Source organism: Micromonospora sp. CA-240977, from assembly GCF_050942285.1.
Taxonomy (GTDB): Bacteria; Actinomycetota; Actinomycetes; order Mycobacteriales; family Micromonosporaceae; genus Micromonospora.
In genome coordinates this window covers 2,047,393-2,158,651 of record NZ_CP192055.1, presented here as the reverse complement: position 1 = coordinate 2,158,651, position 111,259 = coordinate 2,047,393, and the positions used below count along the sequence as shown (strand labels likewise).

Here is a 111,259-nt window from a genome sequence, read left to right as displayed (position 1 = left end):
AGACCAAGGAGGCACTGGGCGGCTACTACCTGCTGGAGGCGGCCGACCTGGACGAGGTGCTGGCTCTGGCGGCACTGCTTCCCGAGGTGCAGGCGGCTCACAGCGGTGTGGAGATCCGTCCGGTGGTCCACCACTGATGAACGACACGGTCGTCGCGGCGGTCGCGCAGGCGCACCGCCGCGACTGGGCCCAGGTGTTCAGCACCACCGCCCAGCTGACCCGCGACCTCGATCTCGCCGAGGAGTGCACCCAGGACGCGTTCGCACAGGCCCTGGAGACCTGGGCCGAGAGTGGCATCCCGGACCGGCCGGGCGCCTGGCTCACCACCATCGCTCGCAACCGGGCCCGGGATGTCCTGCGCCGCGAGTCGGTGTTCCGGCGCAAGATGCCACTGCTCGTCGCTGACGAGACGATGCCGGGTCCCGAGGATGGTCTGGTCGACGACCGGCTGCGCCTCATCTTCACCTGCGCCCACCCCGCCCTGTCCCGGCAGGCGCAGGTCGCCCTGACCCTGCGCCTGGTGTGCGGGCTGTCCACCACGGAGGTGGCCCGCGCGTTCCTGGTGCCGCCGAGCACCATGGCCGCCCGGATCACCCGGGCCAAGCGGAAGATCGCCACGGCCCGCATCCCGTACCGGGTACCGGGCCCGGATCAACTCGGTGAGCGGGTCAGCGCCGTACTCGAGGTCGTCCACCTCATCTTCACCACCGGCCACACCGCGCCGGTGGGCGCGCACCTGGTGCGGCAGGACCTGGTGGACTGCGCGATCGGTCTGGCCCGCATGCTGCACCTGCTCATGCCGACCGACGCCGAGATCAGCGCGCTGCTGGCACTGCTGCTGCTCACCGCGGCACGCCAGGACAGCCGGCTGTCCGTCGACGGGCGGCTGGTGCTCCTGTCCGAGCAGGACCGCACACGCTGGAACTGGCAGCTCATCGCCGAGGGCAGGTCGTTGTTGACCGACGCGCTGCGCCGACGGCCACCGACCCGGTACGCCCTGGAAGCCGCGATAGCTGCCGTACACACCGAGGCGCCAACCTGGCAGGACACCGACTGGAACGAGATCATCGGGCTGTACGGCGCTCTGCTCCGGCTGTGGCCGTCGCCCGTCGTCGGCCTCAACCGCGCGGTGGCGATCGGGCTACGCGACGGCCCCGAAGCCGGACTCGACGCGCTCACACCGATGCTCGCCGATCCGGCCCTGGCCACCTACGGATATCTCAGCGCCGCCCGTGCTGATTTCCTGCGCCGGTTGAGGCGGTGGCCCCAGGCCGTGACGGCCTACGAAGAGGCGCTGACCCTCACCGACAACGACGTGGAGCGCGCCTTCCTCACCGAACGGTTGACGGACGTCAGGCGGCATCTGTAAGGGTCAGCACCTCAGGCGTCGTAGCCGGCCTCAGGCATCCTGCTTGCTCGGCACCGTCGCGCCTCGGCTGGCCATTGTGGCTATCGCCGCCACCCCCAGCAGCAGGGCCGGAAGGACGAACCAGAGACCGACACCGAGGCCCAGCAGGAGCGCCCACACCAGGATCACCAGTGCCGCGACGGTTGTGGTAGTGGCGACGGCACGGTGGGTCAGGTCCGCGATGAGGGGACAGATGGCCGCAACCGCCGGTACGCCCAGCAGATAACTGGCGGCGCCACCGCTGTCGTCGATCGTGAACGGCAACAGCGCGATGACGATCCAGGCTGTGGCGGCGACCGCGAGGATTCTCAGGAGCAGACCGATCGATCCGGATGCCGCACCGCGCCTGCGTAGGCTCACGAACGCCGCAGCGGCAATGAAGAGCGCGACAAGGCCGCCGGCGATGGTAGCCACGTTCATTTCGCTTCCTCCGTCCTCATGACGTCAGCGAGCCTCGCCTCGTACACGTGGACCGGCCACTTCTTCCGCAACGAGTCGGCGAGCTGGCGCAGGTGTTCGTCCTGACGGTACGCGGTCATCGCCGATTTGACACGGTAGGCCAGCGCTTCGTCCCAAGCGACCGTTTCGAAGGAGATCCGCTCGACGCGGACCACCCACCAGCGCTTGTTCTTCGGGTCGGCGGACAGCCCGATCCCACCAGCGGCGGCAATCGCATAGGCCGCCCGGGTGATCATCGCATCGACCTCGTCGTGCTGATCGTCGATCGTGGCGGTGCCGCTCTTCGTCGGTTTGTCCTCGCGGAGCAGTCGCTGGAACGTCGGCTGATCCGCGCCGGCCACCCGCTCCATTGCCTTCTTGGCCTGGTCACCGTCCGCGAACTCCGCCCAGGCCACCTCGGCCAGAGCAACGTCGCCGAACAGGTTGCGATGCTCCTGATACCAGGACCGTGCCTCGTCGTCGGTGATGTTGTCGATGGTGAAGCCGGGATTGTCGCGCTGCTCCTCCTTGATGAGGCTGGCGATCTGTTCGGCTCTGGTTGACGCCTTGAGGCCGCGGCGAGCGGCTTCACGCACCAGGAGCTCGTCGCGGATCGCCAGGTTCAGTGCCTCCCCCCAGGGTCCGGAGTAGCCGCCCACCACCACCACCGGCGGCAGGGGATCATCAGGCATGAGTGCTTGGACACGTTCGACAGTGATTGGTTCGCCCGCCACCGTGGCCAGCGCGTTCGGTGGCGGGTCCACCGACTTCTCGGTGGACCCGCACCCGGACGCCGAGACCGCGAGCATGACGAGCGCCACGGACATCAGCAGTCGCTTCATCGTACGAGGGCCTCAGACTCTAACCGCATTGGTTGCTTGAATACAGGAAGTCGTCATCGGCTTCGAAATATTCGTCGCCGCATTCGGCGTCCCACGGATTCGTCGATCCGCCGTGCTCACGACCGCAGCGATCGTGGTCCGCACAGTCATAGGTGTATCCGGTGATGATGAAACAACCACCACCGCATTTACCCATGCAGTCGTACGAGGCCGGGCCAACATAGATGCTCTCGCCCAGGAAACAGTGGCTGTCGGCGTCGTGGACAACCCACGCGTTCTCATTGCATCCGGTGTAGAGGATGCCGTCCTCGTTGCTCTGCTGGCACGCGGCGAGCACCGCGCTCCGGGCCGCGCTGTTCGGCGCGGTAACCGAGGTGCCCTCCTTGACGCACGACTCGGCAGCGAGCTTCATGTCCGGAACCTTCGGCTGGCCGTACCGCTCCACCGGGCGGGGCACCTCCAGGTTGCCGATCTTGGTGCCGACCGGCGCCTCGGCGACCAGCATGGCGAGGCGGATGGTCAGGTCCCGGTGCAGCGAGACCGGCGTCTTGGCGGCATTGGCCGGCTTGACCCAGGACGATTCGAGGGACTTGGCGAAGGCGCCGAGCGCGGTGCGCTCATCGGGCTGGAGCGAAGCCCCGCCACCGGACCAGTTGGCGACACCCTTGCTGATGTCCTTGCTGGCGGTGAACTTCTTGCCGGCCACGGACAGGGACACCTCCGCAGCCACGGCGCTCTTGGCCTCGGCCGAGAACTCGATCATCGTGGCCGAGCGGGCGAATGTGCCGGAGTCACGGTCGGCCGAGGACTCGGTTGCCCGGAAGTCGTTTGTGGACAGTGGTTGGAGCGACGCCGCGGCGGCGGCCGGCGCGGACCCTGGCGCAGCCAGGGCCACCGCGAAGCCGACCGCCAAGATCTTGGCGAGGAGCAGAGGTACTCCGAGCGTACGTTTCATGCATGCCATCCCCTCGTGAGGTCCGGTAGGGGGTGCAGCAGAACTAGTCGCTCTTTCGAATGGCGATGAATCGACCGCCACACGTGATAACACCCCCCGCTAAATGTTACCGCCGTCCATCCTCGTTGATAAATGTACATGCGTCAATGCAAGTCCTTAAAGGATCTTTTGGTCGAGGTCTCGACCACGGCACTTCTCGGGTACATAGGACGCGGCGGACCCGAGCTGGCGGACCGCCGTCGACGCACGGCCGGCACCCAGCCGCGGCACCGCGCGACGCCCGGGCAGATCGGCAAGTGATACCTGTTCAGAGCACCTGAGGACGACGCGGGCGGTTGAGCATGTTATCGATAACATGCTATCTTTCGGCGCGGGAGTGAAGGGCACGCTCCCAATCACGAGAGTCGATCGACAAAGGCACGCCGAGGGCGACGCTCTCCGGCCGCCCTTGCCAGTCGGTGACCAGTCCGGGCCGCTCCGCCGATGCCAGGCGACCGCAGGCGGTTGCCGGACAACCTGGGTCCGGCTGCATGCCCCAGCTTCCAAGGCCCGTCGCGGACAACCCGACAGCGGCGGTACGGCCCGCACGCCACCCGTGCACGCCGCACCGACCGCACGCCGGCCCGCAACGGAAGGGGAGCCGTATTCCGGCACCTGGGAGTGCCACAGCCACCGATCACCACCTCACCGCCCCGTCCGCCCGACGACCCGACCGCTGACGGCGGGGCGCGAGCCGTCATCCACCAACCTGCTGTCACAACGGGCACGGCCGGCGGTCGCCGGGACCGGTCCCGCGCACCACCACCACAGGACGACCAGTGGCAAGGAGTCACGCAATGGCAAAACAGAGACAAGTCTTCTCGTTCATCGCGGGCGCGGCGGTTCTCCTCGCGGCGACCGCCGGTGGCGTGCTGAACGGCGGCCTGCGGGGAGCGGCGGTGGCCGCGACGAACGGCACGCTCGCGGCCACCGCAGGCTGCGGCAAGGCCCCGACGCTCACCAACGGGACCCGCACCATTCAGAGCAGCGGCCAGAGTCGCACCTACATCCTGCGGATCCCGGACGGTTACGACAGAAACAAGCCGTACCGGCTGGTCTTCGGCTTCCACTGGCTGAACGGCTCGGCCAGCAACGTCGCTTCAGCCGGCTACTACGGGCTTGCGCCGCTGTCGAACAACACTACGATCTTCGTCGCGCCGCAGGGAATCAACGCTGGTTGGGCCAACACCAACGGTCGCGACCTGACCCTCTTCGACGACATCTCCCGGCAGGTCGAGAACGACCTCTGCGTCGACACGACCCAACGCTTCGCTCTGGGCTGGAGCTACGGCGGGGCGATGAGCTACGCCGTGGCCTGCGCCCGACCCACCGTCATCCGCGCTGTCGCCGTCCTGTCCGGCGCCAACCTCAGCGGGTGCAACGGCGGCACCCAACCCGTCCCCTACTTCGGCATCCACGGCATCTACGACAGCGTGCTGAACATCTCCCAGGGCCGTGCGCTGCGCGACACCTTCGTCAGGAACAACGGCTGCACCGCGCAGAACCCGCGCGAACCAAGCCGGGGCAGCCTCACCCACATCACCACCACCTACGCGGGCTGCCGAGCCGGCTATCCCGTGCAGTGGGCCGCGTTCGACGGAGACCACACCCCCAGCCCGGTCGACGGATCGTCCAGCCCGAACGACAGCAGGACCTGGACCTCGGGTGAGATCTGGAGATTCTTCAGTCAGTTCCAGTCCACCACTCCGCCCACCACCCCCCCGCCGACCACGCCCCCGCCCACCACGCCCCCGCCCACCACGCCTCCACCGACCACGCCCCCGCCGACCACGCCCCCGCCGACGACTCCGCCCCCGACCGGGGAGCCCGGCAACTGCGCCGCCACCTACAGCCTGGTCAACAGTTGGCCGGGTGGCTTCCAGGGTGAGGTCACCGTCGCCAACAGCACCGCCGCCACCGTCAACGGTTGGACCGTCGGTCTGACGCTGGCCAGTGGCCAGGCCATCAGCAGCCTCTGGGGCGGCGTCAACTCGGGCACCACCGGCACCGTCACCGTCCGGAACGCCGCCTACAACGGCACGTTGGCGCCGAACGCGTCGACCACCTTCGGGTTCACCGCCACTGGCAACGGCGCCACCCCACCCGGCGCCATCACCTGCACCAGCCCCTGAGCGACGAGCGACACCGGAGGCCCGGAGCCACTGGCTCCGGGCCTCCGCAGCGGCGGTGCGCCGGTCAGCGCGGCGGCCCGGTCCGCGCTGCCGCCCGAAGGATGCCGTCGAGGCCCTCCTCGAACAGCAGGTCGTCGTTCCATCGGGTCTCGTCGAGGTGGCCGGAGGCGTCGAGGGTCGGGTACTCGTCGGCCCTCGCGGCGATGTGGTCGCGGGCCGCGGCCCGCGCCTGCGGGTCCGCGGTCTGATGCCACGTGGCTTCGGTGAGCGCGGCGCCGATGACGTAGTTGGCAAGCATCCGCGTGGCCACCGCGAGCGGAAGTCCGCGACAGCCGCCGCGCACCAGCGCCGCCTGGAGGAATTCGGTGCGGGCGAGGACGTTGGGCCCGAGCATCGGACGTCCGACCAGACTCGGTGCCCAGGGATGGCGCAGCATCGCGGCGCGCCACGCTCGGGCGAGGAGGCGGGCGTCCTCCAGCCAGTCGCCGCTCACGACCGGGATGGGCACGTCGCCGAAGATCCGGTCAACGGCCAGGTCCAGGACGTCGTCCTTCGTCGTCACATGCCAGTAGAGGGCGGTCGCCGTCACGTCGAGGTGCTGAGCCAGGCGGCGCATGGTCAGACCCTCGACGCCACGGTCGTCAAGCAGCGTCACCGCCGCGTCCACGATGCGCACGAGGGTCAGCGGCGCTCTCCGGCGCGAACGAGCGGCCTCCGCACGTAGCCATACCGGCGGTGACGTGCGGCTGTCTCGTCGTCCGACCGAGGTGGTCGGCGGCACGCCCGGCTCTGCGCTGGTCATGGGGCCACTCTAATGCACTGGACAGGCAACTTAACGTCGGTAAGCTAATTGAACAGACAAAGACGGCCGTTACATCGGCAAGGAGGTTGGCGAATGCCTCTGCTGCGAATCCACCTCGACAGCGACCGGATCACCGCCCGCCGCGTTCTCCAGCTACACCGGGACGGCAAGACACACCACGAGTCGCGGGAAGCAGCACGGGAGGAGGCGTGGCGCCAGGGCCGCACCCCGGCCGGTGACCCGATCTTCGTCGGCATCACCAACGGCCGCCGCCACGTGCAGCTCCTCTACGACGTGGAGGTCTGCTCCGACACGGCCGGTTGAGTGGAGCCCGCGGCGTCCCCTCCGCGGAGGGAGCGCACTCCCCCGCGCCGGGGAAGAGGAGTCGTCCATCCCCCGCAGATCATCAATTGGTGATTGCCGGCGGGTGGCTGCTGGTCTCCGGGGCGGATGGACCGCGCCTCGACCAACGGTCCGGTGAGCCGGCCCCGCACCGTCCGTAGGGGAGCGACATGTCCGACCGCACCGCTCGTACGCACCGACCGGCAGCCGCCGATCGGGTAAGACAGTGGGCGCTGGCGTGCGCCCTCTTCCTCGTCGGCGAGGCGACCCTGCGCCTGTTTTGGATCGCCGGCGGTCGATGGGCGTACACCGCCTGCGACCGGACCGCTCTGGTCGATCCGGCCGGGGGATGCGGTGCCGACCACGTCGAGACGCTGCCCTTTTGGGCGGGCTGGGGAGCGCTGGCGGTCGGCGTCGCCCTCGCGGCGGTGGTCGTGTGCGCGGTCCGCTACCCCGGCCGTGCCGCGACCATCGGTAGCTGGCTCGCGGCGGCGCTGCTGATGGTCACCGCGTTCCCGCTGCACCTGGTCTTCGAGGTCCCGGCGGCGTTGACCGGACGCCCCTCGGACTGGCGTGACCTCGGCGCCCGGCTCGCGCTGCTGGCCGGTGGCATCCTGTTCGCCGGGCTGGCGAACGCGTCCGGCCCTCGGCTCGGACCGGTGACGCCCGGCTACCGGCCGGTGCCCCGCTGGACGCGCCGCTGGGCGTACGTGGCGGTCGCCCTGCCGGTGGTCGGCTGGGCCCTGCCACATGGGCTCTGGGTCCTCGGCGTTCCGTTCGGCATCTCCGAGCAGGCACTGAACGACATCGACAACGACCTGTCGACGCTGACGGGGGTGGCGATCACTGTCGTCCCACCGGTCGCCGGCCTGCTCGTACTCGGGCTGGTGCAGCGGTGGGGGCAGCAGTTTCCACGCTGGATGCCGGGCCTGGGCGGTCGACCGGTCCCCCGGCTGCTGGCGGTGGTCCCCGCCGGGACGGTGGCGCTCACGCTTGTCGTGTACGGCGTGCTGAGCAGCGCGATGTTCGTCGGACGACTCCTCTCCGGTGAGCTGTCGTGGTCGGACGTGTGGGACGGGTGGGCGGTGACCGCCACGTTGCTGGTGTTCCTCGGCTGGGGAGTCTCGATGGGCGTCACGACCGTCGGCTACGCCCTCAGCACCCGGTCGCGTCCGGAACGGACGGCAGGCGCCGGCACCGTACCGGGGGCGCTGAGCGGCGGCGCGTGACGGCGCGCCGGCACGCCGGCCCGGAACTGGCCGCGCGCCCTAGGCCGACGCGAACCCGTCGTACGGATCCCAGTGCGCCGCGTAGCGCAGCAGGGAACGGGCCAGGTCAGGGTGGGCCGCCGCCCACCGGGTGTCGAAGAGGAACCACTGGTCGAACCCGAAGAAATCGTCGATGTACTTCGCGACCTGCGCGATGTGCGGGCCGTGTCGGATCAGCGATCCGGTGGCGGCCCCCGGGGTCAGCAGCCGCAGGATCTCCCGGTGGCTCGCGTCGTGCCCGGCGGCGGCGAGGCCGGCCGGTGACGGGTCATACCCGGGCAGGCGACCTCAAGATCCTCCGACGTGACCGCGTGCTCCGCCGGTACCGGGCCGTCGGCCGCGAGGTCGGGCAGCACTCCTCGGGTCACGATTCCGGCTGCGAACGCTGCGTCGACCCGTACATGACGCCGCCCGTGGCGTACCTCATCCGTGATCAGATTCAGGGTGCTCAGCTCTTCGTCGTCGCCCCACCGGCCCTGGTTGCTCGGCAGTTCCTCGGTCGCACTCATGGTGGGGCAGAGGCCAAGGACTCAGCCTTCCAGGTAGGCGAGTACCGCCAGGATGCGGCGGTTGTCGTCCTCGGAGGGCTTGAGACCGAGCTTGGTGAAGATGCTGTTGCTGTGTTTGCTGACGGTCTTCTCGGTGACGAACATCCGGGCGGCGATCGCAGCGTTCGAGCGACCCTGCGCCATCAGGGTGAGGACCTCATGCTCGCGTGGGCTCAGCTCCAGGAGCTTGGGGTCGGTGGAGCGGTGGGTGAGTAGCGCACTCACCACGTCGGGGTCCATAACGGTGCTCCCGGTAGCGACCTGCCGGACACTGGCGACGAATTGGTCGACGTCCGTAACCCGGTCCTTCAACAGGTAGCCCACCGCGCCCGCGCGATCCGACATCAGTTCCCGGGCGTAGATCTGCTCGACATACTGCGAGAGCACCATGATGGGCAGCCCTGGAATCTGGCGGCGGGCCTCGATCGCGGAACGCAGCCCCTCGTCGGTGAAGGTCGGCGGCAACCGCACGTCGACGATGGCGACGTCGGGGCGGTGCTTCGTCAGCGACCGGATCAGCGCGGGGCCGTTGTCAACGGCTTCCACGACCTCGAATGAATTGGCCCGCAGGATCCTGATCAGGCCCTCGCGGAGCAGGGGGAGGTCCTCGGCTATCACGATACGCACGGCAGCGACATCCTCACCTCGGTAGGTCCGCCCGGCGGGCTGTCAACGGTCAGCGTGCCGTCGAAGGCCGCCAGGCGACGGACGATGCCACGCAGGCCGGTGCCGGAATCGATCGAAGCACCCCCACGGCCGTCGTCGGCCACCAGCATCGTCAGTTCCCCGGCAGCGCCGCCCCGGTGGGGTGCGAACTCCACGGTGATCCGGATCTGCTGGGCCTGGGCGTGCTTGATGGCGTTCGACAAGGCCTCGGCGACGGCGAAGTAGGCCGCGGACTCGATCGGGGCCGGCAGCCGTCCGGGTAGGCGGGTCACCACCGTGGTCGGGATCGGATTGACCAGGGCCAAGGCCTTGAGTGCGCCGTCCAGGCCACGGTCGGCCAGTAGCGGCGGATGGATGCCTCGTACCAGGTCGCGCAGTTCGGTCAGGGCGCTGGAGGTCGACTCGCGGGCCTCGGCCAGCAGCTGCTGGACGGCCTGCGGATCGCTGGGCAGCAACTGTTCGGCCAAGCCCAGGCTCATACCCAGTGACACCAGCCGGGCCTGCGCGCCGTCGTGCAGGTCGCGTTCGATTCGGCGCAGTTCGCCGGCCTGGGTGTCGACGGTCTCAGCTCGCGAGGTCGCCAACTGTTGGACGCGGGCCCGCAGGCGCGCCTGTTCGGTGGGGCCGAGCAGAGCGCGGATCACCCGAGCGTTGAGGTTCGCGAGGCGCGCCGCAGTGACGTACCAGAGCAGAAGGAAAACCGGACCGAGCGGTACCAGCCCGAACGACTGCGCGACGCTGTGCAGCCGGAAGGCCTCCCCCATCGGAGTGCGGAATACCTGAGAAGGCGTCAGTTGATAGATGAGCGGGTAGGCCAGGTATACGACTCCGAAGACGAAGAACAGCAGCGACAGTCCGCAACTCAACCATATGGTGATCGAGTTGACCACCAACCAGATCCAGTCTCGCCACGTCGCCGGGTCGCGCAGGATCGCCCAGAGCCGCACCGGCCACCCGGCATCCGGCGTCGGCTGATAGGGCCGGGCGGGCACCGGTTCGCCGAGCCGGTCGGCGGCCCACTGGCGGTGCAGGTCGGCAAACCAGCGCACCAGTACGGTCGCGAGCAGGGTCAGTGGGATTCCGGCGCCAAGCGCGGCGATCGATATCGAGGTGATCCAGAGCGTGGCCAGCACGGCACCTAGGACCGCGCCCGGCAGCAGCACCAGTGACCATCCCAGCAGGCTCATCCGCTGGGCCAGCGCGGAGCGCGGAATCGGACCGTTGCGAGCGACGAGACCCGGCCCGGAGCCGTCCCGCGAGGGCGAGGAGCCGCCGGGAAGGGCGCTTCCGCTGTGATCGGTCATCTCACTCCATCATTGCGCATCGTGCCGAATCGCCGGGCTGGTGATTCACAGCGGCCGGCGGTCCGCACTTCCCCACGGTGGGTTCCGCCACTCCGCGTGGATCCAGCGAGCATGGTGTCCGTCTGTGGCCCACGGAGGCTGGCATTGCCGGTCGACGGCTCGATCGATCGACACCCGCGCACACGTTACCCATCGCGTAAGCAGTTCCGGCCCGCTCCCCGAATCTCGACCACCACCTCGCCGTCATCGGGATCCGGACCGTGTGGCTTGTCGCGCTCGCCTACGGCGCTGCCCGGGTCGTCGGCAGCTGCGCCACAACGAATTCCGAGTCGGCCGGACACTCCGTGCTCGCTCTAGCGGGCTCTAGCGGTGGCCGCACGCGGTGAGGTCGTCTCCGCAGACTGGTTGATCGAGACCGCCTGGGCGGTGCTGGTCAACCAGGCTGCGCCGGCCCCATTCCCCCGGCACTATGGCCGTTACTTGACGGTGGCGATCATCTGTTCGATTTCCTTGAGCACCAGGGCGGGCTTGTCCTGGGGAACGTCGTGAGAGCTTCCCTTGGCGATGACGAGTGTGCGGTCGGGCCCCGCCTTGGCGAACGCCGCTGCCGCGTCGCGCCAGGCCTGAGCGTCCTGCGGAGATCCGTCGAAGGGTGTCTTGTCCGACACGACATAGATGACGGGGACGCTGTCGGGCCAGGAGATCTTGTGGTACGCCTGGTGCGTGGGACCGAAGTTGTCGGCCGTGGCGATGAGCTGGCGGTTCGCCTTCGTCGAGGGCGCCTTCTTGAGCTCTTCGATCTGCGGCGCGGTTAGCGTGACGAGGCGTTGGGTCTGGGTGTCGGTGAAGAATTGCGGCACGTTGGCATCGATGAGCACCGCCCCGGAGACAACGCCGGGGTTCGCGAGGACGAAGTAGTGGGCCACCTCTCCTGCCTGCGAGTGGCCCGCGAGGACCACGTTCTGGGTGACGCCGAGTTCACGCAGACCGGCCTGCAGGTCGGAGGCGGCGGCCTGGGGGTCCCAGGGGCCCTTCACCTCCTCGCTGGCGCCCAGACCGGCCCGGTCGTAGGTGATGATCTGCGATCCGGTGGCCTGCGACAGTTGAGGCACCAGGGCATCCCAGTACGAGGAGTCCTCGCCGCCGCCGGCGTCCAGCACGATGGTGGGAGAACTTCCGGGCGTGACGTGGAAGGCAAGCTGATGCCCGTTGTTGGCGATCATATGCAAGCCCGCTGCGGGGGCCGAACTTGCCGGGCCGGCCGTGTTTGGCGAGGTCGAGGGAACGGCGGCTACCGAACTGGCCGCGGGTGCGGCCTTCGGCGCCGCCGAGTCATCACACCCGGCGACTGCCGCTATCACGGCGACGGGAAGGACGAGGGCCAGGGCGGCCCGATGGAACCGGGAGATCTTCTGCGTGGTCATGGAAATGAGCTTCCACGGTTTCTGGATCTTGCTCGATCCTGCTACCACCCAGTCGGGTTGGGAGTTACCCCTACCCTCGCCGAGGGCAAATCAGAACCCGTCAGGCAGGGTGCCCGGTCCGGGCCGGACGCACCAGCGCCTGCCGGTGGGTCGGTCAGCAGGTGGGTGCCGGTGGACCAGATTCCTGGCTGATCACCGCCAGCCGGCCGCGAACGTCCCGGCCGTGCAGTTCGAGGTTCAGGTCGCGTTTGAAGGGCTGGGCAGCGTCGCGGGCTTCGCCGCGACGCTGTTCGCGATCCTCGCCATGCCGCTCGGGGGCTTCGTCACCGTCCGGATGACCGCGTTCGTGGCTGCCGAGTCCGACCGGCGGCTGACGTTGTTCGCGAGTCAGCCAATCACCCGGCTCCGGCTGATCGGGGCCGAGATCGCCGTCACCGCCGCAGCCGCGACGGTCCTGGTCACCGGCGCCGGCCTGGCGACCTGACGGGACCGGGACCGCGCCGTGGTGACGGGCGAGCGCCGCGTGCCCCACTGCGCCGCGCGTGCGCCCGGAAGCGAGGTCTGACGGCGTCATGCGTGGCGCGGTGCGGCAACCTGAGACGGTGAGCACCCACGAGCCTGCCGACGACCTCCGCGTCCCCCGCGCTCAGACCGGGTCCAGCCCGCAACATCTGCTGGCGACGCTGCTCGGTGAGTACCTCGACTCCGCGGATGCCAATCTGCCGTCGGCGGCGGTCATCGCGATCCTGCGCGAGTTCGGAGTCAGCGAGTCCAGCGCCCGTGCGGCGTTGTCCCGGCTGGTCAAGCGCGGCCTCATCGCGGTGCGGGGAGACCGCCGGCCGCCGGTCTACCACCTCACGCCCGCGGCGATCGACAGGCACCGCTCCCGAATGCGGCATTTTCTGAACTTCGGCGCCCGCCCGCCGCACTGGACCGGCGACTGGGTGCTGGCGTCCTTCTCGATTCCGAGCGCCGGCCAGGCGTCCCGGCACGCCGTACGCAGGACGTTGGGCGCGCTGGGCTTCGTGGGTCTGTACGACAGCGTGTGGATCCGGCCCGGGACCGACGCCGCGCCGGTGCGGGAGGCGCTGAACGGGCTGTTGCGCCAGGTCGAGGGTGCCCGGTGGTCGGTCATGCTCGTCCGGTTCGACGAGGAGGCCGGGGAGCACGGCCCGGCGTCCGCGTACGACCTGAGCGCTCTCGGGGCGGCGTACTCGACGTTCGTCCGGCGGTACGCGGGGTTGCGGGTGGCCGCCCGCGCCGGGAGGGTGGCCCCCGCCAGGGCGCTGATCGCCCGGACGTCCGCGATGGACTCCTGGCGGAAGTTCGCGGACCTCGATCCGGACCTGCCGCCGCATCTGCTGCCGAAGCCCTGGCCTCGACAGGAGGCCAGGGAGACCTTCCTGGACGTCCACTCCGCGCTGGGCTCGCTCGCGCAGGCGCGTCTCGTCGAGGTGGCAACACCGCACTGGCCGGACGCCTCCTCGTGGATCACGCACTTCCAGGCTTCCAGTGATCCCTCGCGACCGGAGCCGACCGGTGGCCGGACCATACATTGACACTTATCATTACGACAGTGATAGTAACTGCATACAGCTCCCATCGGATCGCCTGCGGGGACCGTGGTCGGGCGAGCAGGCACAGCCACCACGCCGCCGCCGGGAGCGTGATCGACGCATCCGCTGGAGGGGTGAATGAGGAGAAGATCGAAGATCTACGTGGGACTGACGGCAGCCGTCGTCCCGATCACATCCGTGATCATGGCGCTCGGCGCGACACCGGCCGATGCCGCGGTCGGCGGTTCCGGCCCCTATCCCGCTGACTACGAGACCTCGACCGGCCTGGCCAACCACACCATCTTCCGGCCGCAGACCCTCCCGTCCGAGCGCCTTCCGATCCTCGTCTGGGGCAACGGCGGCTGCTCGGCCAACGGTCTCTCCCAGGGCAATTTCCTCCGGGAGATCGCCTCGCACGGCTTCCTCGCCATCGCCAACGGAGCACCGAACGGATCCGGCTCCACCACCTCCCAGATGCTCACCCAGTCCATCGACTGGGCCATCGCGGAGAATTCCCGGCAGGGCAGCAAGTACTACAACAAGATCGACACGACGAAGGTCGCCGTCGCGGGCTTCTCCTGCGGAGGTCTGGAGGCCTACGCCGTCTCCAACGACCCGCGCGTCACCACTACCGGCATCTTCAGCAGCGGCCTGTTGAACGATGCCGACGACTACCAGCTCCGGAGACTGACCAAGCCGATCGCGTACTTCGTCGGCGGTCCCAGCGACATCGCCTACCCGAATGCCATCGATGACTGGGGCAAGCTGCCAGCCACCCTCCCCGCCTTCATGGGGAACCTGAACGTCGGGCATGGTGGCACGTACGACCAGACCAACGGCGGCGAGTTCGGCCGGGTGGCGGTGCTCTACCTCAAGTGGCGGCTGAAGGGCGACACCACCGCGGGCGGCAACTTCGTCGGCCCCAACTGCGGTCTGTGCCGCACCCAGTGGACCGTCCAGCAGAAGAACCTGACGCTGGACGACGGCACGCCGCCCACCACCCCACCGCCCACGACGCCACCGCCCACGACGCCACCCCCGACCACGCCACCCCCGACGACGCCACCGCCCACCACGCCACCACCCAACGGCTCCCCCGCCTGTACCGCGGTCTATGCCGTTCAGGACCAGTGGAACGGCGGATTCGTCGCCAACGTCACAGTCACCGCGGGAACCACCGCGCTCACCGGCTGGCGAGTCTCCCTCAACCTGCCGAGCGGAGCTTCGGTCACCTCGCTGTGGAACGGCGTTGCCAGCGGTACCAGCGGCGCCATCACCGTCGCGAACCAGAGCTACAACGGACGGCTGGCCGCGGGTCAGACCACCACTTTCGGCTTCCAGGGCACCGGAAACGGCACCGCAGCCACCGCCACCTGCACCGGGAGCTGACGCTCGCCGATCCTGCGGAAGGGCCACGCCGCTCGGCGGGCCGGCGCTCAGGCGCCGGCCCGCCGAGGGCGTTTCATACCTCTGGATGATCTGCCGACGGCTCAGCAGCCGATCCGGCTGGACCCGACCGCGACGTCGTCGTACCACAGGGTGTCGGCCCCGCCGCCGTAGCTCTCCCAGCCCAGCTTGAGGTCGGTGAGCTGGGGACGCCAGGTGCGGTTGTACCACTGGCCGTCGATGTCGTGCGTCGGCACGCCGTCCGCGGTGAGCCCGGCGATGGCGGCGCCGTCCAGCCAGGTACGGAGCTGACCGGCCGAGCCGTCCACCATGAACTCCAGGCAGGTCCACCGGTTGGTGGGTAGCGGAACGCTCTGCGCGACCCCGGCCGGGCTCTGCTCGGGCAGGGTCGCGTCGTCGGAGGCGCGGTTCCACTGCAGGGCGCCGTTCTGGCCACCGATGCGCAGGTCCTTGTTGCCGTCGGCGGAGTCGGTCATCGCCATCATCGTGGTGTGCTCGGTCGGCTGGGCGGTGGTGTGCCGGACCCAGATCCGGGCGTACCGGACACTGCCCACGCTACCGAGGTTCCTTGTGGACCTGATGAAGACGTGGTTGCAGTACCCGGCCGCGCCGTTGATCCGGACGGCCCGGCTGCCGCTGTGCGTGGTGGCCGTGTCGATGGTGGCCGTGCCGGCGCCGGAACAGTCCGGGTTCACCACTGTCCAGTCGCCGGACGGCGTCGAGCCGGTCTGGTTCTCGAAGCCGTCGCAGAGCACCGCCCCGGCACACCCGCTCGGCGGCGGGGTGGTGGGTGGCGGCGTCGTGGGCGGCGGCGTCGTGGGCGGCGCGCTGGTCGGTGGGGGCGTCGTCGGCGGCGCGCTGGTCGGCGGGGGCGTCGTCGGCACCAGCGTGGTGGGCACGCCGGTCGGGGTCGGCCCGGTGCCGTTGCACGGTACGCCGTTCAGGCTGAACCCGGTCGGCGCGCCGCCGCTGGAGCCGTACGTGCCCTGCACGCCGAACTCGGTGGCACCGGCGGCCGGGATGCTGCCGTTGTACGACATGTTGCGGGCGGTCACCGTCGAGCCGGACTGGCTGACGGTGGCGTTCCAGCCGTTCGTGACGCGTTCGTCGCCGGCGTACGTCCAGGTGACGGTCCAACTGGAGACGGCGGTGTCGCCGGGGGACACCTTCACGTTGGCGGTGAATCCGCCGGGCCACTGGTTGGGCGTGTAGTCCACCCGGCAACCCTGGGCGGCCGAGGCCGGGCTGGTGAGCAGGGCCGTTCCGGTCGCGGCCACGGCCGCCAGTGCGGCGACGACCGCGAGGGTCGAAGCGGGGCGGGCACGGAGAATCGTCATGGGAGGTCCTTCTGCCATCGAGCGGGAGGGAGGCGACGCGGCGACGCGCGTCCGTGACGAACGCAGCGCGCCAACGCGCCCTGGGTGCGGCGCGGCGGCGCGCCACACGAGGTCGGTGCGTACGACCGCGGTGCCCGGCTCGGGATGGACCTGTCAGTCGCCGACGGCCCGGTCACCCGGACGTCGGCGGCGCCCACCGTCAATCTATTGACGCGGGACGATGTAATCAAGCGTCGCCCTTCCGGGTGGGATCACGCGAGGCGACAGCCGGGTCCACGTTTATTGGGTGGACCGGCCGGCCCCGGCCGTGCCAGCGTGACCGAAGCTGGACCCGGACCGCCATCGGTCCGGCGGCACGACGGGAACGAACGACGGACAGGAGCACGGCGATGCGAGGACTCGAAACCTTCCCGCCCATCCGGACGCGAGCTTTCGAGGACCCGTCAACCCATGCAGACCGTCAACCTCGGCATCGTCGCCCATGTCGACGCCGGTAAGACCAGCCTGACCGAACGCCTGCTGCACGCCACCGGCGTCATCGACCGGCTCGGCAGCGTCGACGCGGGCACCACCCGGACCGACGCCGGCGAGATCGAGCGCCGGCGGGGCATCACCATCCGCAGCGCCGTGGCCGCGTTCGGATTGCCCGACTGCCAGGTCAACCTGCTCGACACCCCCGGGCACAGCGACTTCGTGGCCGAGGTCGAACGCGCGCTCGGGGTGCTCGACGCGGCAATCCTGGTGCTGTCGGCCGTCGAGGGGGTGCAACCGCACAGCCGGCGGATCATGCGGATCCTCCGGTCGATCCGGCTACCCACGCTGATCTTCGTGAACAAGATCGACCGAACGGGCGCCCGCACCGACGAGCTGGTCGCGGACGTGCGCCGACTGCTCACCCCGGCCGTCGCCCCGCTGGGCACGGTCCGCGCGCCCGGCACCCCCGAGGCCGCCTTCCGGCGTGACGACCCGCGGTACGACCCGGGCGGCGCCCGCCGGCTCGCCGAGGCCCTCGCCGAGCACGACGACGAGCTGCTGGCCGCCCTGGTGGACGACCTCTGCCGCCCGACCCGGACCGGATCGACAAGGCGCTTCGGGTCCAGGTCGCGGCCGGGCAGATCCACCCCCTGCTGTTCGGCTCGGCGATGTCCGGAGCCGGCGTACCGGAACTGCTGGACGCCATCGCGGCCCTGCTCCCGGCGTCGCCGCCGGCGGAGCCCGAGCCGCGGGCCCGGGTCTTCGCCATCGAACGCGACAGCGCCGGCGAGCGGGTGGCGTACCTGCGGTCGTACGGCGGGCAGTTCCGGGCCCGCCAGCGGGTCGTCGCGTACCGTCGGGAGCCGGACGGCCGGGTCAGCGCCACCCGCGCCCGGATCACCCGGCTCGACGTGATCGGCGCGGCTCCCGACCACGCCGAGCCGACCGGGCGGGACCATCCGCCGGCCACGCTCACCTCCGGGCACATCGCTCGGATCGCCGGCCTGACCGGGGTCCGCCTCGGCGACCAGCTCGGCAGCGCGGCCGGCCTCGACGGACGGTCGTACTTCCCGGCGCCGACCCTGGAGGCGGTGGTGCGCCCCCGCGATCCGGCCCGGACGCTGGCGCTGCACGCCGCGCTGCTGGACATCGCGGACACCGACCCGTTCCTCCGGACCCGGGTGGCCCCGGACGGCGGGACGAGCGTGCTGCTCTACGGCGAGGTGCAGCGCGAGGTGGTGGCCGCCACGCTGGCCGAGGCGTACGGGATCGAGGCCGAGTTCGGGCCGGCCCGACTCGTGCACGTCGAGCGGCCGACCGGCACCGGCACGGCGGTGGAGATCATCGGGCACGGCTTCTTCGGCACCGTCGGCCTGCGGGTGGAGCCCGGCGCCGGGGTGGACTACCGGCTGGAGGTCGAACTCGGCTCGCTGCCGCTGTCGTTCCACAGGGCCATCGAGGAGGCCGCCCGGGCCGCTCTCGACCAGGGTCGCCACGGCTGGCCGGTGACCGACATCCGGGTCACCCTCACCCACAGCGGCTACTGGTCGCCGATCACCACGGCCGGGCACTTCCGGGACCTGACGCCGTACGTCCTCATGCGGGCGCTCGCCGAGGCCGGCACCCGGGTCTTCGAGCCGTGCCGCCGGTTCGAGGCGGAGGTGCCGGCCGGCCGGCTCGGCGCTGTCACGTCGTACCTGGGCCGGCTCGGCGCCCGGATCGACGGCACCGACGAGAGCACCGCCGGCTGGCGGATCGACGGGGTACTGCCGGCGCGGCTCGAACCGGAGGCGCAGCGGCGGCTGCCGGACCTGTCCAGCGGGGAGGGGCTGTGGTCGTCGACGCCCGGCGGCGACCGCCCGGTGTCCGGCGACCCGCCGCGGCGACCCCGCACCGACGGCAACCCGTTCGACCGGGTGGAGTATCTGCGCTTTCTCGCCCAACCACGAAACCGGTCCTGAGGGCTGGCTCTACCGGTGCGCTCCACCCGGCTCGTGGGCGCGGCGAGCCGTGCTGAACCGGCGTTGGTAGGCGGCGGGGCTGATCGACAGCTTTCGGGCGAAGACCCGTCGCATGCTCTCGTAGCTGGGAAACCCGGCGAGGGTCGCGGCCTGCGTCGCGGTGTGGCCCTGGTCGAGCAGCGCCCGGGCCAGGTCGAATCGGATGTTCTCCACGTAGCGAGCCGGTGTCGTGGACAGCTCGTCGTGGAAGAGCCGGGTGAGCTGTCGGGTGCTCACGTTGAGGTGCCTCGCGAGTTCACCCAGCGAGTGGTCGCCGCGGGGATCCGCCGTCACCACGTCGGTGATCCTGCGCAGCGCCGGCGAGCGCGGCGGTGGCCCCTGCAACGGCGCGGAGAACTGGGACTGGCCGCCCGCGCGCTGCATGTACACCACCAGGGAGCGCGCGACGTCACGCGTCAGGTCGGGCCCGTGGTCCTCCTCGACGAGAGCGAGCGCCAGGTCGATGCCGGCCGTCACACCCGCCGAGGTGTACGTGGTGCCGTCCCGAACGTAGATCGCGTCGGGCTCGACCCGGCAGGTCGGACACCGGGCGGCGAGCTCGTGCGCGACCCGCCAGTGCGTTGTCGCGCGCTTGCCGTCGAGGACGCCGGCGGCGGCGAGGACGAACGCCCCGGTGCAGATCGACGCCACCCGGCCGGCCGCGGCCACCGGTATCCGGGCGGCGTCCGCCAGGTCGGCGGGGACGCGGGCGCGCGGGTAGTGGTCGGACCCGGCCACCAGCAGGGTGTCGAAGGCCGACCCCGGGGAGACCGCGCCGTCGACCGCCAGCCGAATCCCGAGACTGGACGTGACGTCCGCGCCGGTCGGCGACAGCAGCACGATCCCGTAGTCGGCACCGAACCGGTTCGCCTCCTTGAACACCTCGGCCGGGCCGGCGACGTCCAGCAACGTCACTCCGTCGTAGACGAGGATCGCAACAGAATGGGAGCCACCGTTCACCACCGTGGGCTGCTCGGAGCGGGCTGCGCGCGGTGGGTCGGAGGAATGGACACCATTTATTGGTAGCACGTCGCTGTGTGACGGGCCGCACGTCTGCGATCTCAGCGCGTCCGGATATGAGTGATTCCTGGCCGGAGGAAGGCGGCGGCGTACGACGATCGGAAGGCAGCATGGGGGTCGCATACCGCTACCGACACCGTCTCGAAAGGCCAGGAACCATGCCAGAGGTCATCGCGGGGTTGGCGATTCCGGAGACCGCAGCGGTCGCCGAGGCGACCAGGCACATCCAGGAGACGACCAGGCCTCTCCTCTACCACCACTCCCGCAGGGTTTATCTCTTCGGTCTGATTCACGCGCAACGGCTTGGCGTGGCACCGGATCCGGAGTTGCTCTATCTGGCGGCGATGTTCCACGATTCCGGCCTGCTGACTCCCTTTTCCGACGTCGAACAGCGCTTCGAGATCGATGGCGCCGACCACGCCCGCAAGTTCCTCCTGGACCGGGGTTTCTCGACGGCCGCCGCCGAGACCGTCTGGACGGCGATCGCGCTGCACACCACGCCGGGTGTTCCCGACCGGATGGGTCCGGAGATCGCGACCACCTATCTCGGTGTCCTGACCGACGTGCTCGGCCTCGGCCTGAACGGACTGGACCGCGATCAGCTCGACGAAATCCTCGCCGCCCACCCGCGAGGTGACTTCAAGGACGGGTTTCTGCGCGCCCACGTCGACGGGCTGAAGAATCGCCCCGAAACCACCAACGGCACCGTAAACTCCGACATTCTCGAACACTTCAGCCCTGGCTTCCAGCGGGTGACGACTGTCGAGCGCATCGTCGGGTCGCCCTGGCCGAGCTGAGCTGTCGCTCCCCCACCGTCACGGCCCACCGACGAACTTTCTGGAAAGGCTTCACGCATGCGAGCGATCACCGTGCGCGACCGTACCGCGGGTCTCAGCGGGCTCACCCTGACCGACATGCCCTACCCGCACGCCGCGGAGAACGACGTCATCGTGCGCGTGCACGCGGCCGGCTTCACTCCGGGAGAACTCGACTGGCCGGCGACGTGGACCGATCGTGCGGGCCTCGACCGCACCCCCACCATCCCCGGGCATGAGCTGTCCGGGGTCGTGGCCGAACTCGGCTACGGCACCACCGGTCTCACCGTGGGCCAGCGCGTGTTCGGACTGACGGACTGGGCCCGCAACGGATCCCTTGCCGAATACACAGCGGTGGAGGCTCGCAACCTCGCCCCGCTCCCGGCCGGCATCGACCACAACGTGGCCGCGGCGCTGCCGATCTCCGGACTGACCGCGTGGCAGGCGCTTTTCGACCACGCCCATCTCACGACCGGCCAGACTGTCCTCATCCACGGCGCCGCGGGTGGCGTCGGCTCGATCGCCGTCCAACTCGCCAATGAGGTGGGCGCGAACGTGATCGGGACCGGCCGAGCCGATGACCGTGCCGTCGTGCTCGCCCTCGGCGCGCAGACCTTCGTGGACCTGGACGCCGACGAGCTGCGGCACGTCGGCGAGGTGGACGTGGTGCTCGACGTCATCGGCGGCGACATCCTCGAACGATCCGCCGAACTGGTACGCCCGGGCGGCACCCTCGTCACCATCGCCACGCCGCCCACCGTCCAGCCGAGGAACGGGCGAGCCATCTTCTTCGTCGTCGAACCTGACCGCGCCCGGCTGGTCGACCTCGCCCAGCGCCTGCGGAACGGGCGGCTCAACCCCATCGTCGGCGCGGTGCGCCCGCTCTCCGAAACGGCCGCCGCGTTCGGCCGCATCCGCCGCACACCCGGCAAGACGATCATCCAGCTCGTGGACGGACAAGGGACGCCGCAGTCGTGACCGCGTACGCGATGGACAGCGGCGTGCTGATCGCCGGTACAGCAGCGGACGTGAGGAGACACCGATGGCCAAGGTGATAGTTGGAGCGACACCCTTCGAGGGGCACGTGGGTCCGGTCCTCACGATCGCGGCGGACCTGGTCCGGCGGGGCCACGAGGTGGTCGTCTACACCGGGTCCCGGTTCGAGGCACGCGCTCTGGCCATCGGGGCGCGATTCCAGGCGTTGCCGCCGGACGCCGACCTCGACGACCGGAGGTTGGACTCGCTCTTTCCGCTGCGGGCCACACTGCCGCCCGGACCGGCCCAGTTGTCGTTCGACTTCGAGACCTTCTTTCTGGGCCAACTACCCGCACAGGTACGCGGACTGCGGGCGCTACTGGCGAGGTTCCCCGCGGATGTGGTGCTGGGTGAGCTCGGGTTCTGGTCGATACCGGTGCTCAGCCTCTCCGCGGCGCCGCGGGAGCGCCCGACACTTGTGACGCTGGGCTCCATTCCCCTGCTCATCCAGAGCGAGGACGCGCCCGCGTTCGGCCCCGGCCTGCTGCCGACGTCAGGCGAGGAGGCGCGCGCCCGCAACCGGGCGATGAACGCTGAGGTGCGGCGACTCTTCGCCGATCTACAGAGCTTCGGCGAGGCGACGCTCAGGTCGTTGGGCGTGCCGATGCCCGAGTACCTCTTCGACGTGCCCTTCCGGCGTACGGACCACTACCTGCAACTGACAGTGCCCGGCTTCGAGTACCCCCGCGGCGACCTCCCCGGGCACCTGCGGTTCGTCGGTACGCTTCCTCCCACGCCCAGCAGCTCCTACGCGGAGCCGGCCTGGTGGCCCGAGCTGTCGGCCGGTCGGCCGGTGGTGGTGGTCACACAGGGGACGGTCGCCAACAACGACCTGACCGAGCTGATCGTCCCCACGGTGCGTGCCCTCGCCGACCTCGACGTCCTCGTGGTGGCCGCCACGGCACGCGCGGACGGGCCCGAGCTGGTCCGTCAAGCCCTGGGCGACGTGCCGGACAACGTGCGGCTGGCCGGCTTCGTGCCGTTCGACCGCCTACTTCCGCACGCCGACGCGCTGGTCACCAACGGTGGTTACGGCGGGGTGCAGACCGCCCTGTACTACGGAGTGCCGCTGGTGGTCGCCGGTGTCAGCGAGGACAAGCCGGAGGTGGCGGCCCGCGTCGAGTGGAGCGGCACCGGTGTCAACCTGCGGACCGGCAGGCCCGCGGTCACCGAGGTGCGCGTTGCGGTGCGGACGGTGCTGCGCGATCCCGGCTATCGCTCCCAGGCCGCCATCATGGCCAAGGAGATCGGTCAGCACAGCCCGTTCGACGCGATCGCCGAGATCGTCGACGCGGCTGCCCGTCGCTGAGGACCATCGAGGGTGCGCCACCTTTCCCAGCACTGTGGACGGTCAGGAGGGTTCTCGTCGCCACCTAAACTGTGCTGACCTGAGCACACCGACAACGAGGAGGCGCCCTGATGCGCTCGACGACGATCCTGCGGGAGCGCCTCCTCGCGGCCGGGATGGGCGAGGTCGTCTCGGTGGAGCCGGTGGCCGGCGGCGTCGCGGCGGTCGCGGGCATCGCCACCCGCCGGGACGCGCCGTCGGTGTTCGTCAAGTCCTTCGCCGACGCGCCGGCCGACGGGGTCTTCCGGGCGGAGGCCGAAGGGTTGGCCGCCCTGCGCGAGATCGGCGGCGTGCCGACACCCGAGGTGCTCCTGGCTGACCGCGGACTACTCGTGTTGTCGGTGTTGCGCCCGAGGCCGCACAGCGAGGTCTTCTGGGAGCGGCTCGCACACCTGCTCGCCGACATGCACCTGCACACGACCCATCCCCGCTTCGGTTGGCACCACGACAACTGGCTGGGCCGCCGCCGCCAGGTCAACACGTGGCACGACAACGGCCACGCGTTCTTCGCGGAGCACCGACTGCTGCGGTGGCTCGGGGAGCCCCGGGTGGACGCGGCGCTCGACGCCGGAGACCGGGCGGCCCTGGAACGGCTCTGTCACCGGCTGCCCGACCTGCTGCCGGACCGGCCCGCGTGCCTGACACACGGCGACCTGTGGACCCAGAACATCCTGGCCACCGCGGACGGGCAGCCGGCGCTGATCGACCCGGCGGTGTCCTACATGTGGGCCGAGGTCGACCTCGCCCACGTGATGTCCACCTCGCCCCCACCCGAGGCGCAACGGTTCTTCGAGGTCTACGCGGACCGGACCGCGCTCGACGACGACTGGCCGGCCCGGATGCCGATCATCCAGCTGCGCCAACACCTCGCCGTACTGGCGCAGTTCGACGACGACTGGGGCGCGGCCGACCAGATCCGTACCGTGCTCGCCCCCTTCCGGACGCGAGCCTGACCCGAGGTCCGACGACGGCTGAGCGGGGACGAAACCCCTTCGATTACGGTGACCACGAATGGGGGTGGGTCATGGCGCCGGAGGTGTCGCCGCGAAGGGCCAGGGCCGTGCTCGTCGCGCTGTCCCTCGCCGCGTTCGCGTTCATCACGACCGAGTTGCTGCCCGTCGGCCTGCTGACCCACATCGCGCCCGATCTCGACCGGTCCCGCTCCCAGGTGGGTCTGCTGGTCAGCGGGTACGCCGTCGTGGTCGTGCTGGCATCCGTGCCGTTGGCCCGGCTGACCCAGCGGATCCCCCGACGGCACCTGCTCGGCGGCACGATGCTCCTGTTCGCCGCCGCGAACGCCACCGCCGCGCTCGCGTCCACGTACACCGTGCTGGCCGGCTCCCGACTCGCGACCGCCCTCGCGCAGGCACTGTTCTGGTCCGTCGCCACGGCGACAGTGACCGGGCCCTTTCCGGTCGCGGTACGCGGCCGGGTGGTGGCGCTGTTCGCGACCGGGGCGACGCTCGCCCCGGTGCTCGGCGTACCCCTCGGCACCTGGCTCGGGCAGCACGCCGGGTGGCGGACGGCGTTCGCGGTGCTGGCCGGGGTTGGTCTGGCCATCGCCGCCGCGGTGCTCGTCTTCCTGCCCTCCTATCCCCCGGCCGCCGGCGGCGCCGCCCGGGGGACCGCACCGAACGGACGGCGCTTCACCCTGTTGCTTGTCGCGACAGCCCTCGGCATCGGCGGCTTCATGACCCTGCAGACCTACGTCACACCGTTCCTGCTCGACGTCAGCGGCTTCGCCGACGCGGTGCTGGCGCCGTTGCTGTTCGCCTCCGGCGCTGCCGGCGTCGTCGGTACCCTGGCCGCGGCCCGGACCCTGGACACCCGGCCGATCGCTTCCCTGCTGACGCCGTTGAGCATCGGCACGGCCTCGCTGTTCGGCCTGTACGCGCTCGGCGCGCTCCGGCCCGGCGCGGTCGCGCTCCTCGCCGGGATCGGCCTCGCCTACGCGGCGTTCGGCTCCGCCGTGCAGAGCCGGATGCTGCAACTGGCCCCGGGCAGCACCGATATCGCGTCGGCCGGTGTCAGCACCGCCTTCAACGCCGGAATTGCCGGCGGCTCACTGCTCGGCGGTGTCCTCCTGTCCACCTCGGGGGCACGTCCGCTGGCCCTCGTCGGCGGGCTGCTGACGCTGGCAGCGCTGACGCTGCTCGCTGTGGACGCGTGGCGAGCCTCCGCCGCGCCGGTGTCGAACGCCGCCCGCCCCTGCGCCGACCCCGCGACCACCCGCCCGGTCACCCCTGCCCCGGACGGAGACGCCGTTCCCCGATAGGACGGGCCGGAGGACTCGACCCCGTGGCCGGGCGGCTGCCGGGGGGCGTGCCTCCTATCGTCGAGCCATGTCCCGCGAAACCATCGAAACTGTCACGCGCTCTCGCGCCATCACGGCGACGGCGGTGCTGCAGCAACTTGTCGACCTGCGCGCCTACCCGTACCGGCACCTTGCCGTGGTCGTCTATGCCACCGGCGGAGACAGCATCAGCCAGGCGCTCGCCGCCGTCGAGCACCTCAGCCACATCGGTTGGGAGCTGATCAATGTGACGCCGGTGGGAAGCAGCAGCAAGCTGCACGCGTTCCTGCGCCGCCGATGAGAAGGGCGCCCTCGGCTCGTGGTCGCCCACACCGGGTTTCGTCGGCTGTCGCTTCCGGGTAGCGGATCATTCATGAACCGCAATCTCGTCAGGGCCCTCCAGGTTGCCTGGGAGCTGCCGGAGTTCCGCAGCGGGTTACGCCACCTCATCGACCTCGACGAGGTGGCGGTGCTGCTGGCCACGCTGTCCGTCGCGGATCACGACCGCGAGATTGAGCGCAGCCTGTTGAGCCTGCTGCGCTCGGCCCTGGACACGACCGAGATTCGGGAGGCCATGTTGCTGCTGTTGGAACAGGACGAGGTACGCCGGCCACTCGTCGCGGCGGTGGTGGAGCCACTTGCGGACCGGCCGGGTCAGGCTGCCGCCATCGCTTCGGCGGCCGAGGATCCCGCGGTGCGGCGTGAGGTGCGGGCGGTGCTGGACAGCGCCAGGGTGCGCGAGCTGATCTGGCAGGCGATCGACAACCAGGTGAGCGACAACCGGATCGGCCTGATCCGCCAGGTGGCGGTGCTGTTCGTGCGGCATCCGAGCGTCCGGCGGCTCGTGTGGGCCGCGCGCCGGCACGGCGTGCTGCGCGAACTCCGGCGCAGGCCCTGACCCGCGTCCGCCAATGCTCGGTGGAAGGCCACGGCGGCCGCTCATCCGGGCCGGCCGAAGTGGTGGGTGAGCGAGGCGCGCAGCGTACCGGCGTCCCCGGCGGACCAGGCGACGAAGCAGTCGGGGCGCACGAGCAACGCGGTCGCGGTCGTGCCCTCCAGGGAGCCGGTGATCACGTCGACCCGGTCGCGCCAAGGCGCGGCGACATCGGCGTAAACACCCGTGGAGTCCAGCAGCAGCGGCCGGGCGGCGCGGGTGAGCTCGGCGAGGCGCACCGGTCCGTGGTCACCGTGCACGACCACGTCGGGCGCGCAGCGACCCGCCAACGGGTCCGCGGGGTCGGCGGGGTAGCGGATGTCCGCGCCGGACATCAGCGCCGCGATGTGCCCGGTCACCTCCGGCTTGCGCAGCAGCTCGGCGAAGAGGTCCCGCAGGCCGGTGATCTCGTCGCCGGGGCCGATGAGCGCCGACTGTGCCTGGGTGGACATGACGACCCGTTCGGCGACGGGGCGGCGCTCGGTCTCGTACGTGTCGAGTAGGCCCTGCGGCGCCCAGCCGCGGACCGTGGCGGCGAGCTTCCATCCCAGGTTGACGGCGTCCTGTAGGCCCAGGTTGAGCCCGGGGCCGCCGATCGCGGGGTGCACGTGCGCGGCGTCGCCGACCAGCAGCACCCGGCCGGCGCGGTAGCGGGCGGCGATACGGGTGTTCTGGCCGGCCAGCCGCCGCAGCAGGCCGGGGCCGTCCGGTTCGCCGAGCGGAACGTCGGCGCCGAGCACCCGGGCGACGCTGGCGCGTAGCTCCGCCAGGCTCATCGGGGTCTCGTCGCTCGGTGGCGTGTCGGGCCACTCCGTCGTGCTCAGGATCGCCGGACGACCGAGGAACGGAGCCCAGGCGATCAGACCACGCGCGGTGCGGGTGTGCTGGAACGGCGGAACGACGCCGTAGCCGGGGACGCGCAGGCCCCCGGTCTCGGGATCGAGGGATGACGCGGGGACGGTCACGGTGGCGGTGCGGGAGATCGACCGGTCGTTGGTGACGCCAGGAAAATCGATGCCGGCGAGGCGACGCACCGCGCTGCGGCCGCCGTCGGCGCCGACGAGGAAGCGGGAGCTGAGCTGCGTACCGTCGGCAAGGCTGACCTCGACCGCGTCGGGGCGTTGGCGAAGGTCGACGACCTCGTGGCCGCGGCGCAGCTCGACGCCGAGCTCGGCGGCCCGGGCGGCGAGGGTGGCCTCCAGTTGGGCTTGCGGCACGCCGAGCACGTAGTGCGGGTTCTCCGGGAGCATCGTGAGATCCAGCGGGAACGCGCCGAAGACGAAGGCGGGTTGGGGGGTCGGCGGGGTGCTCTCGCCACTGAGCCGCGCGTAGAGGCCGCGCCGGTCGAGCAGGCGGACGACCTGGCCGACGACGCCGTTGGCGCGGGGCTCGCCGGTGGGTGTGACGTGACGTTCGAGGACGACGGGGTGGACGCCGGCCAGGGCCAACTCGCAGGCGAGCATGAGGCCGTTGGGACCGGCTCCGACGATGAGGACATCGATCACAGTCGTGATCCTTCCGGGGCGTGCGTCATCGCCACGGCAGGCGCGGCAGGCGGCCGACCCGCCGCGGGGATGAGCGGCTGAGGGCGTGTGGTGAGGCGGTGTGTGAGCGGAGGTCGGGCCTCAGCGGGGCGGCGCCGGGAGGCCGGCGGCGACCTGGGTGAAGGCGTCGGTGATGAGGTGCTCGATCGGGGTGGGCGGGTCGGGGCTGTCGAGATAGTGCTGCATGGCGACGGCGACGGCGGCGCTGGCGGCGGCCGCGACGAGCCTCGGGTACATGGTGGCGAGTTCGGTGCCGGTGCGCTCGGCGACCGCGGCGGCCAACTCGGCCTCGGCGACCGCGACGGCGCGCAGCCGCTCGCCCTGTAGCGCGGGCTCGGCGAGCATGGTGCGGATCCCGGCCACCCACTGCCCGTGCGCGGGGGACGGCATCGCCTCGACCTCCGGGCCGCGGGTGAACTGCTCCAGCGCGGCCTGGGTGAGCGCCGTCCAGAGCGGCTCGTCGGCGGGGCGTTCGCGCAGCGCGGCGGCGGTGCGCAGACTGCGGTCGAGGTGGCGGGAGGCGATCGCCTCGGCCTTGCTGGAGAAGTAGTTGTTGAAGGTGCGCGGGGACACCCCGGCCGCCGCGGCGATGTCCTCCACGCGGACGTTGTCGTAGCCGCGCTCGACGGTGAGGTGGATCGCGGCCCAGCCGAGCGCCGCCCGCGTCTCGGCCTTCTTGCGCTCCCGCAACCCCGTCATGCCACAACGGTAGCACTACTTGCGCAACGCGCAAATATGCGCGCCACGCAAAAATAAGCGCTGCCGTCTCAGTGGCCCGCTTCCGGCTGACCGGTGTCGCGGATCGCCTCGACGCACCTGGCCAGCAGGTCACGGAGCTGGTCCCGCTCGGCGGGGCTCAACGCGTCGGCGATCCGCCGTTCGATCCGCACCGCTTCGCGGTCGCACCGACGCAGCGTGGCGCGGCCCTCCTCGGTCAGGCTGGTCTCCAGGACGTGGCGGTGCCAGGGGTGCGGCGAGCGTCGCACCAGCCCTCGATCCTCCAGGGCCTTGAGGACGCCGGTCATGGCCTGGGGCGTCACCAGGCAGGCTCGCGCCAGCGCGGCTCCCGACATGCCGGGGTTGTCGGCGAGGGCGAACAGTGCCGCGTACTGAGCGACGGTCAGATCGGCCGGGCGCAGCGCCGCGGCCTTGGCCGCCATCAGCGCCTGCTCGGCGCGCTTGATGTCGAAGCCGAGGCGTTCGTCGGCGGGCATCTCCACCAGCAGATCGTACCGGGCTGAATTCTTGTCAGGATGATTGCTACCATCAAGGCCTTGATGGGTATCAAGATGCGGAGACTCCATGAAAGACAAGGTCGTCCTGATCACCGGCGCCACCAGCGGCGTCGGCTACCACCTCGCCCGCGACCTCGCCGTACGAGGGGCCACGCTTCTGCTGCACGGGCGGGACCAGACCCGGCTCGACGCGGTCGCCAGCGAGCTGCGCGCGTTGACGCCGGCAGTGCGGACGTACCTCGCGGACCTGGCCGACCTCGACCAGGTCCGCGCTCTGGCAGCACGCGTACGTGAACGCGAACATCGGCTTGACGTGCTCGTCAACAACGCCGCCGTCGGTGCGACCGACCCGACCCGACGCGCGGTGAGCCGACAGGGCCACGAACTGCGACTGGCCGTGAACCATCTCGCGCCCTACCTGCTCACCACCGGACTGTTACCGCTCCTGACGACCTTCGCTCCGGCCCGCGTCGTGAACGTGGCGTCGATGGGTCAGGCCCCTCTCGACCTCGACGACCTCGGCTTCGAGAACGACCCCTACGACGCGGTCGTCGCGTACTGCCGGGCGAAGCTCGCAATGATCATGTCCACCTTCGACCTGGCCGCCGATGTGCCGGCCGACGTGGTGACAGTCAATGCCGTGCACCCCGCCCACCTCATGGACACTCCAATGGTGCACGCCAGCGGCCTCACCCCGGTCACCACAGTCGACGCCGGGGTGCTGCCGACACTGCGACTCGTCGCGGATCCCGCTCTCGACGGAGTGTCCGGTCGCTACTTCGACCGCTTCGACGACACCCCGGCCCACCAGCAGGCGTACGACCCCATCGCTCGGCAGCGGCTCGCCGCCGCGACCCGGGCGCTCGTAGCCTGACCGGCGCTAGTAGGTGAAGGTCCAGAGGAAGTAGAAGCCGGGAGCGCTCGGGCCGTACTGGCGGTACTCGCAGTAGTACCAGCTCCACTGCCCGGTCCGGGCGCCCTCGCTGCCGTAGCTGTTGCAGAACTGGCCGTCGTAGTAGACACCGCGCAGCGTGCCGCCCTGCGGGTCCGCCGCAGCCGGAGTGGCGCCGGCCCCGACCAGCCCACCCAGTGCGAGTGCCACCGTCGCCACCAGGGTCGCCCATCTGCGTCCGCGCATCAGGTCTCCTCCCACCACAGTCCGCGGCGCACCGATACTCCCCGTCGAGCCGGGGCCAGGACATCGAAGTTCGTGAACGTAAGGCTTACACGGAGGCGCGCGAATCGATTCCCGACAACGGGCGGCGCTACCGCGATGATCCGCCAGCGCGGTCTCCATCGAACGGGCATCCGCCCTGACCACACGGGGTCAGTTCGGGACGGGCCACAGCGGGACCAAGGGCCGAGCAGGCGGGACGGGTCAGACTCGGTCGATGAGATCGAGGCCGGTCAGTTCCGCCGAGAGCGCCCAGAGCCGGGCCGCCGTACCGCTGTCACCCGGAATGCCGTCGGTGACCTGGCAGTCCACGCAGTAGTCGCCGCCGTACGCGTCGAGGTGGGGCGACGTGGCGGCCCAGACCTGGGTTGCCGCGCCTTGCTCGACGGTCTTGAACAGGCCCGGCGCGGGAGTTCCGTCGGCGTCGATCCAGCCGGCGGCGACCATCTCGTCGACCGCGAGGTGTCGTTGCAACGGAGTCTGGACATAGCCGGGGTTGACGGAGAAGGCGCGGACCCGGTGCGGCCTGCCGAGCAGGCCGAGGTGGCGGGCGAACAGGATGTTCGCGAGCTTGGACTGGGCGTAGGCCTCCCACTTGTCGTAGCCGCGCTCGAACTGCACGTCGTCCCACCGGATCCGCCACGAGGGGTCGCGCCCGGAGGAGACCGAGACGACACGAGCGCTACCGGAGGCGGTGAGCGCCGGCCACAGCAGATTCACCAGCGCGTGGTGACCGAGGTGGTTGATCGCGAACTGCGCCTCCCAACCGGGTCCTACCCGGGTCTCCGGGCACGCCATGACCCCGGCGCCCGCGACCAGGATGTCCAGGGCGGAGTGACCGCGGAGGAACCGTTCGGCGAACGCGCGGACAGAGGCGAGGTCAGCGAGATCGACCTGGTCGACCTCGACCCCGGGTGCGTCGGCAAGCGCCAGCCGCGCGGCGTCCGGCCGGCGAGCGGGGACGACGACCCGAGCCCCGGCCCGGGTCAGCGCGCGGGTGGTGGCGAGACCGAGGCCGGAGTAGCCACCCGTGACGATGGCAGTCCGGCCGGTGAGGTCGACTCCGGCGAGGACGTCTCCGGTCGTGCTGTGGGCGCCGAACATGGTGTCGGCCGTGTCGCTGGTCATGCCGCCGACGCTAGGTGCTAGACCGCGGTCTAGGTCAACGGGTTACGGTCGGCACCGTGTCGGACGGAGACCTGAGCATCGGACAGGTGGCGCAGCGCACCGGGTTGAGCGTGCACACCCTGCGGCTCTACGAGCGCAAGGGCCTGTTGGCCAGCGAGGTACGGCGTGACGGATCGGGCAGGCGTGTCTACAGCGCCTGGGACGTGGAGTGGTTGGCGAACTGCGTGAAGTTCCGCGCCTCCGGGATGCCACTCACGACGATCGGCCGCCTGGCCCAGCTCGTCCGCGAGGGCAGCGGCAACGAGGCCGAACGGCTCGAGCTGCTCCGCGAGCACCGGCGTCACATCACCGAGCAGCTCGCGCGGCTGGGCGACTGCCTCGATCTCGTCAACGTCAAGGTGGCCAGCTACGAAGATCACCTCGCCGCCGGTGCGACCGGAGATCCCTGGTCACCACACGTCCGGCCCCACGGCCAAGCGGAGCGTTCGCGGTGACCAGGCAACCGTCTTGATGCGCGAGTCAGCGAGCGCTCGGCCGGGTACGAGTGAGTGCGCGTCCAGGACGACCTGGTGCGAGCCGTATCGCGACGGGCGTGTCGTTGCGCCGCCGGGCCGCAACCGGCCCCGCAGCCGGGTTGCCTGCACGACGACGGACAGGCCCGCCCCGATGAGCGCGGCGGCCCGTATGCCCCTGCTGTCGCTGCCGTTCATCTCGGCTCCGCCTCCTCTGGAGGGCTGAAGTCTGGCCGTGCGGACATGGGCCAGCGCCGACACGATCGCCTAACCTCTGCGGATATGAGCGCAGGTCCCGAGCAGGCGCCCGCGATGTCGCCCTACGAAGAGCGACGCTGGGCGGAGTTGCAGCGGCACTGGACGAAGAAGGCCGAACGCCGCCAACTACTCCCACCCAGAGCCAGGGCCGCGCTCGGCGAGGCAGGCGGCCAGGTCAGGGATGCCGCCCGCAAGGCAGGCAGGGCCGTCTCGGACGTGACACCCCCGGTGGTCAAGGGGGGCCTTGAGGTGGTGGCCGACGCGGCGCTGGCCCCGGTCGCCAGGCAGGCGGTCCACCTCCTCGAACTCGTTACCGACTGGACGACGGAGCTGGTGGATCCCGAGAAGGTGTTGGCGCATCACCGGGCAGCGGGACGCGACGTCGCGAAGCTTGTGGATCTCAAGGGTCTGGACCTCGAACATCTCGACGGCTTCTCCCGAACGATGGCCCTGCGGTGGCGGACCAACGGTGCGCTCCAAGGTGGCGCCATGGGCGTGCTCGCGATGGTGCCGTTCGCGGGCGGCATCGCCGCCATCACCTTGGACATGATCGTGATGCACGTGCTGAGTACGGCCGTCGCGACGCGCGTCTGTTACGCCTACGGGTTCGACGTGAATGACAATGAGTTGAGCCACCTGGTCGACCGGATGGTGGTGCGCGCCTATCGCAACCAGGCGGGAAAGGTCGAGACCACTCGGAGGGCCGGCGCGGCATTCAACGTCGCCAAGGACCGGGTGCGATGGAGCCAGAAGTTGCGGGATGACCACCAACTGATGGCGGCGGTCGAGAGGCTCATGAAGCAGTTCGCGAACGGGCGCGCGGTTCCGGTCGACAAGGTTGCGAAGGCGATGCCGGTGGTTGCCGTGATCGCCGGTGCTGGCACCAACGCATATGTCCTCGGCGACGTCGTGCGTCAAGCTCGCCGCTACGCCCAGACCCTCCATCTGGCCGAGAAGTACGGACTGCCAGTCCCCGAGAACCTCCGACACCAGGCCGACGCCGACTGACCGGACCCGTCCGGCTGCCGAGGCACGATCTCGGGGTGAACAACCGCGAAGAAGTACTGAAGGGCAACGTCACGACCGGGGTCGTGCGAGTCGGCGACACTGTTCGTCGGCCCCTCGGGCCCTGGATTGAGACTGTCGACCTGCTGCTCGAGCATCTGCACGCCGTCGGGTTCACCGCGTGCCCTCGTCCGATGGGCCGGGACGAGCAGGGCAGGCAGGTGCTGGAGTACGTGCCGGGCGAGATGGGGGCGGCGTCGGGCACGTACTCCACAGCGGAACTGCGCTCGATCGGACAGTTGCTGGCGCACCTACATGAGGCGCTGGCCAGTTTCGTACCGCCGGCCGGCGTCACCTGGAACCAGGTCATCCCGCCCGACCGGAAGGAGATGATCTGCCACAACGACGTAGCGCCCTGGAACCTGGTCAGGTCGGATCGGGGCTGGGTGCTTATCGACTGGGACGGGGCCGCGCCGGGCTCGCGGCTGTGGGACCTCGCGTACGCCGCCCAGAGCATGGCCGGTCTCCGCGCGGACCGGCCGGTGCGGCAGTCCGCGGCACGGCTGCGGACGTTCGTTGACGGCTACGGTCTCGATGACGCTTCCCGTCCGGCGCTGGCCGCCCTGTTGGGCCGCCGCGCCAGGGCCATGTACGACCTGCTGCGTGAGGGCGCCCGGCAGCAGCGTCAGCCCTGGGCCAGGATCTGGACCGAGGACGGGCCCTACTGGCTGGCAACCGCCGACTACCTCGACGCACACCGCGACGCATGGCGTGCGGGGCTGGAGTGATCGGGGCGGAGACCCGCCGGGAGCCGCGACACGTGAATGAATATCTGCTGCGTGACGCGGTGGCCGCAGTGGCCGATGATGAATCTTGTGAGGGGATGGCGGCGGGACACGGTACGGCGGGCCGGACAGGTCCTGTTCTGTGTCGGACTGCTCGCGGCGATCATGTCGATCGTGGCGAAGGCTCTCCACGCCGACAGCCCGGAGGAGTTTCAACGGTGGGGGGCCTGGGCGGACATCGTCGCGGCGTTGTCCGGCGCGGTCGCCACCGTCATCCTGGTCTGGGAGAAGCTCGCTCGGCGCGCGGATCCACCGGTGGTCGACGAGGAGCGGATCGGGCAGGCGGTTGCCGATCTCGCGAGCCGGATCCGGACGGACTGGGCGGAGGAGGCGGTACGGCGGGAGGTCACCCGACCGGCGCCGGTGCTGGTGCACTGGTCGTCGACGGGCCGACCGGCCGCGGCGCGGCGTTTCGTCATCGACGATCGACTCGGGGGTGATTGGCAGCAGTTACCGCTGCGCGGCCAGACCGATGAGTCGAACAACGACATCGTGGAGGCGTTCCGCAGCCTGCCGCACCGACAGCTGATGGTTCTCGGTGACCCTGGTGCGGGCAAGACCGTGTTCGCGATGTTGCTGACCCTCGGCCTGATCCGCCGTCCTGCCGCCGGCGAGCCGTTGCCGGTGCTTCTCTCAATCCACGCCTGGGACACCACCGAGCGGTTGGCTGACTTCGTGGCCCGCCGGCTGGCCGAGGACTACGGTGACGTGCTTGCCGACTACGGCGACCCGCTGGCCTTCGCGCGGCGTCTGGTGGAGAAGCAGCGGGTCCTGCCGATCCTCGACGGCCTCGACGAGTTGCCGGCTGATGCCATCGCGCAGGCGATGGACAGCCTCGACCTGTTCGCCGCGGCAGGGCGGCCGCTGGTCGTGACCTGCCGCAGCGACGAGTACGAGCAGGCCGTGGCGCGCAGCCGCGTGCTGTCCCGGGCGGCGGTGGTCGAGCTGGCGTCGGTGGAAGTCGAGGACGCCATCACCTATCTGTCCCAGCCAGTGCCGGATCCGCGCTGGGAGCCGGTCTTCGCCCACCTGAGGACGCACCAGGACGGGCCGCTGGCGGGGGCGTTCTCCACCCCGCTGATGGTGGCCCTCGCCCGCGGCACTTACCAGGCCGCGCCCACCGCGGATCCGGTGGACCTGCTCGATGCGGCGCAGACCGCCGCCGGGCAGCGCTCGGTGGAGGCTCGGCTGGTGGCGGCCTTCGTCCCCGCGGTCTACCTGCCACGGCCCCGCCGCGGCCCGTCTGACCAGTCGCCGGCCGTCGACGTCACCTACCACCCGGAACAGGCACAACGCTGGTTGATGTTCCTGGCCCGGCACATGAGCGAGCATGGCGTGCAGGACGTGGGGTGGTGGGAGCTGAACCCGCTCATCCGTACCGGCTTCACCGCCATCTCCGGCGGCCTTGTCGCCCTGCTGACGACGCTGCTGTTCGTACCCGTCTTCGGGCCCGCCTTCGGGTTGGTCGTAGCCGCCGTGACGGGTCTTGGCACTGTCGCGGTCGTGCGCTACACGGGCGGGCCGCCGCAGAACATCCACGCGGAGGAGGCAACCCCCCGGTCGGCCCTGTCCAAGGAACGCGCGCGTGCGATCTCCCGAGGCCTACGGGGTGGGGCGCTCATCGGTGTCGCGATCGGCCTGCTGCTGGCGAATCTGCTGGGCCTGAGAATCGGGTACGCCGCACTCTTTGTCGTGGTGTTCGGCTCGGCGTACGCCCTGGCCACCATGCTCGACCACCCGTGGGGCTCGTTCCTCGTTGCCCGACTCTGGTTGGGCGTCACTGGCCGGTTGCCGTTCCGGCTGGCCCGATTCCTCGACGACGCCCACCGCCGGGGTGTGCTCCGCCAATCCGGTGCACGCCATCAGTTTCGGCACCTGATTCTGCAGGAGTATCTGGCCGGCGGGGTGAGTCCGCTGTCCGCCGCGCCTCCCGCGACGACACCGTCGCAGCAGGAGGCGGACGGGTCCGGACCAACGCCACACCAGCAGCGGATCCGCCTCTGCGTGGCGGCGGTAGGCCTGGTCTTCCTGACGATGTTCGTGCTCTCCACCGCACAGTGGGCGCCCACCTATCGGTCCGGAGACCGGCCCGAAACCATAAAGGGCGTGGGCTGCGGCGCTTCCGAGGGTGGCGGGGGCTGCTACGAGTACATTGCCGGCTACCAGTGGCAGGTCGGCCCGGGCGGCCAGGTCAACGCCACCTTCGACTTCCCCAGTAGGCAGCGGGTGATCCAGTTCCGCGGCGTGGCCGGCGAGTTCAAGCTCGCCCGATCGAACCGCTGCGCCAACGCCGTCTTCGAGTGGCAGCTGACCACCGAGGGGCGGCTGTTGCGATCGGGAGGCGTCCGCGCCACCGGGGGTCGACTCGACGCGGCACACGTACCCCCGCAGCAAGCGAAGACCGTCGCGGTATCCGTACGCCGCACCGATACCGAACCATGTACGGCGGTTCTGCACTGGGACCGCCCGGGTGGGCTGTACCGGGGCGTCATCCCTGGCGCTGGTCCGTTGGGCTGACGTCGGTCGGCAGAGCCCGCTACGTACCGTGAGTGGCGCGTCGCCGCTGCCAGTCGCGGCGGGAGGACGAAGATCGCCGATCGCGGCGAGGTCAGCTGGTGATCACCGGCCAGGCATAGGCGAGCAGGGCGCAGGCCGCCCCGAGGAGCGCGAGTGCGACGCCCCGGGTCCGCAGCGGCAGGGCGGTGAGCGCGATCAGGATGACGGCGATGATGTGGAGAAATGCCTGGACCGCGAGGCTCACTCGGGCTGCCGCTTCGGGCTGCCCGTGCCCCTCGACCCGGCCGTGGCGGGGGCGATCCGCGCGACCTCGGACCAGTCCGTGACGTGCGTTCCCAGTCGCAGGCATCCCCGCAGCGCGTTCGACAGCGACGAGGCGAACGCGTGCAGTCCCTGACCTGTCGCGGTGACGAGGTTGTGCCGTTGGACGTCGAGCCAGGCGAGAGCGTCGACGTGGTTGGTGAACTGCGGGTGCGACCGTGCGCCGGCAGGGAGGCGCAGGGGCACACGTAGCACCTGCGAACACCACCGGTCAGCGGCGGCGGGCACGTCGAACAGGTCGACCATGTCGTCCTCGCGAACGGCCAGCGCGGCCAACGGGTCGCCCGCGCGCCGCCGGTCCAGATACTCGCTGATCGCCTCGTGCGGACGGGTCTGCAGGTCCGCCGCGGCGACGCGCAGCGCCAGCGGCAGGTGGGCGCAGTCCTGCGCCAGTTCCGCGAGCGCGGCCTCCTGCCCGGTGACCCGATCCTCGCCGATGACGCGTGCCAGCAGCTCGGTGGCCGCTGGCGGCGCGAGCACGTCCAACGACAGCCGCTGCGCGTCGTGCCGGGCGGCCAGCCCACCGAGGCGACCCCGGCTGGTCACGATCACCAGGCAGCCGGCGCCGCCCGGCAACAGCGGCTGGATGTGCGCGGTGTCTCGGGCGTCGTCGAGCAGGAACAGCAGCTGCCGGTCCGCGACCACGCTTCGGTAGAGATTCGCCGCCTCGTCGACGTCGTCCGGTACCTGTGCGGGCGGCACACCGAGCGCGCGAAGGCAGCGTGACAACGCGTCCAGCGGCGCGAGCGGCGCCCCGGGCGAGTAGCCGCCCAGGTCCAGAAAGAGCTGCCCACCGTCGAACAGCTGCCGCACCCGGTGTGCCCACCGGACTGCCAGCGCCGTCTTGCCGACCCCGGCCGTACCGACGATGGCGACGACCGCCAGGGCGCCGCTCTGCCGAGCCCGACTCAGCATGGCGTCCATCTCGGCAAGCGCGTCGTCGCGACCGGTGAAGGTCGACAGGCTGGCGGGCAGTTGAGCCGGGCGCAGGCCCGCTCCGGCGTCCCCGGCGGCCGGCGCGGGCCGGCTCGGCCGAAATTGCTGCCGCAACACCCGCAGGTGGGTCTCCGCGAGCCGCGCTCCCGGCTCGACGCCCAACTCGTCGGCGAGTCGGTGGCGGATCCGCTCGAACACCCGCAGCGCCTCGGCCTGATGCCCGGACTCGGCCAGCGCCGTCATCAACCGCACGACGAGACCCTCGTGCCAGGGGTTTCCGGTCACCAGTCGGCGCAACGGGGCCACCGCGGCGGCGTGCCGGCCGAGCGCGAACTCGGCGTCGAACAGGTCCTCGGACGCGGCCAGCCGCTTGTCGTGCAGGCTCGCAGCGGCCCCCGACACGAACGCGGCGGACGCGCCCGCGAGTGCCGGGCCGCGCCACAACGCCAGCGCCTGTCGTAACAGGATGGCGGCCGGCTCGTGCTCTCCGGCATCGGCGTGGCGGCGGGCATCAGCGATGAGCCCGGAGAAGACCACCGCGTCCAGGTCGTCGTCGGTGAGTTCGAGACGGTACCCGCCGGATCCCGAAAAGATCATTTCGGGCAGGTCGGCCGCACGGGTCAGTTGTCGCAACCGGGAGACGCAGACCTGGACCTGCGCGCGGGCACGCGCGGGCAACGCCCCACCCCACAGCGCCTCAGCCATTTGTTCCGCCGATACGACCACATTCGCATTCAGCAGTAGATAGGCAAGCACGGCGCGTTGCTGGGGCCGCCCCAACGACACCCGCTCGCCCCGCACCACGGCCTCAACCGGACCGAGCAGGCGCCATTTCATACAACCCCCACCTCAATATATAGACCACATTGTATTCGTCGGTGCCTGCGCGGCTATCGGACGGCTAGCCGATGGCAAGGGGGGCCGAGCAGCCTCATGGAGGACCGGGTGGGTGACCCGAATCAATCTGTAAAGGAGCTTCAATGAGGGGAAGAATCCGCGCTGCCGTCGTCGCCGCGACGGTGCTCGGCCTGGCCATCGCGTCAGTCGGCGTCGCACAGGCCGGCACGCCGTCGCAGCCGTCAATGCGCGACGCACGGGCCGCCGCAATGGCGACGGGCGAGATCGGCAGCGCCGCGAAGGGCGGGATCGGCACCGCCGCGACGTGGTACACCGGCACTGTCGCGGTCGGCGGGACGCAGGGGTGGTCCTGGACCAACGCCCCGGCCGACGCCGCCTATGTGGTCGGCTACAACCCGGCCGGCGCCACCACCTCGACCACGTGCCAGTTCGAGACGATCAGCAGCCAGTACGTCCAACTGTGGGGCGGGCAGCGACAGTTCCAGTTCACCCTCAAGAACGTCGGCGCGATCGCCTGCGCCGCGACGGTGCAGCTCGCTGCGGTGAGCAGCACGGCCTACGCCTCCACCGGCGGCGTCAGCCCGGGAGGCACCCAGACGCACCTCTGGAACATCCCCTGGAACACCAACTGGGTGGTCGGCCTCAACCCGAGCGGCGCCACGAGCACGGCCGCCTGCCAGTTCCGGGTGACGCGCACGTGGTTCGTGCAGCCGGGCGCGGCGGGCGCGCTCCGCCAATTCTGGGTGGAGGTCAAGAACGTGGGGACCGTCGCCTGCCAGACCGATATCCGGCTGGGCTCCACCGCCGTCAGCTACAACTTCACCATCGGCAGCACAGCGTCCGGCGGCACCTGGTCCACGACCTGGAACAACGCGAACCCGGTCACCTCGGTCTACCTGGTCGGCGCGTCACCCCAGGGCAGTTACCCCATCACCTGCCAGTTCGAGGTCACGCGCATGATCTACATCCAGCGCATCAACAGCAACGGGTCATCCCAGCGCCAGATAACGATCTCGTTCAAGAACCTCGGTGGGACCACCTGCGGAGGGATCGCCGAACTACAAACCCTCGCGGCCTGATCCAGCACGCCGTCCCTGCGGCCATCGCACGGCAACCACAGTTGTCGTGCGATGGCCGTGCTTCCGCCTGAGGGGGCGCGGCGGCACACAGTGGTGCGGCAGGGTCCCTGGTCGGCCCGTGGCACCCGGAGGCGGACCACAGGTGTCGCCTCAGCCGTCCGCCTCCCCGTCGTCGCCGGGCACTGTCAGACCCTGCTCGCCGAGGAAGCCCCACCAGTCGTCGTGGTCGAAGCCGATCTCGCCATAGCCGGCGCCGAAGACGTAGTAGGCGAGGAACGAGTCAAGGTCCGACGCGACCTCCAGGAAGAACTCGCGGGCGAACCACTCGTCGGTGGTCTCCGCGGGGAAATACCAGACCGCGCCGGTGTCGCGTCGGATCAGCAGCGGCTCGTCGTGCAGCCGGCCGAAGACCAGCCACTCGCTGGGTTCGTCAGCGACGCCGGTGAACTCGGGCATCGAGTCGAGGTGGGACTGAAGGTCGTTGATGTTCGCGGCCCCGGGCAGGTCGAACGCGCCGGCCAGGATGCCGTCGGCGGTCTCCAGCAGCTCCCGGACCGACTGGGGCAGCTCGGCGGGAATCGTGTCGGCCGGAGCGCCCTGATCTATCTGGGCCCAGACCAGCGTCGCGGGCTGGGCGGCCTCCAGGTCGGTACGCAGCTCCGCGATGAGCTCCCGTAAATCGGGATTCACGCCACCACCCCTGTTCGAAACGGCATTCCACCGGGCGGCTCTCGCTCATTCACCAGATTTCCCGCCGGCATCCCGTTCGTTCTACCGCACGGGAGCCTCAGATTACTGACGCCGACGGTGCCGCCGCACCGCACCTCCCGCACATGGTCGAAATGCTGCGTCCAGCGCAGGTACCACTGTCGAAGGAATGACCGAGACACCTCAATCGCCGACGTCGGAATTGGCAGTGCCGGACCTCCCGGTTACCAGAGGCGGCGCCGCCGGTCGCCGCCATCTCTTCCCCTCCCGAGGGCATCAGTGCCAGGAGTCGCGGCACCCGGGCGCCAGGAGCGATGGCACGGCGCCGGTCACGGGTGCCATGGGGCCACCTTACGAACCGGCGCGGCGGCATGTGCTCCCTCGACCGAGGGCGAACCTCCCGCGGACGGTGGCGGTCGGCACCGCGCGGTGAGCCGTACGATCCTCGGCATGCCCGATGTCGCGGCGCGGTTCGCCCAGCTCGCCGACGAGTACGAGTCCCGCAAGCGGGCGGCAACAGCGCTCGTCGCGCGCTGGGACTGGTACACCTGGCCGGGCCTCGACCTGCGCCCGTTGCGCTTCGAGCGGAGACTACTCAGGCCCGGACGTCGTCTGGAGGCCCGTCCGCCGGTGGATGCCGACGTCCTGCGGCTCGGGTTCGATGCCCAGGGCCGGGTGGCCGTGGTTGAGGAGTACAGCGGGTTCCTGCACGGCCGCCGGTACTACGAGACGTTCTTCCGCCACGGCGATGAGGTTGTCGAGGCAGCGCACTTCGACACCGACGGCCCGATCTACCTGCACGAGTACCGCTTCGAAGACGGGTTGATGCGCTCGGCGGACATGGTCGCGCGACGCGGCTCGGGGCGGGAATCGTACTCGTACACCGAAGGGCGGATCAGCCGCGTCGAGATCGCGCACCACGGTCGTTCGCAGGCCGTCCTGGTGGCCGAGCACGACGACAACGGCCTGCTCCGGCTCGTCGAGGTCGCGGGCAGGAAGACGCGGGAGGTGTACGCCCGACCACCGGCGGGCTTCGACCTCGACGTGGCGTGCCGCGCCCTCGAAGACGCGCTGGTGGCGCTGATCCCGGACGCCGCCGCACGGTTGCCGGTCGACGACCCCGTCGCCTGCCTCGCCCTCAGCTACGCCGGACCCGAGCAGCTGTCGCTCGGGATCAGCGCGGCCACCGCGGACGAGCGCGCCGACCTGCGCGCGCTGGAAGTCCGAGCGGCCTGGTCGCCGCAGGACTTCGAGTCGAGCACCGACATCGACCTCGACGACACCGGGCCGTCGCGGCTGATACGGCAGGAACTCGCCCTGCTCGACGCGGACGACGCCGACGTCGGGGCTGGGTCCGAGATCCTCCGGCGACTGATGTGCGCGGTTGCGGCTCGGCTGAACCGGCGCGACTGGTCGGACACGCTGCCGGTCACCGACGACTTCGTGGTGTACGCGGTCGACCTCGAACTTGTCGACCTGGAACGGAACCTGACCAGCTGCCTGCCACCGGGCCGACTCGCTCAGTTCCGCGAGCGGGGCCTGTGGTGACCCCGCGACCCGAACGCGGCCACGGCATCCGACTCACGGGCTGAACGCATCGCGGCGGACCAGCCGGCGGCCCGTACCGGTGGGTGGTGCCACAGCAGCAGCCGCGCGTCCGGCGACGGGTCAGGGCGTCCAGCGCACGCCCGGGTTCACCCGCCCGGACCAGTCGAAGACGGCCATGTTGTCCCACTGGTTTCCGGTGCCGTTGATGTTGGCCGGGTCCCAGCCGTTGCCGTTGACGGCGTACCAGGTTGGTTCCCAGTAGAAGACGCCGATGGCCCCGGCGTTGCGGGCGGTGTTCTGGACCCAGTCGAACTCCTGGGCCTGCCCGGACCAGGTCGCGGCGATGCCGTCACAGGTCGCGTTGCCGATGGCGTTCGGCTCGTAGTCGGCGTTGTTCCGGGTGAAGGGGTACGCGGTCTCCACGATCACCACCGGCTTGCCGTAGCGGCCGCGCAGGTCGACGATGTTGTTGTAGAGGTTCGCCAGGGTGCCGTGCCACATGCAGTAGTACGACTGGGCGGTGATGTCCCACTGCACACCCTGGGCGCGGATGCCGTCGTAGAACCATCGGGCGTTGGCGTTGCTGTCGGCGTTCGCGGTGTGGATCATCACCGGGATGCCGCCGCCGCACGCCTTCGTCGCGTTGTAGCCCTGCTTCAGCAGGCCGGCCAGCGGGGCGAAGTCGTTGTTGACGACCTTGCCCTCGTTCCACAGCATCCCGACGTTGATCTCGTTGCCGATCTGCACGCTGTCCGGCGGGGTGCCCTGCTGGCTCAGACTGGAGCAGACGTCGTAGGTGAAGGCGTACACGTCGGTACGCAGTTGACTCAGGCTGTGACCGGCCCAGGCGGCAGGTTTGTACTGCTTGCCGGGGTCGGCCCAGGTGTCGGAGTAGTGGAAGTCGACGAGCACCTTGAGGCCCTTCGCCCTGGCCGCTCTCGCCTGGCCCAACACCCTGCTCTTGTTGTTGTAGCCGCTGATCGGGTTGTTCCAGACCCGCAGGCGGACGTAGTTCACGCCGACGGACTTCAGGATGTCCAGTGGGTCGCGGGCGACGCCGGCGGCGTCGTAGTACCTGGCGCCCACATCCAGGCTGCGCTGCAGCGAGGAGACGTCGGCGCCCCGCATGGTGAGCGTGTTCGCGGCGGAGGCGGGCGCGGGCGTGCCGCCGAGCGTGGCGCAGACGGTGAGGATGCCGGCCGTGACAGCCGCGAACAGAGCCCTGCGACGGCGGTGGGGTGCGGCTGGTTGGGTGTTCACGAGGCTCCTTCTCACCAGGGCGATGGGTCGAGGCAGATCAGCCCGTCGTGCAGGGTGCGCCGTTCACCAGGAAGGCGGTCGGCGGCGCGTTGCTGACGCTCCACCGTCCCTGGAGGCCGAAGGTCACCGAGCCGTTTGGCGCGAGGACGCGGTTCCAGTCGAGGTTACGGGCGGTCACGCTGGCGCCGGTCTGGCCGACCGTGGCGCTCCAGCCCGTCGTGACCTGCTGGTCTCCCGGGAAGCTGAAGGTGGCGATCCAGCCGTCGATCGGCACCGTCCCGGAGTTCTGAACCGTCACCGTGGCCACGAAACCGCCCGGCCACTCCGACTGGTTGCGGTAGGTCACCCGGCAGGTCGAGGGCGGCGGGGGCGACGGAGTGGACGTCGTGGGCACGGTGACCGTGTTTGACGCGATTGACACGTTGCCCACCGTGTCCCGGGCCCGCACGTAGTACAGGTTGCGCAGCGGCGTCGACGCGGGTAGCGACGTCGTGTACGTCGTCCCCGGCACGGTGGCGACAAGTATCGAGCTGAACCAGCCGTCGAACCGGTAGACGTTGTAGCCGAGCACCCCGACGTTGTCCGTCGACGGCGACCAGGACAGCGTGGCGGTCGACGCGGTCACCTCGCCCAGGGTCAGGTTCTGCGGCGCGCTCGGCGGGGTGGTGTCCGGGCCGGTGTCCGTCACCGGGGTGACAACGGTCAGCGTGTCCGTCGAGGTCGAGCGGTGTCCGAGGCTGTCCCGGGCGGCCACCCGGAACGAGTACTGCCCACCCGCCCGGAGGTAGCCGGTGATCGTGGCGGTGGTGACGACCCCGACGCTGGCGCTGTAGATGACATCGTCGAACGCCTGGTAGTACGTGATGTCGTAGCCGGCAATGGCGCAACAGCCCGGCGTGGCGGCCGTCCAGGTGAGGGTGACCGATCCGCTCCGGACCTCGCTGGCGGCCAGGTTCGTGGGCGCACTCGGCGGGAAGGGCGAGGTGTTCGGCGTGCTCGGCACCGTCGGCGGCACGGGTCCGGTCGGCTCCGCCGCGGACACCGGGCCCGCACCGGGTGCCGGGCCGATCCCCGGATACGCCGTGGTGCCGGCGCCGGCCACCGGCACGGCGCTCAGAGCGGTGCCGAGCACCGCCGTCGACAGCACGACGACGGCCAGCAGACCCAGCCGCGGACGGCGAAACAGCGAGGACGAACGGACGCCTGTCATGGGTCGACGATGCGCCCTTCGTATCGATGATCGCCAACGTATCTCACCCCTCGGCCTGCGACCGGAGGGCGATCGCCAAGTTATTGACGACGCAACTTTCCAGGCGGTAACCTCGAAGCCCATTCATCGATCTTCATCGAAGTGGGTGTGCCGTGCTGCTGAAATCCATCGCCGTCGCCGCGTCCGTCGCAGGCGTGCTGGCCACCGCCCCCGCCGCCTCGGCGGCATCCGCCCAGGCATCAGCCGAACAATGGCTACCCGGGAACTGCCCACAGGGCATGCTCTGCGTCTGGCCCAACTGGGATCACCCGGCGGAGGGTCCCACCGCGACTCCGTCTCTGGTGACCAACGGCGAATGGTCCGGCAACGTCCCGGCCTTCAACTTCTACAACCACACATCCCGTAACGCCGAGATCACCTGGTCCTACACGTACCTCGGGTCGAACCTGTCCGGCTCGTTGTGTGCCCGCCCCGGCGGAGGCGACCTGTACGTGCCGATGTACGTGACGAAGGTGAGCTGGCAGCCGCGCACCTGCTGATCCCGCACCGGCATCCGGTCATGGCGCCGACGGTTGGCTGGGAGCGATACCAGTCGGGGCGGAATTCAACTCTCCCGATCGCTACACTCGCCGCTACCCGGCACCGCCAGCAGACCCCAGCCTGCGCCCATCCCCATCGAACGGAGACGCCTGTGACCCGCGACAAGGCGGCACCCCCCGGCATCGACCCCCGCATTCCCAGCGTGGCCCGGGTCTACGACTTCTTCCTGGGCGGCAAGGACAACTTCGAGGTGGACCGACAGGTCGCCGAGCACGCCCTGCGCATCACACCGGACGGGCCGGCGGCCGGCCAGGCGAACCGGGCCTTCCTGCGTCGAGTGATTCGCTTCCTCGTCGCCGAGGCGGGCATCGACCAGTTCCTCGACATCGGGTCGGGGCTGCCCACCCAGGGCAACGTGCACGAGGTCGCCACCGAGCAGAACCCGAAGGCTCAGGTGGTGTACGTGGACAATGACCCCATCGTCCTGACCCACGGACGGGCCCTGCTCGCCGCGGAGGGCACCGCGACGGTGATCCAGGCGGACGTTCGGACCCCGCAGGAAATCCTCGACCACCCGGACGTACGCCGCTTCCTCGACTTCGAGCGGCCGATCGGGTTGTTGCTCTTCGCGATCCTGCACCACCTTGGTGACGACGAGGATCCGCGAGGGGTGGCGGCGGCGTTGATCGACGCGCTGCCCTCCGGCAGCTACGTGGCGATCTCGCACTTCCGCGACCCGGCCGAGCGAGACCCCGAGGGCTCCCGCAAGGCCCGCGAGGTCGAGCGGGTCTTCAACGAGTCGCTCGGCACCGGTCGCTGGCGTACCGATGAGGAGATCCTCTCGTTCGCCGATGGCCTGACGGTGTTGGAACCGGGGCTGGTCCCGCTGGCCGAGTGGCGTCCGGAGCCGGGCGCGCCGAGTCCACAGCAGACCGACACCTACCACACCTTTGTCGGGCTCCTCGCCCGCAAACCGTAGCCGCCGATCCGGTGAGGTCCGTCGACGGAGCGCGCTCCGTCGACGGACACGGTGATCACCCGCTGCCGGGTGTGACGGTGTGGTCGTACCATCGGCCGGTACCGGGCCAATTTCCGGCTCCGGTTCACCACCTGTGCGTGGTGCTTCCCCCGAAGCGGGTGGGGCCGGCACTCCGCTCGCCTCGCCACCGGTGTGCACGTCTGCTGGTCTAGGGTCCCTGAGGTGGCCATGGGCGCGCGGGACGTGGTGGGCGTGATCGAGTCAGACCCGGGAGCGATGCGCGTCCTTCGGGCCGCGGCCGACCTTGGACTACCGGACTGGTGGATCGGCGCCGGCTTCGTACGCAACCGCGTCTGGGACGCGATAAGCGGCCTCCCCGTCTCGCCGGAGCGCGACGTGGATGTCGCCTACTTCGACCGGGACGAGCTGGACCCTCGCGCGGACGCACGCGCCGAGGCCAGCGCCCTCGCGGCCCTGCCAGGGGTGCCGTGGGAGATTCGCAATCAGGCGCGGATGCATCTGCGCAACGGCGACGAGCCCTACACGTCCGCCCTGGACGCGATATCGCGCTGGCCCGAGACGGCGACGTGCGTCGCTGTGACTCTGCGGGGCGACGCTGTTCGTCTGGTGTCCTGCCACGGCCTGACCGACCTGGTGGGAATGGTTGTTCGCCCGTCTCCGGCAATGGCCACCGCAACGGGCCGCGCGACGGTACGGCGGCGGGTGGAGGTCAAGGGATGGCTCCACCGATGGGCCGGACTGCGGCTGGAGATCTAGCGTTCAGACAGCGCTCCGGTCGGGCCGGGCGGCCCGATATTCGTCCGCCTCGGCGGGGTGGGTCCACTAGCGTGCCGCCTCATGGAGAACACCACCGTACGCACCGAACGCCTCGAGCTTCGCCCGGTGCGGGACGAGGACGTCGACCGGATCCTGGAGTACCGCAATCTGCCGCAGGTCACGCGCTGGCTACTGCGCACGCAGGTCGACCCCGCCGCCTTCCGCACGGCATGGCGACGCGCGGCCGCAGACCCCGACGACCACAGCATGGCGGCCACGCTCGACGGTGTGGTGATCGGAACCGTCTCGCTCGACCTCGTCGACGGCATGGGCCAACCCGGCATGCCACCACGGACCGAGGCCCACCTCGGCTACATCTTCGATCCCGCCTACGGCGGACACGGCTACGCGACCGAGGCGGTCACCGCGGTGGTGGCGCACGCATTCGACAGCCTGGGCATTCGGAGAATCACCGCCGGCTGCTTCGCGGACAACCTCGCTTCGGTACGCATCCTCGAGAAGGTCGGCATGCGTCGTGAGCAGCACGGCGTCGGCGATTCCTGGCACGCGGAGCTGGGCTGGGTGGACGGCTACACCTACGCCCTCCTCGCCGAGACCTGGCACGGCCAGGCGCGGGTCGGCGTCGGAGACAGCGGTGGCCCGGTCTGATGGACGCCCCGAACCTGCCCGTTCCGCAGGCGTCCGTCAGGTGGTGAGCGCGGAACAGGCAGTGGCGATCGCGGACGGTAGGCCGGTGTCACCGCAGTCGAGCCCCGCGTCGGCACGGCCGACGAACTGCCAGGCCCCGGTCACCTGCCGCAGGAAGAGCTGAGGCTCGGCCAGGACACTGTCGCCGGCCGGCCTGACGACCACCCGCGCGTAGCCGTTCCGGCAGCCCAGGACGGCGACCTTGGCCACGCTCAGCCCCGGCTCCCTGCCGCTCAGGGAGTCCGTGGCCGCGGTGGACAAGGTCGAGACCGCGCACGAGGCGTCCGCCGTCACGACTGCGGCGGGCCCGGTGGTCACCGGGCGGACCGGCGGATGTGGTACGGGGTCCGCACCCTGCCTGGTCGCACCCGGCGTCGGCCGGCCGGCCGACGGCGACCCGGACGGGGTCGGGGCGGACGTGGCGCTCGGCATGGGGGCCGTTGGCGTCGCCGTCGGCGCGCCTGTCATTCCCGACGTGGTCGGGGGCGGCGCGGCGGCCGTCCGATCCGTACCGCCGCCGCAGCCGGCGCTGACCGCCACCGTCGTGACGACGACGGCCGTTGTCCAAGCGACTCTTCGCATTCCCATGTCCGCTCCTGGTGAGTATCGCCGACCGGCTCGGCCGCCGGCTGGCCCGAAGGTAGACGGCCCACCGGGGCGAAACCTGGAACGAACCTTGACGATCCTTTCAGCTTTTCGACCATCCCGGACTGCCACTGTTCTCCAGCCACCGCCGGTCGGACGAGCGCCTGCCGTAGGCGCCGAATCGACGCACGCCACCTGGCGCGAGTCACGACGGCGGGGGCCAAGGACCGCGCCCAGTCCCAGGGCGCTCACGGGAGGAGAACGGAATGAGATTGTCCGACAGGCGCTACGGGCCGCGAGGAGTGGTCCGCCTGGTCGCCAGCGCGATCACGCTGCTGGTCCTGGGGGCGGGCGCAGTGACAGTCGTCGCCACGCCGGCGCAGGCGTCCAGCATCAACGGCCCGATCACCCGGGACGAGATCCTGGACCGGGCGCAGAACTGGGTCGACCGAGGCCTCACGTACACCCAGGACCAGAGCGTCGCGGCTTCCGACGAAGAAGGCACCCACAAGTACCGCCGGGACTGTTCCGGACTGGTCTCCATGGTCTGGCACCTGAACAAGAAGTCGGACGGTTGGGACTACAACACCGACGACTTCCTCCGCGACGGCAACTCGATGTGGTTCACCCTGGGCAGCATCAACGAATTCCAGCCCGGTGACGCCATGGTCCGGGACGGGCACATGGAGCTCTTCGCCTTCTGGGCCAGCAGCAGTGACCACTCCAAGGGCGCGTACGTCTACTCGTTCAACCAGACCGGCGAGACGGTGCGGAACCCCTACCGGAACAGCAACATGGGGAATCTGGGCAAGAACACGTGGACGGACCTCCAGAGCTTCCGACCGATTCGCCGCAGCGGTCTGACCGCGCCCACGCCTCCGCCGGCACCCCCGGCCTCCGGCGTCTCCGGTGACTTCAACGGCGACAACAAGGACGACGTCCTCGCCCGCAGCGGCAGCACCGACGAGCTGTTCCTCTACCCCGGCACCGGGTCGTTCACGACCGACCGGATCCTCGGGTCATCGATCCGGGTGGGCACCGGCTGGGGGCAGTACGACCGCCTCGTCAGCGGCGACTACAACAACGACGGCAAGTCCGACGTCATCGCCCGCAAGGCCGCCGACGGCACCCTGTGGGTGTACACCGGCACCGGATCGTTCACCACGGACCGGGTGTTGAACTTTCCGCCCGTACGTGTGGGCACCGGCTGGAACCAGTTCGATGCGATCTTCAGCGGCGACTTCAACCAGGACGGCAAGTCCGACGTCGTGGCTCGCCGGGCCGCGGACGAGATCCTGGTGCTCTACCCCGGCACGGGGGCGCTCGTGACCGACGCCGTCCTGGATTCCTCGATCCGCATCGGCGTGAGCTGGGGCCGCTTCGACGTGTTCACCAGCGGCGACTTCAACCAGGACGGTAAGTCCGACATCGTCGGCCGAGCGACCGACGGGGTGCTCTGGCTCTACCCGGGCACCGGTTCGTTCACCACCGACCACGTGGTCGACCCGGCCATTCCGATCGGCTACGGGTGGAACAGCATGAACGCGCTGACCGCCGGGGACTTCAACCAGGACGGCAAGTCGGACGTCGTGAGTCGCAAGTCCAGCGACGACACCCTCTGGATGTACCCGGGCACGGGCTCGTTCACCTCCAACCGGGTCCTCTCGTCCCCGGCACGGGTGGGAACGGGCTGGGGCGGCTTCGACCGGATCAGCTGACACAGCACCTCGCACAGGCCGGGCCCGTCATCGACGGGCCCGGCCTGTGCGTACGGGCCCGCAGCGGCGGACACCGTCGGCAGCACGACAGTGTTCACTGGGTGGGGCGCCGGGCAGTTCGCGTGGGTGGACCCGCCACACCCCCACCGCCTCATCGACGCGGCCCTGCTCGAACAACATGCCCAGCAGTCTGGCTCGGCAGTGCCAACAGCCGAGGTCGGCATCGGCACGCCATATCTCCTCCGCCCACGCCACCCAGCCGTGCCGCGCGAACAGGGCACCCAGGGTCGAGGAGTCATCGGAGTGGTAACCCAGCTCATCAGGCTGAGCGGAGTCATGCGTGACGGCCAAGTGTGCCCGCCACACCTCCATCGCCTCGTCAGCCCTTCCGAGCCCGAACAGCAGCCTTGCCAGCGACACAGCAGCTCCGGGACGTCGGGCCGCGGCGCAGGCGCGGAGGTCATCGATCCGGTGGAGCCGGGCCAGCAGGTCGGGCAACTCCTCGCCATGCGTCATCGTCGCGGCGTTACGCATTCTGGCCAGCGCTTCGTCGACACGGCCCACCGCGCAGAGCACTTCGGCCAGGTCATCCACCGGGCGTTCTGGGGCCAGGCCATATCTACGGCGCGCCGTGACGAGCGGCGGACGAGCGAAGGAGACAGGGATGAGAACCGCATTCACCAGAGCCGCACGCCTCACCGCGGCAGCCGTCATGGCGACGGCGGTGGCCCTGACCGTTGCCGTCGGTCCCGCTCAGGCGGACCTCTGGCAGCACACCGACGGGTTCGAGGGGGACCCGGCAGCGGTGTGGGAGTTCCACCGCTCCGGCGCCGGGAGCGGCGCCTTCGAGCTGGGCGCGGGAACGGCCCGGTCGGGTTCGAACAACGCCATTCTCACGACCTCGACCGGCGGCTGGTCCGGGGTGGGCAAGCTGCTCACCGTCCGGCCGCGTACCGCCGGGCACTCCACCACCTGCGGCGGTGGGTTCTTCGTCCGGGCGGTGAGCGGGCCGGCGGTGCTCAACGTCGAGGTGATCGATCCGGCGAGCTGGACCTACCTCGCGCTGCGCACCGTCCGGATCACGGACACCGTCTGGCGGCGGCATGACGTGGCCAGCTACGCGGACGGTCCGACCCAGGTGTTCATGCGGGTCTCCCTGCTCGGTGGCAGCGGTGCCGTACGGGTGGACGACATGGCCTTCCAGTGCACGTACTTCCGCGCCTGAGCAACTCGACCACAGCGGGGCCGGTGCTCGTGGCGCCGGCCCCGCGAGGTCCGCGCGCCCGGTCGACGTCGACGGGTACCGGCTCGCCGAGCGAGTGGCGTTCGGGCGGCCGATCTGAGCCGGCCGGATCAGGCAACGTCGTGCTGGCGCGACAACACCTTCGTCGTACCGTCGCTCATGCCCAGCTCCGCCGGATAGCTGTCGAAGCGCTTGAGGTCGAACTTGCGGACCGCCATGGCCCACGGGTTGTGCGTGGCCAGGTGAACCAGGTGCTCGAAGTGGGACAGGTACGTCTCACCGCGCCGGGCGCGCTCGGCGAGGATGTAGGGCTCCAGGGTGCGCCAGGCCTGCCGGGAGCGGTAGCTGACCGTACCCACCAGGAGCCTCGGATCGACCGCCGCGAAGGCGAGCATCTGGCCCAGGCCGTTGTAGTACAAAGACAGCCGGACCACGTGGTGGCGGGCCTCGGCCGGCAGGTCACTGACGCTGACATCGGGTGCCGGGTGCCGGACGGTCAGCTCATTGAGGACGAAGTCCTCGGCGCGGAGAAACTCGTCGCTCGACCGGTCTCGGGTCAGCAGCTCAATCGCGACGAGGGTCTGGTTGGCGGTCTGCGCCGAGCGCAGTTGGCGTACCGCGAATACGACCGTCACGACAACCGCGATCGCAGACCCGCACGCCGCCACGACATTCGCCAGGTCGGATATCACAAGGCCCGAGGGTAGTGGGTCGAGGCGAGCATCGGCTGACCCGACTCCCGTCACGATCGCCGACCTCGAGCCCACCTCGTCTCCGTGACCCGCGCTCTCAGATCGCGAGGGCCCCGCCGTCCACGGGGAGGAGTACACCGTGGATGTGTGACGCGTCGTCACTGGCGAGGAAGATAACCGCCGCAGCGGTATCCTCCACGGTTCCCGTACGCCTGTCCGGGTTGCTCTCGGCGAGCTTCTCCAGGAGGGGGCGGAGGTCCTCGTTGCCCTCGGTGATGGTGGGTCCGGGGGCGACGGTGTTCACCCGCACACCGTCGGCGGCCAACTCCGCGGCCCACGACCTCGTCAGCGAGTGCAGACCTGCCTTGCTGGCACCGTAGAGCGAGGTGAACTTGATCCCCTCTACGCCGCCGATCGAGCCCATGTTGATCACCGAACCGCCGCCGTGCTCGACCATGCCGGGCACCAGGGCCGCCGTCAGAAGGAACGGGGCCTTGACGTTGACCTCCAGCACCTTGTCGATCTGTTCCTCGGTCGACTCGGTCATGGGGTGCGGCGGCACGAGAAAGGCCGCATTGTTGACCAGGATGTCGATCGGCCGACCCGCCAGGGCCGTCGCCTCCTGTGCAAGGCGGCGAACCTCGGAGCCACCCGCAGAGAGGTCCGCCTCGACGAAGTGGGCGATGCCGCCCTCCGCGACGATTCCGTCGACGATCTGCGCACCGCGTTCCGCTTCAAGTCCGGTCACCACGACGATGGCGCCCTCGCGGGCCATCGCCTCCGCCACACCGCGGCCGATTCCGCTCGTCGAGCCAGTGACCAGCGCAGCGCGCCCTTTGAGGCGATTCATGTCGGTACCTCCGATTCGTGCGACGGCGTCGATGAACACGGGACAGCTAGACCAACGCCTCATTCGCCATAATTGCTTGCGCAAGCAAGTGTACTCCCACAATCGCGACGCAGAGTGACCACACTAGGCCAAGCCGGCAGCCGACCAGGTTGAAAGCCGGGCTTGTCCAGGTACGGCGGTCCGACGGGCGGCCGTCTCTCTCGATCGCCGCAACCAACGGTCCCTACCTCACCAATGCCCGCCGCTCACCTACTGGCCGCGGCGCGCGCTTCTGAGGTTCACCGTCGTTGCTTCCTGTAGAGCTGCCCCACGAGTGGGGCACATCGGGGCCGCGGGGTGCGGCGTATGAGGGTTGCTTCGCAGGGGGTGGGCGCGTCCGGGGGGATGCGTCCGGGGGGTGGGTGCGACCCCGGGGGGGTGGGGTGCGGCCCGGGGGGGCGCCCGGGGGGGGTGCGCCCAGAGGTGGGTGCGCCCAGGGAGGTGCGCCCAGGGAGGTGCGCCCAGAGGTGGGTGCGCCCAGGGAGGTGCGCCCAGGGAGGTGCGCCCAGAGGTGGGTGCGCACAGGGAGGTGCGCGTCCGGGGCGGGTGGGGTCGGGCGTCCCATATGTGGGGCAGCTCTACAGGCCCTGGCCGGACTCCGGCGGCACGGATGAGGGTTGCTTCGCGGGGCGGGGTGCGCGTCCGCGGATGGGGTGGGTGCGTGCGGGGTTGGGCTGGGCGCGTGCGGGGGTTGGGGTGCGTCCGCGGGTGGGGTGCGTGCGGGTGCCCCGCGAGGCCGGATGATTCCGGCGTGGAGATCATCCATCTACTGCGGGCCGGAGTGACCAAACCGCACCCAGATCCGGCAGCCCATACGTCGGAATGTCGCCTACCACCCGGCCGAGCCGGCTCGGCGACCTGCTGTTCGCTGGTTCACTGAGCGTCCCCTCCGCGCTCGCGGCAGATGAGGATGCTGTTCGCCGTCGCGGATGCGACGATTGTTGGCGTGGAGGCGAGGCCGCTGACTCGGCGAGAGCGTGCCGTGCTCGAGGCGCTGCTGGCCGTTGATGTTGAGGGCGTCGGAAACCTGCGGCGCCAGTCCGCGGAAGCGCTCGTCGTCGGCACGTGCGGCTGCGGATGTCCGTCGATCGACTTTCAGCAGGGACGTGGCCTCGGGATGGCCGTCAGAGTCAACGCGAGCGTTCGAGGCTCCCAGGACGGCCTGTTCCTCTACGTCATCGAGGAACCTGAGCGTGGGGAGGTGCTCGGTGGCATCGAGTGGGTCGGCGTTGGGGAGGCTGATCCCGACGAGCTTCCATCGCCCGAACTGCTCGATATCCGAGCTGTGTGATTCGCCAGTCCAACCAGCCCTGTCCCACGTCATCGTGCGTCCGCTCAGGACTGTCGCGGATCACGGCAGAAGCGGACGATGCCGCACGGTCATGTCGGCTCGCGTGGATGCGGAATCTCGGTGGAGCGATCCAGCCCCGTCGGTGAGGATCAGGGTGTGTCCGTTCCCGCCCGTCAGATCCGCGCCCGCTACTCGGCCGACACCATCACGGTGTACCAGGCGTACCCGCCGCAGATCGCGCTGCCGGCGGTGACAGCCGGCAGGTTCGTGTCCCCCTTTCAGCGGGGCCGGATGACGTGGGTCAAGCCCTCCTTCCTGTGGATGATGTACCGCTGCGGCTGGGCCACCAAGCCAGGACAGGAGCGCGTGCTCTCCATCGACATCACACGGGAGGGATTCGAGTGGGCCCTGACGCGAGCCTGCCTCAGCCACTACGACCGAGAGCTGCACGGCGACAGGGCAACCTGGTCACGGCAACTGAAGGCCAGCCCGGTCCGAGTGCAGTGGGACCCGGAACGGTCCCTGCATCTGACGGCGTTGCCGTACCGGTCACTGCAGGTTGGGTTGTCCCGCGAGGCCGTCGACCGGTACGTCGAGGACTGGGTTGTTGCCATCACCGACATCACCCCCATGGTGCACCAGGTCCGGGACCTCCTGCGCAGCGGCGACGAACAGGCGGCATCAGCTCAACTCCCTGTCGAGCACGTCTACCCGCTACCGGAGCGGATCGCCACCGGTCTCAACGCCAACCCGGACGTCACCACCGGCAAGGCGCCCCAGCAGCAGCACGAACAGTGATGGCCGCTCGGCACGGCGAAGCGCCTCGGTCGCGGCCAACTGTGCGCCGAAGGCGGCTTCACCTGCGGTGGGCGTATGCCTCCTCCCGGGCTTCCAGGAAGGCATCGACCGGATTGCCGCAGTAGTTCCAGGTCCACCCGCCGACTCGGTCGCCGAGCAGGTCGAAGACCCGGGCCGCGGCCTCCAGTTCGGCGGCCATCTTCAGTCCCATCGCGATCGCGTTGGCACGGGGTACCCAGCCGAAGCTGGGCGTGAAGGCTGGGTGGAGGACCGACTTCTCCGCGGCGGCCAGAATCTCGGCCCGTACCTGCGGCGAGCGGATGTACTCGTCGTCCTCCCCGCGTGACAGCGACAGCCACTTCTCGATGTGCGCGATGACCACGAGTTCCGGCAACAGGCTGCCGTCCGGCGCCTTTGCAGTGGCCTCGCGGGCGAACGTGAACATCTGCTCGTCGCTGCCCAACCACTTGGCGCAGAGGTACTGCAGACGATGCTCGTGCGCGACCACGTGGGCCGGGTGGCGCCGCACCACCTCGTCGAACCGGGCATGCGCCTCGTCTGCGGCCACCTGGCGGCCACGCGACGACATGACCAGCCAGGTCCAGGCGGTCACGTCGTCGGGATCCCGATCGACGACCTCGTTCAGCAGGTTCTCCGCGGTCCGGAGCCGGCGGGAGAACTCGCGGAACTGGTCCTCCGCAGTGTGTTCGGCGCGCTTGGCGCCCCGGGCCTCCCAGGCCCAGTACACCGCGTGGCAGCCCTGGATCAGCAGGGGAAGCGTCGAGTCCGGCTCGGCGTCCACCCATTCGCCGATCCAATCCTGTACGCCGTCGACGTCTCCCACGATCTCTACCAGGTACGCCCGGGTGTCCGGGTCGGTAGCGGCGACGAGGATGTCTCGCGCTGTCCTCCAGTCCCGAACGCCGAAAGCGTCAATGAGCGCCCGCGCCCGCGGGTCACCCTGCGCTGGATCGATGACGAGTCCGACCGGCTGCCGACGCCCCTTGAATGGCCACATGTGGATCACCCTCCCCCGCTCTGGCCGAGGAGTCTACGGTCCGCCCGATCACCAGGAGACGTCTGGTGACTCGGGGCAGCGCACAGGACCTCCAGTCTTGCTCGGCTGCCAGCGCGTAGCATCGGGGCGGGTTGACGTGTCGGTACCCGGTGCCACTCTGGAGCTTCGGCGGAGGATGACGGCCGTCAGCCGCAGATCGCCTTGTCCACGAACGCGTCGGCGGCGTCGTCGATGTCACCGTCGTGGTTGGGCGTCACCGCCACCGTCACCTGGCGGCGTCCGTCCTGAGTGGAGAACGAGTAGGCCTGGTAGGCGAGGGCGTCGCCGTCGTTGCCGTACACACGAATTCCGCACGGTGTGTCCCGCCAGGCCAGCCCGAGACCGTACTTGCGGCTCTCGACACCCGGCGTCTTCATCTCGTCGAGCAGGTGCCCCGGTAGGAGGCGCCCACTGAGCAGTACGGCGAAGAACCGGTTCAGATCCTTCGTGGTGGAGATCATTTCGCCAGCGGCGCCGAACACCGACGGGTTCATCTGCGTGTAGTCGACGAGCTGCCGCCCTCCGTTCTGCTTGCTGATCGGCACGTACCCGTGGGGGTGGGGTCCGCGAATCCGCGTCGACGTCCCCGGCAGCCAGGTGTCGTCCAACCGCAACGGCCGGATCAGCCGGTGCTCGATCTGCTCGGCGTACGACGTGCCAGTCGCCTTCTCGATGATCTGGCCCAGAAGGATGTAGCCGGTGTTCGAGTAGGAGAAGGCCGAACCTGGTTCGTCGAACACCGGCGGGTTGGCCAGCGTCCGCGCGACAAGTTCGTCCGCGGTCCAGGTACGCCACCGGTTGTCCAGGAACGCCGGGTCCGGCGGCAGCGGCAGTGTGGGGATCACGTCGTACAGCCCGCTGGTGTGGTTGAGCAGATGCCGCACTGTGATGTGGTGACCGTTCGGGACGACTCCCGGCAGCCACGAATCGACAGTGTCCTCCAGCCTCAGCTCACCCTCGTCGACCAGTTGCAGAACGACTGTGGCGAGGAACGTCTTCGTGATGCTGCCGACCCGGAACCGGCCGTTGGCCGGGACCGCCCGCGTCCTGCCGACCTCGGCGACACCGCTGGCGCCCCGCCACACGCCATGCTCGCTACGCACCTGCGCCAGCGCGCCGATCGCGGCGGCGGCCACGACCTCGTCGAGGTCACTCTGTAGCCGGCCGCGATCCGCGTCCTGTGGAGCGGCGGTAGCGGCGGCCGGCGCCGCCATCACGGCCACCGCTGTCGTCGCCGTCACCAGCGCTCGAAGTACCTGCTTCATCCGACCCCCCGATCAGCTTCTGAAGACCCAAGCCTGATCGGCCGAGAGCGGCATTCCTATCGGGGGCCACCCTGGCTTCGCCCCGAAGGCCGGTACGGGGTCAACCCTTCCGGGTCAGTTGACGCTCACGACGACCTTTCCCAGGGCGCGTCCCTCCCCCACGTGGGTCAACGCCTCGGGCGTCTCGTCGAGCGTGAAGGTCCGGTCGATGTGGAGGGCGAGGTCACCCGCCACGCAGAGATCGGCCACCGGTTCGAAGTGGTTCGGCCCTTCCCGGACGGCGAGCACGCCCAGCCGGCGGTGGGTGAGCCGGCCGGCCACCGCGCCGATCGTCAGAACGCGCAGCAGCGCCGCGACCGATCCGCCGACGCACCGGTAGCGGCCACCGGGGGCCAGTGCCCGGCGGTAGGCGAACACCGATCGGTGCGCGACCAGATCGAGGATGAGATCGTACGGGCCGCCGCGGGTGAAGTCCCGGCTGCGGTAGTCGATCACCTCGTCCGCGCCGACGGACCGCATGAAGTCGAGCTTGCTCGCGTTGTCGACGCCGCTCACCTGGGCGCCGAGTCGTTTGGCCAACTGGATCGCGAATGCGCCGGATCCTCCGCCGGCGCCGTTGATCAGGACCCGCTTGCCGGCCGCGGCGCCCGCGGTGCCCTGCTGTGCGATCACGCCCGCCTGTGGGATCGCCGACGCCTCGGCGAAGGTCAGGGCGGCGGGCTTGCGGGCCAGGACCGATTCGGGCGCGATCGCGTACTCGGCGAAGCCGCCCTTGAGCATGAGGTTGTCGCCGTACACCTCGTCACCGGGCCGGAACCGGGTGACGGCGGAGCCCACCGCGTCGACCCATCCGGCGATGTCCGAGCCGAGGGTGCGCCGTGCCGGGGAGCGCAGCCCACCGATGCGCGAATACAGTGGCGAACCTTGCAGAGTCTCCCAGTCACTCAAATTCACCGAGGTCGCGGCAATCTTGACGAGTACCTGTCGGGCAGCGGGAGAGGGCTTGGGAAGGTTCTCGATTCGCAACCCGTCCGGGGGCCCGTACCGGTCGTACACGACTGCTCTCATCTGGTGCCACCAGCCCTTCCGGAAGGTAGGCCAGCCGCGGTATTCGATGCGGCCCTCCTCCTCGCGAGGGTGCCATACTCGGCGACGTGAGCTCGCCGCTGGAAACCTTCGCCGGGCTGCTCGATCGCTCCATCCGTGAAATCGCCACCCTGGCCACGGACGCCCGGAGCTTCGACGCAACTCGCATCGGCCGTGTCGCCGACATCTGGGACAACAACACTCTGCATCTGGTGGGCGCGGCATGTGCTCCCTGGCCACTTCGATCCCGACGAGCCAGCACCGGCCTACGGTGGATGGCTGACCTCGGAGCCGACCGACGCAGGCTGATGGTCGACCTGGACCCAAGCCTGGACAGGATGCTTCCCCCTGCAGGGCGGGCGCGTTCCGTTCACCGGGACTACCGAGGGCGCGTCTCTCCGGGCGTCTTTGAGCTGACCGCGGAAATCATCGACGTGTTGGCCCACGACTACGACCTCGTCAACGGCAGCGTGCGCTCGCTCACCGCCCAACCGTCGGATGAGGGCCTGCGGGTACACCTGACCCTCGCCACTCCACGGCTGTTCACACCCAGTACCGGACGCGTATCGGGGGACGGATCCACGATGCCCTGGCCGGCCGCACCGCTGAAGTTCACCTTCAACGGCGTCACCGACCTGCGGTTCGACGCCGAAGACCGGATCGGGATGGCCATAAGCCACACCAGCGCCGGGTCGACCGTGACGATCGGACGCAGCGGCGGCCTCCAGGCAACCGAGGCCTCGATATGGCCCTACGATCCACGATGGTACGAGTCGACGGCCGGCCAGGCGGCCGACCTCACCACGCCACTCACAAGGCCGCAACGGCGGAAGCCGGTACGGACGTCGACCCTGACCGCACCACAGTCGGCCGCCGCTCGAGCGCTCGTCATGTTGATGAACCACGCTCGGCTTGTCCACTACTATCCGAATCTGGCCGCCGGCGTCCCGATCCTTGACATCTGCCGGGTCGCGGCCGACGCGGGCAGCGCCATTCTCGCCGCGGGCGCGCGCCGCGGAGCCGAGCGCCAGACCGCGTTCGCGGAGCTTGAACAACGGTGGCGTCGCGTACCGCCCACGACGCCGCCTGAAGCGGCCCGCTCCGGCCCGGTCACGCTGCGGCACGCGTGGTACGACGAGCCCCACCACGACCACGACGACCCTCACCACGGCCGTGCCGTCCTGCTCGCCGCGGTGCCAGGCGCGGACCCCGCAGCGCCCTGGACTCTTGCCAGCGAGGAAATCACCCAACCGTCGCGGTTCCGAATAACAAGCACTGCGTTCGACGACGGCCAGCACTTCCACCGCGATGGCACGTTTCTACGCATCGACGACGCGCTGGTCGTCAGATGAGTTGGGACGTCAGTTAGCGTCTGCCGGACGGCCCGGACGCTCCCCGAGCTGCTCCCCCAAGGCCGGGTCACCGCCGCTGATGCCCACGAGATGCGCCGGCAATCTCAGCCGGTGGAGCGGAAGCGCCGCTGGTAGACCGAGGGCGGGACGCCGTAGGACGCGACGAACGCCCGTCGCAGCGTCTCGTCGCTGCCGAACCCGCTGCGCCGGGCGGCCTGCGTGACGGTGCCACCCCGTTCCAGGAACGCGCGGGCGGCCTCGGTGCGGGCCATCTCGACGTACCGGCCGGGCGTCACACCGAACTCTTGTTGGAAGAGCCGCCGCAGGTGCCGCGGCGTGACAGTGGCGTCGCGCGCCATCGCCTCGATCGAGTACGCCCGCGCCGGATCGGTCGTCACCCGGTCGACGACCCGGCGTAGCCGCTGGTCACCGGTCGGCGGCAGCTCCTGCCGGACCGAAAACTGGGACTGCCCGCCGGGGCGTTGCATGAACACCACGAGTTCCCGGGCCACCTCGCGGGCCAGCTCGACGCCGTGGTCGGCCTGCACGAGGGCCAGCGCCAGGTCGATGCCGGACGTCACCCCGGCGCTGGTGGCGAAGCGTCCGCTTGTCACGTAGATGGCGTCGGGTCGCACCTCGACCTCGGGGAACTCGGCCCGCAGCCGCGCCGCGTGCCGCCAGTGCGTGGTGGCCGGGTGCCCGTCCAGCCAGCCGGTGCGGGCCAGGACGAACGCGCCGGTGCAGACGGCGGCGAGGCGCGTTTCGGGTCGTACCAGCCGCCCCAGTCTGGCCCGGACGTCGGCCGGATCGGGAAGGGCGGAGAGATCGTCGGCGCCGGTGAGCACGAGGGTGTCCACGGGGCCGGCCTCGTCGAGGGTGACGTCGGCGGTCAGCCGCACCCCGGACGACGTTCGGGCCTGCGTCGACCGCCACCCCAGCAGCCGCACCGCGTAGTCCGCGCCGTGCCTGCTCGCCGCCGCGAACACGTCGACCGGCCCGGACACGTCGAGCAACTGCACCCCGTCGAACACCACAACGCCGACCCGGTGTGCCGTGGTCGCGGCCATCGCGTGGCTCCTTGTCCCGGCCCACCGCGGCGGTGCCGACGATGTCCGTATCTGTGGGTCAGGCGTCCTTACGGACATGGCCCGGTGGAGTCTACCCCCGGAGCATTAGGGAAGGCCGCGCGTCACCAGCGCGATCACGTACCGGAGGAGCACACGATGACCGAGAGCGTCGCCGGGATCAGCATCCCGCAGACCCCCCTCGTCGCCGCCGCGACCGACCTTGTCCGGCAGGGCACCGACGACCTGCTCTACCACCATTCACGCCGGGTGTTCCTCTTCGGCGCGCTTCAGGGCGAGAGACGCGGCCTCGCTCCCGACCTGGAGCTGCTCTACGTGGGCGCGATGTTCCACGACCTCGGCCTGACCGGGCCGTACCGTGACAGCGACCTGCGTTTCGAGGTCGACGGCGCACGAGCGGCGGAGCGGTTCCTGCTCGACCACGGGCGCTCCCCCGCCGAGGCGCGCAAGGTCTGGCTCGCCATCGCGCTGCACACCACCCCCGGCGTGCCCGAACACCTGGACCCGGAGATCGCCCTGGTGACCGCCGGTGTGGAGACCGACGTCCTGGGCATCGGATACCACGACCTCGACCCGGTGCGGATCGCCGAGGTGACGGCGGCCCACCCACGCCCCAACTTCAAGCGCCAGATCCTGTCCGCGTTCACCGAGGGCGTCGCCCACCGACCGCAGACGACGTTCGGCACAGTGAACGCGGACGTCCTGGCGCACTACGACCCGACCTTCGTCCGGGGCGACTTCGTCCAGGTCATCCTGGACAACGACTGGCCGGAGTAGGGCGTACGCAACCGGTACTGGCGGTGGAGAGCCGCTCGCCGAACCTTCGTACCTGATCAGCTCGTGGGCTCGGACGGCCGGGCTCGATCTCGGGTCAATCCTCCGGAGCGATAAGGCGGTCGTCGGTGGCGTCGCGGACCGTGATCGCCTCCATCGGGCACGAGTCGGCGGCGTCGAGGATGACCTCGGCCGGGGCGACGACCTCGGCCAGCGGCTCGGACAGGCCGCCGACCAGGCGGAAGTGCTCGGGCGCGGTACCGGCGCAGATGCTCGTGCCGATGCAGCGGCGTGCGTCCACCCCGATCCGCCAGGCGGTACTCACCAGGCCACCGGCATGCCGAGCAGGCCCCGCACCAACATGCCGCGCTTCCACTCCAGCTCGGCTTCCGGTACGGCGAGCCGCAATCCGGGCAGGCGAGTCACCAGGGTGGCGACGGCGACCTGCAACTCCATGCGGGCAAGTTGCGCGCCGACGCAGTGGTGGACGCCGTGCCCGAAGCCCAGGTGTGGGTTCTGCTCGCGGTCGAGATCCAGCCGGTCCGGGTCGGCGAAGACGGTACCGTCCCGATTCGCCGACGACAGGGAGCCGAGAACCGGCTCACCAGCCCGGACCAGCACCCCGCCGACCTCGACGTCCTCCTTGGCGTACCTGGCGAAGGAGGCGCCGACGCCGAGCGGCACGTACCGCAACAGTTCCTCGACCGCGGCTGGCACCAGCGACGGGTCGGCCCGCACCCGAGCGAGCTGGTCCGGGTTCTGCAGCAGGACGTAGACGAAGTTGGGGATCTGGGTCACCGTGGTCTCGTGGCCGGCCGCGAGCAGCCCGCCGGCCAACTCCACAAGCTCGGTCTCGCTGAGCCGATCCTGATTCTCGTCGCGGGCCCGCACCAACGCGCCGAGCAGGTCGTCGATCCCCGGCTCGCGGCGGCGCTCGGCGACCAGCTCACCGATGTAGCCCCACAGATTGTTCAGGTACTCCTGGATCGTCTCGGCGGGCAGGGAGGTGGTCGAGACGATCGCCTCGGACCAGATGTGGAAGCGGTCGCGGTCGGCGTACGGGATCCCGAGCAGCTCGCAGATCACCTGGATCGGCAGCGGCGTGGCGACGTGCTCCACCAGGTCGGCCGGAGGACCGACCCGGACCATGTCGTCGACAAGTGCGTCGGCGATCTCCTGGGTGCGGGGTCGCAGGGCCTCCACCCGACGTGCCGTGAACGCCTTCGCCACCAGCCGGCGCAGCCGGGTGTGATCGGGCGGGTCCATTGTCAGCATGCCGCTGTACTGCTGGCGCGGGGTGAGCCTGGGCTCGTCGCGCTGGACGGCCGGGGCGCGGCCGAACCGCACGTCGCCGAGGACGGTACGAACGTCCTCGTACCGGGTGGCGAGCCACGCCTCCTCACCGTAGGGGAGCTTCACCCGGGTCATCGGCTCGTTCTCGCGCAGCTCGCCATAGGTCGGATCGACGACGAGGCGGTCGGGCACGCTGAACGGGTACGGCCGCGCGGGCGGAACGGTTCGGCTGTCGGTGGTCTGCGCGCTCTCCGTCATCCGGATTTCCCTTCGTCGAGACGGCGTGATCCATGGGCCGGCACCACGTTCGTAGCGACGCCGGATTGCCAACGTCCAGGGCTTGCGGACAGCACACATCAACGCTCAGTAATCTTTCGATATCGGATCGTAGCGGGAGATGTCGATGATCGCCATGGAGGCTGGTCCGCGTCCACAGGCAGGGTCGTCGATGCACCTACAAAGCAGCGACCGTGCGATCGAAGTGATCCACAACGGGCCTTCCGACGTTGACGCGAAGCCGGGGAAGCGCAACGCTGTGGAAGCGCTCCCATCGTCGAGCTCCTATTCGAAAGGATTGCTCGTGCGAACCACAAGAGCTCTACTCCCGGTCGTGCTCGCCATGACCCTCGGCGGTCTGGCCCTGCCGGAACCCGCCCTGGCCGCGACCGGCCCGGCGCTGGCCGTGGACACCACCGCCGCCCGGCACCAGATCAGCCCGTACGTCTACGGCATGAACTTCGCCGACCAGGCCCTCGCTCGCGACCTGCGGTTGCCGGTGCACCGCTACGGCGGCAACGCCACCACCCGCTACAACTTCCGTGCCGACACCACCAACCGCGCGGCGGACTGGTACTTCGAGAACATCCCGAACGACAACCCGAACCCGGCCGATCTCCCGAAGGGCTCGGAGACCGACCGGTTCGTGCAGCAGAACAAGGCCACCGGCGCCGCCACCGTCATGACAGTGCCGATGCTCGGCTGGATCGCCAAGGACCGGTCGCGGGCGTGTGGCTTCAGCGTCGCCAAGTACGGCCCGCAGCAGTCCACCGACACCTGGGCACCGGACTGCGGCAACGGCGTGAAGCCGGACGGATCACCGGTCACCGGCAACGATCCGGAGGACACCAGTGTCGCCGTCGGTCCGGAGTACGCCACCGACTTCGTCAACCACCTCAAGGGTCAGTTTGGCGCCGCCGCCGACGGCGGGGTCCAGTTCTACAACCTGGACAACGAGCCGGACCTGTGGCACTCCACCCACCGCGACGTCCGCCCGACCGGGCTGGGCTACGACGAGCTACGCGACCGCACCTACGAGTACGCCGCCGCGATCAAGGCTGCCGACCCCGGCGCGAAGACGCTCGGTCCCGTCGGCTGGGGCCTGAACTCGATCTTCTATTCGGGTCTCGACCAGGACACCTGCTCGCGCACCGGCTGCTGGTCGAACCCGCCGGACAAGGCCGCGCACGGCGGCCAGGACCTCGGCCCGTGGTACCTGGACCGGATGCGCGAGTACGAGCAGCAGCACGGCACCCGCATCCTCGACTACTTCGACGTCCACCTCTACCCGCAGCAGTCCGGCGTGCTCGGCGACGCGGCGGGCGACGCCACCACCCAGGCGCTGCGACTGCGCTCGACCCGCCAGCTCTGGGACCCGACCTACGTGGACGAGAGCTGGATCAACCAGCCGGTCCGGTACATCCCGCGCCTGCGCGAGCTGGTCGACAAGCACTACCCGGGCACGAAGATCGCGATGACCGAGTACAACTGGGGCGGCTTCGGCTCGCTCAACGGCGCGCTCGCCCAGGCTGACGTGCTCGGCATCTTCGGCCGCGAGGGACTCGACCTGGCCACCCTCTGGACCGCACCCACTGCCGACCAGCCGGTGGCCAACGCGTTCCGCATCTACCGCAACTACGACGGCAAGGGCGGGGCGTTCGGCGAGACCTCCGTCCAGGCGACCAGCGCCGACCAGGGCAAACTGGCCGTGTACGCCGCCGAGCGCAGCGCCGACAAGGCGCTCACAGTGGTCGTCGTCAACAAGACCGGCGACGACCTGACCAGCCCGATCGCCCTCACCGGCGCCTCCGCCAGCACCGCCCAGGTCTACCGTTACAGCGGGGCCGACCTCTCCGGCGTCGTCCGGGAGGCCGACCAGCCGGTGACCGCCGGCGGTCTCACTGCCACCTTCCCGGCCAACTCGATCACCCACCTGGTGCTGCCGCGCGGCACCACGCCCGGCGACACCCAGGCGCCGACCGCCCCGGGCAAGCCGACCGCCGGCACGATCACCGGCGACAGCGTCACGCTGGCCTGGACGCCGTCCACCGACGACACCGCCGTCACCGGTTACGACGTGCACCGGGTCGACACCACCGGCACGGTGAAGGTGGGCAGCGCCACCGGCACCACGTACACCGTGACCGGGTTGACGCCGGACACCCCGTACACCTTCGTGGTAACCGCCCGCGACGCGGCGGGCAACGTCTCGGCGGCCTCACCCGGCCTGGCCGTGCGGACCGCGCCCACCGCCCCGACCGGCGGCTGCACGGTCGGCTACACGGCGAACAGTTGGCCGGGCGGCTTCACTGCCACCGTGACGATCAAGAACACCGGAACCACAGCGATCGACGGCTGGAAACTCGCCTTCGACTTTTCCACCGCCGGCCAGACGGTCGGCCAGGGCTGGTCGGCCACCTGGAAACAGAACGGGACGAGCGTCACCGCGGACAGCATGAGTTGGAACGGCAAACTCGCCCCCGGCGCGTCCACCAGCATTGGCTTCAACGGCACGTGGAGCGGCACCAATCCGGAGCCAACCGCCTTCAACCTCAACGGTAAACGCTGCGGCTGACCGGAGAGACCCCTCCTCCGCCGGACGCCGGCGGAGCGGGTCGGAGGGTCCGGGGCGCAGCGGCGCCCCGGACCCCTCGCACTCCGGACCGGGTCGCACCGCCCCTCACCTGGGCAGGTGGCTCGCCCTCGCCCGACTTCTCATTTGAGGTTATCGATGTTAGCGTTAACTAACTTCGCCGTCTGCCGGTCGGCATGATCTTCGGCGGAGGCCCTGTGGGATCGGAGAACGCAGATGACCACCTCCGGCAGGATTCTTCGCGTGCGCTCGGTGACGGTGGTGGCGGTGTGCGCACTCGCCGCCGCAGTCTCGACGGCGTCTGCCGCGTCGGCGGCCGCGACCATCACCGTGGCCGCCGACGGCAGCGGCAACTACACGACAGTGCAGGCGGCGATCGACAGTGTCGCGGCGAACAACGGCGTTCCGGTCACCATCACCATCAAACCCGGCACCTACCGGGGCGTGGTCACCATTCCCGCCAACAAGCCCCAGCTCACGTTGGCCGGCGCCGGCAGCTCCGCCGCCCAGGTGGTGATCGTCGAAGGGCACGCGTCCGGCCAGACCAAGCCCGGTGGCGGCACGTACGGCACGTCCGGAAGCGCCTCGGTCTTCGTCAACGCCAACGACACCACGATCAGAAACCTGACCATGTCGAACGACTTCAACGAGGCCGCCAACACCCTCGACGCCGAGCAGGCCGTCGCCGTCAACACCTCCGGCGACCGGGTGCAGTTCGACAACGTCCGCATCCTCGGCAACCAGGACACCCTGCTGGTCAACGCACCAAGTGTCAGCACGGTCCGGCGACTCTACGTCCGTAACTCCTACGTCGAGGGTGACGTCGACTTCATCTTCGGGCGGGGCACCATGGTCTTCCAGAACGGCACCGTGCACTCGCTCACCCGGGGCTCGTCGTCGAACAACGGCTACATCACCGCTGCCGCCACCGACATCAACAACAAGTTCGGCTTCCTGTTCTGGGGAACCACACTGACCAGCAACGCTCCCGCGAGGACGGTCTATCTGGGCCGGCCCTGGCACCCCAGCGGCGACGTCAACGCCCGCGGTCAGGTCCTCTACCGGGGCGTCGCGATGGGCGCACACATCCGCACCGACCCCTGGACGGACATGTCCGGCTTCTCGTGGAGGACCGCCCGGTTCGCTGAGTACAGCAGCACCGGGGCCGGCGCCGTCATCAACGCCAACCGGCCCCAGATGAGCGCCTCCACCGCCACCCAGTACACGCCCACCGCCTACCTGGCGGGTAACGACGGCTGGAACCCCATCCGATGACGAAGATCCGTTCCCTCGAACATGGTCACCGTCTCGTGCGCCCGCGCACCCGACTCGGGACACTCAGGCACGCATTGGCGAAGACGCGTACCGCCGCCCTCATCGCCGTCGCCGCCGGGGTGCTCGCCGCAGGTCTGCCGGTCCTGAGCGCCGAGGCCGCGGTCGGTGACGGCACACCGGCCGACTCGAACATCAGCTTCGTCGGCCGGTGGAACAAGACGAACCCCTCGGCCTACGTGCCCTACTGGGCCGGCGCGTACCTGCGGGTCGGGTTCACCGGCAGGACGGTGAAGCTCAGGCAGCGCAACACCATCCAGCTGTGGGCCAGCATCGACGGTGGGGCGTTCACGTCCTTCACCGGCTCCGGCACGATCAACCTGACGCCGACCGCGCTGGCGGCCGGCAACCACACACTGATCGTCAGTTACCGGCAGGTGGCCGGCTCCTACACCGGTGACGCGGTCTTCCAGGGGCTGATCCTGGAGTCCGGCGCGGGTACGTTCACACCGCCGGCCCGCCCCAAGCTTGTCGAGTTCGTTGGTGACTCGATCACCGCGGGCGCCACGAGCAGTCAGCTCGCCGTGACCGACTACGCCTTCAAGGTCGGTGAGAGGCTCGGCTACAACCACACCCAGATCGCGATCGGTGGCATGTGTCTGGCCGAGACGACCGATGGGTGCTGGGCGCAGGAGACACGCTACTGGATGTCGTCCGGGGGCCAGGCCGGCACCGACCAGTGGGACTTCTCCCGCTACACCGCCGACGGCGTGGTGATCAACCTGGGGACCAACGACAAGAGTCACGGCGTGAGCGCCACGGCCTTCCAGGCGACGTACACCACCTTCCTCACGAGGATCCGGGCCAGGTTTCCGAACGCCAAGCTCTTCGCCATGCGGACGTTCATCGGTCGTTATGCGGCGGAGACGGAGGCGGCGGTGCGGGCCCGCAACGCCGCGGGTGACGCCAACGTGTTCTACGTGGACACCACCGGCTGGCTGCCGTCCGGCGGACTGAGCGACTCGGTGCACCCGAACGACGCGGGTCACCAGGCCATCACCGACAGGTTGGCCCCGGTCCTCAGCGCACGACTGACCACGACCCCGGACCCGACGACGCCGGCCCCCACGACTGCGCCGACCACTCCTGCGCCGACCACTCCTGCGGGCGGGGCCTGCGCGGTCACCTACCGCAAGACCGGTGACTGGGGTACGGGTGCCCAGTTCGACGTGACGCTCAGCAACACCTCCACCGTCCCGGTCAACGGTTGGACACTGACCTGGTCCCTGCCCGGCAGTCAGCGGATCACGCAGTCCTGGAATGCCACAGTCACCCAGTCCGGCGCCGCGGCCACGGCGGTGAACGCCGCCTGGAACGCGGTGATCCCGGCCGCCGGTTCGACAAGCTTCGGATTCGTCACCGACAGCCCGCTCACCGGAGGGACCGCTTTCGCCCTCAACGGCTCCCCGTGCACCGCCACCACGTGATGGCGAGCGTCTCCGATCAAGGCAGGAGTAACCCGATGAAGGTTCGCCGATCGCGTCTCGTGGTCCTGGCGACGACGGTCCTGACCGTCGTGGCCGGCGGGCTCGGCATCGCCACCGCCCAGGCCGCCACCCCGGCGTGCGGTGTCGCCTACCGGATCACCAGCCAGTGGACCGGCGGGTTCGGAGCCGACGTCGTCGTCACCAACCTCGGTGACGCGGTGACCAGCTGGGCCGTGGGTTGGAGCCTCGCCCCCGGGCAGGGCGTGACGCAGGCGTGGAACGCCGCCGTCACGGTCACCGGCACGGCGGTGACCGCTACCAACGTGAGCTACAACGGTGCCGTCGGCTCCGGCGCATCGGTCACCTTCGGCTTCACCGGCTCGTGGAGCGGCAGCAACCCGGTGCCGTCGTCGTTCTCGTTCAACGGCGTCACCTGTGCCGGCCCACCGGCAGCGACCCCCACCGCACAGACGCCGACGCCGGGGCCAACGCCCTGCCCCGAGCCGAGCACGCCGCAGGCGACCCCTTCCACGTCGCCGGCACCCGCGCCGATCAGGGTGTGGATGGCCGGCGACTCCACGATGATGAATGCCAGTTCCTGTCCGATCGGCTGGGGCAGCCAGTTCGCGTCCTACCTCACGTCGAACGTCACAGTGCAGAACAGTGCCGTCGGCGGTCGCAGCATCCAGACGTGGCTGTACGAGGGCAACGTGACCTCCACCAAGAACTCGGCCGGCGAGTGCACGCTCAGCTCGACCGCCTACAGCGCGCGGTGGTCGGCGATGCTGAACACCGACAGCGGCTTCAAGACCGGCGACTATCTGATCATCCAGTTCGGCATCAACGACGGTGACTCGGCCTGCCCCCGACACGTCGGCAGCAATCGCTTCAAGGAACTGCTCGGCGTCATGGCGACGGCCGCCAAAGCCAGAGGCGTGAAGCCGATCTTCGTCACCCCGGTCGCGGCGATCACGTGCAGCGGCGGCACCGCCGTCGGCAATCGCGGTTTCGTCACCGAGACGACGGCTGCGGCCGCCGCCAACGGCGTACCGGTCATCGACCTGCACGCGAAGAGCGTGGCGCTCTACAACACGCTCAGGCTGTGCCCGAACAACGGTGACTACTCGACGGGCGCGGTCGGCGCGTTCTTCTGCAACGACCACACCCACTTCGAGGCCGCCGGCGCCAGACAGATCGCCGGCCTGATCGCCACCGCCCTCAGGGCGCAGAACATCCCGCTCGCCGCCTACCTGAGGTGACAGCCACCCCTCCGGCGGCGCACGGAGGCGCAGGGTGCCCGCGGCGCCATGGCCGCCTCCATCGGTATCAGTGACGCGGCGATGCGGCATCTGCTCGAGACCGACGGACGGTGGCGTGGCGGCGCCCTGGCCACCTTCGCCGGGGCGCAGCCGTGGTTGGTGGCGTTCACGTGCGGCGTCGGCCCTGAACCGGATGCTCTCGTCCTGCGCCCGGATCGCGTCCTGGTCACCGCCGGTGCCGTACCAGCCGGCGACCCCGGACAGCGCGGCAAGCACTAACCCCTCCTGAGCAGGCATTCTTGGCGTATGGACCGCCCGATGAACCTACTCCTGGAGGTACCAAGATGTTCACCACGAAGTTCTGGAAGGCCACCGCCGAGCGGGCGGTGAAGAGCGCGGCGCAGGGTTTGTTGCTCTACTGGGGCGCTGACGTCGTGTTCAACGCATGGCAGGCGGATTGGGCAGCGGCCGGTGGCATCGCGTCCGGTGCAGCGGTGCTGTCGGTGCTCACCTCACTGGTGAGTGCGAGGGTCTCGGGAGAGAGCGACTCGCCCAGCCTTGTCGGTGCCGAGCAGTAGCCCTTGCGGCTGCCGACGGTTGCGCTCCCGCTGGCTTCGGTCGGTGGGGGCGTCTCACCACGTCCGGTCCTCCCGTCCGGGTGCCGCCTGACCGACCTGGGCGTCCACCCGCGAGTCGCCATCGAGGTCCTCCGGCAGGTGAGTCATTTGATGTCGCGTTCCATCGGCCGTCAGCGGTTGACCCGACTGCCTAGCCTCGGGATATAGGCGAACTTCCACATCATGCTTGTACGGGAGGAAAGCAGTGGACGGATCTTCGACGCCAATTGTCAGCACCCCGCGCGCGATCGTCGCGATTGCCACCGACGACACCTTCGCACACGTCTACTCGGACGTGCGGCAGATGATCGAGGATGGGTTCGGTGATGCCGGCACTCGTCGCGGGGCCCTGGAATTCTTCAGCGCGGCGGGCGGACAACTGGCTCCGGTTTTCGGGCCGGCCTGGCAACTGGTCGACCTACGGGAGAGCCGCGATGCACCCGACGCCGACCGACTGCGCCAGCGTCTCGCGGCCGTAGTGGACCACGTCGTGGCATACCTCAGGAAGCACCCCGAGTTCGTCAAGGCGAGCGGCCTGACACTCGATGAGGCAATTCTTCAGCTGCCCCGACCGGCCGAGCAGGATCTCGCCCACGTCCTGGCCGTCTTCCCACACCACACTGACGACAGAAAGACCATCCAGCCGCTCAATCGAGGGAACTACTTCCACAACAGTCTGCACGCCGCCGGCTGGACGCACTGAGCGAGACGACGGCGCCCCCGCCATCCGCGTGGACGTCCCAATGGCGGTAGCAGTACGGGGCGTCACACTGGCCGCAAAATCGGGTGGGCATTCGGGGGCAGCCGCCTTTCCGACAGATCGGTGTTGGTAGCTCGGTCTACGATGTTCGGCAGGTCCGGCCCTGGGTGGGAGCGATTGACCAGCGAGAGTGACGACGCGCAGTTGCGCGAAAAGATGCGCGCGGCGGTGGCCGGGCTGGCTCGCCGGGGCGGAATCCTGAAACGGTCCTCCGGCCCGTACCTGGTAAGCCTGCTGTGTGCCACGAGCCTGGTGCCCGTGGTGGCGGCCGGGTTGACCAACACGTCTGTCGGTCTGGCGATCTCGGCGGGTCTGGGCTCGGTTGGTGCGAACGTTCTGACGAACGTCGTCTCCCAAGCGATCGAGCACTTCCGCGGCGCTGAACCTGATGAATTTTCGGCCGAGGCGATCGAGCGGAAGCTGATTGTCCTGCTTGAGGAGGTGCTCGTCGATGACGGCGGGCAGGCGAACGTCGCGCGGGCCGAAATCGCGGAGTTGCTCAAGCGAATAGACGCTGTGGGTGCCTTGGTCGAGGCGGGCGACGCGGAGCTGCGTGACGGCGTTGTGGAGACTCTGGCACTGCTCGCGAGCCAGTTCGGGGAGTTCCGGTTCGTCGTGGCGGAGGCGCGACAGGCGCTCTGGCGTGTCGAGTCCTCGCTGCGTCGGCAGGAGGAGCTGCAGCGGGTCGGGCTGGAACGGGTTGCCGACCAGCAGGTGACGTTGCGGCTCGTTCTGGAGAAGGTCTCCGCCGTGGAAGCGCGTTCGAGTGCCGATCCGGGCGCGTCCGTGCGGGCGCCGCCCTGGACTGGGTGTCCGTATCGGGGCCTGTCGCCGTTCGAGGAACGCCACTCGGCCGTGTTCTACGGGCGAGCCGAGGCGACCTCGCGTCTCGTTCAGCAGTTGGCTGTCCGGTTGGCCCACGGTCAGATGCTGTTCTTGGTCGGCGCGTCGGGCGCGGGTAAGTCGTCGCTGCTCCGGGCCGGTCTGATTCCTCGATTGGCAGGCGACCGGCTGGTCCCGGCATCGGCGGCCTGGCCTCGCCGTGTCATGACGCCGACCGGTAACCCGCTGGAGGAGTTGGCCGCTCATCTGGCTGACCTCGCGGGGACGGATGCTGCCGCTGTGCATCGGTCCTTGGTGGCCGATCCGTCCAGTGCCCGTTTGCTGGCGCTGCAAGCCACGCGTGGCGATGCGTCGGGCGGGGGCGGTGTGATTCCCGAGCGTCTCGTTTTGATCGTCGACCAGTTCGAGGAGTTGTTCACCCTGGTCGCCGATGATCCGGCGGGTCGGCGGATCCAGTTGGCATTCGTCGCCGCGTTGCATGCGATGGCGGCAGTTCGTCACACGGGCGATCTGCCGGCTGCGGTGCTCGTGGTCGCGGTGCGCGCCGATTTCCTGGACAGGGCCGCGGCCTATCCCGAGCTGCGTGAGGCGTTGCAATCCGGATCGTTCCTGCTGGGGCCGATGACCGAGGTGGAGCTGCGCCTGGCGATCTGCGGGCCGGCGGCCGAGGCCGGTGTGTCGCTCGAGCGGGGCCTGGCCGAGGCGATCCTCGGTGAACTTCGCGATCGCACGCTGGTCACCGGCTTCGACGCGGGTGTGTTGCCGCTGTTGTCCCAGGCGATGCTTGCCCTGTGGGAGTCGCGCGACGGTGGCCCGCTGACGGTGCGGGCCTACTGGCGGATGGGCGGGCTCGGGCAGGCTGTGCAGAGCACCGCCGAGTCGGTGTACCAGGCGTTGCCGGCCTCCCGTCGCGAGGTCGCACGCTCGGTCTTCGTTCAGTTGACAGTCGTCACCGGCAGCGGACAGCTGGCATGCCGGCGGGCGACCAGGGAGGAATTGGCGGTCGCGACGGGCGTTGCGCCGGAAGACCTCGACACGGTCCTGGCGCCGTTCGCCGACCGCCGGTTGATCGTGCTGGAGCGTCACACCGTCCGGATCGCCCACGACGCCCTGCTGCTGGGGTGGGCAAGGCTCCGCGGTTGGCTGGACGCCGAACAGGCCGACCGCACGCTCTATCGGGAACTGGCGGAGGACGCGTCGCTCTGGGCCAGGCGCGGACGCGACCCGTCGTTTCTCTATCGGGGCTCGCAACTCGGCTCGGCCGTGCAGGCGGCCGAGCGCTGGAACGCGAAAGAGAACCGGTTTCCACCGGCGGCGCCGGGTACGCAAGAGTTTCTCGCCGCCAGCAAGAGGGCCGCGGACCGCAACGTCTGGCTACGCCGCGCGGTCACGGCGGCTCTGGCTGCGCTGACGATTGCGGCACTGGTGGCGGCCGGGCTTGCCACCAACCGCCAAGCGGACCTACGCCGGCAGCAGGCTGTGGCATTGTCGCGCCAGCTCGCCGCGCAGAGCCAGGTCACCCGCCAGCATGATCCTCTCCTCGCCGGCAGGCTGGCTGCCGCCGCGTGGCGGATGGCTCCCACCGATGAGGCCTTCGCCAGTATGCGGATGCTGGTCGCGGAACCCCGCTCGGTGCTCTACGGGCACACGGCGAGCGTGAACGATGTGACGTTCAGCCCACGCGGACAGCTGCTGGCCAGCGCCGGCGGCGACGCGACGGTACGGCTGTGGGACCCGCTCACCGGTCTGCCGATCGGCCGTCCACTGGTCGGTCACGAGGGCAAAGTGAGCCGGGTGGCATTCAACGCCGACGGATCACTACTGGCCAGTGCCAGCGACGACGGCACCGTCCGGCTGTGGGATCCTGCCACCGGCCGCCCGGTCGGTGGCCCCCTGACCGGCCAGGAAGGCCCGGTGACAGCTGTCGCGTTCCACCCCCGCGATCGCCTGCTCGCCAGCGCCGGTGACGACGGCACCGTCCGGTTCTGGAACCCCGGCACCGGTTCCCCGGTCGGTCAACCGTTGACCACGGGTTCCGGGGCGGTCACCGCTGTCGCGTTCAGCCCGGACGGCCAGTTGCTTGCCGCCGCATCCCGATCGGCCGACGGCCACGGTGTGATCCAGCTGTGGGACCCGGCCACCCGCCGAACCGTCGGGAAGCCGCTGAAGGGACACGCCGACTGGATCTGGAGCCTGGCCTTCAGCCGCGACGGTCGGTTGGCCAGCGCCGGCCTGGACGGCAGCGTCAGGCTATGGGAGCCGTCCACGGGTGCCGTCGGGCCGGTGCTCAGCGGCAGTGGCAGCAAGGTGACCGGGGTGGCGTTCACTCCGGACGGCACGCGGCTGGCCAGCACCGGCGCCGACCGGACGATCCGGCTGTGGAACGCGGCCGACGGTAAGCCCATCGGCTCCCCGCTGACCGGCCACCGCGACTGGGTCTGGAGTGTCGCGTTCAGCCCGCGCGGACAGCTGATGGCGACCGGTGGCAGCGACGGCACGGTTCGGCTGTGGGATGCCGCCAGCGGTCAGCCCGTTACCAGGTCGACGGGGATCACACGGGGCTACCTCAGCGACGTGGCATTCAACCCGGACGGCAGTGTCGTTGCCACCGCGAACGGCAACGACCGGACTATCGGCCTCTGGAACCCGGCCACGGGGCGGCCGCTCGGCAAGCCGATCGCTGCCCAGCAGCAGGATGTCACCGCAGTCGCATTCAGCCCGCGTGACCCCATCTTGGCCAGCGGCGGCAGCGACGGCAGCATCCGGTTGTGGAACCCCACCACCGGCCGGCCACTCGGTCGCCCGCTGACCGGCCATCGGAAGGTGGTGACCGCGCTGGCCTTCAACCGGGACGGAACGTTGCTGGCCAGTAGCGCCGATGAGCAGGCGGTACGGCTGTGGGACCCCGCCACCGGCCAGCCGGTCGGCGACCCGTTGACCGGCCATCCGGGCGCAGTGAACACGTTGAGCTTCAGCGACGACCTGCTGGCCACGGGAGGCGACGACGGCACCGTTCGCCTCTGGAACCTCGCCACCGGCCAAGCCGTCGGCGATCCACTGACCGGCCACAGCGGCCCGGTGACAGTGGTGCGCTTCAGCCCCGACGGACATCTGCTGGCCGCCGGCGGCGAGGACGGCACCATTCGCGTGTGGAACCCAGCCACCGGCCGGCAGATGAGCACCATGATTGACGAAGGCGCCGTCTCCGCCCTCGATTTCAGTCCGGACGGAAGCGTCTTGGCCAGCGGCGGAGCGCAGAGCGACGCCGTACGCGTGTGGGACCCGGCAGGCGGCCGGCAAATCGGGCGACCGGTGTCCGTCGCGGCCGAATTGACAAGCGCAATAGGGGTCAGCGCAGTCGCCTTCAGCCCAACCGGAACGATCATTGCGCACGTCAGTATGCGCGGGCTATCCATCACCGACCGTGCTGTCGTCGTCGATACCTTCGGGACGGTCTGCGCACTCTACGGATCGCTGACCAGCGATGAATGGAAGACCTACATCCGCGGCAGGCCCTTCGCAACCGTCTGCCCGTAGCGCGACAGGTAGCCGATCAAACAATTCGCCTTCCCCGTGCGGCAGACATGCCTATCGATCATGAATAGGGCGGTATTCGGGTGCTAAATTCCATGCCATGTTCTCGCGGTGTCTCACTCCGCTCTGCGTAGCCGGGCTCGGAATGGCTCTGCTTGCCGGTTGCGGAACCGACCAACGGTCCGCGCGCGGCACCGACCCGGCAGCCGCGACCAGCGATCCGGCAGCAGCGGCCAGCGACCCGGCCACCTCACCAGCCGCTGCGCCGGCATCACGGATCCCGGCCCCTGCAACGGTGACGCCGACACCGCCGGCCAGCACTCCCGGGCGGTCGGCCACGCCGACACGGCGGCCGACGACGGAGCGCACGCCCGCCACCGAGCAACAGTTGCAGAAGATCGTCGTGCGGGCGGCTGACGTGCCTTCCGACTGGGTTACCACTGAGTCGATGAACATGATGCTGAACCCGGACGCCAACGCCGCAATGACGAGCTGTATGGGAGTACGCGACACCACACCGCACATGGTCGCCGGAGTGGAGTCGAAGCCCTACTCCAATGGGCCGGTATCCCTCCAGTCCGTGGCCGCGAGCTACCGATCAGAAGCTGATCTCGACGTCGATTACGCAATGTTGGCCAACCCGAGGCTGCAGCCCTGCATCGAGCGCATCACACGGGAAGTTTACGAACAGATCGACGGGACGGTGGACTCCATGTCCACCAAAGTCACACTCGCGCCGACCGGGGGGCCGGCCAACGTCGTCGGTGTTGTGGACAACAAGCTCGTCGGCACGCTCGCCGGGCAGAACGTCGTCGAATACGACCGCACCGCGTTCATCCGGGGACCGCTCATCGAGGTCCAGGTGACGATGGCCAGCATCGACGAGCCGGTTCCGGAAGCTCTCTGGAAGACGATCCTTACCAAGGTCGCCGCACGCGCCGCCGGTCGCTGACGGGCCTGCTGCGGATCTGTGGCAGCATCGCGGCCCTGTGCGCGGAAGGCTGCGTAGCCACCTGCAAGCCGACGCGAACTTCGGCCGGATTCTTGTCGCGTACGGTGGCGTAGTCGTCGTCGGCTCGCTGGGCTGCTCGATGCTCGTCGACACGTTCCGGTTCGATTGCTCACCATCATCGGCACCGTCAGCTGCCTGACCGGAGGCACTGTCACCGACCGCACCCGCCGTGAGCGGGCTTGGCAGGATGCACGGGTGCCCGTCACCCCTCGTCTTATCGCGTCCTTCCGCGTCCCGGCGAACGCTGCGCGCGTACCCGGTCTCGATCACACCGCCGACACGCCCGCCGTCCAGCGGTGGCCGCACCGCCGGCTCGTCGTGATCCGCCGCGATGACGAACTGTTGGCATACGACCTCGGACGGCTCGTCGCCGGCGACCACGCTCCCACGGCCCGGTTCCCGGCACCCTGGCCCCGCCGAGCCGGCGGCATCGATGCCGTCAGCCCCACCATCGACCTGGCGGTCTTCAGCGGCCAGCACGCACTACACGCGGTCGACGCCGCCGGCGAGCTGCGCTGGAGGGTGTGCCACGCATGCTGGGCCCCGACCTGCTTGTCGCACCACAACTCCTACCAGGAGTACGCGGACGACAAGGACCACCGCCATCACGATTCGGGCTCCTGCTGGATCAGTGCGGACGGCTCGACGGTCTGGGCCCACGTACGCACACCGCTGCCCGATGACGCCGAGTCGGAACTCGACGAGGAGTGGCTCGTGCTCGACGCCGCCGACGGCCGCGTCCTGGGACGGGCCTCGACCAACACCGCAGCCGCCGGCTCCCACCACATCCCCCACCCCGACCCTGGGCAGATGGGCCTCAGCGTCGGCGAGGGTCAGGACGGTGTCCCGCTGCTGTGGGGTCGGTGGGACGGTACTCGACTCACCGTCACCCGCATCGGGGATGACGACCGCTACCTCGTCGACGTCAGCCCCTGCGGGACGCGGCTCCTCACGATCTCTCACTGGGGATTGGAGCCTGCGATCCATCGCCTTCCCGACGGCACGGTGACGCACGAGATCACCACCGCCCCCCAGCCTCAAACGCCACCAGACGCCGAGGAAGACATCTCCTGGGGCTACCGGTGCGGCTTCGTCAACGAGCACACAGTCATCGCGAGCACCAGCGACAGGAACGAGCAGCCACGGCACTGGCTGATCGACACGGCACGCGGGGGCATCCTCGGCCAGGTGGAGTATCCGGAGCCGGTGTCGGATGATCCGATGGCACTCGGCGACAGCACCTGGCTCACCTGCGGCGAGGACCCCTTCCAGCTCCTCCTGTGGAGCACCAGGTCATGCCATGCCGCTCGCCCACATCACCGCAGGCCACCGGGCGCCTGATCTTGGCGAGACACCTGGCTGGCCGGAGGGCACGGCCGGTGGCTCGGCCGGGCCGCGTTGCGCTCCGAGTCATCAGCCGATCGGATGATCCAAAGGGATGATCGGCTATTTCCATGTGCGACGGACACGGTGCGACGCCTAGGAAGGAGGCATGACCAACGAGGTGACCGTTCCCCTGCTGCCGTGCGCATCCATTGACGACATCGAGACCTTCTACGGAGTTCTCGGGTTCCGCACCACCTACAAGCAACGCAAGCCCAACGCGTGTGTGGGGGTGCAGCGGGAGGACCTGCATCTGCAGTTCTTCGAGATCGCCGGATTTGACCCGGAGCAGTCCTATGGCTCCTGTCTGGTACTCACCGCGGACATCGAGGGACTACATCGGGCATTCGCAGCCGGCATGCGCGCCGCGTACGGCAAGGTACTGGTGTCCGGAACACCGCGGATGACCCGGCCCAGGGCGCGGAAGAACGCCGACGGGTTGGGCGGATTCAGCGTCATCGACCCGGGCGGCAACTGGATCCGCGTCTTTCGGCACTCCGCCACCGCGCCCATGCCGGCCGCCACGCCTACCGGGCGGCTGGCCAAGGCCCTGGCGAACGCTGTCGTACAGGCCGATTCCAGGGGAAGCGTCGGACAGGCCGTTCGGATCCTCGACAGCGCGTTGGCCCGCCCGCAAGCCGACGACGACCCGGTCGAGTTGGTAGAGGTCCTGGTCTACCGCGCCGAACTCGCCATGGTGCTGCACGACCCGAAGACCGCGGCCGAGATGCTGGCCCGCGCCGAGTCCGTCACGCTCACGGAAGACGAATCGGAGAGGGCGGCATCCGCGTTCGACAACGCCGCCGAACTCGCGACAGCACTGCGGTGACTCACCATACGAACGCCTCCCTCATCTCGACATGCGTGGCTCATTGAGGCGGAGGCTAGGAGCGCCGCCGCACGCGTGGGCACCCCCGGGTGCGACGTCAGACCGATGAACCGCTGCGGCACGGCACCGAGTTCCCCACTGCGACGGGGAGTACGTGTACTCAGGGAAAGCTGGGTATGCCTGCCCATCCATCGGCTGCCGACGATGCAGAGGATGGTTCGCATGCGAAAAACACTGATTGTGGTGACGGCCGTGTTCCTGGGGCTGGTGTCGGCGAGCGGGCCGGCGGCCGCGCAGCAGCGGCCACGGGGAATCCCTGACCGGATCATGTTGCAGCCGGACGATCTCGGCGGGGCCGTTCCGGGGCCGGTGGAGGACGGGCTGGTGTGGTCGCTGCTACCCCAGCCGTGCGCGGACACACCGGTGCCGCAGCCGGTCGTGAGCCGCACCGAGGCGGCCGATCTCGGTACCCGATTTCGGATCTACGAGAACGTCGCCCGGTACCGCGGCGATGGGGCACACGCGTACATCACCGAGCTGAAGGCGCAGCTCGCCCGGTGCGGGGTGGGCGGCGACGAGGAAGGCTTCGACCCGGTCGCCGAGGACCACCTCGGGCCGGACACGGTGCTGTTTCTCGGCACCTACGACGAGGGCGACCGGTACGTCGGCTATGTCGCCGCCGCTGTCGGCCACTACACGGTGGTGGTCATGATGTCGGACTCGTACCTGGGAGCGGCCGACCTGACCACGTTGAACGGGTTGGCCAGCGCCGCGATGAGCCGAGCGGCGGCGTGACGCGGGGAGGCCGACCACCTCGACCCCGGGCCGGCGCGCGGACCCGGGATCCGCGCGCCGGGGGTATCAGGCCGTCGCCCGCCTCGGGAGCTTCCACCCGGGGCGGGGGAAGTGGCAGGTGTAGCCGTCGGGGTAGGTCTGCAGATAGTTCTGGTGCTCGGGTTCGGCTTCCCAGAAGTCGCCTGCCGGGGTGACCTCGGTGACGACCTTGCCGGGCCACAGGCCTGAGGCGTCGACGTCGGCGATCGTGTCCTCGGCGACCCGCTTCTGCTCGTCGCTGTTGTAGAAGATGGCCGAGCGGTAGCTGATGCCGATGTCGTTGCCCTGACGGTTCTTCGTCGAGGGGTCGTGGATCTGGAAGAAGAACTCGAGCAGCGTGCGGAAGTCGGTCTTCTCGGTGTCGTAGACGACCTCGATGGACTCCGCGTGGGTGCCGTGGTTGCGGTAGGTGGCGTTCGGAACGTCGCCGCCGCTGTAGCCCACGCGCGTGGACACGACGCCGGGCTGGTGACGGAAGAGCTCCTCCATCCCCCAGAAGCAGCCGCCGGCGAGGATCACCTTTTCGGTGGTCACGTCGTCTCCTTACTTGTCGTCGGTGTCAGTGGTGCTGTCACTCGTGAACAGGGTGCGGTATTCGCCGTACCCTGCGTTCGCCGGGTCGTCGAGGTGTATGAACCGCCACGACGCTGAGCTGATGCGCTAGCGCAGTCACCCCGTTGGCGGACCGGCACAGCCGTAGTCACAGGCCCGGTGCCGGTCGTACGGGAGCGGTGACCGTTCGATCGGAGGTACCACCTGCGTTTCCGCTCGCCTACGTTGGGTGCAACGTCGGCGATGAGGAGAGTCGCAGATGACCGCACCATTGGGACATCCGGAGCCTTCCCTCGACACGCAGCAAAACCTGGCGGCAGCGCTGAAGGAGCTGATGCTGGCGTCCTACACGCTGCGTGCGGCCGAACGCGCGACCACCGAACTGCTGCGGTCCCAGGATGGACTGACCCCGTACGACAAACAGCTCCAGGTCGTGCCGAGGAGCACACTCCAGGCCGTCCTTGCCGGCAAGCGCCTCCCGAGCGAAGCCGCGCTCCGTACGCTGCTCAGGCTTCCCCGGCTGCGTCCTCGCCCCAATGAGGATTACTGGCTCGACGCCCTGCGTCGCTTACGGTCCACGGTTCCGGAGCGCGCCGTTCTGCGCGTGGGTGAGGCCGATCCCATCAAGCTGGGAGTGCACCCCGCGATCGACGGCGCGGCTGCGCCCCGCACGATCCTGCCTCCGTACGTCGAGCGCGATGCCGACATCGGCCCCGGCGGGATCCGCGCCACGATGGCAGCCCTCGCCGAGACCGGCGGTTTCCTTCTCGTCACGGGCAACTCCGCGGCCGGCAAGAGCCGATCACTGTACGAGGCCATGCTGCGTCTACTCCCGGATTGGCGGCTGGAAGCGCCACTGGACGCCGACTCGCTGACCGCGCTGGACGGCGAGATCTCCACCGAGACCGTCATCTGGCTCGACGAGTTCCGCCTCTTCCTGAATGCGGACGACGGGGTGACGCCGGCCCTGCTCAAGCTCATGATCGAAGGAGCACCACAGGTCGTGATCGTGGGTACGCTCTGGTCGCAGACGTACGCCGCGATCATGAAGGACGACGGCACGGGGGGCGACGCAGCCAAGGCGGCGCAACGCCGCCTGATCGAGCTCGCGCACGTGGTCGCTCTGAACGACTCGTTCACCGCCGACGAACGTACGCGCGGGGAGGAGGCGGCACGGCAGGATGATCGGATCGCCGCGGCGCTGCGCTCGGACGACTACGGCACCACCCAGGTACTGGCGGCGGCACCCCAGCTGGTAGCCCGATGGCGGCACGCCGACGAGATCAGCCGAGCCCTGCTCGAGGCCGCGGTGGATCTCGCTCGGCTCGGTGGCCGGGACAGCCTCACGGTCGAGATGCTGCGAAGGCTGACGCCGCTCTACTGTTCCCCACGAGTGCGGGCCCGGGCCGGACCCTCCTGGCTGGACGACGCCCTACGCTACGCGACCGAGAAGCTGAACGGTGCCACCGCGACGCTGGAGCCCCTGGCCGAAGACATGGGACAGGTGTCTCGATACGTCGTCGCCGACTACCTGTTGCAGTATGCGAGCAACGCGCGCCGCAACGTCGTGCCAACGGCTGAGGTATGGCGTTGCTACGTGGAACACCTGCCATCGACCGCCGACATCGTGGAGGTCGCGGATCGCGCGTACGGGCGCGGCCTGCTCCAATTCGCCGAAGGGCTGCTCAGGCGGGCTTCCTACGAGAGCCCGACCGGCCGAATCCGGCTGGCGCGTCTGCTGGAAACGCAGGAACGTTGGCTGGAGATGCTCACGGTGCTGAGGCAGGCCGTAAGCGCGTCGGACGACGGCGCCTGCCACGACCTGGCGACCCTGCTGCTGCGCTTCGGGCGGGAGGCCGAGGGTCTCGATCTGCTGCGGCTCGGCGCGGACCGCGGCGAGGAGGAGTCCAGCCTGCTGCTGGCGGAGAAACTGGAACAGGCCGGCGCACTCAGCGAGGCGGAGCGGGTGTTACGCAAGGCGGCCGAGGCGAGCACCGAGGACGCGGTCACCGCGCTGGGTTTCTTCCTGGAGCGGCGCGACATGATCGGTGACGCCACCCAGTGTTTCGTCTATACCGCGAACCGATACCGGAAGATGGATCAGCTTTTCGAGTTTCTGGAGCGGACGGGACGCGAGGCCGAGGCCAGCGCCCTGCGGGCCCAACTGGCCCAGGTCAACGAGGCCACAAGCAGGATCGACCCCGAGACGGTTCCCGAGGTCTTCCGTTACGCCGGCATCGACGGCGACGGCCTGCCCGCCGGCAGGTGGACCAAAGAAGGCACCGGCCTCACCCGCGACGCCAGCACTCTCATCTTCCGGGTCAGGCCGCCTGGCCGGGTGCTCGACGGTATATACGGATGTCCTCTGTTGACCGGAATCTCGGTTCAGATCGGCGAACTCGGAGAACGCGACGACGGCACGCCCTTCATCGTCGAAACTGTTCGCGAGGTTTACCTCTCCGCAGAGGTGAAGCGTCTCCTAGCCTCGGCGGAGAGCACCGACACGGCCATCGAGATGGTGCGAGCACTCCCCCAGCAGAGTCCCTGGACCAGAAATGGTCTGGCGAGAATGCTCGCCCACAAGGGCGACTACGCGGGCGCCGTGAAACTGGCCCGCGAGGCGTTCGACCGAGGCGACATCTACGCCGGCAATCTGCTCGGGTTCATCTACGAGAGCGCCGGGGACCGCGCGGCGGCGACTCGTGCCTGGGCGCTTGTCGTCCTCACCAGCGGCGGGTTCGAGGCGCAAACCCGATTCGGCCAGCTGATCAAGGAGGACGCCGAGTCGAGCGCCAATTACGCGGCGTACGGCCTGACCCTGGACGGGGAGGTGGCGCAGCCGTGGCCGTTGGTGGCGCGGGCGGATCTGGAGATCGGCAAGCTGGCTCGGTCCTACTCGGCCGCGGAAAGCGACGAACAACGGACGGCGCTCGCGGCGGCGGCGCAAGAGCAACTGAACGCGATCTGGGACTGGTACGAGTCCTTGCGCGACGACAGCCACCCGCTGGACTTCGTCTACTCGACCCGTGGTGTGGCCAACGCGCAACGCACCTGGCACCTGATCGACGACTTCTGGACGACATCGTTCGCGCTGATCAGCATGCTGCGCGAGCATTACGCCACCACGCCCGGCTACTGCCAGGACTGCTACGTCTTCCTGATCCTGGAGGTGATCAAACACTTCCTCGATGGCGGCACGATCGGGCCGGTCGCCGACCTCGTGCCCGATCTGCGGGCCGTACTCTCCGCTCCGCGCCTTGTCGTCGACGTCCGTCGACGATTCGTGGAGACACTTTTCGTGATCGGTGTCGTCGGCGTGCAGGAGGGACGTCACGCAGACGCGCTGGAAGCGCTGAACGCCGCCGTGGCCGGCTCCGGGGCCGCGGTGCGGCACCGGGACGACCGGCTGGCCGGGTTGCGAGCCCGGGCCCTGGCCGTACGCTTCGACGCCCTCGCCGGCCTGGACCTGAGCGATGACGACGCCCAGGCCGCCGACTGCCGGGAGATCATCGAGTTGGTCGACGGCCTCACGAGCCCCGACGAGCGCGCGGGATGTGCCGGAGCGCTCTGCGTCGCCCTGATATTCGGCGCGCAACTGACCGACGATGTCGACCAGGCCGCCCAGATGCTGGCCAGGTGCCGTAACGATCTGACCTCGCTCCTGTCGATGTCGGCCGAGCCCAGGGTGAGGCTGCTCTTCACGCAGGCCACCGTTCTGCAGGCCGGCGTCATGGTCGAGCTGGAGGACCTGACAGCGGCGCAGGATCTGCTGTCGGAGGCGCAGCGGACCGCCGAGGGCCTGGACATCGAGGTGCCAAGTCTGCAGGAACTGACCGAAGATGCTTGACACGGTCAACGGCCCTCGCCCGGGGTCGGCCGCCCGTTGCGGTGCCGGCGACGCGCCAGCAGGTCGCCCGCGACCTTGACGACGGCGGTCAGCAAGTTGAGCGCCGCCGCAACCACTGCCGCATCCTGCGGATTCACACTCATCGGAACTCCTCACCGTGGGTCGCCGTTCGGCGTTTGAGGAGAGCGAACCGCGGCCCACGGGTGTCCCACCACGTGCCGGGACAACCGTGGACAGCGAGCCGGCCGACACGGTCAGAATGTGGCCGCAAGGCCCGGGACGCTGCGTCGGTGGCATCGACGTGGGAGATCGAACTCATTCCCGTACAGGTGACCAGGGCCGGGAGCCGGCTGTCCGCCTCCGCCTGGATGCCCCGACGCGGTGGCCTCCACCTGCTGCGTGACACGGCGCGCGGGTGCCGAGCGGAGGTGGTCGGGTGCCGTCGTCAGGCGTGGAGCGGTGCGGGAGGCAGCATCATCGGGCGCTCGATGCGTCTTCTTCGCTCCAGATGGAGACGACGTGCCCGTCTCCGTACTTCTCGATCACGCTGGTTTCCGCTTCATCGAGGGACCTGGCGAGAATGCGCAGGCGAATGCCGGGCTTGTCTTCGATCCAGATCAAGCCGGCGTACTCCCGCATGGGCAGGCTCTTGTCGGCGTCGTCCCAGCAGGCGTTGCCGAACGGGCGCTCGCTGCCGTCCTGCCGGGTCACGCGGCACTGCTCCGGGTCGAGCCGCGAAACGGCTTCCCGGTTCTTGCGGCACTGGGTCGGCTGGGGCACAGCTCTCCCCTTCCCGGCCTTTCAGCGCGAAGCTGGGGCACGAGGTGAGACGCGCCCGGACGCGCGAATGTACAGCACCCCTGCGGACCGGCTGCATCCTCGCCACCCACGCCTCTAGGGACCATATCGTCCAACTAATTCTTCAGGGATGGCCGGAGCGACACCTTCGCTCTGGCTTGGCTGCCTGCGAGTATTCACCACATCCGTGGCATCGGCTTGATTCACAGAGTGGACTTGACGGACCAGTTTCACTCCGACTAGGTTCGGGGCGTCCGACTGGGTGCCTCCGCCAGCGACGAACTGTCCGGCTTGCCCACCGGCGCCACGTCCACGGACACCGCGCCCCTGCCGGGGCACCGGGGGCTGCCCACACAAATCGCGATTCGGCGGGGAAGGGGCCAACTGTCATGAGTGAGCGTTTCGAGGGCCGTAAAGTGGTCGTCGGCGGCAGCAGCGACATGGGCCTTGCCACGACCCGCCGAGTCACCATCGTCGACGTTGACGCCATGGCGGGCCGCAACTGACCCTCGAAACGTAACGTCGGGGGTCGCGCCAGCAGGGCCTCGACCCCTGGCATCGCCTTACCGACGATTTCGCTGTCGCGCTCGTTCCTCGACACCCTCGCGCCACAACCGCTACCGATCAACGTGGTGGGACATCGAGGCCTGGCGCCGCTGATGCTTGTGAAACGAAACGTGCACCTCGTGACCGTGCGAACGAGGACTGGATACAGGGAGGCGCCGAATGTTGGCGATCGTAGTGACGGACGAGGCCGCGGGAATGGCCGGGATGACGCTGGCGGAGCGGCCCGAGCCGGACGCGGCGCTGAACGACGTCGTCGTTCAGGTTCATGCGTCGGGATTCGTCCCGACAGAGTTGGCGTGGCCCTCGACCTGGACCGATCGCCTCGGCCGTGACCGGACGCCGTCGATCCCCGGGCACGAGCTGGCCGGAGTCGTCACCGCTCTCGGCTATGGCACGACCGGACTGTCGGTGGGACAGCGCGTGTTCGGCCTCACGGACTGGAATCGCGACGGCACCCTGGCGGAGTATGTGGCCGTCGAGGCGCGCAATCTCGCCCCGCTGCCCGGCGACGTCGACTTCACGGTGGGCGCGAGCCTGCCGATCTCGGGCCTGACCGCGTGGCAGGGACTGTTCGAGCACGGCCGCCTTCAGGCGGGGCAGGGTGTCCTCGTGCACGGCGCGGCCGGCGCGGTCGGTTCAATGGTGGCGCAGCTCGCACGTGAGGCCGGCGCTTACGTCATCGGCACCGGGCGCGCCGCCGACCGTCAGACGGCGCTCGACTTCGGCGCGCAGGAGTTCGTCGACCTCGAGAACGACGTCCTCGAAGATGTCGGCGGAGTCGATCTGGTCTTCGACGTCATTGGCGGGGACATCGGGAAGCGGTCCGCGGGCCTGATTCGAGCCGGAGGAACCCTGGTGTCCGTCGTCGGGCCGCCGGAGGCGCGACCCGCCGACGGCCTGGCTGTCGACTTCGTCGTCGTGTCCGATCGCGCTCAACTGGGTGAGGTCGTCCAGCGGGTCCGGGACGGACGACTCCGGACGAACATCGGCCACGTCACGGCCCTCGACGACCCCGCCGCTTTCAGTCCGCGCGAGCGGATCACCGGGAAGAAGATCATCCGCGTTCGTCCCTGAGAATTCGGGGACAGCATGCGTTCTGCCCTCCTCGTGGATCAGCGTCAACCCGTGGCCAGTTCGGGCCACCCGTACCGGAAGACGTCAGGGGACTCGTCCGCTATCTGGGCGGGCACCCGGCGTAACCGGCGCCATTGCCGACGTCGACATCAGGGCCGGCTGTGATTGACCCCCAGACGTAACGCCGGGATCACACCCGCTGGGCTGCGGACCTCGTACACGTCCGCAGCCCGGTCCCGCCGGGAGAGCGGCCGGGGGCGCGTTCAGACGCCAGGACGCGTGCTCAATGCCCGTGCCCAGTTGCGTGCGATCGAGGGAAAGCCGGATCCAGAACGTCGGCGTACTCCGGATGAGCATCGACGAATGCTGCCGTGAACGGACACGTGACGGTGGCGGTCTTCCGCTGCCTGCGCAACTCGTCGAGGACGCCGCTGATGAGCCTTGCGCCTACTCCCCTGCCCCGAAACTCGGGGAGCACGGATGTCGCCAACAGAATGACGCGGCCCCCGACCTGGCTGTAGACGAGCCCAGCGGCTGTCCGGCCCCCGATCGCGGCCTCGTAGATCCCGAGTTCACTGTTGTCGGTGATGACGAGGTCGTCCGCGTCGGACGCGGTGGCTCCCGACAGGTTTGAGCCACGCGAATCTTCCCCGGGACTGGTCAACGTGATCATGACTTCGTCGTTGCCCGCCATGTTGTCTCCTGAATCTCGCGTCTGGTCGGCGACCTGGGTGTGCCCAGTCAGCTCGGATAAAGCGGTAGGAGTACTCCGCCTCGGACTATTGGGTGACCGACGTCGGACGTCGGCTACGTCTGGTTGCGTCACGACTGAGCGGATTCTTAGCGCTCAGGCAATCGGCAGCGGGAGGCTGAGGACGAGCGACCCGCGCAGGTCGACCAGGACACGGCCGGCCGTGCGCACCATGCGCATGACGACGTCCCCGCAGCCGGGACATCGGGCGACGAGGCCGGGCGCCCGGTCGAACACGCGCATCGCGGCCAGCGGACGGGGCGTCCGGCACCCGGCGCAGGTGAGCTCGGCAACGGTGAGGTCGGTCCCCATGATCTCGCCGAGCGGTCCGGCGAGGGCGTTACCGTCCACCCAGGGTGCGTCGTCGGCTCCGACGTTCGTGGTCGGCATGGTCATCCTCCGGTGGGTCCGAAACGTTCGGTGCGGATGTTCGCCGGATCGTGGCCGATGTCGACGAGGAGGTCGGCAACCGCCTCCACGAATCCGGTAGGCCCGCAGACGAACGCCACAGCGTCGGCATCTTGGGGCCAGGCGACGCGGGCGAGGGCGTCGGCGTCCAGTCGTCGGGGTGGGGTTGGCCAGCCGGCGGGCGCGACCCTGGTGTAGACGTGCGTGACCGCGACGTGGCTATCGTCCGCGGCTCGCGCAGTTGCAAGATCGGCGGTGAACAGCGCATCGAACGGGGATCGCGTCGAGTAGAGCAGCCTGGTGGGACTCGTCGCCGCACGCACCATCGACATCAGCGGTGCCACGCCGGACCCGCCGCCGATCAGCAACGCCGGGCGCGGATCAGCGGGTCGGCGCACGAACCAGCCGCCGAGCGGCCCACGAATCTCGAGCTGGTCACCCGGCTCCGCAACGTTGACAAGGTACGGCGAGACCTCACCGTCGGTCACCGCCTGGACGGTCACCTCGAGGCGGTCGGGCCCCGGGGCGGACGAGATCGAGTAGCTGCGGTACGCCGTGTAGCCGTCGGGAGCCGTCAACCGGACGTCGACGTGCTGGCCCGGCACGTGACCTGTCCAGCCGACGACGTCGAGGACCAGGGTCCGCGCCGTCGCAGTCTCCGCGCGGGTGGCGGCGACGGTCGCCGGCTGCCAGGTCAGTCTGCCAGGTATCGCTGCTCGCGCCATGGGTCCCCGTAGTTGTGGTAGCCGGCCGTCTCCCAGAACCCGGGCTCGTCGTCGAGACGCAATTCCAGAGCGCGCAGCCATTTCGCGCTCTTCCAGAAGTACAGGTGAGGAACGAGGAGACGAGCTGGCCCACCGTGCACCGGAACCAGCGGCTCACCGTCGAACTCGTACGCCACCCAGGCCTGGCCGTCGAGCAGGTCCTCGAGCGGGATGTTCGTGGTGTAGCCGCCGTAGGAATGGGCGACGACGTACTCGGCCGCAGTCTCGACGTCGGCCAGCAACGTGTCCACCGAGACGCCCCGCCAGCTCGTGCCGAACTTGGACCAGTGCGTGACGCAATGGATGTCTACGGTCGGCTCGTCGGTAGGGAGGGCTGTGAACTCCGTCCACGACCACGTGCTCCGCAGGCCGGTCTCGGTGACGACAACAAGCTCCCACTTGTCGAGGGCGATGCGCGGTGTCGGTCCCGCGGACAGCACCGGGAAGTCGTCAGTGCGGTACTGGCCGGGCGGGAGGTCGGTGTCGTCGCGTCTGCGGCCACCGAAACCGCGTGTGATCAGTGCCATGTGCCCTTCCCGAGGTGTCCGGTCGGCCGCGATCCCGCTGCCGCCCGTGCCTCCACTCGGCCGGTGGATGTCGATGTGGTGCCCGCCCATGACGTCATCGTCAGCGAGGGCCCCGGTGCTGAGATTCTCCGCGGTGGGAACGTCATCGCTTGCCTCCACCGCATGCCGTCTGGACCATCAAGTCCAGAGTACGCTCGCCCGGCACCGGCCGGCAAACCTCGGTGCACATCGGCAACTGGGGCAGAAGCTGTGCGTATGACGTTCCTGGCGTGCGTGGTTTGCTTGCCGGACAGCTCTCCCGGCGAAGAATAAAGGACTATGACGTCCATTCGGCACACTAGGGTTCGTTCCGGGTTGGTTCGGTTCGGCCGGACCGCGAGATCGTGGAGTTAGCCGGACGGTTTCGAGAGGAACGATTTGATGTGTTCCAGCGCCATGTCCAGGGCAACTTCCATGGGTGCGACGTCGTGCGCGGCGTTCGCCAGCAGGTAGCCGCCCTGCAAAGCTGCCATCAACCCCGTGGCCAACTTTTCCGGGTCGGCGTCCTGGCGCAGGGCGCCGCTGTCCCGCATGCGGTGCAGACCATCACTGATCAGTTTTTCCCATGCCGCAAACGTCTCCGACAGCATGGATCGAGCCTGCTCATCCTGGTCGGACAGCTCGACAGCCATCGACCCGAGACCGCACCCGTACTTGCCGTTGTTCAGCGAGTTGGCCTGGACAAGCGCGTTACGCCAGCGGACCAGCCCTGAGAACGATCTCAGTCGTTCGAGCCCTCCACGCTCGCGCTGAAGCACAAGCGCGCCCCGGTATCTGACCAACGCGCGCACGAGCTCCTGCTTGTCGGCGAAGTGGTGGTAAAGCTGAGACTTGCTCGTCTGGCTTGCCTCGCGGACGTCGTCGAGGGTCGTCGCGTTCACTCCGCGCACGAACATCAGCCGGTTCGCCGCCTCGAGGATCCGCTCCCGCGTCGCGGCACCCCGCTGACTGATCCTCCGCTGCCTCGTCGGCGCAGCCACCTGCTCGTCGCCCATCGGTCAAGTGTATCCAGCGCCGCGGCTCGGATAATCCAAGAAGAATGGGACCTTGGAGTCCATCTGATCTTATGGTGCATTGACGTGCTCGGGAAGGACGAACATGTGCTTCGCCAGCTTAGCTGAGCGCATGCCGGCACCGGGATCATCAACAGGGTAAGCCTATTGTTGGACCATATGGTCCTCATTAACCAAGCTGCCCAAAAATTGCGCGCTGCGGCGTCGTGAGCGGCGCGCCGGGGGTCGCCGCACATCGCCGACCGGCGGACCAGATCATCGAGCGCGGCGACCACGAGGAGTTGATGGTGCTCGACGGCCGGTACGCCGCACTGGCGCGACGGCAGACCCCGCGGTTGGCCTAGCCAGTGCGGGCCAGGTAGCCGACAGCCGCCAACCCGACCGGGCGCTGCCGCTCCCGACGGCCTCCGGCGGCAACGCCCACAGCCCCGGCCGGGAGCCTCGCCATGCTGTCCTACCCCGCCACGACCCCGTTGTTCAGCCGGGCCCTGAACCACTCGCCGATCGCACTCGCAGCCACCGCAAGCAGCGCCGCCCTGGCTGATCTCGCGGCGGCGACACCTACGCCCGCGATTGCGGATGCCGGCGATGATCCTGGAGATGCCGGTGCACACGCAGCTGGCTACCTGCGTGCGTGGCCCCGCCCTAGGCATAATGGCGATCATGGAAAATGATCTATTGCTTGCTCGCCGTGCTGCTCTGACCGGCGCCGCAGTGGGTCTGCGGTACTTTGCAACCCTCGCTCAGCTGCCTCGGGAGCTCAAGTCGGACGGCAGCGTGGTGACGGAAGCTGATCGCGCTGTCGAAGCGGCTATCCGAGAGGTGTTGGCCGACGCGCGGCCCGACGATGCCGTCCTCGGCGAAGAGGAAGGGCAAAGCGGTCGGGGCAGGCGCCGTTGGATCGTTGACCCGATCGACGGGACCGCTTTGTTCATCGCTGGTGACGACCGGTGGCTGGTGCTCGTCGCGTTAGAAGAGGCTGGCGAGATCGTCGTCGGAGTGGCAGCGGTACCCGCTCAAGGGAGCATCTGGTGGGCGCAGCGGGGCGGCGGAGCATTCCGAGCGGACTTCTCCGGACCGACGGCGATCGACGAGCGACGGATCACCGTCGACGTCGATAGATGGGACGCCCTACCCGGAAGTCGACTCGGCGTGATCCCCACCGACGACGAACTCCTCCCGGCTGAACGCGAGATGATAGCGCCGCTGAGCGTCATGACATCGACCGTGCCGTGGAGCACCCATGCCGCGCTGCTAGTGGCGAGCGGAAAGTTGGACCTCGCCATCCAGGCTCGGGGACAGGTGTGGGACTACGCAGCCACCTCGCTCATCGTTGAAGAGGCGGGCGGGCGCTACAGCGGGCTCGACGGGCAGGCACAGCCCACTCCCGGGCCAGCTCTATTCGCGCGCAGCGGCCCCATGCATGCCGCAGCACTCGAAGTCCTCAGGAACGGCGCTCATCCATCGACCGAAGGCCGATAGCCAACTTGGCCGATCTTCTGTCAGGTCGACGGGTCCGGCCAACCTGCCCGATGGGCGATGGATGCGACGCATCCGCAGCCACCGCAAGCAGCGCCAATCGCGGTGGCGGCGTCTGGAGCCCGGCCGGCAAGCCCTGCTCGCCCTGGCTCATCTCCGCAACGGCGACGCCTACGTCCGCCTCGCGGCCGGCTTCAAGATCGGGGTCGCCACCGCCTGGCGCTACGTCCAAGAAGCGATCACCCTGCTCAGCACATCCGCCGACGGCCTGGACACCGCGATGCGGCGCATCCGCACCCTCGCCTACGCGATCCTGGACGGCACCGCCGTGATCTTTCGCTTCAAGGTCATCTATCGTCTTCCTCGTCCTTTGCCCACCGCCCCCGCTGCCGATCAGACGAAGGTCGGCTCGCATGGTGGAAAGACACGCCGGAGCGATGAGATTCGGCTGCCCCCATCCTATCGGTCGTCTCGGTAAGGCCTGCTCGTTCTCCCCGCACTATGGCGCCCTGGCAACGCGTTGACCTGAAGTTTTAGCAAGCATCGACGACGCGGCTGATCAATGCCCAGCGCCGGCAGGTCGGTCTCGGGCGAGGGAGTGTTGCTGGTGGCGGTGCAGGCCGGCGCGAATCCGTGCCCGTACCGATGCACACCGAGACGCACGCACCGATTCAGGCTGCGACCAATTGACTGGCGGCGGGGCTAACCGTCAGGACCGCATTAAGTCGCAGATCAGTAAATCCGCTTTCGTCTAAGAGCGTGTTCGAGAAGTGTCGGTCGATGGCGGCATGCTGTTGCCGGTGGCAGGAGGATCGCCTGTTCCTCACCGTACGATTCCGGTAGTGCACCTGGTTGTGACCGTTTGGAGGGCGTCGAGGTCGCGGCGCAGGTCCGCCACGCGCGCCTCCGCCTCAGCAACCAGTGAGTCGGAGACCCGCGCCCAGTCCTGCGCCGACGGCTTCTCGGGTAGCGCCTGGAAGACGTCGGCGATCTCCCGGACTGTCAGCCCGACTCGCTGAGCGAGTCGGGCGAACCGGATGCGGCAGGCGGCGTTCTCGTCGAACCGGCGCTGGTTCCCGGTGGTTCGGCGTGCGTGGATCAGACCGTGCTCTTCGTAGAAGCGCACCGCGGACGGAGCGACGTGGCTCGCGTCGGCAACGTCTTTGACGGTGAGCGTGAACGATGGCGGGGCCTGCGTCGTGGTGGTCATGTTCCTAACATGCTGCAACGCGCTCTTGACTTCAACCTTTGTTGAAAGTCCAGCATCAGCTGTATGCAGATCCCAGGAGACAGTGGTGGCCCAGGGGCCGCGACCGTGCCGGTCAGCGAGAACGCGGGCACGCAGTCCCGCCCGTCGGCGGAGCAAACGCAGGTGCTTCCAGAGCGCGCTCTCAGGCTGGCAGTCGTAGTTGCGAGCGTCCGCGAGGGCCGTCTTGGCGCCGCGGTCGCCTCGTGGTTTTCCGACGAGGCGAAGAGGCACGGTCGATCTGATGTCGATCTGATCGACCTTGCAACCGCCTCGCTCCCGCTGGGGCTCACGAACGACCCCCCGTCTGAGCTGATGAATGTGACGTCGAGGCTGGAGTCGGCCGACGCGTTCGTCGTCGTCACCCCCGAGTACAACCACAGCTTTCCGGCGTCCATCAAGAGCCTCATCGACTGGCACTTCAGCCAGTGGCGCGCGAAGCCGGTCGGCTTCGTCTCCTACGGCGGACGATCGGGCGGGGTACGCGCGGTCGAAGCCCTCCGGCTGGTGCTTGCCGAGATGCACGCCGTCACCATTCGGGACACCGTCAGCTTCCCGATGGTCTGGGAGACCTTCGGAGAGAACGGCCGGCCGGTCGACGAAGAAGAGTCCGCAGCGGCGGCGCAGGCGCTGCTGGACCAGCTCGCCTGGTGGGCGACGGCCTTGCGCCAAGCTCGCACCAGATCGCCCTACCCGGTGCACGCATGACCCCGAACGATATCGAAGGAGCAGTGATGGCCCTCCCGATGCAGGCCGACGCCAACCAGGTGGCCGCGTACTGGACGCGGCTGGCGTACGAGTCCATCATCCGGTTCACCCGTGACGAGCAGGCCAAGCGCGGCTTCACGCAGCCGCAGTTCTGGATCCTGCGCCACCTATCCCCTCACGACCTCGCACCTGACGACGGCGCAGCAATGACCATTCCCCAGCTTCAGCAAGCCATGACGGAGTACATCCGCCACGACGACGACCTCGCGAGCGAAGCCGAGGTGCTCCTTGGCCTCGGATGGCTCCAAAAAGATCACGACGGCTGCCTACGAATCACCGATGCCGGCGAGGCAGCTCGCCTGCAGATGAAGCAGTCCGCTCCCGAGATCCGGGCGCTGATCCACCGCGACATCGACGACGCGGACTACGTCGCGGCGCTGAGAGTGCTGCACAAACTCATCGCCAACACCACCCTGGTGCCGGAGACGGAAGCCGTGAAGCTTGCTTGAGAAGCGCTCGGGCCTTGCCCGGTGAGCAACCAAACCCCTCAGGACGCCCCCGGGGGTAGGGCCTGCCCCACCCGCGACATTCCCGCTCACCGGCTGTCACCTGGATTTGCCGCTTCATAGGGTCGGAGGGAGCCATCGAATTCGATTTCCTGGTCGTCGTTACGGGGGTAGCCGCGTGAAGTTCTCCATCAAAGACCCGCCAGTCGTGAATGAGGGGTCGTCCGGGACGTTCTCCCGGATCGCCGACGTCGACGCGCTACGCGCCGTGGCGCTGCTCCTCATCCTGATTGTCAACATCGCCTTCTTCGCCTCCGGCTATCCCTTCCATCTGGTGGCGGATCCCGCCCACGACTCGTGGGGCGACCAGGCGGTTCGGTGGCTGGTCGAGCTGCTCTTCGCGATGAAGGCGTACCTGCTCTTCTCCTTCCTGTTCGGCTACAGCTTCACGCTCCAACTCGACTCCGCCGCACGGCGCGGCGTCGACTTCGCTCCCCGGTTCCGGCGACGGCTGGTCGGGCTCTTCGTGCTCGGCATCCTGCACGCGGTGCTGCTGTTCCAGGGCGACATCCTGACCACGTACGCACTGCTCGGCCTGGTCCTGCTCGCCATGCGACGAGTCGCCGTCGGGACCGCCCTGCGCGCCGCCGTACTGCTGACCGGCGGGATCGGTTTCGTCCTCGCGCTCGCCGCCGTCGGCGGGACCCAGCTGGTCACCGACCCGGCGACGGCGCTCGCGGCGGGGCAGCGGTCCACCGAGGCACTCCAGGGCGGGATCGGGTCGGTGGTCGCCGAGCACGTACGCCAACTGCCGGCGATGCTCGGCACGCTCCTCGTGCAGGGGCCGCTCGCCCTCTCGGCCTTCCTCTTCGGCTACGCGGCGGGGCGACGCCGGCTACTCACCGACGTCGTCGGGAACCGGCAGCTCCTGCGCCGGGTGCAGCAGCTGGGCTATCCGATCGGCCTGGCCGGTGCGGTGATCTTCGCCGCGGGTGGGGGCACCTCCAACCTGACCGGGCTGACGGCGGGCGTACTCACCGCGCCGCTGCTCGCGGCCGCGTACACCGCCACCGTTCTCCAGTTTTTCCAGACCAGCCGGGGACGGCGGGTCGTCGCCGTCCTCGCGCCGGCCGGACGGATGTCCCTGTCGAACTACCTGGGTCAATCGCTGCTCTGCGTGCTGGTCTTCACCGGCGTCGGACTGGGCCTCGCCGGCACCGTCGCGCCTGCTGTCGTCATCCTCATCGCGGTCGCCATCTACGGTGCGCAGCTCGCCGCCAGCGCGGCGTGGATGGCCCGGTTCCGGTACGGACCGGTGGAGTGGCTGTTGCGGGCCTGGACCGAGCAACGGTGGCCACGGCTCCGCGCCGCCGACCCGGTCTGACGGTTCCGCCAGGACGATCAGGCCAGGATGCCAACCCGGGCGTGGACCCCCGCAGGTGCCCGAGGCCACTTGCGCGCGGAGTTCGACAGGACGATGTGCACCTCGCACCCACCGAATTGGTCAGAGCTCGCTGCTCCCAGCATGGCCTGTGTCCCCGGGACTCCACCAGCGGCGCGACGCCAGCGCGGCCAGTCCCGCGCCGGTGGCGTTGAGCAGCACGTCGTCCGCCGAGGACACCCGGTCCAGCTGCAGGACGTACTGCGCGGCCTCGACCAGGATCGAGCAGCCTGCCGCGAGCGCCAGGATCCGTGGTACCGACGTCAGCGCCGCGAACCGCAGCGGGGCGAAGAATCCCAGCGCCGCGAACACCAGCAGGTTGGCGACGACCTGGCCGGTCAGCTGCACCGGCCCCCGGTCGGCGAGGATGGTGAGCAGATCCCGCACCGGTATCAGGCTCACCCCAGCCCGGTCGCCCGGCAAGATGATCATCCATATCCACGGCACCGTCCCGTAGACGATGCCGACCTCGGCCAGCGACATCCGCCACGCGCGTGCGGGCGTGGTGCCGGTGGCACTGCGACGACGTTCCAGAGCCCACACCGCCAGCGCAGCCACGGGCAGGGCGGTCACCGTGACGGAGACGACACCGGTGAACGTACCGAACCAGTGGTGCCAGTCCTTGAGCATGCCGACTCCGCTTCCGTCCGACAGTGGATTCCATCCGGGCCGCCCGTGCCCGGCGGCTGGCAGCCGGCTGCCGCCGGGCTACTGCTGGGCTGGGCGTGGGCCTAGCAACGAGAACGTCAGGAGATTCGTGTCAGCCACCCCCACCAGGCCCGCCGTCGGCGGACGAGGCCCCGGTGATGGCTTGCATCTCCCGCTGAGTCATCTCCTGCAGTGGCGCGCCGTCGCTGTTGCTGAGGATGACGCCGACCCAGCCGGTGTTCGGGTAGATGCTCCAGTTGGCGCCGACGCCGGGGTCGGCGCCAGCGCGCGCGAACACCCACTGACCGCCGGCGATGCGGATCGGGATCCCGTACGCGCCGAACGACGTCGGTCCGTGGGGAACCTTGGCCCCGGTGAGCACGTCGGCCCAGGGCCGGTCCAACACCGTGCCGTCGCCCAGCGCATGCGCGAACCGGACCAGATCCAGCGCGGTGCCGAAGCCGCCGTTCCCGGGAGAAGCGATGAAGCTACGACCCGGGTTCCTACCGAGTACGTACGGGTACGGGCTGCTCTTGTCCAGGTTGCGGACCGCGTCCACCCGGCTGCCGTCGGCCAACATCATGTACGGGTGCGCGATGTGCCTGTCGGTGAGCCACTGTGGCCTGGTGTAGAACCCCGACCCGGTCATGCCACAGCGCCGGAAGATGTTCTCCTCGACGTAGTCCCAGTAGGTCTTGCCGGTCACGGCCTCCAAGATCAGCGCGGGGATGACGATCTCGGCGCCTGAGTGATCGGTGGGAGTGCCGACGGGGGCCACCAGCTTCGACTGTCGGGCCCACTGCTCGTAGTACTCGTGCACCTGCTCCCGGCTGCCGAAGACGCGTTGCACGTCCTCCTCCGGGGTGTTCATCCCGGAGACGCCGGCGAGCATGTGGTGGATGGTCACCCGCTCCGCGATGTCCTTGGCGAAGCCGGTCAGGTATCTGCCCACGGTGTCGGTCAGCTTCAGTTTGCCCTGCTGCGCCAACTGCAGGATGGCCACCGCGTTGAACGGCTTGCCCGCCGAACTGAGGCTGAAGGCGACGCCCTCGTGGTTGCGGATCCCCTTCTCCTTGTCGGCCATGCCGTAGCTGCGGGACAGGACCGTGCCGCCCCGGTGCGACAGCAGCACCAAACCGGAGAACCTACCCTCGGCGGCCAGTTGCGCCACGTACCGGTCGTAGGCTCCGCCGGGCAGGGCGGCCGGCGGGATCCGGTCGTGCCTGGACGGGCGGGTTGCGGCCGAGCCGGCGTGACCGATCCCGGCGCTCACCAGCGGCACACCGGCCGTCACCACACCGGCGGCCGCCACCCCGCCCCACGTGAGCAGCCGCCGCCGGTCTACACCAAATGACGAATCCGAATCCATGATCGCGGTCCTTTCCGATCGACGAACCGACCGTTGCAGGTCTACCGGCGACCGAGTATCGGCAACCGACCGCCGGCCCATACGCCATCCATATGCGGTGCCGGAGATACTGGCCGGATGCGGGTGCTCCTGGTCGAGGACGAACAGCCGCTGGCCACGTACATCGCGGCCGGGCTACACAAGCACGGCTGCGTCGTGGACGTGGCACACGACGGTCAGCAGGCGCTGGATAAATGCGACATCACTCCGTACGACGTGGTGGTCCTGGACCGAGACCTCCCGGTGGTGCACGGCGACACCGTGTGCCGGCTGTTGGCGCAGCGCGGCGACGCGCGGGTGCTGATGCTCACCGCGTCAGGTGCCGTGTCCGACCGGGTAGACGGGCTGGCCCTGGGCGCCGACGACTACTTGGGCAAGCCGTTCGCGTTCTCCGAGTTGGTCGCCCGGGTCCGTGCGCTGGCCCGGCGCAGCACTCCGGCCAGACCGCCGGTGCTCCGCACACGGGATGTCGAACTCAACCCGTCCCGACGCACCGCCGAGCGGGGTGGTCGGATGCTGTCGCTCACCCCGAAGGAGTTCGGCGTGCTGGAACGGCTGCTCGCGGCCGACGGCGCCGTGGTGGGCGCGGAGGCGCTGCTGGACAAGGTGTGGGACGAGCATGCCGACCCGTTCACCAACGCCGTGCGCATCACCATCAGCACCCTGCGCCGCAAGCTCGGCGATCCACCACTGATCGACACCGTGACCGGCGCCGGATACCGGATCGCCCCATGAACCGGCGACTGAGCGCCCGCAGCCGGCTCACCGCGGTGTACACCGGCCTGGTGCTGGCCGCCGGGTTCCTGCTCCTGGCTCTGACGTACCTGCTGCTGCTCCGGGGCAGCCTGCAATTGCCCCGGCACCACGAGGACATCAGTGGGCGGCTACGCGGAGAGGTCATCTTCGATCTGCTGACCCGGGCCGCGCTGGCGCTGCTGGTGGTGACCGCGCTGGCCGGGCTGACCGGCTGGCTGGTGGCCGGGCGGATACTGCGGCCGATCCGGACGATCTCCGGAACCGCGAACCGCCTGTCCGCGGAGAACCTGTCCGAACGGATACCCGTCCGCCCGCCCGCCGACGAACTCGCCGCACTGGCCGCCACCATCAACGGCATGCTGGACCGCATCCAGCACGGCATCGCCGAGCGCGACCGGGTGCTGAACAGCCAGCGCCTGTTCGTCGCCAACGCCGCGCACGAACTACGCACCCCACTCACCACCATGCGCACCGCCATCGACGTCACCCTCGATGGCAAACCCGACCGGACCGAACTCGTCGCGATGGCCGACGACATAGCCATCGCCGTCGAAACCACCCAGCGCACCCTCGACGGGCTCCTGGTCCTCGCACGCAGCCAGGCCGGTCCGCTCCGCCGGACGCCCGTGGACTTGGCTCAGGTCGCCGCCGCGGCGCTCGCCGACGCCGCAGATCGGGCGGCGTACGGGGCCGTCACCCTGCAGGCCGACCTGCGTCCGGCGACGGCCAGCGGCGAACCGGTGCTGCTGGAACGGATGGCCGGCAACCTGCTGGAGAACGCGCTGCGGTACAACCACGCCAGCGGAGACGTCACGGTAGCCTCCGGTACCACGAACGGGCACGCGTTCCTGCGGGTCGTCAACACCGGCCCGCTGGTCACGCCGGAGGAGGAACGACGGCTGTTCGAGCCGTTCGTCCGGGGCGCCGGCAACGGCACCCGCGGGGCCGGGCTCGGCCTGTCCATCGTCCGCGCAGTCGTCACCGCGCATGGCGGAGAGATCTCCAGCACCGCCCGGCCGACCGGTGGCATGGACATCGCCGTACACCTGCCGCAGACGCTGGAGGCCCCTGCTTCCCGGTGATGCCTACCCGATCCGCGGAATTACGGCCCCGCGCGACCATCCGGATGTGCTGCCCGGCGATGGACGGCGAGACACTTATCCACTCCGGCCTCAACCCGGCCAATGTGATCGTGACGCCACTCGGCCTACGGATCGTCGATATGGGCGTGGGTAACCAAGGCCGCCACATCGGTCGGACTCGCGTTGCTCGTCCAGGGGCTGCGAACTTGGGATCTGACGGCTTATTTTCCCGTACCGACCACGATCGCCTGAAGATCGGAAACGAGATCCTCGAGCGATGTGGACTGTTGCAGCACGTGGAACGCGTTGGAGGCATGGTAGAAGGCCCGCACCGGCGCTACGCGCAACTGGTGCTCGGCGAGAATCTGCGGAAGCTGCTCGCGTTTCGCAGCCAGCCGCCAGTCCCGGTCGATACGGCCCACATCGAGTCTCACCTGGACGACAGTGTCCGGTGCGTGGCCGTGCTCGGCCAGCAGTTCGGCGTGACGAACGGTGCGCGGATAGCCGAACAGCACCCAGCCGCCCGGCGACCGGGCCAACGTTTCCGCGACGAACTCGGCCAACACCTCGTCCGGTACCAGCTCGCCGACCTGCATGTGGCTCGCGAACCGCCATCCCCACGCCGTGGCGCACTGCACCGCGGCTCGGCAGAGGTCCCCTACGTTATACGCCTGAAGTCCCATGGCCTCGCCGAGCAGCAGCGCGGCGCCCCAAGCGTCGAACACGCCGGGCTCCGCGATGACAGCTATCTTTCGCACGCTCTCACCCCGAACCTCCAGAGAGCGCAGCTTATCCATGACTCGCCTACGCACTCCGGCGCTGGCCCGATCCCGGCGACGAGGCGGGAGCTCCATTCCTGCTTCGGCCGGCACGACGGGAGCCGGTTCGATCCGGGTGGGATGACACTGCGTAGCAACCGATCGGCGGCATGAGCGCGCAATCGCACCCGTCCGTGTGCCTTGATGGCGAGGTCACGAGCCCATCTGGTGCGCCGCCGTTCCTGCCGCCGGGCCGCGGTTCAAGGCCGTTCAGGGCAGGCCGCTGCTCCCAACCTGCTCCCCCTAGACCGGGCTCGCATCAACTCGCACCAACATGCGGGCCATAGGATCCACTTCCATGGTCCGCACCACGCCCCCGCGTCCCCTGGACATCACCGCGCTCTTCCCCGAGCTGCGGGAACATTCCATTACGGCTACCCGGCTGCATCCCCGACCCGGCGCTCCGACCGTTACGGACAGTTCGGTCGGCGGACCGCTGCTGTGGCCGGCCGACGAGGTATGGCCGGTCTGCGACGACGCCGGGGCGCACGAGCCATACAACCTGACCACCCCGTCCGCCCTGCGCCGCAGCCGGGAGATCCTCGCGGTCGCAGAAGCCCGGGAGCCGCTGCCTGGCGGGGACTTCTTGAGTGCCGAGGAGCGGGCCGAACTCGATGCGGCCGACGCTCTGGACCTGGACGACCTGATCGAGGATCCCATCCCGTTGGTCCCGGTCGCGCAGCTGTACCGACAAGACATCCCGGACTACGCCGGCCCGGACGGCACCGACCTGCTCCAGGTGCTGTGGTGCCCGCTGGACCATTCGGACCGGCACTACAGCCCTCGCGTGTTCCTGTACTGGCGCGACAGTTCCGCAGTCGGCCCGCTGCTCGAAGCGCCTCCCGAGCCACCGGTCATCAGCGACATGTACCTGCCGATTCCGTGCGTGGTGCACCCCGAGCAGGTCCGCGAGTACCAATACGCCGATCTGCTCCCCGACGACCTACGCGAACGGCTCGACGAGTGGGATGACGACGAAGACGAGAGCCGCCCCCACTATCAGACCGACTTGTCGCTCGCGCCGGGATGGAAAGTCGGCGGGTACGCGAACTGGTCACTGACCGATCCGTACCCAATGGACTGTGCTGCCTGCGGCACCACGATGACCTTGACTCTCACCGTCGACTCGGGCGACTGGAACGGAATGCACTGCAGCTGGCGCCCGTCCGAGGAGAACCCGACCGCGTCCCCCGACACCGTCGGCGTGCAGATCGGGCGCGGCTACTCGCTGTACACCTTCCGCTGCCCCGAATCATTCGATCACCCCCCGGCCACCGCTGTGCAGTGAACCGGGCTGGCCTCTTCGGGTCCACCGAAGAGCAACGCCTGACCAATTCGACCTCTACTGGAAGGTCAAACCGCACCGCTCCATCACCGTAGGCCAAGGCCTCTCTTTCCTGTCCGCCCGCGGTGAGCACTTCGGTGCGGAGACCACTTCGCCAACCTGCACCCAGCCTGCTCCCCCGCTCCCGCGGCCGCATCGGTCGATCGGGAGCACGCTCACGATCGCCGCGCCTTGTCAGCGGACGAGTGCGCAGGTGTCGAGCGTGAATTAGGGTCGAGCTCCGCCCTCGATGGTGGTGCTTTCTTGCGGACGGAGTGCGGTCAGAAGGCTGTCGAGTTGACCCCAAGCCCGCGCGCTGGCGACGTGGTCAATGTAGTCTCGCGACTCAATGATGAGCCCATTGCGGATACGCATCACGAAAACGCATGGCACCGTGAATGCCTCACCTGTCTCGGCGACCCGCCCCTGATAGGCAAACTCGGCGACAATCACCTCCGGGTCCGCAGTCTCATGAATCGTCACGTCGACCGGCTTACGGTTCAGCGTCCGAGCGACCGGAGGCGGCGCGGTGAAGTGCTCGTGCAGTTCGCTGCGGCTACGCAGCGGCGGCGGGTTGAGCGGGTGGAACGGATGCGTGACATGGGTTTGTTCGGCGTATAGGTCGGCCAAATCTTCGTACGGACCGTCGCAGACACCGTTCACCAGTCGGAGAAAAGTTTCGCGTGGGCTACTCATGCCGGGCTTCCTTCGAATCGGTACATGCCACTTGGGACATGCCGAGGACTACGTCCGGGGATGGCCGGTAGGCCACCGACGGCACCCTACCGACCTCAGCCCCGACTTGACTGCCCCGAAGCGCTTTCGTCGACCGAATGCATTGTCATCGGCTGAGCGGACGTCACCCGTCCAACAAGCGGAGCCACCCGTGTTGACACTTTCGGCGTCGCCTTGAGGGTTCCGCCCCACCAAGGCGGCTGGACCAGAACAACGCCGCGTTACCTCGTCGTGACGGGACCCCTAGGATGCGGGTCATGACCGCAGCGCGCCACCTGGACCAACGGTGAGTCGTGCTCCGCGCAGCGACGGCGTCGCGAACCGGGAGAAGGTCCTGACGGCAGCCTTGCGTACGTTGCAGCGTGACGTGACGGCTCCCATGGCGGTCGTCGCCCAGGAGGCCGGTGTGGGCATCGGGACGCTATATCGTCATTTCCGCGACCGCGAGGCCCTGCTGGTCGCCCTGCAGATCCGCTCCATCGACATAGTTCTGGCCCTGGTCGACGAGGTGCTCAAGCGCGGGGTTCCGGGCATCGACGCGGTACGCGAGTTCCTGGTCGGTACGGTGCGGCACGGTTCCCAGCTCTTCCTGCCGCATCACGGCGCCCCGGCAACGACCGACCCGGAGTACCGGAGTCTTGAGCGGCGTGTGTGGGATGGGGTCAGTCGGATGGTCGAGCTCGGCGCGGCGGACGGAACCTTGCGGGCCGATCTGACGGCCCGCGATGTCATCATCTTCGGTTCGCTGATCGCCGTGCCGATGCCGGGCGTGGGCGACTGGCCGGAGGTGGCCGGCCGCCAGATTGATCTTTTCCTCACCGCGGTGCGCCCCTGCGGATAGCCGTCGCGCAAGGCGCTCACGGTCGGGTACGCGGTGCAGACGTCGGTGGTGACTCCGGCAACGACCAGATTCGGCCTCCCGGTGGCTTGACCGCAGTGACGAAGTCCTGGTCCTCAAGGGCGTTGACCATCCCAGAGCGCCGGATCCGGGTACCGTACTCGGGGGGCGCGATGTCACGCGGTTCGGGCATCAGGGGTCCCTGTCCTTCTCCTCCAGCGGCCTTCGCCAAGGCCAGGGCGTTGGCCTTCACCTGCTCGATCGGCGCCGAGCGGATCCAGCCCATCGCGCCTTCCTGGTGGCCGTTCAGCGGCACGGCCGTGTCCTGCGGGGTGAACAGGTCGACTGTCATCGGTCTCCTCCAGCAGCGAGTCTCCCTTATCCGGACGCAATATTCCGTTTAGCGGCCTCGCCACCCGGGGAAGGAGGAGGGCGTCAGCAGGATCCCGTCGCTTCGAGGAGGCCTGATGAAAGGGTTCACCCGGAGAGTCCTCGCCGTGGGGTCCGCCGGAACGTTCGCCGGACTGGTGGTGCCAGCCCTGGCTGAGCGCGGCGCACACGTCCGCGGTCTGGTGCGCAGCTGGCGCACCGTTCTGGACACCGGCGTGCGCGCCTACTTCGACGAACTACACAAGGAAGGACAAGCAGCATGACCGCCTTCAACCGTGCCGCCCCTGCCATCCCGGACGACGACTCGACCCGAACCCTGACGGTGGCCAACCCCGACGACCCCGCAACCACCTACATCTCCCTCGCCGGGGGCAACTACGCCATGCTGATCACCGGCAAGCAGACCAACGGGCAGTACTGCCTCATCGACATGCGCGTGCCCGACGGCGGCGGCCCGCCGCCACACCGGCACGACTTCGAGGAGATGTTCACCATCCTCGAAGGCGAGATCGAGTTCACCTTCCGCGGCGAGAAGCACAGCGTGCGGGCCGGCTCCACCGTGAACATCCCGGCCAACGCCCCGCACAACTTCCGCAACGTCTCCGGCGCGCCCGCCCGCATGCTGTGCATGTGCACCCCCGCGGGCCAGGACGAATACTTCATGCGCGTCGGCGACGAGGTCGCGAGCAAGGACGCGCCGCCGCCGCAGCTCACCGACGACGAGATGGCGGAACGCCGGCAGCGCGCAGCCGAGCTGGCTCCCGCCTACCGCACCGAGATGCTCTGACAGTTGGGCGAGTACCAGGCCGACCGCCTCCGCTCAACCGTGACGCAACCCGCGGGTCGCAGAGCGTTACGGCCTCGGTATGGATCGGAAACAGTGCCGGGCAAGCATCGGACGGGTGACCGCATCGTCCATGATCGATACGCACTGCCCCTACTGCGCCATGCAGTGCGGGGTATCCCTGACGATCGGCGACGGGCCGCCTCTGCTGGCGCCCACCGACTTCCCGGTCAACAGGGGCGGTCTGTGCGCCAAGGGATGGACGGCTGCCGAACTTCTCGACCACGGTGACCGGCTGCTGAGCCCGCTCGTCCGTAAGGATCCCGGCGATCGCGCCAGCCCGTTGCGACCGGCGGACTGGGACGAGGCCCTCGACCGTATCGTCGACGCCATCCGTACCAGCCAACACCGGTACGGCCCCGACAGCGTCGGGGCCTTCGGTGGCGGCGGGCTGACCAACGAGAAGGCGTACGCGCTGGGCAAGTTCGTCCGGGTGGCGCTGCGGTCGGCGTCGATCGACTACAACGGCCGGTTCTGCATGTCGTCCGCGGCGACCGCTTCGAACCGCTCCCTCGGGATCGACCGTGGCCTGCCGTTCCCCCTGGCCGACATCGCCCAGGCGCAGGCCGTGCTGCTGGTCGGCGCAAATCCGGCTGATGCGCTGCCGCCGTCCATGCAGTACTTCGACGCCGGACGGGCCGCTGGCGCACGGCACGTCGTGGTCGACCCCCGCCGTACGACCACCGTGGGGGGAGCTCATCTCCACCTGCAGCCACTGCCGGGCACGGACCTCGCACTGGCGAACGGGCTGCTGCACGTCGCGATCCGTGAGGGCCTGGTCGACGAGACGTACGTGCGCGACCGCACGAGCGGCTTCGACGCGGTCCGGGCCACCGTCGCGGCGTACTGGCCGGACCGGGTGGAGCGGATGACCGGCGTACCGGAACGGGACCTGCGGGAGACGGTACGGCTGCTGGCGGCCGCCACGTCGGCGATGGTGCTGACCGCCCGCGGCGCCGAGCAGCACAGCAACGGCACCGACACGGCGCAGGCGTACCTCAATCTGGCCCTCGCCCTCGGATTGCCCGGACGGCCCTTCTCCGGCTACGGCACGATCACCGGGCAGGGCAACGGGCAGGGTGGCCGCGAGCATGGGCAGAAAGCCGACCAACTGCCCGGCTACCGGCGCCTGGACGACCCCGCGGCGCGCGCACACGTCGCGGCCGTCTGGGGCATCGACCCGGACGAGCTGCCCCGGCCGGGCCGGTCGGCCTGGGAGATGCTCGACCGGCTCGGGACCGACGACGGAGTACGCGTGCTGCTCGTGCTCGCCAGCAACATCGCCGTGTCGGCGCCGCACGCCAACCGGGTGATGGACCGGCTGCGGGCGCTGGACCTGCTCGTCGTCTCCGACATCTTCCTCTCCGAGACCGCAGCCGTGGCCGACGTGGTGCTGCCCACGGCTCAGTGGGCGGAGGAGGACGGCACGATGACGAATCTGGAGGGGCGCGTCATCCGCCGTAAGCGGGCCCTGTCACCGCCGCCGCAGGTCCGCACCGACCTGCGGATGCTCGCCGACCTCGCCGGCCGGCTCGGCCGCGGCCGCTACTTCGACGACGATCCGCGCCGCGTCTTCGACGAGTTGCGCCGGGCCAGCGCCGGCGGGACAGCCGACTACGCCGGAATCACCTACGAACGCATCGAGGCGGAGCAGGGGGTCTTCTGGCCATGCCCGAGCGAGGACCATCCGGGTACGCCGCGGCTGTTCACCGACCGGTTCCCGACCGCCGACGGGCGGGCGAAGTTCTTCCGGGTGGAGCACCGCGATCCGGCGGAACTGCCCGACGCCGACTACCCGTACGTGCTGACCACCGGCCGCAACATGCAGCAGTACCAGAGCGGCAACCAGACCCGCCGGGTCGGCGCCCTGACCATGGCGCTGCCCGACGCCCGGGCGGAGCTGCACCCGGACCTCGCCCGCCGGCACGGCATCGCCGACAACGACGTGGTGGAACTGCGCAGCCGACGCGGGCGGGCCTTCTTCCGGGCACGCCTCACCAACGGCATCCGCCGCGACACCATCTTCGCACCGTTCCACTGGGGCGGCAGTTCCGCCGTGAACGCGCTGACCGACCCGGCGCTCGACCGCCACTCGCGGATGCCGGCCTTCAAGGCCTGCGCGGTGTCGATCGCGCGCGCGGGCGGCCCGGACGACACCGACCTGCTGACCACCCGACCGCCCAACCCAGCGTCTCAATGAGCAAGGGAGCATCGCTGTGCACACCACTCCCCGTTTCCTGCAAGGCGTCTACAGCTTTGAGGGCAAGGGCCTCGACCGCCCCGGCCTCGTCGACGGCACGCTCAGCTACGTGGTGCCGGGCGGCGTCGTGGCCCAGCCGGTCTACTTCCGCGGCGGCAATGCCAGCGCCGAGTTGATCTGTGTCCTGCTCATGCGCGACGGCCAGCCGATGCGGTACTTCCCGATCGGCGCCAAGTCCGACGTCCACGTGCCGCTGCGGGTGGTCGAGGACCTCGACTCCGGCACCAGTATCGAGGTGCACGTGGCGGCGCCCGCCGGGGTGTCCGGCACCGTGATCGTCGACCTGGGGCTGGTCGAGGTCTGATGGACGTCGTCGACAAGCGCCGGCGCCTCGTCGTGGTGGGCAACGGGATGGCCGGCGCCCGCACGGTCGAGGAGATCCTCGAACGCGGCGGGGGCGACCAGTTCGCCATCACGATGTTCGGCGAGGAGCCGTACGGCAACTACAACCGCATCCTGCTCTCCAACGTGCTCTCCGGGGCTGACGACGAGGCCGGCATCTTCCTCAACGACATGTCCTGGTACGCCGAGAACGGCATCACCCTGCACGCCGGCACCCGGGTCATCCGCATCGACCGCTTCGCCCGACGGATCTACGCGGACGACGGCACCGAGACGCCGTACGACAAGCTGATCATCGCCACCGGCAGCCGGGCGTTCGTCCCGCCGATTCCCGGCATCCACCGCCCGGGGCGCGGCTACCACCAGGGCGTGTTCGCGTTCCGCACCATCGACGACACCCGCAACATGATCCGGTACGCCCGGGAGCACGAGCGTGCGGTGGTGATCGGCGGCGGCCTGCTCGGTCTGGAGGCCGCGCGCGGCCTGCAGAATCACCTGCCCCACGTGACCCTGGTGCACGCCGCCGGCCATCTGATGAACGCTCAGTTGGACGCTCAGGCGGGCGCCATTTTGCGGCGCAGCATCGAGCGACTCGGCATCGAGGTCGTCCTCGGCGCGCACACCACCGAGGTGCTCGGCAAGCACGCCGTGACCGGGGTCAAGCTCAAGGACGGTCGGACCGTGGCCTGCGACGTCGTCGTCGTCGCCGCCGGCATCCGGCCGAACGCCGAGCTGGCCGCGACCAGCGGGCTGCCGGTGGAGCGGGGCATCGTCGTCGACGACCAGATGCGCGTGCAGGACGAGGTCGACATCTACTCGGTCGGCGAGTGCGCCCAGCACCGCGGCGAGACGTACGGCCTGGTGGCTCCGTTGTGGGAGCAGGCTCGGGTGCTCGCCGACCACATCACCGGAACGAACCCGAACGCGGCGTACCACGGCTCTCGGCTGGCCACGAAGCTCAAGGTGGCGGGCGTGGACGTCGCTTCAATGGGCCTGAAGGAGGCGGAACGCGACGACGACGAGACGGTCGTCTTCGCCGAGCCGCGCAGGGGCGTCTACAAGAGCATCATCATCCGCGACGACCGGCTTGTCGGCGCGACCCTCCTCGGCGACGTGCGGAAGGTCGCGTTCCTCATGCAGGCCTTCGACCGTGGGCTCGCCCTGCCGAAGGAGCGGGTCGAGATGTTGTTCGACCTCGGCGCGCCGTCGGCCGACGTGAGTGCCGCGGAGCTCGGCGACGACGTGCAGGTGTGCAACTGCAACGGCGTCACCAAGCGGGCGCTGGTCGGCACCGTTCAGGGTGGCGTGAAGACGCTCACCGGTGTCATGGACGCCACCCGTGCCGGCAAGGGCTGCGGGTCGTGCAAGGGCCTGGTCGCCCAGATCGTCGAGTGGGCCGCTGACGGCAAGGTCGAGGACGACCCGGCCGCGAGCTGGTACGTCCCCGGTGTGCCGATGCCCAAGGCGGAGCTGATGACGGTGATCCGCGACCACGGCCTGAAATCCGTCTCCGCGGTGTTCGCCACCCTCGTGCCCGGCGCCGCGGAGGACGCGAAGAGCAAAATGGGCCTGGCCTCGCTGCTGAAGATGATGTGGGGCGACGAGTACATCGACGAACGCGACGCCCGCTTCATCAACGACCGGGTGCACGCCAACATCCAGCGAGACGGCACCTTCTCGGTGGTCCCGCAGATCAAGGGCGGCGTGACCACACCGGCGCAGCTCAAGCGGATCGCCGAGGTGGCGGAGAAGTACTCCGTACCACTGGTCAAGATCACCGGCGGTCAGCGCCTCGACCTGCTCGGCATCCGCAAGGAAGACCTGCCGGGGGTGTGGGCGGACCTCGACATGCCGTCCGGGTACGCGTACGGCAAGAGCTTCCGGACGGTGAAGACCTGCGTCGGCTCCGACTTCTGCCGCTTCGGCGTCGGCGACTCCACCGCTCTCGGCATCGCGATCGAGGACCGGTTCAAGGGCATCGAGGGCCCCGGCAAGATGAAGCTCGCCGTCACCGGCTGCCCCCGTAACTGCGCCGAGGCGTACGTCAAGGATCTTGGTGTTGTCGCCATCGACGGCGGCAAGTGGGAGATCTACGTCGGCGGGGCCGCCGGCGCCCACGTACGCAAGGGGGACCTACTCGCCGTCGTCGACTCGCCCGACGAGGTCATCACGCTGACCGGCCGGTTCCTGCAGTACTACCGGGAGAGCGCGAACTGGTTGGAACGCACATACGCGTGGGTGCCCCGGCTCGGCATCGACCACATCCGTGCGGTGGTCGTCGACGACAGCGACGGCATCGCGGCGCGGCTCGACGCGGCAATGGATGCCTCCGTGGCCGCGTACCGCGACCCGTGGCTGGAACGGCGCGACCCGGTTACTCCAGGGCAGTTCCGCACCTCCCTGCCGTTGGCGGTCCTGCCTCAGGTGCCGGTCCGCGAAGCCGTACCGGTCGCTGTTCCGGGGCCGGTGGTGCCGTCGATCGGCTCCGCCGTGCCGGGGCCGGGCTCGGTAACGAACGGCTCGGCCGGCAACGGCCATGGCGGCAACGGCCACAAGGGGAACGGCGCCGGTCCGGCATCCGCGAGGCGGGCGTGATGGCCAAGCTCGTTGCCGTGGAACACCGGCTCGGGCCGGTCGACGAGATCCCCCACGGGGAGGGGCGTGCCTACGCCGTGGGTGACGACATGATCGCCGTCTTCCGGCTGCGTGACGGCAGCCTGCGCGCGGTGTCGGCGGTCTGCCCGCACGCCGGCGGGCCGCTCGCGGACGGCCTGGTGGATATGAAGGTCGTCGTCTGCCCCCTGCACCAGAACACCTTCGAGTTGGCGACCGGCTGTTCGACCACCGGTCAGTCCCCACTCACTGTGTACCCGGTCCGCGCCGACGCCGACGGACGACTGGTGGTGGGCCTGCCGCCCGCCTGAGGAGCGAATCGATCAAAACCCCTAACCCCTGCCGTGCAAAGGCGGCTTCATGCAGTTGATGCGGCCGACCAATGCCGATGACTCGCTGCCGGCGTTGCTGGTCGACTCCGCAACGCACACGCATTCGGCAACCTCCCAAGACGATCGAAAGTAGCGCGACTCCCAGGGCCATGGAGAGTAGGGCGGGTGAGCCGGCGAGGTACAAGCAGTCCGAGCGAGCGGAGATGCGTCGGCCCTGAAAAACGGCTCAGCGCTCTGCGTTCCGCGCCACCCAAAACACGATGAGCGCCGCGATGACGACGATCAGAAAGACGCATGCTATCCCCCCGGTGATGCCCATATGGCGAAATTACCGTGTTGTGCACAGCGGGGGACTCGGTTTCGAGGATGCACCGGGTCCGACTTCGAGGCGACACCCGCCCGCGCTCGTCCAGCCTCGGCCGCCACCGTTGAGGTCAACGACTGATGTCAAGTCGCCGCCGCTGTCGGCTCGGGCTGCTAACCGCGCCCGGTCGCTGCCGGCCGTACTCGTCCTGGCCGGTTGCTGTCGCCGTTGCTGTCGAACGGCAGTGGGAAGCTGCCGGCCTGTCCCTACTGCCTGAGGTCCCAGTCGTGTCGCTGAACACCGAACTCCGCCGTGGCCTGTTCCATGGCATCGGCAACGGAGTCATGCAAGGTGTCGGTCATCTCCTCGTTGCTGTCGTCGCAGTAGAACAGGTAGGCCTGCGGTTCATCACCGTCGTACTGCACGATGCGCAAGACCACTGGGGGCGGCACCTCGACGCGACGTCCGTCGGCATAGCCGTAGTAATGGCGGGTGAACCCGGTAGGCCGATGCTGCGGCCCCAACCGGACCTCGGCCAGAACCCTGGGCTCCACCACGTCGACCATGTGAGGACCTTTCTGCCGGTGGGACCTTGACCCAGGAGCGTTCACCCTCAGCTCTGGAATCGCGTTGATCTACACGCGGCGTAGCGACATGAAGCGCGATGCAGATCTGCGGGGCCGCAGAGAGGTGGAGTTCAGCCGATGGCGCCTTCGATCTTGTCGGTCAGGTCGAGGATGTCAGGGACGGCGTCCAAGACGGTGACCTCCACCAGGGCGCCATCGCGGCCGAACCGGCGGCGGTACTCGTCGTAGGGGTAGTCGGCGATTGGCACCCAGGATCGGTGTCCTCGCATGGGGTGGTTCTTCTGCGTTACCGCCCCGGAGTTGAGCCGGCAGAGTTCGATTCGTGGGCCGTATCGCTCGACGAGGGCGCGGGTGTCGACGTGCAGGACGACTTGGTCCTCGGCGCGGTACTCCTTTGCTTGACGCAGCCGTTCCAGTCGCTCGGCGCTGGCCCAGAAGAAGACCCGAGAGTTGATGGTGGCGAGGTACTCGGCCAGCGAGGAGTCAGGATCGATCTTCTCGGCGATGAATTTCATCGGCTTCTGATCGCGGATCACGGCCGGCGGCAGGCCGGACGCGCGCAGAACAGTGGACTGCTTACGAGGCGCACTCAAGAGTCGCTCACGCTCGCCGGCATCAAGGCCGAACACATCGATCAGTTGCCGCGTGGACAGCAGGCCATGCCGTTGCACCGATGGCCAAGCAGTCGCCGACATCGTGTGGAAGACCTGCGGATGACGCGCGATCAGTTCCTCGACGTCCATGCTGGCCATGATGCCGAACGTCCACGAGTACGGGCCATCAGCGATCCGGTCGGCATCCCCCATCACCCGGTTGACGGGAGGTCTGCAGCGCTGGCGCTCTACGCCGCTACCCCTACGCCTGCCGAAACAGCCGCTACCCGTAACGATTGGCTCGCGCCC

The 111,259-nt window shown here is 69.3% G+C and carries 109 protein-coding genes and 1 pseudogene (1 of these 110 cut by a window edge); 65 read left to right on the top strand and 45 right to left on the bottom strand.

Features of this window, described 5'->3' with window-relative positions:
- Together ACQPWW_RS10115 and ACQPWW_RS10110 are read left to right on the top strand one after the other, a co-directional pair.
- Positions 1-137, top strand: the 3' portion of a protein-coding gene (locus ACQPWW_RS10115; RefSeq protein WP_433131357.1) for a YciI family protein. The gene continues 217 nt to the left of window position 1, outside the view; the window shows 137 of its 354 coding nt (coding positions 218-354); its start codon lies beyond the left edge, outside the window; it ends in the stop codon at positions 135-137.
- Positions 137-1,369 carry an RNA polymerase sigma factor gene (locus ACQPWW_RS10110; RefSeq protein WP_433131355.1) on the top strand — a complete coding sequence of 411 codons (1,233 nt, stop codon included), beginning with the start codon at positions 137-139 and terminating at the stop codon, positions 1,367-1,369. The genes ACQPWW_RS10115 and ACQPWW_RS10110 overlap by 1 nt, the downstream gene beginning before the upstream one ends.
- Before the next feature lie 30 nt (positions 1,370-1,399).
- On the opposite strand, the gene ACQPWW_RS10105 is transcribed toward ACQPWW_RS10110, so the two are convergent.
- Genes ACQPWW_RS10105 through ACQPWW_RS10095 form a run of 3 tightly spaced genes read right to left on the bottom strand, consistent with a single transcriptional unit; the run spans position 1,400 to position 3,643 of the window.
- Complete coding sequence (locus tag ACQPWW_RS10105) at positions 1,400-1,828, bottom strand: hypothetical protein (RefSeq protein WP_433131353.1); 429 nt, start codon at positions 1,826-1,828, stop codon at positions 1,400-1,402.
- Positions 1,825-2,688: a peptidyl-prolyl cis-trans isomerase gene (locus tag ACQPWW_RS10100; protein ID WP_433131351.1), complete on the bottom strand. Its 864-nt coding sequence runs from the start codon at positions 2,686-2,688 to the stop codon at positions 1,825-1,827. The genes ACQPWW_RS10105 and ACQPWW_RS10100 overlap by 4 nt, the downstream gene beginning before the upstream one ends.
- A gap of 19 nt (positions 2,689-2,707) precedes the next feature.
- A complete protein-coding gene (locus ACQPWW_RS10095; protein ID WP_433131349.1) occupies positions 2,708-3,643 on the bottom strand; it encodes a hypothetical protein in 936 nt (311 codons plus the stop codon).
- Positions 3,644-4,479: 836 nt separating this feature from the next.
- Between ACQPWW_RS10095 and ACQPWW_RS10090 the strand changes: the two genes are divergently transcribed.
- Positions 4,480-5,814, top strand: a complete 1,335-nt coding sequence (locus ACQPWW_RS10090; RefSeq protein ID WP_433131347.1) for a cellulose binding domain-containing protein — start codon at positions 4,480-4,482, stop codon at positions 5,812-5,814.
- A 64-nt stretch (positions 5,815-5,878) separates the two neighbouring features.
- On the opposite strand, the gene ACQPWW_RS10085 is transcribed toward ACQPWW_RS10090, so the two are convergent.
- Positions 5,879-6,616: a TetR/AcrR family transcriptional regulator gene (locus ACQPWW_RS10085; RefSeq protein WP_433131345.1), complete on the bottom strand. Its 738-nt coding sequence runs from the start codon at positions 6,614-6,616 to the stop codon at positions 5,879-5,881.
- Between the two features lie 93 nt (positions 6,617-6,709).
- Between ACQPWW_RS10085 and ACQPWW_RS10080 the strand changes: the two genes are divergently transcribed.
- Both ACQPWW_RS10080 and ACQPWW_RS10075 read left to right on the top strand, forming a co-directional pair.
- Entirely contained in the window at positions 6,710-6,940 is a 231-nt protein-coding gene (locus ACQPWW_RS10080; RefSeq protein WP_433131343.1) for a hypothetical protein, read from the top strand.
- A 188-nt stretch (positions 6,941-7,128) separates the two neighbouring features.
- The gene (locus ACQPWW_RS10075) at positions 7,129-8,187 is read left to right on the top strand and encodes a hypothetical protein (RefSeq protein ID WP_433131341.1); all 1,059 of its coding nucleotides are present in this window, start codon (positions 7,129-7,131) and stop codon (positions 8,185-8,187) included.
- Between the two features lie 569 nt (positions 8,188-8,756).
- On the opposite strand, the gene ACQPWW_RS10070 is transcribed toward ACQPWW_RS10075, so the two are convergent.
- The 3 genes from ACQPWW_RS10070 to ACQPWW_RS10060 form a co-directional block, all read right to left on the bottom strand.
- Positions 8,757-9,401 (bottom strand): response regulator transcription factor, encoded by a 645-nt coding sequence (locus ACQPWW_RS10070; RefSeq protein WP_433131339.1) that lies wholly within the window; start codon positions 9,399-9,401, stop codon positions 8,757-8,759.
- On the bottom strand, positions 9,389-10,744 hold the full coding sequence (locus ACQPWW_RS10065; RefSeq protein WP_433131336.1) for a sensor histidine kinase: 1,356 nt from the start codon (positions 10,742-10,744) through the stop codon (positions 9,389-9,391). Before ACQPWW_RS10065 ends, ACQPWW_RS10070 begins: the two co-directional genes overlap by 13 nt.
- 476 nt (positions 10,745-11,220) lie before the next feature.
- Positions 11,221-12,168, bottom strand: coding sequence for an alpha/beta fold hydrolase (locus tag ACQPWW_RS10060; RefSeq protein ID WP_433131334.1), 948 nt, complete (start codon positions 12,166-12,168; stop codon positions 11,221-11,223).
- A gap of 223 nt (positions 12,169-12,391) precedes the next feature.
- On the opposite strand from ACQPWW_RS10060, the gene ACQPWW_RS10055 reads away from it, so the two are divergent.
- From ACQPWW_RS10055 to ACQPWW_RS10045, 3 genes are all read left to right on the top strand, one after another.
- Positions 12,392-12,652 (top strand): hypothetical protein, encoded by a 261-nt coding sequence (locus ACQPWW_RS10055; RefSeq protein ID WP_433131332.1) that lies wholly within the window; start codon positions 12,392-12,394, stop codon positions 12,650-12,652.
- Positions 12,653-12,770: 118 nt separating this feature from the next.
- Positions 12,771-13,727, top strand: a complete 957-nt coding sequence (locus ACQPWW_RS10050; protein WP_433131330.1) for a PaaX family transcriptional regulator — start codon at positions 12,771-12,773, stop codon at positions 13,725-13,727.
- 135 nt (positions 13,728-13,862) lie between these two features.
- Positions 13,863-15,113, top strand: a complete 1,251-nt coding sequence (locus ACQPWW_RS10045) for a cellulose binding domain-containing protein (protein WP_433131328.1) — start codon at positions 13,863-13,865, stop codon at positions 15,111-15,113.
- 101 nt (positions 15,114-15,214) lie between these two features.
- On the opposite strand, the gene ACQPWW_RS10040 is transcribed toward ACQPWW_RS10045, so the two are convergent.
- Complete coding sequence (locus ACQPWW_RS10040) at positions 15,215-16,468, bottom strand: cellulose-binding domain-containing protein (protein ID WP_433131325.1); 1,254 nt, start codon at positions 16,466-16,468, stop codon at positions 15,215-15,217.
- Positions 16,469-16,918: 450 nt separating this feature from the next.
- Between ACQPWW_RS10040 and ACQPWW_RS10035 the strand changes: the two genes are divergently transcribed.
- Both ACQPWW_RS10035 and ACQPWW_RS10030 read left to right on the top strand, forming a co-directional pair.
- Entirely contained in the window at positions 16,919-17,857 is a 939-nt protein-coding gene (locus tag ACQPWW_RS10035) for a GTP-binding protein (RefSeq protein ID WP_433131323.1), read from the top strand.
- Complete coding sequence (locus ACQPWW_RS10030; protein WP_433134254.1) at positions 17,746-18,903, top strand: hypothetical protein; 1,158 nt, start codon at positions 17,746-17,748, stop codon at positions 18,901-18,903. The genes ACQPWW_RS10035 and ACQPWW_RS10030 overlap by 112 nt, the downstream gene beginning before the upstream one ends.
- A 9-nt stretch (positions 18,904-18,912) precedes the next feature.
- Here ACQPWW_RS10030 and ACQPWW_RS10025 read toward each other — a convergent pair whose 3' ends face one another.
- Positions 18,913-19,857 (bottom strand): GlxA family transcriptional regulator, encoded by a 945-nt coding sequence (locus ACQPWW_RS10025; RefSeq protein WP_433131321.1) that lies wholly within the window; start codon positions 19,855-19,857, stop codon positions 18,913-18,915.
- A 161-nt stretch (positions 19,858-20,018) separates the two neighbouring features.
- Here ACQPWW_RS10025 and ACQPWW_RS10020 point away from each other — a divergent pair, with 161 nt between their 5' ends.
- From ACQPWW_RS10020 to ACQPWW_RS09990, 7 genes are all read left to right on the top strand, one after another.
- Positions 20,019-20,759, top strand: coding sequence for an HD domain-containing protein (locus ACQPWW_RS10020; RefSeq protein ID WP_433131319.1), 741 nt, complete (start codon positions 20,019-20,021; stop codon positions 20,757-20,759).
- 57 nt (positions 20,760-20,816) lie between these two features.
- Positions 20,817-21,755 (top strand): NADP-dependent oxidoreductase, encoded by a 939-nt coding sequence (locus ACQPWW_RS10015; RefSeq protein WP_433131317.1) that lies wholly within the window; start codon positions 20,817-20,819, stop codon positions 21,753-21,755.
- A 64-nt stretch (positions 21,756-21,819) separates the two neighbouring features.
- Positions 21,820-23,121 carry a nucleotide disphospho-sugar-binding domain-containing protein gene (locus tag ACQPWW_RS10010; protein ID WP_433131315.1) on the top strand — a complete coding sequence of 434 codons (1,302 nt, stop codon included), beginning with the start codon at positions 21,820-21,822 and terminating at the stop codon, positions 23,119-23,121.
- A gap of 110 nt (positions 23,122-23,231) precedes the next feature.
- Positions 23,232-24,113 carry a fructosamine kinase family protein gene (locus tag ACQPWW_RS10005; protein WP_433131313.1) on the top strand — a complete coding sequence of 294 codons (882 nt, stop codon included), beginning with the start codon at positions 23,232-23,234 and terminating at the stop codon, positions 24,111-24,113.
- A 71-nt stretch (positions 24,114-24,184) separates the two neighbouring features.
- Positions 24,185-25,435 (top strand): MFS transporter, encoded by a 1,251-nt coding sequence (locus ACQPWW_RS10000; protein ID WP_433131311.1) that lies wholly within the window; start codon positions 24,185-24,187, stop codon positions 25,433-25,435.
- 67 nt (positions 25,436-25,502) lie between these two features.
- Positions 25,503-25,754, top strand: coding sequence for a transcriptional regulator (locus ACQPWW_RS09995; protein WP_433131309.1), 252 nt, complete (start codon positions 25,503-25,505; stop codon positions 25,752-25,754).
- 72 nt (positions 25,755-25,826) lie between these two features.
- Positions 25,827-26,351, top strand: a complete 525-nt coding sequence (locus ACQPWW_RS09990; RefSeq protein WP_433131307.1) for a hypothetical protein — start codon at positions 25,827-25,829, stop codon at positions 26,349-26,351.
- A gap of 41 nt (positions 26,352-26,392) precedes the next feature.
- Here ACQPWW_RS09990 and ACQPWW_RS09985 read toward each other — a convergent pair whose 3' ends face one another.
- The 3 genes from ACQPWW_RS09985 to ACQPWW_RS09975 form a co-directional block, all read right to left on the bottom strand.
- Positions 26,393-27,892 (bottom strand): FAD-dependent monooxygenase, encoded by a 1,500-nt coding sequence (locus tag ACQPWW_RS09985; RefSeq protein ID WP_433131305.1) that lies wholly within the window; start codon positions 27,890-27,892, stop codon positions 26,393-26,395.
- 120 nt (positions 27,893-28,012) lie between these two features.
- A complete protein-coding gene (locus tag ACQPWW_RS09980) occupies positions 28,013-28,630 on the bottom strand; it encodes a TetR/AcrR family transcriptional regulator (RefSeq protein WP_433131303.1) in 618 nt (205 codons plus the stop codon).
- 68 nt (positions 28,631-28,698) lie between these two features.
- A complete protein-coding gene (locus ACQPWW_RS09975) occupies positions 28,699-29,145 on the bottom strand; it encodes a MarR family winged helix-turn-helix transcriptional regulator (protein ID WP_433134252.1) in 447 nt (148 codons plus the stop codon).
- Positions 29,146-29,233: 88 nt separating this feature from the next.
- Between ACQPWW_RS09975 and ACQPWW_RS09970 the strand changes: the two genes are divergently transcribed.
- Positions 29,234-30,040: an SDR family NAD(P)-dependent oxidoreductase gene (locus ACQPWW_RS09970; RefSeq protein WP_433131301.1), complete on the top strand. Its 807-nt coding sequence runs from the start codon at positions 29,234-29,236 to the stop codon at positions 30,038-30,040.
- Between the two features lie 6 nt (positions 30,041-30,046).
- On the opposite strand, the gene ACQPWW_RS09965 is transcribed toward ACQPWW_RS09970, so the two are convergent.
- On the bottom strand, positions 30,047-30,304 hold the full coding sequence (locus ACQPWW_RS09965) for a hypothetical protein (protein WP_433131299.1): 258 nt from the start codon (positions 30,302-30,304) through the stop codon (positions 30,047-30,049).
- Between the two features lie 240 nt (positions 30,305-30,544).
- Entirely contained in the window at positions 30,545-31,468 is a 924-nt protein-coding gene (locus ACQPWW_RS09960) for an SDR family NAD(P)-dependent oxidoreductase (RefSeq protein WP_433131297.1), read from the bottom strand.
- Between the two features lie 56 nt (positions 31,469-31,524).
- Between ACQPWW_RS09960 and ACQPWW_RS09955 the strand changes: the two genes are divergently transcribed.
- The 4 genes from ACQPWW_RS09955 (at position 31,525) to ACQPWW_RS09940 (ending at position 36,605) form a co-directional block, all read left to right on the top strand.
- Positions 31,525-31,962, top strand: coding sequence for a MerR family transcriptional regulator (locus tag ACQPWW_RS09955; protein WP_433131296.1), 438 nt, complete (start codon positions 31,525-31,527; stop codon positions 31,960-31,962).
- A 300-nt stretch (positions 31,963-32,262) separates the two neighbouring features.
- Entirely contained in the window at positions 32,263-33,246 is a 984-nt protein-coding gene (locus tag ACQPWW_RS09950) for an EcsC family protein (protein ID WP_433131294.1), read from the top strand.
- Positions 33,247-33,281: 35 nt separating this feature from the next.
- A complete protein-coding gene (locus tag ACQPWW_RS09945) occupies positions 33,282-34,031 on the top strand; it encodes a phosphotransferase enzyme family protein (protein ID WP_433131291.1) in 750 nt (249 codons plus the stop codon).
- Positions 34,032-34,202: 171 nt separating this feature from the next.
- Entirely contained in the window at positions 34,203-36,605 is a 2,403-nt protein-coding gene (locus ACQPWW_RS09940) for an NACHT domain-containing protein (RefSeq protein ID WP_433131289.1), read from the top strand.
- Between the two features lie 91 nt (positions 36,606-36,696).
- Here ACQPWW_RS09940 and ACQPWW_RS09935 read toward each other — a convergent pair whose 3' ends face one another.
- Entirely contained in the window at positions 36,697-36,849 is a 153-nt protein-coding gene (locus tag ACQPWW_RS09935; protein WP_433131287.1) for a hypothetical protein, read from the bottom strand.
- Positions 36,846-38,699, bottom strand: coding sequence for a BTAD domain-containing putative transcriptional regulator (locus tag ACQPWW_RS09930; RefSeq protein ID WP_433131285.1), 1,854 nt, complete (start codon positions 38,697-38,699; stop codon positions 36,846-36,848). Before ACQPWW_RS09930 ends, ACQPWW_RS09935 begins: the two co-directional genes overlap by 4 nt.
- A gap of 143 nt (positions 38,700-38,842) precedes the next feature.
- Between ACQPWW_RS09930 and ACQPWW_RS09925 the strand changes: the two genes are divergently transcribed.
- On the top strand, positions 38,843-39,799 hold the full coding sequence (locus tag ACQPWW_RS09925; protein ID WP_433131283.1) for a hypothetical protein: 957 nt from the start codon (positions 38,843-38,845) through the stop codon (positions 39,797-39,799).
- 150 nt (positions 39,800-39,949) lie between these two features.
- On the opposite strand, the gene ACQPWW_RS09920 is transcribed toward ACQPWW_RS09925, so the two are convergent.
- Complete coding sequence (locus ACQPWW_RS09920) at positions 39,950-40,489, bottom strand: SUKH-4 family immunity protein (RefSeq protein ID WP_433131281.1); 540 nt, start codon at positions 40,487-40,489, stop codon at positions 39,950-39,952.
- Positions 40,490-40,957: 468 nt separating this feature from the next.
- On the opposite strand from ACQPWW_RS09920, the gene ACQPWW_RS09915 reads away from it, so the two are divergent.
- Positions 40,958-42,055, top strand: a complete 1,098-nt coding sequence (locus ACQPWW_RS09915; RefSeq protein WP_433131279.1) for a hypothetical protein — start codon at positions 40,958-40,960, stop codon at positions 42,053-42,055.
- Positions 42,056-42,175: 120 nt separating this feature from the next.
- On the opposite strand, the gene ACQPWW_RS09910 is transcribed toward ACQPWW_RS09915, so the two are convergent.
- Together ACQPWW_RS09910 and ACQPWW_RS09905 are read right to left on the bottom strand one after the other, a co-directional pair.
- Entirely contained in the window at positions 42,176-43,315 is a 1,140-nt protein-coding gene (locus tag ACQPWW_RS09910) for a glycoside hydrolase family 53 protein (RefSeq protein WP_433131277.1), read from the bottom strand.
- Positions 43,316-43,352: 37 nt separating this feature from the next.
- Positions 43,353-44,525, bottom strand: a complete 1,173-nt coding sequence (locus ACQPWW_RS09905) for a cellulose binding domain-containing protein (protein WP_433131275.1) — start codon at positions 44,523-44,525, stop codon at positions 43,353-43,355.
- Between the two features lie 152 nt (positions 44,526-44,677).
- On the opposite strand from ACQPWW_RS09905, the gene ACQPWW_RS09900 reads away from it, so the two are divergent.
- The 4 genes from ACQPWW_RS09900 to ACQPWW_RS09885 all read left to right on the top strand — a co-directional run bounded on the left by ACQPWW_RS09900 (position 44,678) and on the right by ACQPWW_RS09885 (position 47,490).
- A complete protein-coding gene (locus ACQPWW_RS09900) occupies positions 44,678-45,064 on the top strand; it encodes a hypothetical protein (RefSeq protein ID WP_433131273.1) in 387 nt (128 codons plus the stop codon).
- A gap of 152 nt (positions 45,065-45,216) precedes the next feature.
- On the top strand, positions 45,217-46,044 hold the full coding sequence (locus ACQPWW_RS09895) for an SAM-dependent methyltransferase (RefSeq protein WP_433131271.1): 828 nt from the start codon (positions 45,217-45,219) through the stop codon (positions 46,042-46,044).
- Positions 46,045-46,272: 228 nt separating this feature from the next.
- On the top strand, positions 46,273-46,821 hold the full coding sequence (locus ACQPWW_RS09890; RefSeq protein ID WP_433131269.1) for a nucleotidyltransferase family protein: 549 nt from the start codon (positions 46,273-46,275) through the stop codon (positions 46,819-46,821).
- A gap of 81 nt (positions 46,822-46,902) precedes the next feature.
- Positions 46,903-47,490 (top strand): GNAT family N-acetyltransferase, encoded by a 588-nt coding sequence (locus tag ACQPWW_RS09885; protein ID WP_433131267.1) that lies wholly within the window; start codon positions 46,903-46,905, stop codon positions 47,488-47,490.
- A gap of 36 nt (positions 47,491-47,526) precedes the next feature.
- On the opposite strand, the gene ACQPWW_RS09880 is transcribed toward ACQPWW_RS09885, so the two are convergent.
- Positions 47,527-47,847, bottom strand: coding sequence for a hypothetical protein (locus ACQPWW_RS09880; protein WP_433131265.1), 321 nt, complete (start codon positions 47,845-47,847; stop codon positions 47,527-47,529).
- Positions 47,848-48,380: 533 nt separating this feature from the next.
- On the opposite strand from ACQPWW_RS09880, the gene ACQPWW_RS09875 reads away from it, so the two are divergent.
- Entirely contained in the window at positions 48,381-49,832 is a 1,452-nt protein-coding gene (locus tag ACQPWW_RS09875) for an FG-GAP repeat domain-containing protein (protein WP_433131263.1), read from the top strand.
- A gap of 27 nt (positions 49,833-49,859) precedes the next feature.
- On the opposite strand, the gene ACQPWW_RS09870 is transcribed toward ACQPWW_RS09875, so the two are convergent.
- Entirely contained in the window at positions 49,860-50,426 is a 567-nt protein-coding gene (locus tag ACQPWW_RS09870; protein WP_433131261.1) for a hypothetical protein, read from the bottom strand.
- A 70-nt stretch (positions 50,427-50,496) separates the two neighbouring features.
- Between ACQPWW_RS09870 and ACQPWW_RS09865 the strand changes: the two genes are divergently transcribed.
- The gene (locus ACQPWW_RS09865) at positions 50,497-51,057 is read left to right on the top strand and encodes a hypothetical protein (protein WP_433131259.1); all 561 of its coding nucleotides are present in this window, start codon (positions 50,497-50,499) and stop codon (positions 51,055-51,057) included.
- A gap of 128 nt (positions 51,058-51,185) precedes the next feature.
- Here the strand turns inward: ACQPWW_RS09865 and ACQPWW_RS09860 are convergent, their stop codons facing one another.
- Together ACQPWW_RS09860 and ACQPWW_RS09855 are read right to left on the bottom strand one after the other, a co-directional pair.
- Entirely contained in the window at positions 51,186-51,710 is a 525-nt protein-coding gene (locus tag ACQPWW_RS09860) for a DUF4760 domain-containing protein (RefSeq protein WP_433131257.1), read from the bottom strand.
- Positions 51,711-51,864: 154 nt separating this feature from the next.
- Entirely contained in the window at positions 51,865-52,656 is a 792-nt protein-coding gene (locus ACQPWW_RS09855; RefSeq protein ID WP_433131255.1) for an SDR family NAD(P)-dependent oxidoreductase, read from the bottom strand.
- A 904-nt stretch (positions 52,657-53,560) separates the two neighbouring features.
- Here ACQPWW_RS09855 and ACQPWW_RS09850 point away from each other — a divergent pair.
- Positions 53,561-53,947 (top strand): hypothetical protein, encoded by a 387-nt coding sequence (locus tag ACQPWW_RS09850; protein WP_433131253.1) that lies wholly within the window; start codon positions 53,561-53,563, stop codon positions 53,945-53,947.
- Positions 53,948-54,103: 156 nt separating this feature from the next.
- The gene (locus ACQPWW_RS09845; RefSeq protein WP_433131251.1) at positions 54,104-54,745 is read left to right on the top strand and encodes a DUF4291 domain-containing protein; all 642 of its coding nucleotides are present in this window, start codon (positions 54,104-54,106) and stop codon (positions 54,743-54,745) included.
- A 58-nt stretch (positions 54,746-54,803) separates the two neighbouring features.
- Here ACQPWW_RS09845 and ACQPWW_RS09840 read toward each other — a convergent pair whose 3' ends face one another.
- The 3 genes from ACQPWW_RS09840 to ACQPWW_RS09830 all read right to left on the bottom strand — a co-directional run bounded on the left by ACQPWW_RS09840 (position 54,804) and on the right by ACQPWW_RS09830 (position 58,135).
- A complete protein-coding gene (locus ACQPWW_RS09840; protein ID WP_433131249.1) occupies positions 54,804-55,763 on the bottom strand; it encodes a DUF4034 domain-containing protein in 960 nt (319 codons plus the stop codon).
- 185 nt (positions 55,764-55,948) lie between these two features.
- The gene (locus ACQPWW_RS09835; RefSeq protein WP_433131247.1) at positions 55,949-57,067 is read right to left on the bottom strand and encodes a serine hydrolase domain-containing protein; all 1,119 of its coding nucleotides are present in this window, start codon (positions 57,065-57,067) and stop codon (positions 55,949-55,951) included.
- A 114-nt stretch (positions 57,068-57,181) separates the two neighbouring features.
- Positions 57,182-58,135, bottom strand: a complete 954-nt coding sequence (locus ACQPWW_RS09830; RefSeq protein ID WP_433131245.1) for an NAD(P)-dependent alcohol dehydrogenase — start codon at positions 58,133-58,135, stop codon at positions 57,182-57,184.
- Positions 58,136-58,221: 86 nt separating this feature from the next.
- Between ACQPWW_RS09830 and ACQPWW_RS09825 the strand changes: the two genes are divergently transcribed.
- On the top strand, positions 58,222-59,505 hold the full coding sequence (locus ACQPWW_RS09825) for a hypothetical protein (protein ID WP_433131243.1): 1,284 nt from the start codon (positions 58,222-58,224) through the stop codon (positions 59,503-59,505).
- A 104-nt stretch (positions 59,506-59,609) separates the two neighbouring features.
- Here ACQPWW_RS09825 and ACQPWW_RS09820 read toward each other — a convergent pair whose 3' ends face one another.
- A complete protein-coding gene (locus ACQPWW_RS09820) occupies positions 59,610-60,572 on the bottom strand; it encodes a GlxA family transcriptional regulator (protein ID WP_433131241.1) in 963 nt (320 codons plus the stop codon).
- 156 nt (positions 60,573-60,728) lie between these two features.
- Between ACQPWW_RS09820 and ACQPWW_RS09815 the strand changes: the two genes are divergently transcribed.
- Positions 60,729-61,367, top strand: a complete 639-nt coding sequence (locus tag ACQPWW_RS09815) for an HD domain-containing protein (protein ID WP_433131239.1) — start codon at positions 60,729-60,731, stop codon at positions 61,365-61,367.
- A gap of 94 nt (positions 61,368-61,461) precedes the next feature.
- On the opposite strand, the gene ACQPWW_RS09810 is transcribed toward ACQPWW_RS09815, so the two are convergent.
- Both ACQPWW_RS09810 and ACQPWW_RS09805 read right to left on the bottom strand, forming a co-directional pair.
- Positions 61,462-61,689 (bottom strand): ferredoxin, encoded by a 228-nt coding sequence (locus tag ACQPWW_RS09810; RefSeq protein WP_433131237.1) that lies wholly within the window; start codon positions 61,687-61,689, stop codon positions 61,462-61,464.
- Positions 61,686-62,915, bottom strand: coding sequence for a cytochrome P450 (locus ACQPWW_RS09805; protein ID WP_433131235.1), 1,230 nt, complete (start codon positions 62,913-62,915; stop codon positions 61,686-61,688). The genes ACQPWW_RS09810 and ACQPWW_RS09805 overlap by 4 nt, the downstream gene beginning before the upstream one ends.
- 322 nt (positions 62,916-63,237) lie before the next feature.
- Here ACQPWW_RS09805 and ACQPWW_RS09800 point away from each other — a divergent pair, with 322 nt between their 5' ends.
- The 13 genes from ACQPWW_RS09800 to ACQPWW_RS09740 all read left to right on the top strand — a co-directional run bounded on the left by ACQPWW_RS09800 (position 63,238) and on the right by ACQPWW_RS09740 (position 79,317).
- Complete coding sequence (locus ACQPWW_RS09800) at positions 63,238-65,508, top strand: glycoside hydrolase family 44 protein (RefSeq protein ID WP_433131233.1); 2,271 nt, start codon at positions 63,238-63,240, stop codon at positions 65,506-65,508.
- Positions 65,509-65,769: 261 nt separating this feature from the next.
- A complete protein-coding gene (locus ACQPWW_RS09795; RefSeq protein ID WP_433131231.1) occupies positions 65,770-66,801 on the top strand; it encodes a pectinesterase family protein in 1,032 nt (343 codons plus the stop codon).
- 74 nt (positions 66,802-66,875) lie between these two features.
- The gene (locus tag ACQPWW_RS09790; protein WP_433131229.1) at positions 66,876-68,285 is read left to right on the top strand and encodes a cellulose binding domain-containing protein; all 1,410 of its coding nucleotides are present in this window, start codon (positions 66,876-66,878) and stop codon (positions 68,283-68,285) included.
- 35 nt (positions 68,286-68,320) lie between these two features.
- Positions 68,321-69,544 carry a cellulose binding domain-containing protein gene (locus tag ACQPWW_RS09785; RefSeq protein WP_433131227.1) on the top strand — a complete coding sequence of 408 codons (1,224 nt, stop codon included), beginning with the start codon at positions 68,321-68,323 and terminating at the stop codon, positions 69,542-69,544.
- Positions 69,545-69,592: 48 nt separating this feature from the next.
- Positions 69,593-69,823 (top strand): hypothetical protein, encoded by a 231-nt coding sequence (locus tag ACQPWW_RS09780; protein WP_433131225.1) that lies wholly within the window; start codon positions 69,593-69,595, stop codon positions 69,821-69,823.
- Positions 69,824-69,888: 65 nt separating this feature from the next.
- Positions 69,889-70,122, top strand: a complete 234-nt coding sequence (locus tag ACQPWW_RS09775) for a holin (protein WP_433131223.1) — start codon at positions 69,889-69,891, stop codon at positions 70,120-70,122.
- Between the two features lie 244 nt (positions 70,123-70,366).
- The gene (locus ACQPWW_RS09770) at positions 70,367-70,864 is read left to right on the top strand and encodes a hypothetical protein (RefSeq protein WP_433131221.1); all 498 of its coding nucleotides are present in this window, start codon (positions 70,367-70,369) and stop codon (positions 70,862-70,864) included.
- A 174-nt stretch (positions 70,865-71,038) separates the two neighbouring features.
- The gene (locus ACQPWW_RS09765; protein ID WP_433131219.1) at positions 71,039-75,301 is read left to right on the top strand and encodes a hypothetical protein; all 4,263 of its coding nucleotides are present in this window, start codon (positions 71,039-71,041) and stop codon (positions 75,299-75,301) included.
- Between the two features lie 142 nt (positions 75,302-75,443).
- Positions 75,444-76,250, top strand: a complete 807-nt coding sequence (locus ACQPWW_RS09760) for a hypothetical protein (protein ID WP_433131217.1) — start codon at positions 75,444-75,446, stop codon at positions 76,248-76,250.
- Positions 76,251-76,287: 37 nt separating this feature from the next.
- Positions 76,288-76,449 (top strand): hypothetical protein, encoded by a 162-nt coding sequence (locus ACQPWW_RS09755; RefSeq protein ID WP_433131215.1) that lies wholly within the window; start codon positions 76,288-76,290, stop codon positions 76,447-76,449.
- 56 nt (positions 76,450-76,505) lie between these two features.
- Complete coding sequence (locus ACQPWW_RS09750) at positions 76,506-77,651, top strand: hypothetical protein (protein ID WP_433131213.1); 1,146 nt, start codon at positions 76,506-76,508, stop codon at positions 77,649-77,651.
- A 151-nt stretch (positions 77,652-77,802) separates the two neighbouring features.
- Positions 77,803-78,522 (top strand): VOC family protein, encoded by a 720-nt coding sequence (locus ACQPWW_RS09745; RefSeq protein ID WP_433131211.1) that lies wholly within the window; start codon positions 77,803-77,805, stop codon positions 78,520-78,522.
- 222 nt (positions 78,523-78,744) lie between these two features.
- Positions 78,745-79,317, top strand: coding sequence for a hypothetical protein (locus ACQPWW_RS09740; protein WP_433131210.1), 573 nt, complete (start codon positions 78,745-78,747; stop codon positions 79,315-79,317).
- Between the two features lie 66 nt (positions 79,318-79,383).
- Here ACQPWW_RS09740 and msrA read toward each other — a convergent pair whose 3' ends face one another.
- On the bottom strand, positions 79,384-79,890 hold the full coding sequence (gene msrA / locus ACQPWW_RS09735; RefSeq protein WP_433131208.1) for a peptide-methionine (S)-S-oxide reductase MsrA: 507 nt from the start codon (positions 79,888-79,890) through the stop codon (positions 79,384-79,386).
- Between the two features lie 277 nt (positions 79,891-80,167).
- Between msrA and ACQPWW_RS09730 the strand changes: the two genes are divergently transcribed.
- On the top strand, positions 80,168-83,755 hold the full coding sequence (locus ACQPWW_RS09730) for a tetratricopeptide repeat protein (protein ID WP_433131206.1): 3,588 nt from the start codon (positions 80,168-80,170) through the stop codon (positions 83,753-83,755).
- 5 nt (positions 83,756-83,760) lie between these two features.
- Here the strand turns inward: ACQPWW_RS09730 and ACQPWW_RS09725 are convergent, their stop codons facing one another.
- Together ACQPWW_RS09725 and ACQPWW_RS09720 are read right to left on the bottom strand one after the other, a co-directional pair.
- Positions 83,761-83,898: a hypothetical protein gene (locus ACQPWW_RS09725; RefSeq protein WP_433131204.1), complete on the bottom strand. Its 138-nt coding sequence runs from the start codon at positions 83,896-83,898 to the stop codon at positions 83,761-83,763.
- A 331-nt stretch (positions 83,899-84,229) separates the two neighbouring features.
- On the bottom strand, positions 84,230-84,535 hold the full coding sequence (locus ACQPWW_RS09720; RefSeq protein ID WP_433131202.1) for a hypothetical protein: 306 nt from the start codon (positions 84,533-84,535) through the stop codon (positions 84,230-84,232).
- Between the two features lie 744 nt (positions 84,536-85,279).
- On the opposite strand from ACQPWW_RS09720, the gene ACQPWW_RS09715 reads away from it, so the two are divergent.
- The gene (locus tag ACQPWW_RS09715; protein ID WP_433131200.1) at positions 85,280-86,194 is read left to right on the top strand and encodes an NADP-dependent oxidoreductase; all 915 of its coding nucleotides are present in this window, start codon (positions 85,280-85,282) and stop codon (positions 86,192-86,194) included.
- A 283-nt stretch (positions 86,195-86,477) separates the two neighbouring features.
- On the opposite strand, the gene ACQPWW_RS09710 is transcribed toward ACQPWW_RS09715, so the two are convergent.
- The 5 genes from ACQPWW_RS09710 to ACQPWW_RS09690 all read right to left on the bottom strand — a co-directional run bounded on the left by ACQPWW_RS09710 (position 86,478) and on the right by ACQPWW_RS09690 (position 89,678).
- On the bottom strand, positions 86,478-86,888 hold the full coding sequence (locus ACQPWW_RS09710) for a GNAT family N-acetyltransferase (RefSeq protein WP_433131198.1): 411 nt from the start codon (positions 86,886-86,888) through the stop codon (positions 86,478-86,480).
- A 153-nt stretch (positions 86,889-87,041) separates the two neighbouring features.
- Positions 87,042-87,335, bottom strand: coding sequence for a DUF6510 family protein (locus tag ACQPWW_RS09705; RefSeq protein WP_433131196.1), 294 nt, complete (start codon positions 87,333-87,335; stop codon positions 87,042-87,044).
- Positions 87,336-87,337: 2 nt separating this feature from the next.
- Complete coding sequence (locus tag ACQPWW_RS09700; protein WP_433131194.1) at positions 87,338-88,078, bottom strand: ferredoxin reductase; 741 nt, start codon at positions 88,076-88,078, stop codon at positions 87,338-87,340.
- Positions 88,048-88,644: a sulfite oxidase-like oxidoreductase gene (locus tag ACQPWW_RS09695; protein WP_433131192.1), complete on the bottom strand. Its 597-nt coding sequence runs from the start codon at positions 88,642-88,644 to the stop codon at positions 88,048-88,050. Before ACQPWW_RS09695 ends, ACQPWW_RS09700 begins: the two co-directional genes overlap by 31 nt.
- A 389-nt stretch (positions 88,645-89,033) precedes the next feature.
- Complete coding sequence (locus ACQPWW_RS09690) at positions 89,034-89,678, bottom strand: TetR/AcrR family transcriptional regulator (protein ID WP_433131190.1); 645 nt, start codon at positions 89,676-89,678, stop codon at positions 89,034-89,036.
- Between the two features lie 224 nt (positions 89,679-89,902).
- Between ACQPWW_RS09690 and ACQPWW_RS09685 the strand changes: the two genes are divergently transcribed.
- The 3 genes and pseudogenes from ACQPWW_RS09685 to ACQPWW_RS09675 all read left to right on the top strand — a co-directional run.
- Positions 89,903-90,040, top strand: a complete 138-nt coding sequence (locus ACQPWW_RS09685; RefSeq protein WP_433131188.1) for a hypothetical protein — start codon at positions 89,903-89,905, stop codon at positions 90,038-90,040.
- Between the two features lie 244 nt (positions 90,041-90,284).
- Complete coding sequence (locus ACQPWW_RS09680; RefSeq protein ID WP_433131185.1) at positions 90,285-91,178, top strand: inositol monophosphatase family protein; 894 nt, start codon at positions 90,285-90,287, stop codon at positions 91,176-91,178.
- Between the two features lie 61 nt (positions 91,179-91,239).
- Positions 91,240-91,500: pseudogene (locus tag ACQPWW_RS09675) on the top strand (helix-turn-helix domain-containing protein); the annotation flags it as partial.
- 498 nt (positions 91,501-91,998) lie between these two features.
- Here ACQPWW_RS09675 and ACQPWW_RS09670 read toward each other — a convergent pair.
- Positions 91,999-92,385, bottom strand: a complete 387-nt coding sequence (locus ACQPWW_RS09670; protein WP_433131183.1) for a MerR family transcriptional regulator — start codon at positions 92,383-92,385, stop codon at positions 91,999-92,001.
- 63 nt (positions 92,386-92,448) lie between these two features.
- Here ACQPWW_RS09670 and ACQPWW_RS09665 point away from each other — a divergent pair, with 63 nt between their 5' ends.
- The 3 genes from ACQPWW_RS09665 (at position 92,449) to ACQPWW_RS09655 (ending at position 95,019) form a co-directional block, all read left to right on the top strand.
- On the top strand, positions 92,449-93,129 hold the full coding sequence (locus ACQPWW_RS09665) for an NADPH-dependent FMN reductase (RefSeq protein WP_433131181.1): 681 nt from the start codon (positions 92,449-92,451) through the stop codon (positions 93,127-93,129).
- A complete protein-coding gene (locus tag ACQPWW_RS09660) occupies positions 93,126-93,638 on the top strand; it encodes a MarR family transcriptional regulator (RefSeq protein ID WP_433131179.1) in 513 nt (170 codons plus the stop codon). The genes ACQPWW_RS09665 and ACQPWW_RS09660 overlap by 4 nt, the downstream gene beginning before the upstream one ends.
- A gap of 205 nt (positions 93,639-93,843) precedes the next feature.
- Positions 93,844-95,019, top strand: coding sequence for a DUF418 domain-containing protein (locus ACQPWW_RS09655; protein ID WP_433131177.1), 1,176 nt, complete (start codon positions 93,844-93,846; stop codon positions 95,017-95,019).
- Between the two features lie 120 nt (positions 95,020-95,139).
- On the opposite strand, the gene ACQPWW_RS09650 is transcribed toward ACQPWW_RS09655, so the two are convergent.
- Together ACQPWW_RS09650 and ACQPWW_RS09645 are read right to left on the bottom strand one after the other, a co-directional pair.
- On the bottom strand, positions 95,140-95,706 hold the full coding sequence (locus tag ACQPWW_RS09650) for a VanZ family protein (protein WP_433131175.1): 567 nt from the start codon (positions 95,704-95,706) through the stop codon (positions 95,140-95,142).
- A gap of 130 nt (positions 95,707-95,836) precedes the next feature.
- Positions 95,837-97,093 carry a serine hydrolase domain-containing protein gene (locus ACQPWW_RS09645; RefSeq protein WP_433131173.1) on the bottom strand — a complete coding sequence of 419 codons (1,257 nt, stop codon included), beginning with the start codon at positions 97,091-97,093 and terminating at the stop codon, positions 95,837-95,839.
- A 117-nt stretch (positions 97,094-97,210) separates the two neighbouring features.
- Between ACQPWW_RS09645 and ACQPWW_RS09640 the strand changes: the two genes are divergently transcribed.
- Positions 97,211-97,867 carry a response regulator transcription factor gene (locus tag ACQPWW_RS09640; protein ID WP_433131171.1) on the top strand — a complete coding sequence of 219 codons (657 nt, stop codon included), beginning with the start codon at positions 97,211-97,213 and terminating at the stop codon, positions 97,865-97,867.
- Complete coding sequence (locus tag ACQPWW_RS09635; protein WP_433131169.1) at positions 97,864-98,970, top strand: sensor histidine kinase; 1,107 nt, start codon at positions 97,864-97,866, stop codon at positions 98,968-98,970. The genes ACQPWW_RS09640 and ACQPWW_RS09635 overlap by 4 nt, the downstream gene beginning before the upstream one ends.
- Before the next feature lie 221 nt (positions 98,971-99,191).
- Here the strand turns inward: ACQPWW_RS09635 and ACQPWW_RS09630 are convergent, their stop codons facing one another.
- A complete protein-coding gene (locus ACQPWW_RS09630) occupies positions 99,192-99,695 on the bottom strand; it encodes a nucleoside monophosphate kinase (protein WP_433131167.1) in 504 nt (167 codons plus the stop codon).
- A gap of 391 nt (positions 99,696-100,086) precedes the next feature.
- Between ACQPWW_RS09630 and ACQPWW_RS09625 the strand changes: the two genes are divergently transcribed.
- Positions 100,087-101,076, top strand: a complete 990-nt coding sequence (locus tag ACQPWW_RS09625; RefSeq protein ID WP_433131165.1) for a hypothetical protein — start codon at positions 100,087-100,089, stop codon at positions 101,074-101,076.
- 264 nt (positions 101,077-101,340) lie between these two features.
- Here the strand turns inward: ACQPWW_RS09625 and ACQPWW_RS09620 are convergent, their stop codons facing one another.
- Positions 101,341-101,808 (bottom strand): nuclear transport factor 2 family protein, encoded by a 468-nt coding sequence (locus tag ACQPWW_RS09620; RefSeq protein ID WP_433131163.1) that lies wholly within the window; start codon positions 101,806-101,808, stop codon positions 101,341-101,343.
- Between the two features lie 325 nt (positions 101,809-102,133).
- Between ACQPWW_RS09620 and ACQPWW_RS09615 the strand changes: the two genes are divergently transcribed.
- Positions 102,134-102,688, top strand: coding sequence for a TetR/AcrR family transcriptional regulator (locus tag ACQPWW_RS09615; RefSeq protein WP_433131161.1), 555 nt, complete (start codon positions 102,134-102,136; stop codon positions 102,686-102,688).
- Between the two features lie 16 nt (positions 102,689-102,704).
- Here the strand turns inward: ACQPWW_RS09615 and ACQPWW_RS09610 are convergent, their stop codons facing one another.
- A complete protein-coding gene (locus ACQPWW_RS09610) occupies positions 102,705-103,037 on the bottom strand; it encodes a hypothetical protein (protein WP_433131159.1) in 333 nt (110 codons plus the stop codon).
- A 115-nt stretch (positions 103,038-103,152) separates the two neighbouring features.
- On the opposite strand from ACQPWW_RS09610, the gene ACQPWW_RS09605 reads away from it, so the two are divergent.
- From ACQPWW_RS09605 to ACQPWW_RS09580, 6 genes are all read left to right on the top strand, one after another.
- Positions 103,153-103,338, top strand: coding sequence for a hypothetical protein (locus tag ACQPWW_RS09605; RefSeq protein ID WP_433131157.1), 186 nt, complete (start codon positions 103,153-103,155; stop codon positions 103,336-103,338).
- Positions 103,335-103,862, top strand: a complete 528-nt coding sequence (locus ACQPWW_RS09600; protein WP_433131155.1) for a cupin domain-containing protein — start codon at positions 103,335-103,337, stop codon at positions 103,860-103,862. Before ACQPWW_RS09605 ends, ACQPWW_RS09600 begins: the two co-directional genes overlap by 4 nt.
- 130 nt (positions 103,863-103,992) lie before the next feature.
- Entirely contained in the window at positions 103,993-106,119 is a 2,127-nt protein-coding gene (locus ACQPWW_RS09595; protein WP_433134250.1) for a molybdopterin oxidoreductase family protein, read from the top strand.
- A 16-nt stretch (positions 106,120-106,135) separates the two neighbouring features.
- On the top strand, positions 106,136-106,483 hold the full coding sequence (locus ACQPWW_RS09590) for a molybdopterin oxidoreductase (RefSeq protein WP_357134558.1): 348 nt from the start codon (positions 106,136-106,138) through the stop codon (positions 106,481-106,483).
- Positions 106,483-109,116, top strand: coding sequence for a nitrite reductase large subunit NirB (gene nirB / locus ACQPWW_RS09585; protein WP_433131153.1), 2,634 nt, complete (start codon positions 106,483-106,485; stop codon positions 109,114-109,116). The genes ACQPWW_RS09590 and nirB overlap by 1 nt, the downstream gene beginning before the upstream one ends.
- The gene (locus ACQPWW_RS09580) at positions 109,116-109,445 is read left to right on the top strand and encodes a Rieske (2Fe-2S) protein (protein WP_433131151.1); all 330 of its coding nucleotides are present in this window, start codon (positions 109,116-109,118) and stop codon (positions 109,443-109,445) included. Before nirB ends, ACQPWW_RS09580 begins: the two co-directional genes overlap by 1 nt.
- A 591-nt stretch (positions 109,446-110,036) precedes the next feature.
- Here ACQPWW_RS09580 and ACQPWW_RS09575 read toward each other — a convergent pair.
- Together ACQPWW_RS09575 and ACQPWW_RS09570 are read right to left on the bottom strand one after the other, a co-directional pair.
- On the bottom strand, positions 110,037-110,336 hold the full coding sequence (locus ACQPWW_RS09575) for a hypothetical protein (protein ID WP_433131149.1): 300 nt from the start codon (positions 110,334-110,336) through the stop codon (positions 110,037-110,039).
- A 131-nt stretch (positions 110,337-110,467) separates the two neighbouring features.
- A complete protein-coding gene (locus ACQPWW_RS09570; protein ID WP_433134248.1) occupies positions 110,468-111,163 on the bottom strand; it encodes a DUF7002 family protein in 696 nt (231 codons plus the stop codon).
- Between the last annotated feature and the right edge of the window lie 96 nt (positions 111,164-111,259).

What these genes read in the sequence shown, in the direction of transcription:
- ACQPWW_RS09715 (WP_433131200.1), top strand. Translation starts at nt 85,280, where the DNA reads ATGTTGGCGATCGTAGTGACGGACGAGGCCGCGGGAATGGCCGGGATG.
- ACQPWW_RS09575 (WP_433131149.1), bottom strand. Translation starts at nt 110,336, where the DNA reads ATGGTCGACGTGGTGGAGCCCAGGGTTCTGGCCGAGGTCCGGTTGGGG.
- ACQPWW_RS09570 (WP_433134248.1), bottom strand. Translation starts at nt 111,163, where the DNA reads ATGGGGGATGCCGACCGGATCGCTGATGGCCCGTACTCGTGGACGTTC.
- ACQPWW_RS09950 (WP_433131294.1), top strand. Translation starts at nt 32,263, where the DNA reads ATGAGCGCAGGTCCCGAGCAGGCGCCCGCGATGTCGCCCTACGAAGAG.
- ACQPWW_RS09815 (WP_433131239.1), top strand. Translation starts at nt 60,729, where the DNA reads ATGACCGAGAGCGTCGCCGGGATCAGCATCCCGCAGACCCCCCTCGTC.
- ACQPWW_RS09660 (WP_433131179.1), top strand. Translation starts at nt 93,126, where the DNA reads ATGACCCCGAACGATATCGAAGGAGCAGTGATGGCCCTCCCGATGCAG.
- ACQPWW_RS09610 (WP_433131159.1), bottom strand. Translation starts at nt 103,037, where the DNA reads ATGACAGTCGACCTGTTCACCCCGCAGGACACGGCCGTGCCGCTGAAC.
- ACQPWW_RS09960 (WP_433131297.1), bottom strand. Translation starts at nt 31,468, where the DNA reads ATGACCAGCGACACGGCCGACACCATGTTCGGCGCCCACAGCACGACC.
- ACQPWW_RS10080 (WP_433131343.1), top strand. Translation starts at nt 6,710, where the DNA reads ATGCCTCTGCTGCGAATCCACCTCGACAGCGACCGGATCACCGCCCGC.
- ACQPWW_RS09885 (WP_433131267.1), top strand. Translation starts at nt 46,903, where the DNA reads ATGGAGAACACCACCGTACGCACCGAACGCCTCGAGCTTCGCCCGGTG.
- ACQPWW_RS09965 (WP_433131299.1), bottom strand. Translation starts at nt 30,304, where the DNA reads ATGCGCGGACGCAGATGGGCGACCCTGGTGGCGACGGTGGCACTCGCA.
- ACQPWW_RS09680 (WP_433131185.1), top strand. Translation starts at nt 90,285, where the DNA reads ATGATCCTGGAGATGCCGGTGCACACGCAGCTGGCTACCTGCGTGCGT.
- ACQPWW_RS10005 (WP_433131313.1), top strand. Translation starts at nt 23,232, where the DNA reads ATGCGCTCGACGACGATCCTGCGGGAGCGCCTCCTCGCGGCCGGGATG.
- ACQPWW_RS09905 (WP_433131275.1), bottom strand. Translation starts at nt 44,525, where the DNA reads ATGACAGGCGTCCGTTCGTCCTCGCTGTTTCGCCGTCCGCGGCTGGGT.
- ACQPWW_RS09740 (WP_433131210.1), top strand. Translation starts at nt 78,745, where the DNA reads ATGCGAAAAACACTGATTGTGGTGACGGCCGTGTTCCTGGGGCTGGTG.
- ACQPWW_RS10020 (WP_433131319.1), top strand. Translation starts at nt 20,019, where the DNA reads ATGAGTGATTCCTGGCCGGAGGAAGGCGGCGGCGTACGACGATCGGAA.
- ACQPWW_RS09730 (WP_433131206.1), top strand. Translation starts at nt 80,168, where the DNA reads ATGACCGCACCATTGGGACATCCGGAGCCTTCCCTCGACACGCAGCAA.
- ACQPWW_RS09785 (WP_433131227.1), top strand. Translation starts at nt 68,321, where the DNA reads ATGAAGGTTCGCCGATCGCGTCTCGTGGTCCTGGCGACGACGGTCCTG.
- ACQPWW_RS09695 (WP_433131192.1), bottom strand. Translation starts at nt 88,644, where the DNA reads ATGGCACTGATCACACGCGGTTTCGGTGGCCGCAGACGCGACGACACC.
- ACQPWW_RS09890 (WP_433131269.1), top strand. Translation starts at nt 46,273, where the DNA reads ATGGGCGCGCGGGACGTGGTGGGCGTGATCGAGTCAGACCCGGGAGCG.
- ACQPWW_RS09745 (WP_433131211.1), top strand. Translation starts at nt 77,803, where the DNA reads ATGACCAACGAGGTGACCGTTCCCCTGCTGCCGTGCGCATCCATTGAC.
- ACQPWW_RS09865 (WP_433131259.1), top strand. Translation starts at nt 50,497, where the DNA reads ATGAGAACCGCATTCACCAGAGCCGCACGCCTCACCGCGGCAGCCGTC.
- ACQPWW_RS09670 (WP_433131183.1), bottom strand. Translation starts at nt 92,385, where the DNA reads ATGACCACCACGACGCAGGCCCCGCCATCGTTCACGCTCACCGTCAAA.
- ACQPWW_RS09580 (WP_433131151.1), top strand. Translation starts at nt 109,116, where the DNA reads ATGGCCAAGCTCGTTGCCGTGGAACACCGGCTCGGGCCGGTCGACGAG.
- ACQPWW_RS09605 (WP_433131157.1), top strand. Translation starts at nt 103,153, where the DNA reads ATGAAAGGGTTCACCCGGAGAGTCCTCGCCGTGGGGTCCGCCGGAACG.
- ACQPWW_RS09930 (WP_433131285.1), bottom strand. Translation starts at nt 38,699, where the DNA reads ATGAAATGGCGCCTGCTCGGTCCGGTTGAGGCCGTGGTGCGGGGCGAG.
- ACQPWW_RS09595 (WP_433134250.1), top strand. Translation starts at nt 103,993, where the DNA reads ATGATCGATACGCACTGCCCCTACTGCGCCATGCAGTGCGGGGTATCC.
- ACQPWW_RS09835 (WP_433131247.1), bottom strand. Translation starts at nt 57,067, where the DNA reads ATGAAGCAGGTACTTCGAGCGCTGGTGACGGCGACGACAGCGGTGGCC.
- ACQPWW_RS10090 (WP_433131347.1), top strand. Translation starts at nt 4,480, where the DNA reads ATGGCAAAACAGAGACAAGTCTTCTCGTTCATCGCGGGCGCGGCGGTT.
- ACQPWW_RS10000 (WP_433131311.1), top strand. Translation starts at nt 24,185, where the DNA reads ATGGCGCCGGAGGTGTCGCCGCGAAGGGCCAGGGCCGTGCTCGTCGCG.
- ACQPWW_RS09990 (WP_433131307.1), top strand. Translation starts at nt 25,827, where the DNA reads ATGAACCGCAATCTCGTCAGGGCCCTCCAGGTTGCCTGGGAGCTGCCG.
- ACQPWW_RS09690 (WP_433131190.1), bottom strand. Translation starts at nt 89,678, where the DNA reads ATGGGCGACGAGCAGGTGGCTGCGCCGACGAGGCAGCGGAGGATCAGT.
- ACQPWW_RS09925 (WP_433131283.1), top strand. Translation starts at nt 38,843, where the DNA reads ATGAGGGGAAGAATCCGCGCTGCCGTCGTCGCCGCGACGGTGCTCGGC.
- ACQPWW_RS09665 (WP_433131181.1), top strand. Translation starts at nt 92,449, where the DNA reads ATGCAGATCCCAGGAGACAGTGGTGGCCCAGGGGCCGCGACCGTGCCG.
- ACQPWW_RS09995 (WP_433131309.1), top strand. Translation starts at nt 25,503, where the DNA reads ATGTCCCGCGAAACCATCGAAACTGTCACGCGCTCTCGCGCCATCACG.
- ACQPWW_RS10105 (WP_433131353.1), bottom strand. Translation starts at nt 1,828, where the DNA reads ATGAACGTGGCTACCATCGCCGGCGGCCTTGTCGCGCTCTTCATTGCC.
- ACQPWW_RS09645 (WP_433131173.1), bottom strand. Translation starts at nt 97,093, where the DNA reads ATGGATTCGGATTCGTCATTTGGTGTAGACCGGCGGCGGCTGCTCACG.
- ACQPWW_RS09640 (WP_433131171.1), top strand. Translation starts at nt 97,211, where the DNA reads ATGCGGGTGCTCCTGGTCGAGGACGAACAGCCGCTGGCCACGTACATC.
- ACQPWW_RS10060 (WP_433131334.1), bottom strand. Translation starts at nt 12,168, where the DNA reads ATGACCACGCAGAAGATCTCCCGGTTCCATCGGGCCGCCCTGGCCCTC.
- ACQPWW_RS09625 (WP_433131165.1), top strand. Translation starts at nt 100,087, where the DNA reads ATGGTCCGCACCACGCCCCCGCGTCCCCTGGACATCACCGCGCTCTTC.
- ACQPWW_RS09830 (WP_433131245.1), bottom strand. Translation starts at nt 58,135, where the DNA reads ATGAGAGCAGTCGTGTACGACCGGTACGGGCCCCCGGACGGGTTGCGA.
- ACQPWW_RS09705 (WP_433131196.1), bottom strand. Translation starts at nt 87,335, where the DNA reads ATGCCGACCACGAACGTCGGAGCCGACGACGCACCCTGGGTGGACGGT.
- ACQPWW_RS10065 (WP_433131336.1), bottom strand. Translation starts at nt 10,744, where the DNA reads ATGACCGATCACAGCGGAAGCGCCCTTCCCGGCGGCTCCTCGCCCTCG.
- nirB (WP_433131153.1), top strand. Translation starts at nt 106,483, where the DNA reads ATGGACGTCGTCGACAAGCGCCGGCGCCTCGTCGTGGTGGGCAACGGG.
- ACQPWW_RS10010 (WP_433131315.1), top strand. Translation starts at nt 21,820, where the DNA reads ATGGCCAAGGTGATAGTTGGAGCGACACCCTTCGAGGGGCACGTGGGT.
- ACQPWW_RS10095 (WP_433131349.1), bottom strand. Translation starts at nt 3,643, where the DNA reads ATGAAACGTACGCTCGGAGTACCTCTGCTCCTCGCCAAGATCTTGGCG.
- ACQPWW_RS09975 (WP_433134252.1), bottom strand. Translation starts at nt 29,145, where the DNA reads ATGCCCGCCGACGAACGCCTCGGCTTCGACATCAAGCGCGCCGAGCAG.
- ACQPWW_RS09915 (WP_433131279.1), top strand. Translation starts at nt 40,958, where the DNA reads ATGCCCGATGTCGCGGCGCGGTTCGCCCAGCTCGCCGACGAGTACGAG.
- ACQPWW_RS10045 (WP_433131328.1), top strand. Translation starts at nt 13,863, where the DNA reads ATGAGGAGAAGATCGAAGATCTACGTGGGACTGACGGCAGCCGTCGTC.
- ACQPWW_RS10075 (WP_433131341.1), top strand. Translation starts at nt 7,129, where the DNA reads ATGTCCGACCGCACCGCTCGTACGCACCGACCGGCAGCCGCCGATCGG.
- ACQPWW_RS09650 (WP_433131175.1), bottom strand. Translation starts at nt 95,706, where the DNA reads ATGCTCAAGGACTGGCACCACTGGTTCGGTACGTTCACCGGTGTCGTC.
- ACQPWW_RS09710 (WP_433131198.1), bottom strand. Translation starts at nt 86,888, where the DNA reads ATGGCGGGCAACGACGAAGTCATGATCACGTTGACCAGTCCCGGGGAA.
- ACQPWW_RS10100 (WP_433131351.1), bottom strand. Translation starts at nt 2,688, where the DNA reads ATGAAGCGACTGCTGATGTCCGTGGCGCTCGTCATGCTCGCGGTCTCG.
- ACQPWW_RS09980 (WP_433131303.1), bottom strand. Translation starts at nt 28,630, where the DNA reads ATGACGGGGTTGCGGGAGCGCAAGAAGGCCGAGACGCGGGCGGCGCTC.
- ACQPWW_RS09840 (WP_433131249.1), bottom strand. Translation starts at nt 55,763, where the DNA reads ATGTGGCCATTCAAGGGGCGTCGGCAGCCGGTCGGACTCGTCATCGAT.
- ACQPWW_RS09700 (WP_433131194.1), bottom strand. Translation starts at nt 88,078, where the DNA reads ATGGCGCGAGCAGCGATACCTGGCAGACTGACCTGGCAGCCGGCGACC.
- ACQPWW_RS09970 (WP_433131301.1), top strand. Translation starts at nt 29,234, where the DNA reads ATGAAAGACAAGGTCGTCCTGATCACCGGCGCCACCAGCGGCGTCGGC.
- ACQPWW_RS09820 (WP_433131241.1), bottom strand. Translation starts at nt 60,572, where the DNA reads ATGGCCGCGACCACGGCACACCGGGTCGGCGTTGTGGTGTTCGACGGG.
- ACQPWW_RS10085 (WP_433131345.1), bottom strand. Translation starts at nt 6,616, where the DNA reads ATGACCAGCGCAGAGCCGGGCGTGCCGCCGACCACCTCGGTCGGACGA.
- ACQPWW_RS10015 (WP_433131317.1), top strand. Translation starts at nt 20,817, where the DNA reads ATGCGAGCGATCACCGTGCGCGACCGTACCGCGGGTCTCAGCGGGCTC.
- ACQPWW_RS09760 (WP_433131217.1), top strand. Translation starts at nt 75,444, where the DNA reads ATGGCTCTGCTTGCCGGTTGCGGAACCGACCAACGGTCCGCGCGCGGC.
- ACQPWW_RS09850 (WP_433131253.1), top strand. Translation starts at nt 53,561, where the DNA reads ATGAGGATGCTGTTCGCCGTCGCGGATGCGACGATTGTTGGCGTGGAG.
- ACQPWW_RS09725 (WP_433131204.1), bottom strand. Translation starts at nt 83,898, where the DNA reads ATGAGTGTGAATCCGCAGGATGCGGCAGTGGTTGCGGCGGCGCTCAAC.
- ACQPWW_RS10110 (WP_433131355.1), top strand. Translation starts at nt 137, where the DNA reads ATGAACGACACGGTCGTCGCGGCGGTCGCGCAGGCGCACCGCCGCGAC.
- ACQPWW_RS10040 (WP_433131325.1), bottom strand. Translation starts at nt 16,468, where the DNA reads ATGACGATTCTCCGTGCCCGCCCCGCTTCGACCCTCGCGGTCGTCGCC.
- ACQPWW_RS09780 (WP_433131225.1), top strand. Translation starts at nt 69,593, where the DNA reads ATGGCCGCCTCCATCGGTATCAGTGACGCGGCGATGCGGCATCTGCTC.
- ACQPWW_RS09600 (WP_433131155.1), top strand. Translation starts at nt 103,335, where the DNA reads ATGACCGCCTTCAACCGTGCCGCCCCTGCCATCCCGGACGACGACTCG.
- ACQPWW_RS09635 (WP_433131169.1), top strand. Translation starts at nt 97,864, where the DNA reads ATGAACCGGCGACTGAGCGCCCGCAGCCGGCTCACCGCGGTGTACACC.
- ACQPWW_RS09875 (WP_433131263.1), top strand. Translation starts at nt 48,381, where the DNA reads ATGAGATTGTCCGACAGGCGCTACGGGCCGCGAGGAGTGGTCCGCCTG.
- ACQPWW_RS09805 (WP_433131235.1), bottom strand. Translation starts at nt 62,915, where the DNA reads ATGACGGAGAGCGCGCAGACCACCGACAGCCGAACCGTTCCGCCCGCG.
- ACQPWW_RS09620 (WP_433131163.1), bottom strand. Translation starts at nt 101,808, where the DNA reads ATGAGTAGCCCACGCGAAACTTTTCTCCGACTGGTGAACGGTGTCTGC.
- ACQPWW_RS10035 (WP_433131323.1), top strand. Translation starts at nt 16,919, where the DNA reads ATGCAGACCGTCAACCTCGGCATCGTCGCCCATGTCGACGCCGGTAAG.
- ACQPWW_RS09775 (WP_433131223.1), top strand. Translation starts at nt 69,889, where the DNA reads ATGTTCACCACGAAGTTCTGGAAGGCCACCGCCGAGCGGGCGGTGAAG.